This window comes from Sphingopyxis sp. 550A, assembly GCF_053569535.1.
On the sequence record NZ_CM131615.1, the window covers coordinates 1,551,739 to 1,666,846 of the forward strand.

The 115,108-nt window shown below is 66.2% G+C and carries 101 protein-coding genes (2 of these 101 running past the window's edge); 58 read left to right on the forward strand and 43 right to left on the reverse strand.

Annotated elements, in window-relative coordinates:
* On the reverse strand, positions 1-760 hold the 5' portion of the coding sequence (locus ACVENA_RS07520) for an MFS transporter (protein WP_449328265.1). The gene continues 512 nt to the left of window position 1, outside the view; only the first 760 of its 1,272 coding nucleotides appear in the window; the start codon lies at positions 758-760; its stop codon lies off the left edge, out of view.
* 147 nt (positions 761-907) lie between these two features.
* Between ACVENA_RS07520 and pgsA the strand changes: the two genes are divergently transcribed.
* From pgsA to ACVENA_RS07535, 3 genes are read left to right on the forward strand one after another with little or no spacing between them, the layout of a single operon-like run.
* Complete coding sequence (gene pgsA / locus ACVENA_RS07525; RefSeq protein WP_449328266.1) at positions 908-1,480, forward strand: CDP-diacylglycerol--glycerol-3-phosphate 3-phosphatidyltransferase; 573 nt, start codon at positions 908-910, stop codon at positions 1,478-1,480.
* Positions 1,481-1,483: 3 nt separating this feature from the next.
* Positions 1,484-1,741 carry a MoaD/ThiS family protein gene (locus ACVENA_RS07530; protein WP_449328267.1) on the forward strand — a complete coding sequence of 86 codons (258 nt, stop codon included), beginning with the start codon at positions 1,484-1,486 and terminating at the stop codon, positions 1,739-1,741.
* The gene (locus ACVENA_RS07535) at positions 1,738-2,178 is read left to right on the forward strand and encodes a molybdenum cofactor biosynthesis protein MoaE (RefSeq protein ID WP_449328268.1); all 441 of its coding nucleotides are present in this window, start codon (positions 1,738-1,740) and stop codon (positions 2,176-2,178) included. The genes ACVENA_RS07530 and ACVENA_RS07535 overlap by 4 nt, the downstream gene beginning before the upstream one ends.
* 212 nt (positions 2,179-2,390) lie before the next feature.
* On the opposite strand, the gene ACVENA_RS07540 is transcribed toward ACVENA_RS07535, so the two are convergent.
* Positions 2,391-3,296, reverse strand: coding sequence for a hydrogen peroxide-inducible genes activator (locus ACVENA_RS07540; protein WP_449328269.1), 906 nt, complete (start codon positions 3,294-3,296; stop codon positions 2,391-2,393).
* Positions 3,297-3,426: 130 nt separating this feature from the next.
* Between ACVENA_RS07540 and ACVENA_RS07545 the strand changes: the two genes are divergently transcribed.
* Complete coding sequence (locus ACVENA_RS07545) at positions 3,427-3,894, forward strand: hypothetical protein (protein ID WP_449328270.1); 468 nt, start codon at positions 3,427-3,429, stop codon at positions 3,892-3,894.
* A 180-nt stretch (positions 3,895-4,074) separates the two neighbouring features.
* Here ACVENA_RS07545 and trmFO read toward each other — a convergent pair whose 3' ends face one another.
* Positions 4,075-5,412 carry a methylenetetrahydrofolate--tRNA-(uracil(54)-C(5))-methyltransferase (FADH(2)-oxidizing) TrmFO gene (trmFO, locus tag ACVENA_RS07550; protein ID WP_449328271.1) on the reverse strand — a complete coding sequence of 446 codons (1,338 nt, stop codon included), beginning with the start codon at positions 5,410-5,412 and terminating at the stop codon, positions 4,075-4,077.
* A gap of 217 nt (positions 5,413-5,629) precedes the next feature.
* On the opposite strand from trmFO, the gene ACVENA_RS07555 reads away from it, so the two are divergent.
* Positions 5,630-6,301, forward strand: a complete 672-nt coding sequence (locus ACVENA_RS07555; RefSeq protein WP_449328272.1) for a lysoplasmalogenase — start codon at positions 5,630-5,632, stop codon at positions 6,299-6,301.
* A gap of 9 nt (positions 6,302-6,310) precedes the next feature.
* Here ACVENA_RS07555 and ACVENA_RS07560 read toward each other — a convergent pair whose 3' ends face one another.
* The 4 genes from ACVENA_RS07560 to gyrA all read right to left on the reverse strand — a co-directional run bounded on the left by ACVENA_RS07560 (position 6,311) and on the right by gyrA (position 10,809).
* Positions 6,311-6,832 (reverse strand): hypothetical protein, encoded by a 522-nt coding sequence (locus tag ACVENA_RS07560; protein WP_449328273.1) that lies wholly within the window; start codon positions 6,830-6,832, stop codon positions 6,311-6,313.
* Between the two features lie 91 nt (positions 6,833-6,923).
* Positions 6,924-7,766, reverse strand: a complete 843-nt coding sequence (locus tag ACVENA_RS07565) for a TauD/TfdA dioxygenase family protein (protein ID WP_449328274.1) — start codon at positions 7,764-7,766, stop codon at positions 6,924-6,926.
* Positions 7,767-7,840: 74 nt separating this feature from the next.
* Positions 7,841-8,149 (reverse strand): DUF952 domain-containing protein, encoded by a 309-nt coding sequence (locus ACVENA_RS07570; protein WP_449328275.1) that lies wholly within the window; start codon positions 8,147-8,149, stop codon positions 7,841-7,843.
* A complete protein-coding gene (gene gyrA / locus ACVENA_RS07575; RefSeq protein ID WP_449328910.1) occupies positions 8,146-10,809 on the reverse strand; it encodes a DNA gyrase subunit A in 2,664 nt (887 codons plus the stop codon). The genes ACVENA_RS07570 and gyrA overlap by 4 nt, the downstream gene beginning before the upstream one ends.
* A gap of 303 nt (positions 10,810-11,112) precedes the next feature.
* Here gyrA and ACVENA_RS07580 point away from each other — a divergent pair, with 303 nt between their 5' ends.
* Genes ACVENA_RS07580 through ACVENA_RS07590 form a run of 3 tightly spaced genes read left to right on the forward strand, consistent with a single transcriptional unit; the run spans position 11,113 to position 14,651 of the window.
* The gene (locus tag ACVENA_RS07580) at positions 11,113-12,327 is read left to right on the forward strand and encodes a hypothetical protein (RefSeq protein ID WP_449328276.1); all 1,215 of its coding nucleotides are present in this window, start codon (positions 11,113-11,115) and stop codon (positions 12,325-12,327) included.
* Positions 12,328-12,384: 57 nt separating this feature from the next.
* Positions 12,385-13,278 carry a hypothetical protein gene (locus ACVENA_RS07585; RefSeq protein WP_449328277.1) on the forward strand — a complete coding sequence of 298 codons (894 nt, stop codon included), beginning with the start codon at positions 12,385-12,387 and terminating at the stop codon, positions 13,276-13,278.
* Complete coding sequence (locus ACVENA_RS07590) at positions 13,275-14,651, forward strand: sensor histidine kinase (protein ID WP_449328278.1); 1,377 nt, start codon at positions 13,275-13,277, stop codon at positions 14,649-14,651. The genes ACVENA_RS07585 and ACVENA_RS07590 overlap by 4 nt, the downstream gene beginning before the upstream one ends.
* Before the next feature lie 131 nt (positions 14,652-14,782).
* Here ACVENA_RS07590 and ACVENA_RS07595 read toward each other — a convergent pair whose 3' ends face one another.
* Both ACVENA_RS07595 and gltX read right to left on the reverse strand, forming a co-directional pair.
* Positions 14,783-16,066: a citrate synthase gene (locus tag ACVENA_RS07595; RefSeq protein WP_257549727.1), complete on the reverse strand. Its 1,284-nt coding sequence runs from the start codon at positions 16,064-16,066 to the stop codon at positions 14,783-14,785.
* 39 nt (positions 16,067-16,105) lie between these two features.
* The gene (gltX, locus tag ACVENA_RS07600) at positions 16,106-17,572 is read right to left on the reverse strand and encodes a glutamate--tRNA ligase (RefSeq protein ID WP_449328279.1); all 1,467 of its coding nucleotides are present in this window, start codon (positions 17,570-17,572) and stop codon (positions 16,106-16,108) included.
* A gap of 98 nt (positions 17,573-17,670) precedes the next feature.
* Between gltX and ACVENA_RS07605 the strand changes: the two genes are divergently transcribed.
* On the forward strand, positions 17,671-19,800 hold the full coding sequence (locus tag ACVENA_RS07605; protein ID WP_449328280.1) for a ComEC/Rec2 family competence protein: 2,130 nt from the start codon (positions 17,671-17,673) through the stop codon (positions 19,798-19,800).
* Here ACVENA_RS07605 and lexA read toward each other — a convergent pair.
* The 10 genes from lexA to ACVENA_RS07655 form a co-directional block, all read right to left on the reverse strand.
* The gene (gene lexA, locus ACVENA_RS07610) at positions 19,754-20,437 is read right to left on the reverse strand and encodes a transcriptional repressor LexA (protein WP_449328281.1); all 684 of its coding nucleotides are present in this window, start codon (positions 20,435-20,437) and stop codon (positions 19,754-19,756) included. The two genes, ACVENA_RS07605 and lexA, sit on opposite strands and share 47 nt — an antisense overlap.
* Positions 20,438-20,514: 77 nt before the next feature.
* On the reverse strand, positions 20,515-21,702 hold the full coding sequence (locus tag ACVENA_RS07615; protein WP_449328282.1) for a molybdopterin molybdotransferase MoeA: 1,188 nt from the start codon (positions 21,700-21,702) through the stop codon (positions 20,515-20,517).
* Positions 21,699-22,172 carry a cyclic pyranopterin monophosphate synthase MoaC gene (gene moaC, locus ACVENA_RS07620; protein ID WP_449328283.1) on the reverse strand — a complete coding sequence of 158 codons (474 nt, stop codon included), beginning with the start codon at positions 22,170-22,172 and terminating at the stop codon, positions 21,699-21,701. The genes ACVENA_RS07615 and moaC overlap by 4 nt, the downstream gene beginning before the upstream one ends.
* Positions 22,173-22,417: 245 nt before the next feature.
* Positions 22,418-23,203 carry an indole-3-glycerol phosphate synthase TrpC gene (gene trpC, locus ACVENA_RS07625; protein ID WP_449328284.1) on the reverse strand — a complete coding sequence of 262 codons (786 nt, stop codon included), beginning with the start codon at positions 23,201-23,203 and terminating at the stop codon, positions 22,418-22,420.
* A complete protein-coding gene (trpD, locus tag ACVENA_RS07630; RefSeq protein ID WP_449328285.1) occupies positions 23,200-24,198 on the reverse strand; it encodes an anthranilate phosphoribosyltransferase in 999 nt (332 codons plus the stop codon). Before trpD ends, trpC begins: the two co-directional genes overlap by 4 nt.
* On the reverse strand, positions 24,195-24,785 hold the full coding sequence (locus ACVENA_RS07635; protein ID WP_449328286.1) for an anthranilate synthase component II: 591 nt from the start codon (positions 24,783-24,785) through the stop codon (positions 24,195-24,197). The genes trpD and ACVENA_RS07635 overlap by 4 nt, the downstream gene beginning before the upstream one ends.
* Before the next feature lie 97 nt (positions 24,786-24,882).
* Complete coding sequence (locus ACVENA_RS07640; RefSeq protein WP_449328287.1) at positions 24,883-25,890, reverse strand: NADP-dependent oxidoreductase; 1,008 nt, start codon at positions 25,888-25,890, stop codon at positions 24,883-24,885.
* 6 nt (positions 25,891-25,896) lie between these two features.
* Complete coding sequence (locus ACVENA_RS07645; RefSeq protein WP_449328288.1) at positions 25,897-26,958, reverse strand: alpha/beta fold hydrolase; 1,062 nt, start codon at positions 26,956-26,958, stop codon at positions 25,897-25,899.
* 36 nt (positions 26,959-26,994) lie between these two features.
* On the reverse strand, positions 26,995-28,512 hold the full coding sequence (locus ACVENA_RS07650) for an anthranilate synthase component I family protein (protein ID WP_257549750.1): 1,518 nt from the start codon (positions 28,510-28,512) through the stop codon (positions 26,995-26,997).
* Complete coding sequence (locus tag ACVENA_RS07655) at positions 28,512-30,455, reverse strand: SurA N-terminal domain-containing protein (RefSeq protein WP_449328289.1); 1,944 nt, start codon at positions 30,453-30,455, stop codon at positions 28,512-28,514. Before ACVENA_RS07655 ends, ACVENA_RS07650 begins: the two co-directional genes overlap by 1 nt.
* Positions 30,456-30,624: 169 nt before the next feature.
* Between ACVENA_RS07655 and tpiA the strand changes: the two genes are divergently transcribed.
* The 10 genes from tpiA to ACVENA_RS07705 all read left to right on the forward strand — a co-directional run bounded on the left by tpiA (position 30,625) and on the right by ACVENA_RS07705 (position 43,279).
* Positions 30,625-31,374, forward strand: coding sequence for a triose-phosphate isomerase (gene tpiA, locus ACVENA_RS07660; protein WP_449328290.1), 750 nt, complete (start codon positions 30,625-30,627; stop codon positions 31,372-31,374).
* A gap of 162 nt (positions 31,375-31,536) precedes the next feature.
* Entirely contained in the window at positions 31,537-31,971 is a 435-nt protein-coding gene (gene secG, locus ACVENA_RS07665) for a preprotein translocase subunit SecG (RefSeq protein ID WP_449328291.1), read from the forward strand.
* 123 nt (positions 31,972-32,094) lie between these two features.
* Positions 32,095-33,723, forward strand: coding sequence for a CTP synthase (locus tag ACVENA_RS07670; protein ID WP_449328292.1), 1,629 nt, complete (start codon positions 32,095-32,097; stop codon positions 33,721-33,723).
* A 26-nt stretch (positions 33,724-33,749) separates the two neighbouring features.
* Complete coding sequence (locus tag ACVENA_RS07675; protein WP_257549761.1) at positions 33,750-34,436, forward strand: Crp/Fnr family transcriptional regulator; 687 nt, start codon at positions 33,750-33,752, stop codon at positions 34,434-34,436.
* A gap of 498 nt (positions 34,437-34,934) precedes the next feature.
* Positions 34,935-36,185, forward strand: coding sequence for a lipoprotein-releasing ABC transporter permease subunit (locus ACVENA_RS07680; RefSeq protein ID WP_449328293.1), 1,251 nt, complete (start codon positions 34,935-34,937; stop codon positions 36,183-36,185).
* Complete coding sequence (locus ACVENA_RS07685; protein WP_449328294.1) at positions 36,178-36,855, forward strand: ABC transporter ATP-binding protein; 678 nt, start codon at positions 36,178-36,180, stop codon at positions 36,853-36,855. The genes ACVENA_RS07680 and ACVENA_RS07685 overlap by 8 nt, the downstream gene beginning before the upstream one ends.
* 184 nt (positions 36,856-37,039) lie before the next feature.
* Positions 37,040-37,516 carry a glutathione peroxidase gene (locus ACVENA_RS07690; RefSeq protein ID WP_449328295.1) on the forward strand — a complete coding sequence of 159 codons (477 nt, stop codon included), beginning with the start codon at positions 37,040-37,042 and terminating at the stop codon, positions 37,514-37,516.
* A 151-nt stretch (positions 37,517-37,667) separates the two neighbouring features.
* A complete protein-coding gene (gene dnaE, locus ACVENA_RS07695) occupies positions 37,668-41,156 on the forward strand; it encodes a DNA polymerase III subunit alpha (RefSeq protein WP_449328296.1) in 3,489 nt (1,162 codons plus the stop codon).
* A 22-nt stretch (positions 41,157-41,178) separates the two neighbouring features.
* Positions 41,179-41,574 carry a GFA family protein gene (locus ACVENA_RS07700; RefSeq protein ID WP_449328911.1) on the forward strand — a complete coding sequence of 132 codons (396 nt, stop codon included), beginning with the start codon at positions 41,179-41,181 and terminating at the stop codon, positions 41,572-41,574.
* A gap of 100 nt (positions 41,575-41,674) precedes the next feature.
* The gene (locus tag ACVENA_RS07705) at positions 41,675-43,279 is read left to right on the forward strand and encodes a long-chain fatty acid--CoA ligase (protein WP_449328297.1); all 1,605 of its coding nucleotides are present in this window, start codon (positions 41,675-41,677) and stop codon (positions 43,277-43,279) included.
* Between the two features lie 42 nt (positions 43,280-43,321).
* Here the strand turns inward: ACVENA_RS07705 and ACVENA_RS07710 are convergent, their stop codons facing one another.
* The 4 genes from ACVENA_RS07710 to ACVENA_RS07725 form a co-directional block, all read right to left on the reverse strand.
* On the reverse strand, positions 43,322-44,410 hold the full coding sequence (locus tag ACVENA_RS07710; RefSeq protein ID WP_449328298.1) for a PA0069 family radical SAM protein: 1,089 nt from the start codon (positions 44,408-44,410) through the stop codon (positions 43,322-43,324).
* Positions 44,411-44,549: 139 nt separating this feature from the next.
* A complete protein-coding gene (gene moaB / locus ACVENA_RS07715; RefSeq protein WP_449328299.1) occupies positions 44,550-45,074 on the reverse strand; it encodes a molybdenum cofactor biosynthesis protein B in 525 nt (174 codons plus the stop codon).
* Positions 45,075-45,079: 5 nt separating this feature from the next.
* Positions 45,080-46,840, reverse strand: a complete 1,761-nt coding sequence (locus ACVENA_RS07720) for a lytic transglycosylase domain-containing protein (protein ID WP_449328300.1) — start codon at positions 46,838-46,840, stop codon at positions 45,080-45,082.
* A gap of 7 nt (positions 46,841-46,847) precedes the next feature.
* Positions 46,848-47,633 (reverse strand): uracil-DNA glycosylase family protein, encoded by a 786-nt coding sequence (locus tag ACVENA_RS07725; RefSeq protein ID WP_449328301.1) that lies wholly within the window; start codon positions 47,631-47,633, stop codon positions 46,848-46,850.
* A gap of 120 nt (positions 47,634-47,753) precedes the next feature.
* Here ACVENA_RS07725 and ACVENA_RS07730 point away from each other — a divergent pair, with 120 nt between their 5' ends.
* The 8 genes from ACVENA_RS07730 (at position 47,754) to ACVENA_RS07765 (ending at position 57,610) form a co-directional block, all read left to right on the forward strand.
* Positions 47,754-49,409 carry an electron transfer flavoprotein-ubiquinone oxidoreductase gene (locus tag ACVENA_RS07730; RefSeq protein WP_449328302.1) on the forward strand — a complete coding sequence of 552 codons (1,656 nt, stop codon included), beginning with the start codon at positions 47,754-47,756 and terminating at the stop codon, positions 49,407-49,409.
* A gap of 49 nt (positions 49,410-49,458) precedes the next feature.
* Positions 49,459-51,063: a tetratricopeptide repeat protein gene (locus tag ACVENA_RS07735; RefSeq protein ID WP_449328303.1), complete on the forward strand. Its 1,605-nt coding sequence runs from the start codon at positions 49,459-49,461 to the stop codon at positions 51,061-51,063.
* Positions 51,063-51,911 carry a 4-(cytidine 5'-diphospho)-2-C-methyl-D-erythritol kinase gene (locus ACVENA_RS07740; RefSeq protein WP_449328304.1) on the forward strand — a complete coding sequence of 283 codons (849 nt, stop codon included), beginning with the start codon at positions 51,063-51,065 and terminating at the stop codon, positions 51,909-51,911. The genes ACVENA_RS07735 and ACVENA_RS07740 overlap by 1 nt, the downstream gene beginning before the upstream one ends.
* Positions 51,908-52,639, forward strand: a complete 732-nt coding sequence (locus ACVENA_RS07745) for an N-formylglutamate amidohydrolase (protein ID WP_449328305.1) — start codon at positions 51,908-51,910, stop codon at positions 52,637-52,639. Before ACVENA_RS07740 ends, ACVENA_RS07745 begins: the two co-directional genes overlap by 4 nt.
* A 59-nt stretch (positions 52,640-52,698) precedes the next feature.
* Positions 52,699-54,558 carry a dihydroxy-acid dehydratase gene (gene ilvD, locus ACVENA_RS07750; RefSeq protein WP_449328306.1) on the forward strand — a complete coding sequence of 620 codons (1,860 nt, stop codon included), beginning with the start codon at positions 52,699-52,701 and terminating at the stop codon, positions 54,556-54,558.
* Positions 54,555-54,941, forward strand: coding sequence for a hypothetical protein (locus tag ACVENA_RS07755; protein WP_449328307.1), 387 nt, complete (start codon positions 54,555-54,557; stop codon positions 54,939-54,941). The genes ilvD and ACVENA_RS07755 overlap by 4 nt, the downstream gene beginning before the upstream one ends.
* A 160-nt stretch (positions 54,942-55,101) precedes the next feature.
* A complete protein-coding gene (locus ACVENA_RS07760; RefSeq protein WP_449328308.1) occupies positions 55,102-56,409 on the forward strand; it encodes an NAD(P)H-hydrate epimerase in 1,308 nt (435 codons plus the stop codon).
* A 1-nt stretch (position 56,410) separates the two neighbouring features.
* Entirely contained in the window at positions 56,411-57,610 is a 1,200-nt protein-coding gene (locus ACVENA_RS07765) for a class I SAM-dependent RNA methyltransferase (protein WP_449328309.1), read from the forward strand.
* A 35-nt stretch (positions 57,611-57,645) separates the two neighbouring features.
* On the opposite strand, the gene ACVENA_RS07770 is transcribed toward ACVENA_RS07765, so the two are convergent.
* The 6 genes from ACVENA_RS07770 to ACVENA_RS07795 form a co-directional block, all read right to left on the reverse strand.
* Positions 57,646-58,080, reverse strand: coding sequence for an MAPEG family protein (locus ACVENA_RS07770; protein ID WP_449328310.1), 435 nt, complete (start codon positions 58,078-58,080; stop codon positions 57,646-57,648).
* A gap of 10 nt (positions 58,081-58,090) precedes the next feature.
* Positions 58,091-58,522: an MAPEG family protein gene (locus tag ACVENA_RS07775; protein ID WP_449328311.1), complete on the reverse strand. Its 432-nt coding sequence runs from the start codon at positions 58,520-58,522 to the stop codon at positions 58,091-58,093.
* 66 nt (positions 58,523-58,588) lie between these two features.
* Positions 58,589-59,749, reverse strand: a complete 1,161-nt coding sequence (locus ACVENA_RS07780) for a CaiB/BaiF CoA transferase family protein (protein WP_449328312.1) — start codon at positions 59,747-59,749, stop codon at positions 58,589-58,591.
* 84 nt (positions 59,750-59,833) lie between these two features.
* Complete coding sequence (gene gdhA, locus ACVENA_RS07785; protein WP_449328313.1) at positions 59,834-61,183, reverse strand: NADP-specific glutamate dehydrogenase; 1,350 nt, start codon at positions 61,181-61,183, stop codon at positions 59,834-59,836.
* A 146-nt stretch (positions 61,184-61,329) separates the two neighbouring features.
* Positions 61,330-62,640 (reverse strand): MFS transporter, encoded by a 1,311-nt coding sequence (locus ACVENA_RS07790; protein WP_449328314.1) that lies wholly within the window; start codon positions 62,638-62,640, stop codon positions 61,330-61,332.
* 99 nt (positions 62,641-62,739) lie between these two features.
* The gene (locus tag ACVENA_RS07795; protein ID WP_449328315.1) at positions 62,740-63,933 is read right to left on the reverse strand and encodes a type III PLP-dependent enzyme; all 1,194 of its coding nucleotides are present in this window, start codon (positions 63,931-63,933) and stop codon (positions 62,740-62,742) included.
* 334 nt (positions 63,934-64,267) lie between these two features.
* On the opposite strand from ACVENA_RS07795, the gene ACVENA_RS07800 reads away from it, so the two are divergent.
* Positions 64,268-65,932, forward strand: a complete 1,665-nt coding sequence (locus ACVENA_RS07800; RefSeq protein WP_449328316.1) for an FAD-dependent oxidoreductase — start codon at positions 64,268-64,270, stop codon at positions 65,930-65,932.
* Here ACVENA_RS07800 and ACVENA_RS07805 read toward each other — a convergent pair.
* The 3 genes from ACVENA_RS07805 to ACVENA_RS07815 all read right to left on the reverse strand — a co-directional run bounded on the left by ACVENA_RS07805 (position 65,913) and on the right by ACVENA_RS07815 (position 68,786).
* Complete coding sequence (locus ACVENA_RS07805) at positions 65,913-67,085, reverse strand: carboxynorspermidine decarboxylase (protein WP_449328317.1); 1,173 nt, start codon at positions 67,083-67,085, stop codon at positions 65,913-65,915. The two genes, ACVENA_RS07800 and ACVENA_RS07805, sit on opposite strands and share 20 nt — an antisense overlap.
* A 14-nt stretch (positions 67,086-67,099) precedes the next feature.
* Positions 67,100-67,450: a DMT family protein gene (locus tag ACVENA_RS07810; RefSeq protein WP_257549827.1), complete on the reverse strand. Its 351-nt coding sequence runs from the start codon at positions 67,448-67,450 to the stop codon at positions 67,100-67,102.
* 127 nt (positions 67,451-67,577) lie between these two features.
* Positions 67,578-68,786, reverse strand: coding sequence for a saccharopine dehydrogenase family protein (locus ACVENA_RS07815; RefSeq protein WP_449328318.1), 1,209 nt, complete (start codon positions 68,784-68,786; stop codon positions 67,578-67,580).
* A 67-nt stretch (positions 68,787-68,853) separates the two neighbouring features.
* Between ACVENA_RS07815 and ACVENA_RS07820 the strand changes: the two genes are divergently transcribed.
* The 3 genes from ACVENA_RS07820 to ACVENA_RS07830 all read left to right on the forward strand — a co-directional run bounded on the left by ACVENA_RS07820 (position 68,854) and on the right by ACVENA_RS07830 (position 71,109).
* Positions 68,854-69,843, forward strand: coding sequence for a threonine ammonia-lyase (locus ACVENA_RS07820; RefSeq protein WP_449328319.1), 990 nt, complete (start codon positions 68,854-68,856; stop codon positions 69,841-69,843).
* Positions 69,844-69,892: 49 nt separating this feature from the next.
* Positions 69,893-70,333 (forward strand): hypothetical protein, encoded by a 441-nt coding sequence (locus tag ACVENA_RS07825; protein WP_449328320.1) that lies wholly within the window; start codon positions 69,893-69,895, stop codon positions 70,331-70,333.
* A 185-nt stretch (positions 70,334-70,518) separates the two neighbouring features.
* Complete coding sequence (locus ACVENA_RS07830) at positions 70,519-71,109, forward strand: GNAT family N-acetyltransferase (RefSeq protein ID WP_449328321.1); 591 nt, start codon at positions 70,519-70,521, stop codon at positions 71,107-71,109.
* Positions 71,110-71,193: 84 nt separating this feature from the next.
* Here ACVENA_RS07830 and ACVENA_RS07835 read toward each other — a convergent pair whose 3' ends face one another.
* The 3 genes from ACVENA_RS07835 to murI all read right to left on the reverse strand — a co-directional run bounded on the left by ACVENA_RS07835 (position 71,194) and on the right by murI (position 74,019).
* Positions 71,194-71,883, reverse strand: a complete 690-nt coding sequence (locus ACVENA_RS07835) for a nitroreductase (protein WP_449328322.1) — start codon at positions 71,881-71,883, stop codon at positions 71,194-71,196.
* Positions 71,880-73,100, reverse strand: a complete 1,221-nt coding sequence (gene hemA / locus ACVENA_RS07840) for a 5-aminolevulinate synthase (RefSeq protein ID WP_449328323.1) — start codon at positions 73,098-73,100, stop codon at positions 71,880-71,882. Before hemA ends, ACVENA_RS07835 begins: the two co-directional genes overlap by 4 nt.
* A gap of 112 nt (positions 73,101-73,212) precedes the next feature.
* Entirely contained in the window at positions 73,213-74,019 is an 807-nt protein-coding gene (murI, locus tag ACVENA_RS07845) for a glutamate racemase (RefSeq protein WP_449328324.1), read from the reverse strand.
* Between the two features lie 272 nt (positions 74,020-74,291).
* Here murI and plsY point away from each other — a divergent pair, with 272 nt between their 5' ends.
* The 6 genes from plsY to ACVENA_RS07875 all read left to right on the forward strand — a co-directional run bounded on the left by plsY (position 74,292) and on the right by ACVENA_RS07875 (position 82,629).
* On the forward strand, positions 74,292-74,897 hold the full coding sequence (gene plsY, locus ACVENA_RS07850; RefSeq protein ID WP_449328325.1) for a glycerol-3-phosphate 1-O-acyltransferase PlsY: 606 nt from the start codon (positions 74,292-74,294) through the stop codon (positions 74,895-74,897).
* Positions 74,894-75,979 (forward strand): DNA-processing protein DprA, encoded by a 1,086-nt coding sequence (gene dprA, locus ACVENA_RS07855; protein ID WP_449328326.1) that lies wholly within the window; start codon positions 74,894-74,896, stop codon positions 75,977-75,979. The genes plsY and dprA overlap by 4 nt, the downstream gene beginning before the upstream one ends.
* Before the next feature lie 115 nt (positions 75,980-76,094).
* Entirely contained in the window at positions 76,095-77,639 is a 1,545-nt protein-coding gene (locus ACVENA_RS07860; protein ID WP_449328327.1) for a VWA domain-containing protein, read from the forward strand.
* Between the two features lie 115 nt (positions 77,640-77,754).
* Entirely contained in the window at positions 77,755-78,747 is a 993-nt protein-coding gene (locus ACVENA_RS07865; RefSeq protein WP_449328328.1) for a hypothetical protein, read from the forward strand.
* Positions 78,748-78,844: 97 nt separating this feature from the next.
* On the forward strand, positions 78,845-81,385 hold the full coding sequence (gene topA, locus ACVENA_RS07870; protein ID WP_449328329.1) for a type I DNA topoisomerase: 2,541 nt from the start codon (positions 78,845-78,847) through the stop codon (positions 81,383-81,385).
* Between the two features lie 122 nt (positions 81,386-81,507).
* Complete coding sequence (locus tag ACVENA_RS07875; RefSeq protein ID WP_449328330.1) at positions 81,508-82,629, forward strand: alpha/beta fold hydrolase; 1,122 nt, start codon at positions 81,508-81,510, stop codon at positions 82,627-82,629.
* Positions 82,630-82,771: 142 nt separating this feature from the next.
* On the opposite strand, the gene ACVENA_RS07880 is transcribed toward ACVENA_RS07875, so the two are convergent.
* The 4 genes from ACVENA_RS07880 to lepB are packed head-to-tail and all read right to left on the reverse strand — an operon-like array spanning position 82,772 to position 85,584.
* Positions 82,772-83,110: a hypothetical protein gene (locus ACVENA_RS07880; protein ID WP_449328331.1), complete on the reverse strand. Its 339-nt coding sequence runs from the start codon at positions 83,108-83,110 to the stop codon at positions 82,772-82,774.
* Positions 83,111-83,120: 10 nt separating this feature from the next.
* Positions 83,121-84,014 (reverse strand): GTPase Era, encoded by an 894-nt coding sequence (era, locus tag ACVENA_RS07885; RefSeq protein ID WP_297665362.1) that lies wholly within the window; start codon positions 84,012-84,014, stop codon positions 83,121-83,123.
* Entirely contained in the window at positions 84,011-84,694 is a 684-nt protein-coding gene (gene rnc, locus ACVENA_RS07890; protein WP_449328332.1) for a ribonuclease III, read from the reverse strand. Before rnc ends, era begins: the two co-directional genes overlap by 4 nt.
* Positions 84,691-85,584, reverse strand: coding sequence for a signal peptidase I (lepB, locus tag ACVENA_RS07895; protein WP_449328333.1), 894 nt, complete (start codon positions 85,582-85,584; stop codon positions 84,691-84,693). Before lepB ends, rnc begins: the two co-directional genes overlap by 4 nt.
* 261 nt (positions 85,585-85,845) lie before the next feature.
* Here lepB and pgi point away from each other — a divergent pair, with 261 nt between their 5' ends.
* The 3 genes from pgi to ACVENA_RS07910 all read left to right on the forward strand — a co-directional run bounded on the left by pgi (position 85,846) and on the right by ACVENA_RS07910 (position 89,988).
* The gene (gene pgi, locus ACVENA_RS07900) at positions 85,846-87,351 is read left to right on the forward strand and encodes a glucose-6-phosphate isomerase (RefSeq protein ID WP_449328334.1); all 1,506 of its coding nucleotides are present in this window, start codon (positions 85,846-85,848) and stop codon (positions 87,349-87,351) included.
* Between the two features lie 122 nt (positions 87,352-87,473).
* Positions 87,474-88,820: a glutathione-disulfide reductase gene (gene gor, locus ACVENA_RS07905; protein WP_257549868.1), complete on the forward strand. Its 1,347-nt coding sequence runs from the start codon at positions 87,474-87,476 to the stop codon at positions 88,818-88,820.
* 151 nt (positions 88,821-88,971) lie between these two features.
* On the forward strand, positions 88,972-89,988 hold the full coding sequence (locus ACVENA_RS07910) for an SDR family oxidoreductase (RefSeq protein WP_449328335.1): 1,017 nt from the start codon (positions 88,972-88,974) through the stop codon (positions 89,986-89,988).
* Positions 89,989-90,094: 106 nt separating this feature from the next.
* Here the strand turns inward: ACVENA_RS07910 and ACVENA_RS07915 are convergent, their stop codons facing one another.
* Positions 90,095-91,504 carry a helix-turn-helix domain-containing protein gene (locus ACVENA_RS07915; RefSeq protein ID WP_449328336.1) on the reverse strand — a complete coding sequence of 470 codons (1,410 nt, stop codon included), beginning with the start codon at positions 91,502-91,504 and terminating at the stop codon, positions 90,095-90,097.
* 210 nt (positions 91,505-91,714) lie between these two features.
* On the opposite strand from ACVENA_RS07915, the gene ACVENA_RS07920 reads away from it, so the two are divergent.
* The 12 genes from ACVENA_RS07920 (at position 91,715) to ACVENA_RS07975 (ending at position 103,229) form a co-directional block, all read left to right on the forward strand.
* Positions 91,715-93,247, forward strand: coding sequence for an acyl-CoA carboxylase subunit beta (locus ACVENA_RS07920; protein ID WP_257549874.1), 1,533 nt, complete (start codon positions 91,715-91,717; stop codon positions 93,245-93,247).
* 104 nt (positions 93,248-93,351) lie between these two features.
* A complete protein-coding gene (locus ACVENA_RS07925; RefSeq protein ID WP_449328337.1) occupies positions 93,352-94,101 on the forward strand; it encodes a hypothetical protein in 750 nt (249 codons plus the stop codon).
* On the forward strand, positions 94,064-94,465 hold the full coding sequence (locus ACVENA_RS07930; protein ID WP_449328338.1) for a hypothetical protein: 402 nt from the start codon (positions 94,064-94,066) through the stop codon (positions 94,463-94,465). Before ACVENA_RS07925 ends, ACVENA_RS07930 begins: the two co-directional genes overlap by 38 nt.
* Positions 94,462-94,902 carry a methylmalonyl-CoA epimerase gene (mce, locus tag ACVENA_RS07935; protein WP_449328339.1) on the forward strand — a complete coding sequence of 147 codons (441 nt, stop codon included), beginning with the start codon at positions 94,462-94,464 and terminating at the stop codon, positions 94,900-94,902. Before ACVENA_RS07930 ends, mce begins: the two co-directional genes overlap by 4 nt.
* Positions 94,903-95,095: 193 nt before the next feature.
* Positions 95,096-97,243: a methylmalonyl-CoA mutase gene (gene scpA, locus ACVENA_RS07940; RefSeq protein ID WP_449328340.1), complete on the forward strand. Its 2,148-nt coding sequence runs from the start codon at positions 95,096-95,098 to the stop codon at positions 97,241-97,243.
* Positions 97,240-97,605: a hypothetical protein gene (locus ACVENA_RS07945; protein ID WP_257549883.1), complete on the forward strand. Its 366-nt coding sequence runs from the start codon at positions 97,240-97,242 to the stop codon at positions 97,603-97,605. The genes scpA and ACVENA_RS07945 overlap by 4 nt, the downstream gene beginning before the upstream one ends.
* Complete coding sequence (locus ACVENA_RS07950; RefSeq protein WP_257549884.1) at positions 97,602-98,882, forward strand: O-acetylhomoserine aminocarboxypropyltransferase; 1,281 nt, start codon at positions 97,602-97,604, stop codon at positions 98,880-98,882. The genes ACVENA_RS07945 and ACVENA_RS07950 overlap by 4 nt, the downstream gene beginning before the upstream one ends.
* Before the next feature lie 2 nt (positions 98,883-98,884).
* Positions 98,885-99,322 (forward strand): hypothetical protein, encoded by a 438-nt coding sequence (locus tag ACVENA_RS07955; RefSeq protein ID WP_449328341.1) that lies wholly within the window; start codon positions 98,885-98,887, stop codon positions 99,320-99,322.
* A 14-nt stretch (positions 99,323-99,336) separates the two neighbouring features.
* Positions 99,337-100,353 (forward strand): biotin synthase BioB, encoded by a 1,017-nt coding sequence (bioB, locus tag ACVENA_RS07960; protein ID WP_257549886.1) that lies wholly within the window; start codon positions 99,337-99,339, stop codon positions 100,351-100,353.
* Complete coding sequence (locus tag ACVENA_RS07965; RefSeq protein ID WP_449328342.1) at positions 100,350-100,721, forward strand: hypothetical protein; 372 nt, start codon at positions 100,350-100,352, stop codon at positions 100,719-100,721. Before bioB ends, ACVENA_RS07965 begins: the two co-directional genes overlap by 4 nt.
* A complete protein-coding gene (locus ACVENA_RS07970) occupies positions 100,721-102,742 on the forward strand; it encodes an ATP-binding protein (protein WP_449328343.1) in 2,022 nt (673 codons plus the stop codon). The genes ACVENA_RS07965 and ACVENA_RS07970 overlap by 1 nt, the downstream gene beginning before the upstream one ends.
* 115 nt (positions 102,743-102,857) lie before the next feature.
* On the forward strand, positions 102,858-103,229 hold the full coding sequence (locus ACVENA_RS07975) for a tRNA-binding protein (protein WP_449328344.1): 372 nt from the start codon (positions 102,858-102,860) through the stop codon (positions 103,227-103,229).
* A gap of 141 nt (positions 103,230-103,370) precedes the next feature.
* Here ACVENA_RS07975 and ACVENA_RS07980 read toward each other — a convergent pair whose 3' ends face one another.
* On the reverse strand, positions 103,371-104,750 hold the full coding sequence (locus ACVENA_RS07980) for a peptide MFS transporter (RefSeq protein WP_449328345.1): 1,380 nt from the start codon (positions 104,748-104,750) through the stop codon (positions 103,371-103,373).
* A 322-nt stretch (positions 104,751-105,072) separates the two neighbouring features.
* Complete coding sequence (locus ACVENA_RS07985) at positions 105,073-105,837, reverse strand: cyclase family protein (protein WP_449328346.1); 765 nt, start codon at positions 105,835-105,837, stop codon at positions 105,073-105,075.
* A 104-nt stretch (positions 105,838-105,941) separates the two neighbouring features.
* Between ACVENA_RS07985 and ACVENA_RS07990 the strand changes: the two genes are divergently transcribed.
* The 5 genes from ACVENA_RS07990 (at position 105,942) to ACVENA_RS08010 (ending at position 113,344) form a co-directional block, all read left to right on the forward strand.
* A complete protein-coding gene (locus ACVENA_RS07990; RefSeq protein ID WP_449328347.1) occupies positions 105,942-107,570 on the forward strand; it encodes an MFS transporter in 1,629 nt (542 codons plus the stop codon).
* A 39-nt stretch (positions 107,571-107,609) separates the two neighbouring features.
* Positions 107,610-108,653, forward strand: coding sequence for an alanine racemase (gene alr / locus ACVENA_RS07995; protein ID WP_449328348.1), 1,044 nt, complete (start codon positions 107,610-107,612; stop codon positions 108,651-108,653).
* A gap of 118 nt (positions 108,654-108,771) precedes the next feature.
* Entirely contained in the window at positions 108,772-109,311 is a 540-nt protein-coding gene (gene phaR, locus ACVENA_RS08000) for a polyhydroxyalkanoate synthesis repressor PhaR (protein WP_449328349.1), read from the forward strand.
* A 42-nt stretch (positions 109,312-109,353) separates the two neighbouring features.
* Positions 109,354-110,880: a proline--tRNA ligase gene (proS, locus tag ACVENA_RS08005; RefSeq protein WP_257549902.1), complete on the forward strand. Its 1,527-nt coding sequence runs from the start codon at positions 109,354-109,356 to the stop codon at positions 110,878-110,880.
* A gap of 172 nt (positions 110,881-111,052) precedes the next feature.
* Entirely contained in the window at positions 111,053-113,344 is a 2,292-nt protein-coding gene (locus ACVENA_RS08010; protein WP_449328350.1) for a ribonuclease R family protein, read from the forward strand.
* Positions 113,345-113,501: 157 nt separating this feature from the next.
* Here ACVENA_RS08010 and ACVENA_RS08015 read toward each other — a convergent pair whose 3' ends face one another.
* Complete coding sequence (locus tag ACVENA_RS08015; protein ID WP_257549907.1) at positions 113,502-113,957, reverse strand: universal stress protein; 456 nt, start codon at positions 113,955-113,957, stop codon at positions 113,502-113,504.
* A 162-nt stretch (positions 113,958-114,119) separates the two neighbouring features.
* Between ACVENA_RS08015 and ACVENA_RS08020 the strand changes: the two genes are divergently transcribed.
* Positions 114,120-115,108, forward strand: the 5' portion of a protein-coding gene (locus tag ACVENA_RS08020) for a pyruvate dehydrogenase complex dihydrolipoamide acetyltransferase (RefSeq protein WP_449328351.1). It continues 337 nt past the right edge of the window; 989 of the gene's 1,326 nt are visible here — the first part of the coding sequence; its start codon is at positions 114,120-114,122; its stop codon lies beyond the right edge, outside the window.

The following is a 115,108-nucleotide window of genomic DNA, read 5'->3' on the forward strand; positions in this document are numbered from 1 at the left end:
CGAGCGCATTTTTGACCAGAGGCGGGAATTGCGCCGCCAATATCGCGCCGATCGCCCAGAAGAAGCTGATCGAGACGATGGCGAGGAACAGGCGCGGGATATGCATCGTGCCGCTCACGATCTGCCACGACGAGCGCAGTACATTATGGTCGATGACGAGCCCTTCGGCCTCCTTTTCCGGCGGCGCGGCGGGGACGAAGCTGGCGGTCAGGCGGCCGATGACCGCGACGACGACGATGCCGGGGATCGCGATATGCGGCGGGGTGAGGCCGCCGACGATCGTGCCGCCGAGGATGGCGATATAGGTGCCCGCCTCGACCCAGCCGGTGCCGGCGAGCACCTCGTCCTCTTCCAGATGCTGGGGCAGGATCGCATATTTGATCGGCCCGAAGAAGGTCGAGTGCATCCCCATCGAAAAGAGCGCGAGCAGCATCAGCGGGACATTGTGCAGCCAGATGCCGCTGGCGCCCACGATCATGATCCCGATTTCCGCCGACTTGATGAGGCGGATCATCCGCGTCTTGTCGGTGCTGTCGGCAAGCTGGCCCGCGAGCGCGGAAAAGAGGAAGAAGGGCAGGATGAACAGCCCGCCCGCGAGCGCGTTGAACCACGCCTCTGTTTCCGGATCCTTGTAGATGGTGAAGGTGACGAGGATCACCATCGCCATCTTGTAGAAATTGTCGTTGAAGGCGTTGAGAAACTGCGTCGCGAACAGGGGCAGGAACCGGCGTTGCTTCATCAGCGCAAAGGAACCGGTCATTGAAAATCCACTCTTGCAGCCCGACATCCGGACAACGCCCGCCCCGGATATTCCCCCCAAAGGCAATCTTGTTGTCGCCGGGGGGGCTTATCGGGTAGGGCGGATGGGGTCAAAGCCCAATTTGGAACCGATACGCCGACAGGGATCATGCTCAGCCTTCCGAATATATTGACGCTGTCGCGCATATTGGCGGTTCCCATCCTGCTGTTCCTGTTGTGGCCGGGAGTCGCCGAAGGATCGCTCCAGCCGAAGCCGATCGATTACGCCTTCGCCTTCGGCCTTTATTGCCTGATGGGCATTACCGATTATTTTGACGGCTATGTTGCGCGTTCGCGCGGGATCGTGTCGCGGCTGGGCGCCTTCCTCGACCCGATCGCCGACAAGATCATGATCGCGGCGGTGATCCTGCTCCTCGTCTTCACGCGCGATATCGCGGGCTATCACGTCATCGCCGCGCTGATGATCCTGCTGCGCGAGATCATCGTGTCGGGGCTGCGCGAATTTCTCGCGACCCTGCAGGTGTCGATGCCGGTGACCCAGCTCGCGAAGTGGAAGACGACCTTTCAGTTGATCGCCTTCGGCGCGTTGATCCTGGCGGGGGCGTTGCCGGAGATGGGGTGGATCAAGACCGTCGGCCTCGTCTCGCTGTGGGGCGCGGCGGTGCTGACGCTGATCACCGGCTGGGATTATCTGCGCGTCGGCCTCAAGCATATGGATTGAGCCGTGGCGCTGACGGTGAGCTATTTCGCCTGGGTGCGCGAGCGGATGGGAGTTTTCGAAGAGGTGATCGATCCGCCCGCCGGAGTGGCGACGATGGCCGATCTGGTCGGCTGGCTCGCGGCGCGCGATGCGCGGGGGGCGCTGGCCTTCGCCGAGCCGGCGCGCATCCGCGCGGCGCTCGACGGGACGATGGCGCTGCCCGATGCGGCCATCGGCAGTGCGCGCGAGGTCGCACTGTTTCCCCCGGTGACGGGCGGATGATCCGCGTCGCGGTCCGCGCGGACGCGATCGACGTTGCCGCCGAACTCGACCTGCACGATGCCGGGGGACACGGGGCGAGCGCGAGCTTCATTGGCCGGGTGCGCGGCGACGACGGGCTGACCGAATTGTTTCTCGACCATCATCCGGTGATGACCGAAGCGGGGCTGGCGGGGCTGGCTCATGCCGCCGCCGACCGCTGGCACCTCGCGGCGCTGACCCTGATCCACCGCGTCGGCGCGATGGCGCCCGGCGAGACGATCGTGCTGGTGCTGGCGAGCAGCCCGCACCGCGCGGAGGCGCTGGCGGCCTGCGAATATCTGATCGACCGGCTCAAGACCGACGTGATGCTGTGGAAGCGCGAGACGTTCGCCGATGGGCGGGTGCGCTGGGTCGAGCCGCGCGAGGGCGATCAGGGCCGCGCGGAGCGGTGGGACTAGCCGGCCCGGTGACAAACGAATGTCGGTTTCGGGGTGGAGAGCGGACACTCCCCACTTTCGTCATTCCCGCGAAAGCGGGAACCCAGTGTGGGGTTAGCCGACGCACGCTCTGGGTCCCCGCTTTCGCGGGGATGACAAAGTTAGGAGAGGCCGGGCGGCCGCAATCGGTCGCTTCCTGACATCCGCCCGCGCGGCGACGAAGGGCGCGGTGGTTAGTTTGCCTTATGCTTCCTGAAAATATCCGCAAGGAGGCGGAATTCGTCGGCGCGCGGGCTGCCCTTGCGCCAGACCAGCGCGATCGTGCGCCAGTCGTGGTCGGAAGCGAGCGGGCGCGTGTCGATGTCGGTATGGTCAAGGATTCCCGCTTCGATCGCCATCTGCGGCAGCATGGTGATGCCGAGGCCATTGTCGACCATCTGAACGAGGGTGTGGAGCGAGGTGCCCATCATCCGCGCGCCGGCGCGCAGCTCGGGACGGTTGCAGGCGGCGAGGGCGTGGTCCTTCAGGCAATGGCCGTCCTCGAGCATCAGCATCTGCGCGGGGTCGAGTTGGTCGGCGCTGACCATGGCCGGAAGATCCTCCGCTTGCTCGCCGGGGAAGGCGACGAACAGTGCGTCGTCGAACAGCGGCTCGCTCTCGACGTCGCCGCAGGCATAGGGGAGCGCGAGAAGGACGCAGTCGACGGCGCCGTGATGGAGCGACTCGCACGCCTGCGCGCTTGGTTCCTCGCGGAGGAAGAGCTTGAGCGACGGGCGCTCCCTGCGCAGCCGCGGGAGAAGACCGGGAAGCAGGAAGGGCGCGATCGTCGGGATGACGCTCATGCGCAGCTCGCCGACCAGCGGCGCGGCGGCGGCGGCGGCCATGTCGGCCAGTTCCTCAGCCTCGCGGAGCACGCGATGCGCCTTGGCGACGATCTTGTCGCCGAGCACGGTGAAACGGACGACGCGGCGCGTGCGCTCGACTAGCGTCTGGCCGAGCAAAGTCTCAAGTTCGCGAATACCCGCCGACAGCGTCGACTGGGTGACGTTGCAGGCGTCGGCGGCGCGGCCGAAATGGCCGTGGTCGTGGAGCGCAACGAGATATTGCATCTGTTTGAGCGTGGGCAGGTAATTTTGCATTGATCGAATGTAGCAATCGGCTGCTCTATTTTGAACAAGCATATCGATTAATATTTAGCGCCAATGTGGCGGCGTTTGTTGTTGGTTCCGGGGGCGCCATGATAGCAAGTCGATCCGGCGGGAGGGGCTGATGGCGATTTCCAGATTCTTGATCGGCGGCGTGGCGAGCGCGCTTCTGCTCACCGGCGGGGTCTTTCTGTGGAAAGGCCATAGCCAGATCGCCGAAGAGGAGGCGCTTCCCGAGCCCCCGCCCGGTCTGCCGGCCATTCCCGTCGCGGGCGCCAATGCGCCGAAGCACGGGCCGGCGCCGCCCGCGCTGCCCGCCGCGAAGGAAGCCTCGCGCGAGGAGCGGCGCTTCAACCGCTTTGATCGCGACCGTAACGACCGGATCAGCCGCGTCGAGCTGATGTCCTCGCGCACCGCGGCGTTCCGCAAGCTCGACAGGAACGGCGACAATCTGCTGACGTTCGAGGAATGGGCCGTCGCGACGGGCGAGCGCTTCGCCAAGGCTGACGCCGACAAGTCGGGCGACCTGACGCGCGCCGAATTCGCGACGACCGCGCCGAAACGGGCCCTGAAGCCGAAGTGCAGTTGTTGAAAAGATTCTCGCGCAGAGGTGCAGAGATTTTTTGGTTCGCGCGGAGCCGCGGAGCCGCGGAGAAGTGGTGCTGACCGCGAAGCGGCCTTTGTTGATCTCGCGGAGAGATCAAAATCAGAAAGATAGAAGAGCCTGTCGGCTCGATCCCTCCGCGTCTCCGCGTGAATCCCTTTCTTCTCTTTACCCAGCCAGCTTCATCCACTCCGCCAGCGCCGTTCCGGCGCGCTGCGTGTAGCCGAGCTTCCGATCCTTTTTCCGCACATCCTCGGCTAGCGGAGGGAAGAGGCCGAAATTGACATTCATCGGCTGATAACTCGCGGCGTCCGCGCCGCCGGTGATGTGGCCGAGCAGGGCGCCGAGCGCGGTTTCGGGCGGCGGTGGGGGCAGGGTGCGACCGCTCAGTTCGGCGATGGCAAAGCGCGCGGCAATCAGGCCGATCGCGGCGCTTTCGACATAGCCCTCGCAGCCGGTGATCTGTCCGGCAAAGCGGATGTGCGGTGCCGACTTGAGGCGAAGCTGATCGTCGAGCAGTTCGGGCGAGCGGATGAAACTGTTGCGGTGGAGCCCGCCGAGCCGCGCGAATTCGGCCTTCTCCAGGCCGGGGATGGTGCGGAACAGCTCGACCTGCGCGCCATGCTTGAGTTTGGTCTGGAAGCCGACCATGTTCCACAGCGTGCCGAGCGCATTGTCCTGCCGGAGCTGGACGACAGCATAGGGCCAGCGCCCGGTGCGCGGATTGTCGAGCCCGACGCCCTTCATCGGGCCGAAGCGCAGGGTTTCGACGCCGCGCTCGGCCATCACCTCGATCGGCATGCAGCCCTCGAAATAGGGCGTGTCTTTTTCCCAATCCTTGAAGTCGGTTTTTTCGCCGTCGATCAGGCCCTGGACGAAGGCGTGATATTGCTCCTTGTCCATCGGGCAGTTGATATAATCCTTGCCGTCGCCGATCGGCCCGACCTTGTCCCAGCGGCTGGCCATCCATGCGACGTCCATGTCGATGCTGTCGCGGTAGACGATCGGCGCGATGGCATCGAAGAAAGCGAGCGCGTCCTTGCCGGTCGCGGCGCCGATGCTCGCGGCGAGACCGGCGGCGGTCAGCGGGCCGGTCGCAACGATCGTCAACCCCGCCGACGGCAGCGTATCGACGCGCTCGCGCACGATGGTGACGTTCGGATGCTCTGACAAGGCCCGTGTGACGCCGCCCGAGAAGAGGTCGCGATCGACCGCGAGCGCCGAGCCCGCGGGGACTTTCGTGGCGTCGGCTTCGCGCATGATGATCGAGCCCAGCGACCGCATCTCGCGGTGGAGCAGGCCGACCGCGTTGCTGTCGCCGTCGTCGCTGCGGAAGCTGTTCGAGCAGACCATCTCGGCGAGCGCGTCGCCCTGATGCGCCGGGGTCGTGTCGCCGCCCCCGCGCATTTCGGACAGGCGCACCCGATAGCCCGCCTCGGCGAGTTGCCACGCCGCTTCGGAGCCCGCGAGGCCGCCGCCAATGATGTGAATGTCGTGGGTTGCCATATTCTATCCGTTGACTTGGGTGGGATCCGCCGCGCACTGAAGGACGATTGCCCTAATCCCAGTCGTCATCCCGGCGAAGGCCGGGATCTCATCGGCGCATTCGAACGCGATGGCGAGATCCCGGCTTTCGCCGGGATGACGGATGGATAAGATCGGGCTTCATTCCAAGGCGCTCGCCCTCTAAGCGGATTGCCGGGAAGATGCAAAGGGGCGGATAATGAACGAAGTTCAGCATTGGGATCGCGCGCGCTGGCTGTGGGGGCTGGCGCTGGTCGGCGGCATCGGCTTTTTCGTCGCGGTTCACCAGCATTGGGACGGCGCCGCCATCCATCTGTGGAAGACCTCAGGGGTCGCGCTGCTCGCGATCTGGGCGGCGGTCAATGCGCGGAGTGGCGACGGGCGGATGATCGCCGCGGTGCTCGGCTTCGGAGCGCTCGGCGATTGGGCGCTCGATGCGATCGGATTGATGCAGGGCGCGGCGGCTTTCGCGATCGGGCACCTCGTCGCTATCGCGCTCTATCTGCGCAATCGGCGGCCCGCGTTGACCGGATCGCAGCGCCTGCTCGTCTTCGCCGTCGTGCCGCTGGCGATGCTGATCGCCTGGGCGCTGACCCGGCATGGTGAGACGGGCGAGATGGGCGCGGCGGTCGGTTACAGCGCGCTCGTCGCGGCGATGGCGGCAACCGCCTGGGCGAGCCGCTTTCCGCGCTACCGCACCGGCATCGGTGCGATGATGTTTCTCGCCAGCGACCTGTTCATCTTCGCGGGCGAAGGCGGGACGCTTGGCAAGGATGTGACGATGTGGTTCGTCTGGCCGCTCTATTTCGCGGGGCAGGCGTTGATCGCGTGGGGCGTGGTCAAGACGCTGTCCAGCGAAGCGCGCGGATAGGGCGCAGGTTCAGTCCTCACCCCGCAGGCAGGACGCCATCCAGGCCTCGTCCTCGGGCTCGGGGCCTTCGCCGTCCAGCGAACGCACCTTGGGCAACCCGGCATCAGGACGGGCGCCGGCGCAACTGAAGCTGTCGCCATCCTTCACGCTGTGGAGTCGGCTGCCGCAGGTCTGGAGCGTCTGGTCCGAGGTGCCCCAGCCAACCTTTGCTGCGTCCGGCGGCGCTTGTCCGGCGCAATAGGTGTCGGTTTCCGACCCCGGGTCGCCGCAAATCCGGTCGATATGCGCGCGACTGCCCTTTGCGGTCGCGATGAAGCGCTGGCTGTAATAGGCGTTGGTCGCGAAATCGCGCTGGACCCCGCACACGCGGTCGCCGTGCTGCGCCATCAGCGTGTAGGCGCAGATGTTTGCGCCCTGATAGGTTTCGCAGGCCATCCACGCGCCGTCGAAGGGGGCGGGTGCGTGCTGCGGGGCCGCGCCTCCCGTCACGAGCGCCGCGACGGGCAAGGCGGACAGCAGAATAAGGCGCATCGCAATTCTCTCTCTGGATGGGTCTGTGGGATCCATCTCATGGCTGGCGGGGGGCTGCAATGTCCCGGATCACAATCATAGGGAAACAGGCCTATCCGTCCCACGCCGCGATCGTCGTGCGGTGAAGCAGGCGGTCGTGTCCGTCATAGCCGCCGGTCGCGCGATGCAGTACCGAGCGATTATCCCACATGATAAGCATATCGGGCTCCCATTCGTGGCTGTAGCGAAATTCCTCGCGGCCCTGCCATTCGAGCAGTTCGACGATCAGCGGGATCGCCTCCGCATCGTCCATCCCGTCGAAGCCGATGATATAGCCCGCGCAGCCGAACAGGCCTTCGCGGCCGGTTTCGGGATGCTTGCGGACAAAGGGATGAAGCCGGGTCGCCAGCGCTTCCTCGCCCGAGCGGATGTCCATGCTGCGGCCCTGATCCTTGGTGCCGTACATGCCCGAGGGGGCGTAGCCGCCGCGCGCGCTGTGGACGGCCTGCAACCCCTCGATGCGGCCGCGCAGGTCCGCGGGCATCGCGTCGAGCGCGGCGTGCTGGTTCGAAAATTCGGTGTTGCCGCCGACGGGAGGTATGGTGATGCCGAAAAGACAGGTGCCCGCGGGCGGGCGGTCCTGAAAGCTCCAGTCGCTGTGCCAGTTTTCGGCGAACAACGGTGCGGTCTCGTCGGCGCGGCGCTTGACCGCGATGATATGCTCGCGGCCGGGGATCGGCTTGATGAACGGATCGTCGCCGAAGCCCCCGAAATAGCCGGTGAAGCGCTCAAGATCATCGTCGCTCATCTTCTGTTCGGGGAAGACGAGGACGTGATGATCGAGCCACGCCGCGCGGATTTCGGCGACGCTTTCGGGTGCGAGCGGCCGGGTCAGATCGACGCCGGTGATGCGGGCGCCGCAAGCCTCGCCGGTAGGAGTGATGGTGAGCGTCATGGGGGGAGGGTGCGCCAGATGGCGGAAGAGGTCAATCGGCCCAATCGTCGCCCCCGCGAAGGCGGGGGCGACGGTCAATCCCGCTTGCTGAGCCCTACCACCGCGTGCATCGGCAATTCGCCGTAGAGGTGCGGGAAGAGCGCGCCCTCGCGCGCTTCTTCCCAGCGCACTGCGTCGCCGAATTGCGACAGGTCGACCTCGGCGATCATCAGGCAGTCTTGGCCCGCGAAATGCTTCGCCAGCGTGGCTTCGAGCTGCTCCGCGGTCGACAGGTGGATATAGCCGTCGGCGATATCCACCGGCGCCCCGCGGAACACGCGTTCGCGCTCGAAATCGACCCATTGCTGGTGCGTCAGCACCTTGAAGGCCGTCGCGACGTTCACTCGGACGGGGCCTCGGTCGCGGGGGCCTCGGGAGCTTCCGTTTCGGCGGCGGCCTCGGTGTCGTCTTCGTCGCTGTCCTCGATCAGCGCGGCGGAGACGACATGCTCGCCTTCCGCCACGTCGAACAGGCGCACGCCTGCCGAGCCGCGGCCGATGACGCGCAGGCTGTCGAGACCCATGCGGATCAGCTTCGCCTGGTCGGTGACGAGCATCAGCTGATGCGCCTGCGTCGCGGGGAAGCTGGCCACCACCAAGCCGTTGCGCTTGATGTTGTCGATGTTGGTGATCCCCTGGCCGCCGCGGCCGGTGCGGCGATATTCATAAGCCGACGACAGCTTGCCATAGCCGTTCGCGCAGACGGTCAGGATGAACTGTTCGCGGCCCGCCAGTTCGGCGAAGCGATCGGCGTCCATGTCGGGCGCGCCTTCCTTTTCGGCCTTCCACGGGGCGAAGCGGAGGTAATCCTCGCGCTCGTCCTGATCGCGCATCCCGCCGCGATGGAGGATCGACAGCGAGATCACCTCGTCGCCGGCCGCAAGGCGCATGCCGCGGACGCCGGTCGAGTTGCGGCTCTGGAATTCGCGGACGTCGTCGCCGGCAAAGCGGATCGCCTTGCCCTGCCGCGTCGCGAGCAGGACGTCGTCGTTTTCGCCCAGCAGCGCGACACCGATCAACCGGTCGTCCTCGTCCTCGCCCTCGAATTTCATGGCGATCTTGCCGTTCGACGGAACGTTGGTGAAGGCGTCCATGCTGTTACGACGCACATTGCCCTTTGCGGTTGCAAACATGACGTGCAGCTTGCCCCATTCGCCCTCGTCCTCGGGCAGCGGCAGGACGGTGGAGATCGTCTCGCCCTGCGCCAGCGGCAACAGGTTGATCATCGGGCGCCCGCGCGTGGCCGGTCCGCCTTCGGGCAGGCGCCACACTTTCATGCGATAGACCTTGCCCGCGGTCGAGAAGAAGAGCACCGGCGTGTGGGTCGAGGTGACGAAGAGTTCGGTGACGACGTCCTCGTCCTTCGTCGCCATGCCGGCGCGGCCCTTGCCGCCGCGGCGCTGGGCGCGGAAGGTATCGAGCGGGGTGCGCTTGATATAGCCGTCGAGGGTGACGGTAACGACCATCTCCTCGCGCTCGATCAGATCCTCGTCGTCGATGCCGTCGGCGGCGGGAGCGACGAGCGTCTTGCGCGGCGTCGCGAACTCCTCGCGCACCGCGATCAGTTCCTCGCGCATCACCGCATAGAGTTTTTCGCGGTCGGCGAGAATCGAAAGCAGTTCCTCAATTTCGGTGGCCAACTCACCGAGTTCCTTGCCGATTTCGTCGCGGCCGAGCGCGGTCAGGCGGTGGAGGCGAAGGTCGAGGATCGCCTTCACCTGAATTTCGGAGAGGCGGTAGGTGGCGCTCTCCTCCATCTCGCCCTCGATCGCCTCGACGAGGCGGATGTAGGGCGCGATTTCGCCGATCGGCCATTCGCGGGCGAGCAACGCTTCGCGCGCCGCGGCGGGCGAGGGCGAGCCGCGGATGATGCGGACGACTTCGTCGAGGCTCGAGACCGCGACGACGAGGCCGAGCAAGATGTGGGCGCGGTCCCGCGCCTTCGCGAGTTCGAATTTGCAGCGGCGGGTGATCACCTCCTCGCGGAAGGCGATGAAGGAGGTCAAAATCTCCTTCAGGCCGAGCATTTCGGGGCGGCCGCCGCGGATCGCGAGCATGTTCGCGGGGAAACTCGACTGCGCCGGGGTGTGACGCCAGAGCTGGTTGAGCACCACCTCGGCGGTCGCGTCGCGCTTCAGTTCGATAACGACGCGGACGCCCTCGCGGTTCGATTCGTCGCGGATGTCGGCAACGCCCTCGATGCGCTTGTCGCGCGCCGCTTCGGCAATCTTCTCGACCAGCCCCGATTTGCCGACCTGGAAGGGGATCGAGGTCAGGACGATCGACTGGCGGTCGTTGCGCCCTTCCTCGATGATATGCGTCGAGCGCATCATGATCGAGCCGCGCCCGGTCAGATAGGCGTTGCGCGCGCCGCCCTGGCCCAGCATCATCGCGCCGGTCGGGAAGTCCGGGCCGGGGACGATCGCCATCAAATCTTCGAGGCTTATCGAAGGGTTGTCGATCGTCGCTAATGTTGCGTCAATGACTTCGCCGAGGTTGTGCGGCGGGATGTTCGTCGCCATGCCGACCGCGATGCCGCCCGCGCCGTTGACGAGCAGATTGGGGAAGCGCGCCGGGAGCACCGTCGGCTCTTCGCGGCTCGCGTCATAATTGGGCTGGAAGTCGACCGTGTCCTTGTCGAGGTCGTTCAGCAGCACCATCGCGGTCTTGGCGAGGCGCGCTTCGGTGTATCGCATCGACGCCGGCGGATCGGGGTCCATCGAGCCGAAATTGCCCTGACCGTCGATCAGCGGGACGCGGAGCGACCAGTCCTGCGTCATGCGCGCGAGTGCGTCATAGATCGCGCTGTCGCCGTGGGGGTGGTAATTACCCATTACGTCACCGACGATCTTCGCCGATTTCTTGTAGGGACGGCCGGGGACGAAGCCGCCCTCCTGCGCCGCGTAGAGGATACGGCGATGCACGGGTTTCAGGCCGTCGCGTACGTCGGGGAGCGCGCGGCTGACGATCACGCTCATCGCATAATCGAGGTAGCTGGTCTTCATTTCGTCGACGATGTTGATCGGCGAAACGCCGTCGGGGGACGGCGGCAAATGCGGATTTTCTTCGGTCAAAGCCCGGCCTTTTTTCTGCTTATCGGGAGATGGTTTCGGCCTAGCCCATAGGGGCGGCGAATGCCAGCGATTCGGTCGGTTTTCGGCAGATTTTTTACACCTGCGAGGGCACCGGAATCGCGCGGCTTTCGACGTATCGGGGTGACGTCATGATGCGCGACAAGCGGCTTGCCAATCGCTCGCGCGCCCCTAAAGCTGGCGCGCGATGACCAACTGCCAGCCTGGGGGGCGCCGGTGGCCCTGATCGCGCTCGTCGGCGCGAGCGAAATGCTGCCCGACGGGTCGCTGCGCGCGCTCGTCACCGTCGCGGGCGAGACGTTGATCGAGCGGCAGGCGGCGCGGCTCGCCGATGTCGGGGTGACGCATATCGCGGTCGCGGTCGCGGCGGTGCCGGCGGAACTGCTCGGCGTTTGCGACCGCATCCGCCGCCGCGGCCTGAAAGTGACGCCGGTGCGCGTCGCCGCCGATCTGGTCGCGCTGGTCGAGAGCGATGACCGCATCCTTCTCGTCGCCGATGGCCTGCGCGCCGGGGGCACCCATTATGCGGCGATCGCCAAGCCTGGGTCGCCCGCGATCCTCGTCACCGGCGATACGGTGCTGACGCAGGCGTTCGAGCGGATCGACGCGACGCGGCGCTGGGGCGGGCTGGCGTCGATCTCGCAGCCGATGGCCGCGGAACTCGCGGCGATGCCCGGCGAATGGGACATGATGCTGACGCTGCTGCGCATGGCGGTGCAGGCGGGCGCGCGGCGGCTCTATTGCGAGCCGGCGCTGTTCGAGCAGGGCGAGATCGCGATCGTCACCGACCGTCCGACCGCTGCGCTGATCGAGCAATCCAGCCTGCAGCAGGTCGAATATGGCGGCATGGGGCTTGGCCGCTCGGCGATCATGATGCCGCTGGTGCGATTGGTCGGCCCCTTGCTTGTGCGTTCCGCAAAGACCGCGCGCTATCTTCCTTATGTTACGGCGCTTTTATGGGTCGGCGTCGCGTTGCTCGCGGCGAGCGGGCTGGCCGCTGCGGGGGCCATCGTCGCCGTACTCGGTGGGCTGGGGCTCGCCGCGATGCGCTTTCTTTCGGCCTTTCGCGCCGAGAGCGCGGCGCAGGACCGGGTACGACATGTCATTCGCGTCTTCGGCTGGCTGCTGCTGGGGCTCTTTCCCTGGCTGCTGTCGCTGGGCGGGGCCGATCATCTGATGCCGCGCTTTTCGGAAGCCGCGCTTGCGCCCTGCCTTGCGGCGACGATCCTGCTCGCGCGCTGGCTGTACGAGGATGTCGGCGAGACGCGCCGTTTTCACTGGCTGCTTCCTGACGCCGACCAGGCGTGGATGATGCTGGTGCCGGCCCTGCTGTTCGATTTCGCGACGCTGATGTTCGCGGTGCTGCCGCTGCTGGCATTGTTCCAGATCATGATCTGGCTCCGCCTCGCACGGCGGCCGGATTCACTCTAAAACAAAGCGCTGCAAGGTTTAACGCCTATTAACGATAGGCTGCTATCGCGGGCGTGCATGGCCGAATCCCTTTCCTCGCCCGGCATCGAATTGCCGTCGCCGATGCTGTCGGCGCGCCTGCGCGAACTCGCCGGTTTCCTGGCGGCGCCGATGGCCGGACGGCTGACCGAGGAGCAGCGCGCGCTGTCGCTGGGCATCGCGCGGCGGCTGGTTGCCGATGCGGCGCAGATGCCGGGAGATGCGATCGATGTCGCGATGCTGTGGCACGATTGGCTCGAGAGCGGATTGCCGACGGCGGCGCGGCTGGCAACGGCCTGCTATGCCCGCGCCGAGGAGCATCGCTGGCGCGAGCATTCGGCGATGCGGGCAATCGCGCCCGCGACTGACGAGGCCGACGAAGCCGCCGCGGCGACGACCGCACCCGAAGTGGCGCCCGAGGTCGATCGCGCCTATCTGGCGCTTCAGATCGCCGACCGGCGGCGCTTCGACGCGCGCGGCCATCCACGCATCGCGCCGGCCGATACCGACCCCGACCTGCTCCGCGCGCTGCTTGGCGACATTGCGGCGTGGCGCGTGCTCCAGCCGGGCAAGGACGGCGCGTCGGCGTTCGACCCCGATGATTTCGTGCAGCGCGCGCTCGACCGGCATTCACCGGCTGCGGGGATCGACCGCGCGGCGCGGGCCTATCATGCGTCGCTGGCGACCGCTGCGGATGTCACGGCGGCAGCGGTGACGGCGATCGCGGGGCACGACTGGCCCGCGTTGATCGCACTGGCGGCCTGCGAACATCGCCGGCCCTATGCCGATATGGCGTTTGCGCTGCTCAGCGCGGCACCGGCGGCGTTGCCGACCCTGCTCGCCCCGCTGCGGCTCGACCGGGCCGCGCTCGCGCCGCTCGAGGCGTCGCTTGCCGCGCTTCCGTCGCGCGCCGGTGGAGAGGCGGACCAATGAGCGAGCGTGTCATCCGTGGGCGGATCGACCGCGCCGGCGCGCTGATCAGCGCCGATGCGCCGCTGTTGCGGCTCCAGCAACGCGCGGGCGCCGGGATCGGCAAGCCGCTCGCGCTGCCGCACCTCGCGCGGCTCGTCGCGCTGGCACAGCGGCTGCAGCGCGACCTTTCGCGGCCGCTTTATGCCGCCGATGATCATAGTGACATTCATGCGCTCGTCCGCGTCCTGCCCGACGGCGACGGCGCCAGTCTGGAAATCAGTGACTGGCGTGCCGGGGCAATGACGATGCCGCAAGCGGCGACCGCCGACGCGGTCCCGCCGCTTCGCGGATGGACATGGGAATGCGACCAGCAATTGCGGATGATCGCCCTGCAGGGCGGGACCGACGCGCCGCTTGTTCCCGCGGATTGGGAGGGCCGGTCGCTGTCCGAGCTGTTCGAGTTGCAGCCCGACGAGCAGGGACGGTTTCCGGTGCTGCGCGCGCTCGCGAGCCAATCGCGTTTCGAGGGACAGCGCGTCCGCGCCGACGGTTCGGCGGGGCGGGTCGCGATGACGCTCGCCGCCGCCCCGATTTTCGATGCGACCGGGCGTTTTACCGGCTTTCGCGGCGAGGCCGATGTCGAGCGCGAGGGCGCGGCGAGCACGAGCAACGCCACCGCGACACTTGCCGACCCGGCTTTCGGGTCGCTGCCGCTGTCGGACCCGCAATTCGGGCGGCGGATCGACGGCGCGCTGCGTGGGCCATTGAGCCGCATCATCGCCACCGCCGAGACGATCCATGGCCAGTTCGACGGGCCGATCCGCGCCGATTATGCGCGCTACGCCGGCGACATCGCGCACGCCGGGCGCCATTTGCTCGGACTGGTCGACGATCTCGCCGATTTGCAGAATATCGAGCGACCCGGCTTCAAGGCAGCGGCCGACGAGATCGACCTCGGCGACCTGGCGCGCCGCGCGGTCGGGCTGCTCGGCATGAAGGCCGAGGAAAAGCGCATTCGCATCGACGCGCCGAAGGTCGACGACAAGATGCCCGCAACGGGCGAGTTTCGCCGCGTCTTGCAGGTGCTGCTCAACCTGCTCGGTAATGCGATCCGCTATTCGCCCGAAAACTCGCAAATCTGGATTCGCGTCGACCGCGAGGGCGACCGCGCGATGGTCACCGTCGCCGACCAGGGACAGGGAATTTCGGGCGAGCAGCAGGCGGTGGTGTTCGAGAAATTCGAACGGCTCGGCCGCACCGACAGCGGCGGATCGGGGCTGGGCCTCTATATCGCGCGGCGTCTGGCGCGCGCGATGGAGGGCGACCTGACGGTCGAAAGCGCGCCGGGGCAGGGGGCGCGGTTCACGCTGAGCCTGCCGGCGCGGGATAGCTAAGGGTCGTCGCCCCCGTGACGGCGGGGCCGCCAGAGGCGTAGCGCAAGGGCGACGATTGTCTTGGGGCGTGCCGCCACGAAAAAGGGGCCGTGGAACGGCCCCTTTTCCTGTTTTCGATTTCTCGCGAGTGCTTACCGCTTGTCGACGGGCACGAACGGGCGCTGCGTCGGGCCGGTGTAGAGCTGGCGCGGGCGGCCGATCTTCTGCGCGGGATCCGAAATCATTTCGTTCCACTGGGCGACCCAACCGACGGTGCGGGCAAGGGCGAAGAGCGCCGTGAACATCGTTGTCGGGAAGCCGATCGCCGAGAGGATCACCCCCGAGTAGAAATCGACGTTCGGGAACAGCTTCTTCTCGATGAAATAGGGGTCGTTCAGCGCCATTTCCTCGAGCTGCAACGCAACCTCGAACACCGGGTCGTTGACCTTGAGGGCGTCGAACACCTCGCGCACCGTCTTTTGCATCACGGTCGCGCGCGGGTCGTAATTCTTGTAGACGCGATGGCCGAAGCCCATCAGGCGGAACGGATCGTCCTTGTCCTTGGCGCGGGCGATATATTCAGGAATTCGCTCCGGACGGCCGATTTCGCGCAGCATGTTGAGCGCGGCTTCGTTCGCGCCGCCGTGCGCGGGGCCCCAGAGGCAGGCGATGCCCGCCGCGATGCACGCGAAGGGATTGGCACCCGACGAGCCCGCGAGGCGGACGGTCGAGGTCGAGGCATTCTGCTCGTGATCGGCGTGGAGGATGAAGATGCGGTCGAGCGCGCGGACCACCGCCGGATCGACCTCATATTCCTCGGCGGGAACGCCGAAGGTCATGCGCAGGAAATTATGCGTGTAGCCGAGGTCGTTGCGCGGATAGACGAACGGCTGGCCGACCGAATATTTATACGCCATCGCCGCGATCGTCGGCATCTTCGCGATCAGCCGATGGCTGGCGATCATGCGCTGATGCGGATCGTGGATCTCGGTCGAATCATGGTAGAAGGCGCTGAGCGCGCCGACGACGCCGCACATGATCGCCATCGGATGCGCGTCGCGGCGGAAGCCGCGATAGAAGGTCGCGAGCTGTTCGTGCAGCATCGTGTGGCGGGTGATGGTGTTGTCGAAATCCGCAAGTTCCTGCGCGTTCGGCAATTCGCCGTTGAGCAGCAGGTAGCAGGTTTCCATGAAGGTCGAATGTTCGGCGAGGTCGCCGATCGCATAGCCGCGATGCAGCAGCACGCCTTCGTCGCCGTCGATATAGGTGATCGCCGATTCACAGCTCGCGGTCGAGGTGAAGCCGGGATCGTAAGTGAAGGCGCCCGTCTGGGCATAGAATTTGCGGATATCGACGACATCGGGGCCGACCGTGCCCTTGAGCACCGGATTTTCGACGGTGGTGTCGCCCAGGGTGATTTTTGCGATATCGGTCATTTTCTTTCCCCTGAAGGTTTAGGGCGGGAGACGTTGCGGCTACGCCCCTGCCGGATAATATTGCGCTGCGTCAAGTCGCGCCAGGCTCGCATCGCGGCCGAGCAGCAGCAACACGTCGAAAATTCCCGGAGATACCGTGCGTCCGGTCAGCGCGGCGCGCAGCGGCTGCGCGAGTTTGCCGAGCCCGATTCCCGCCGACTCGCTCGTCTCGCGAACCGCGGCCTCGATATCCTCCGCATTCCAGTCGTTCAGCCCGCGCAGCTTGTCGGTGACGCCGGCGAGCACTCCCTCCGGCGCGTCCCTTAGCACCTGCGCGGCCTTTTCGTCCACCGCGAGCGGCAGCGCCTCGAAAAGGAAGGTCGCACCTTCGGCGATCTCGTCCAGCGTCTTGGCGCGGGGTTTCAGCGACTCCATCGCGCGCACCAGCAGATCGCGTTCGGCATCGCCCAGCGCGCGGCCGACGCACTTTTCGACGCGCGGGGCGACGAGATTGGCGAGGCGGGCGTCATCGGCTTCGCGAATGTAATGGCCGTTGAGATTTTCGAGCTTCTTGAAATCGAAGCGCGAGGGCGAGCGGCCGACATGATCGAGGTCGAACCATTCGACCGCCTGCTCGCGACTGATGATCTCTGCATCGCCGTGCCCCCAGCCGAGGCGGAGGAGATAATTATTCACCGCTTCGGGCAGATAGCCCATCTCGTCGCGATAGGCATCGACGCCGAGCGCGCCGTGGCGCTTCGACAGCTTCGCGCCATCGGCGCCGTGGATCAGCGGGACATGCGCATAGACGGGCTCGCGCCATTCCATCGCGCGGATCAGCGCAAGTTGCCGGAAGGCGTTGTTGAGATGGTCGTCGCCGCGGATGACGTGGGTGATCCCCATGTCATTGTCGTCGACGACGACGCTGAGCATATAGGTCGGCGTGCCGTCGCTGCGCAGCAGGATGAAATCGTCGAGTTCGGCATTCTGGACGGTAACGTCGCCCTGCACGCGGTCGCGGATCGTGACTTCGCCGTCCTGCGGCGCGCGCAGGCGGATGACGTGCGGGGCCGCGGGGTCGCCGTCGTTGCGGTCGCGCCACGGGCTGCGGACGCGGAAGGGGACGCGCTTTTCCTGCGCTTCGGCGCGCATCGCCGCGAGTTCGTCCTGCGTCAGGTAGCAGCGATAGGCCGCGCCCCTGGCGAGCAGGTCGTGCGCGACCTCGGCATGGCGCGGCGCGCGCGCGAACTGGAAGACGGCATCGCCGTCCCAATCGAGATCGAGCCATTTCATCCCGTCGAGAATCGCGTCGATTGCGGCGTCGGTCGAGCGCGCGCGATCGGTATCCTCGATGCGAAGCAGGAACTTGCCGCCATGGTGGCGCGCGAACAGCCAGTTGAACAGCGCGGTGCGCGCACCGCCGATGTGCAGATATCCGGTCGGGGAGGGGGCGAAGCGCGTCACCACGTCGGCGCCCGTTGCCTCGGGGGTCGCTTCTGCCAGATTGGTCGGGTTTTCGGTTGCCACTGCGGCCTCTTTCACTCAATTTGCCGTTCCGGTCAGGGGGATCGGGACGGAGGATCGGGGCAGCCCCTAGCATGGCGGCAAGGTCGCTTCAAACGCCCATGTTCGCGCACGCGATTACGGTCCTCCGTGGGCTTCCGGAGCGCGCCGAGGCATGGCTCGATGTCGAGCGCGAGCGGATCGGGCTCTGGCTTCCAGTCGCGTTCGGCGCCGGGATCGCCGCCTGGTTCGCCATGCCGACGATGATGCAGTGGATCGGGTTGCTTTTCCTGCTCGCCGCAGGAGCGCTTGTCGGGGTGCTGACGGGGTGGCAGCGACGGTCGGGCCGTATCGCGGTGGTCGGCTGTGCGGTGATGGCGGCAGGGCTGCTGCTGATCTGGGCACGCGCGGCGTGGGTCGCGGCGCCGGTGCTCGCGCAACCCGCGGTGACCGCCTTTTCGGCCAGGGTCGAAGCGGTCGAGCCGCAGCCCGCGCGCGAGCAGGTGCGGCTCATCGTCCGCCCGCTACGGCGGCCCGACCTGCCGCCGCGGGTCCGGCTGACGCTTCGCGGCGATGGCGGCAGCATCGCGCCGGGCGAATTCATCGGGCTCCGCGCGCGGCTGATGCCGCCACCGACGGCGAGCCTGCCGGGTGGATATGATTTTGCGCAGCGGGCGTGGTTCGACCGGATCGGCGCGGTCGGGACGGTGCTCGGCGATGTCGCGCGGTCGCCCGGAGAGCAGCACGGTAGCCAGCCGTTGCGCGCGCGGCTCAGCGCGCATATCCACGAACAGGTCGCGGGATCGCCGGGCGGGATCGCGGCGGCGCTGGTCACCGGCGATCGCGGCGCGATATCGCCCGAGGATGACGAGGCGATGCGCCGCGCAGGGTTGGCGCACCTGCTGTCGATCAGCGGGCTGCATGTGACCGCGGTGATCGGCTTTGCGATGCTCGTCGCGATGCGGCTGTTCGCACTCAGCGGGCGGCTGGCGCTGGCGGGATATGTGCTGCCGATCGCCGCCGCGGCGGGCGCGCTGGCGGGGGCAGGCTATACGTGGCTCGCGGGCGCCGAAGTGCCGACGCTGCGTTCGCTGATCGCGGCGCTGCTCGTCCTTGTCGCTTTTCTGATGGGGCGCGAGGCGTTGACGTTGCGGCTTGTGGCGGCAGGCGCGCTGATCGTGCTGTTATGGCGTCCCGAATCGCTCGCGGGGCCGAGTTTTCAGCTCAGCTTCGCGGCGGTGACTGCGCTCGTCGCGCTTCACGAAAGCCCGGCGATGCAGCGCTTCCTCGCGCGCCGCGACGAAGTGCTGCCGCTGCGATGGGGGCGGGCGCTGGCGGGATTGCTGATCACCGGGCTGGTGGTCGAACTGGCGCTGGCGCCGATCGCACTGTTTCATTTCCACAAGGCGGGGCTTTACGGCGCGCTCGCCAATGTCGTGGCGATCCCGCTCACGACCTTCGTCATCATGCCGATGGAGGCGGCGGGGCTGCTGTTCGATAGCGTCGGGTTCGGCGCGCCCTTCTGGTGGGTGGCCGATCACGCGCTGCGCCTGCTCATCGCGCTTGCGCACGCGGTGGCCGACACGCCGGGGGCGGTCGCGACGCTGCCGAGCTTTCCGCGTTGGGGCTTCGCGCTGACCGTTGGCGGCGGGCTCTGGATCCTGATCTGGCGGACGCGCTGGCGTTGGGCGGGGGCGGTGCCGCTAGCGATCGGGATCGCGGCGTTGCTCGCGCAGCCGCGCCCCGATCTGCTCGTCACCGGCGACGGGCGCAACATCGCGGCGGCGGTGCCCGGCGGCGGCTATGCGCTGCTGCGCGACCGCGCGGGCGATTTCGTGCGCGATGCGATGAGCGAGGCGGCGGGGATCGACGCGCCGCTGAGCGCGCTCGCCGATCTCGACCATGTCGAATGCAACGCCGATTTCTGTCGCTGGCATCAGGGCGCCGACGGCGTGCAACGCGTCATCCTCGCCTCGCGGGGCCGTGACCGGATCGAGGGCGCCGAGATGGCGGCCGCCTGCGCCGCGGCCGATGTCGTGATCAGCGATCGCTGGCTGCCGCGCGAATGCATCGGGCGCTGGCTGACGATCGACCGCGACAGTCTGGCGCAAAGCGGCGGGCTGGCGATCTACCTGGGGAGCAGGCCGCGAGTCGTCGCCGCGCTACGCGCGGGCGACGAGCATCCGTGGCGCCGCCCCGACCAGCTCAGTGGTAACGACGAAGCAGTCCCGAAAGACGCCCTTGCACCATGACGCGCCCGGCTTCGTAGCGCTGCGGCTCATAGGCGCTGTTGGCGGGATCGAGCCGGATCATCTTACCCTCGCGGCGGAAAAATTTGAGCGTCGCGTCCTGCCCGTCGACCAGCGCGACGACGATGTCACCCTCGCGCGCGGTGTCGGCTTTCTGGATCAGCGCATAATCGCCGTCGAAGATGCCCGCCTCGACCATCGAGTCGCCCGACACTTCGAGCGCATAATGCTCGCCCGCGCCGAGCAGCGCGGCGGGAACCGCGAGCTGGTTGTGATCCTCGAACGCCTCGATCGGTACGCCCGCAGCGATCTTGCCGTGCAGCGGCACCTCAATGATGTCGTTCGCGGCGATCGGGCGCAGCGCGGGGGCGGGCTTGCGCAGCGGGACGATATTGTCGCGCTCGCTTACGACGGGAGCCTTGGCGCCTTCGGGGGTCTTGAGCACCTCCAGCGCGCGGGCGCGATTGGGGAGGCGGCGGAGAAAACCCCTTTCTTCCAAAGCGCTTATCAGGCGATGGATACCCGATTTCGACTTGAGGCCGAGCGCTTCCTTCATCTCCTCGAACGACGGCGAGATCCCGCTCGCGTCGAGGCGCTGTTGGATGAAGTGGAGCAGTTCATGCTGCTTGGCGGTCAACATCGCTTGTTCTCCATGATGCCCCGAATGGACCGGGCGCCGGACATAGGGAGAACGATAGTGGAACAAATCGGAACTTGTCAAGCGATGTCGATATAATCGGCCAGTTCGCCGGTGGCTTTGGCGGGTGCGCCGATCTCGCGGATCAGCAGCGCGTCGGCTTCGGCGAGCGGGAAGGTGCGGCCGCTGTCCTGCCCATCGAACAGCATGAGGCGCTCGCCGTCGCGGCGCGCGCGCAGATAGTCGCGCCGCGCGCCGCCGGGGCCAAGCGCGGTCGCGAGTGGCGCTCGCCGGATTCCGGGCAGTGGGTCGCGCGCGCCGGCGAGATGGCGGACGAGCGGGAGCAGGAACAGGGTCGCGGTGACGAAAGCCGACGATGGATTGCCGGGCAGACCGAGCAGCAGCGCGTCGCCGATGCGACCCGCGATCAGCGGCTTGCCCGGCTTCATCGCGATCTTCCAGAAATCGACGCGCCCGCCCGCATCTTCGAGCGCGCCGCGGATATGGTCATGATCGCCGACTGACGCGCCGCCGACGGTGACGATGACGTCGTGACGTCGCGCCAGATCCTTGAGAACACGCGCGATCATCGTCCGGTCGTCGCGCATGTGCAGCGGCAGGCCGACGTCGGCGGGTTCGCGCGCGAGCAGCGCCGCGAGCATCGGGCCGTTGCTGTCGGGAATCTGGCCGGGTGCGAGCGTGCGGCCCGGCTGCACCAGTTCGTCGCCGGTGGTCATGATCGCGACGCGCGGGCGCGCACCGACCGCAAGCTGCGCTGTGCCGCCCATGATCGCGGCGGCAATCGCGCCCGGGGTCAGGCGCGTTCCGGCGGCGAGGAGTCGGTCGCCCGCGGCGAAATCGCTCGCGCGGGGGCGAATATGCTGGCCGCGCGCCGGCGCATCGCCGGTCAGAGTGAGCACTGTCTCCTCGGTGGCGGCATTTTCCTGGATGAGGATAGTGTCGGCGCCATCGGGAAGCATGGCGCCGGTGAAGATGCGCGCCGCCTGGCCCGCGCCGAGCGGTGCGGACGGCGCGGCGCCTGCGGCCACCTCGCCGGTGATCCGCCATGGGCCGGGAAGATCGTCGAAGCGGATCGCATAGCCGTCCATCGCCGACAGCGGCGCCGCGGGCTGGTCGCGTTCGGCCGCGATGTCCTGTGAAAGATAGCGGCCAAGAGCTTCCGAAAAAGCGATAGTTTCCGGCGCGAGCGGCGGGCGCAAGGCGAGCAGGCGCGCCTGTGCCTCCTCGACGGCAAGCAGGCCGTTCATGCGGCGCGCCAGTCGCCCGAGCGGCCGCCGCTCTTTTCGAGCAGACGGATATCGCTGAGGATCATCGCGCGGTCGAGCGCCTTCGCCATGTCGTAGAGCGTCAGCAGCGCGACCGAGACGGCGGTGAGCGCCTCCATCTCGACCCCGGTCGGGCCGGTCGTTTCGGCCGTGGCGCGGACCGAAACGCCGGTGTCTTCCCAGTCGAATTCGACCGAAACCTTGGTGAGGGCGAGCGGATGGCAGAGCGGGATCAGGTCGGACGTGCGTTTCGCGGCCATGATGCCCGCGATCCGCGCGGTCGAAAGGACGTCGCCCTTGGGCGCGTTGCCGCTGCGGATCGCGCTCAGTGCCTCGGCCGACATGGCGATGCGACCGCTCGCGACGGCACGGCGCCGGGTGGCGGGCTTGGCGCCGACATCGACCATATGCGCTGCGCCGCTGTCGTCGAGGTGAGTCGGTTTGCTGGTCATCGGAGGCGAGCCAAGCAAGGTGGGGCGGGGAAGGCAAGGGGGATGGTGGGTTTCGGCCGGAAGCGGACGCTTCTCTCCCCTCCCGCAGGCGGGAGGGGGCGGGGGTGGGCAGCGACGTCGCGATGGCCCACCCCGCTGCGACTAACGAACAAGTTCGTAAGTCTCGCTGCCCCTCCCGCTTGCGGGAGGGGAAAGTAGCGCCATCCTTCAACGACCGCTTCCCACCCCACAGCGGAAATGTCGCTTTACCCGTTCAGGAGTGCCTTTGTCGCCGCCTCGACATCCGCCTGGCGCATCAGGCTTTCGCCGACGAGGAAGGCGTGGACGCCGCTTTGCGAGAGGCGGTGGCAGTCGGCGTGGGTGGCGATGCCGCTTTCGCCGACGAGAAGCGTGCCGGGCGGCACGCGTTTCGCCAGCCGCTCGGTTACCGCAAGATCCGTCTCGAAGGTCTTGAGATCGCGGTTGTTGACTCCGATCAGGCGCGAGCGCAGCCGCGTCAGCGCGCGGTCGAGTTCGGTTTCGTCGTGCACCTCGACGAGAACGTCCATGCCGCGCTCGATCGCCGCTTCCTCGATCTCGCGCATCGCGCCGTCGTCGAGCGCGGCGACGATGATCAGGATCGCGTCGGCGCCGATCGAGCGCGCTTCGGCGACCTGCCACGGGTCGATCATGAAATCCTTGCGGAGAACGGGAAGGTCGCACGCGGTGCGTGCCGCGATCAGAAATTCCTCATGCCCCTGAAAATAAGGCGCGTCGGTGAGCACCGACAGGCAGGCCGCGCCGCCCGCGGCATAGGCGCGGGCGTGTTCGGCGGGATTGAAATCTTCCCTTATCAATCCCTTGGACGGCGAGGCTTTCTTGATCTCTGCGATCAGGCCGAAGCCGCCCGCGCTGATCTTTGCCCGCAGCGCCGCGGTAAAGCCGCGCGGGGCGCCGGCGTCGATGCCGTCGAGGTCGGCGATCGAATAGGCCTGACGGCGTTGCGCCACTTCCTGCGCTTTGGTCGCGAGAATTTCGATGAGCTTGTTCATTTATAGGCGATCCAGCAATTGAGCAGGGCGTTGGCGAGCCCCTTGTCGATCGCTTCCGCAGCTTCCTCGACGCCGTCCGCGAGCGTTTCGGCGGCGCCCGCGACGACCAGCGCTTCGGCGGCATTGTAGAGCACCGCGTCGCGATAGGCGCCGGGCTCGCCCAGCAGCAGCGCGCGGAGCGCCGCCGCGTTCGCCGCTGCGTCGCCGCCGCGGATGGCGGTGATCGGATGGTTGGGAAGACCGGCGTCGGCGGCGGTGCTGCGCTGCATCCGTACGCCCTCGCGGGTGACCACCGCGACCTCGTTGCCGCCGGCGAGCGACAGTTCGTCGAGCCCTTCGTCGCCCGAAATCACGCGCGAATGATCGGTGCCGAGCCGGTGCAGCGCCTCGGCATAGACGGCGACATAGGCGGGACGCGCGATGCCGACGAGCTGGCGCGAAACGCGCGCGGGGTTGGCGAGCGGGCCCATCAGGTTGAAGATGGTGCGCTGCCCGATCGCCTTGCGGATCGGCTGGATACGCTTCATCGCGGGGTGATGGTTCGCGGCGAAGAGGAAGCAGATGCCCAGATCGGCGAGCTGCGCCTCGGCCATCGCCCCGGCGCGTTCCATGTCGAGGCCCAATGCTTCCAATGTGTCGGCAGCGCCTGATTTCGACGAAGCCGCTCGATTCCCGTGCTTTGCGACCGGAACTTCGCACGCCGCGACGACGATGGCGACCGCGGTCGAGACGTTGAGCGTGTGGTGGCCGTCGCCACCGGTGCCGCAGACGTCGATCGCGCTTGCGGGGGCGTCGATCGGAATCATCCGGTCGCGCATCGCCTGCGCCGCGGCGGCGATCTCGACCATCGTCTCGCCGCGGTCGGAGAGCGCGATCAGGAAGCCGGCGATCTGTTCGTCGCTCGCGTCCCCGTCGAGGATCGCCGCGAACGCGGCGGCCGCTTCGTCATGCCCCAGCAGCGCGGCGGGGTCGGGGAGCGGGCCGAGACGGCTCATGCCGCGCGCCGCGCCGCGACCGGCAGTCCTGCTATCTTCAGGAAATTGGCGAGCATCGCATGGCCGTGCTCGGTCGCGATGCTTTCGGGATGGAACTGGACGCCGTGGATCGGCAGGTCGACATGGCGGAAGCCCATAACCGCGCCGTCGTCGCTTGTCGCATTGATCGCGAGAACCGGCGGAATGTCGACGACTTCGAGGCTGTGATAGCGCGTCGCGGTGAGCGGCGAGGGGAGGCCGGCGAAAAGGCCGGTGCCGTCATGGCAGACCGGCGAAGTCTTGCCGTGCATCAGATGGCCGCGCTGGACGGTGCCGCCGAAATGCTGGCCGATCGCCTGATGACCGAGGCAGACGCCGAGCAATGGCTTGCCCGCATCGGCGCAGGCGGCGACGAGATCGAGGCTGATTCCGGCTTCGTTCGGGGTGCAGGGGCCGGGCGAGATGAGGAAGGCCGCGGCCCCGGTCGCGAGCGCCTGCGACGCGGTCAGCGCGTCGTTGCGCTCGACGCGCACCTCGGTCCCGAGCTCGATCAGATAATGAACGAGATTGAAGGTGAAGCTGTCATAATTGTCGATGACGAGGATCATGGCGGCGCCCTAACGGTTTTGCGGCGCGGGGGGAAGGGATAGAAGCTATCGGGCGGGCAACGCGGGCTTCGCCGGTGTGGCCATCGAGTGCGGCCTCCTAGTCCGCCATTCGCACCACCACCTTGCCCTTGGCATGACCCGATTCGAGATAGGCCATCGCATCGCCGATCTCGGCAAAGGGAAAGATGCGGTCGATCACCGGATCGAGCGTCCCCTCTTCGATAAGCTGCGCGAGTTCTGCGAGTTCAGCGCCGCTGGGATGCATGAAGAGGTATCGGTAGGTGACGCCATGCCTGCGCGCTTTGGCGCGGAGACCAAAGCTCGCGATCCAGAACAGCGCGGCGAGTCCGGGGCCGCGGCCGAGGTCCTTTCGCGCGGTCACGGGTTCGGGCATGCCCGCGATCGAAACGACCGTTGCGCCGGGTTTCACGACCCCGAAGCATTTTTCGAGCGTCTCGCCGCCGATCAGGTCGAACGCGCCGTCCATATCGCGCACCTCGTCCTCAAAGCGCTGCGCTGTATAGTCGATCACGACATCGGCGCCGAGCCGCTCGACGAGCGCGCGGCCGCGTGGCGAGGCCGTCGTCGTCACTTCGGCGCCGAGCCACTTGGCGATCTGGATCGCAAAGGTGCCCACCCCGCCGGCGCCGCCGGGAATGAAGACCCGGCTGCCGGGGCCGAGCCGCAATTCATCGCGGAGTGCCTGGAGCGCGGTGAGCCCCGCGAGGGGCACGCCCGCGGCGGTTTCGAAATCAAGCGACGGCGGCAGGGCGGCGAGATGGTTTGCGGGCACGACCGCATAATCGGCGAAGGCGCCCATGCGATCCTTCGGGACGCGCGCGAAGACGCGGTCGCCGGGCTTGAAGCCGCTTACATCGCTGCCGCAACTCTCGACCGTGCCGGCGAGCTCGTTGCCCATGACGACAGGAAAATCGTAGCGCTGAACCAGCTTCAACATGCCGTCGCGCGTTTTGAAATCGACGGGATTGAGCCCGGCTGCCCGGACACGAACGAGCACGTCGTCCGGGCCGGGGACGGGGCGGGGAGCCTCCGCGAGCGCGGTCATTTCGGAGCCGCCGTAACGATTGAGAAGAAAGGCCTGCATTGCCCGTTACTCCGCCATCAGCTTCGCGAGGTCGTCCTTCCAGAATTTCGCCCAGGTGTGAGTGCTATGGCCCTTCGTCTCGGCGCTGGCGGGGATCAGAATGAACTTCGCCGCCGGCATACGCGCAGCCGCCTTTTCGGTGATGCCGTAGCCGGGCGGGTTGATGAAATCGTCGGCCGAATTGATCCAGAGAACCGGCACCGCGATCTTTTCGAGATTCGCCCATGGATTATAGTTTCTTGACGAATCAAACTGATAGATGATGTCGTTCGCATCATTTCGGCCAAAGGTGCGCGCGAAGGCTTCGTCCTTGTATTTTTCCGCGGCTTCGCGCGTCGGATATTGCGCCTGCAACGCATAGGGGTTCGCGCCCGCGATCATCGACAGCGACGCCGCGGTGCGCAGCCCCGATAGCGGCGGGTCGGAATAGTTGCCGTCCTTCCACAGCGGATCCGCCTTGATCGCGTCGATCGACAGGGTGCGCCACATCCGGTTCTCGCCCGCGATTTCGACCGGCAGGCAGGCGAAGGGCGCGAGTCTTTCGGCGAAGCCCGGATGCGCCTCGCCCCAGACGAAGGCGTGCATGCAGCCCATCGAGGTGCCGAGGATCAGCTTCAGTTTCGTCACGCCGAGCTTTTCGGTGAGCATCCGGTACTGGGCGGCGACCATGTCGTCATAATCATAGCGCGGGAACGCCATTTTGAGACCGTCGCTCGGCTTCGACGAGCCGCCGTGACCGATATTGTCGGGCAGGATGACGTAATATTTGCTGGTGTCGAGGACTTGTCCGGGACCGAACAGCTCGTTCGCGAACTGCGGCTGGAAGAATTGCTTGCCGGTGCCGCCGGTGCCGTGGAGGATCATCACTGCGTTGGTGACATGGCCTTGCCGGTCGCGCTGCGGCTTGCCGAGCGTCGTGTAATGAATCCGGATCTCGGGCAGCGTTTCGCCGGTGCCGAAAGTGAAATCCTTGAGGATCGCGTCACCCTCGACGGCGCTTTCGGGCTGCGCGTGAGCGGGGCTGGCTGCGGCGAGGAGCAGGGCGAGCGGGGCGAGGCGTTTCAGCATGGCGACGAAGCTAGCGCTCGCCGGCACCGGGTCAAGCTATTGCCCGTAGTCCGCCTGGCCGGCGATACGCACCGCCTCGCGCGCCGCCGCGAACAGCGCGCCCGCCTTCGCCTCGCATTCGCGCTGCTCATAGGCGGCTTCGCTGTCGGCGACGATGCCGGCGCCGGCCTGGACGTGCATTTCGCCGTCCTTGACGATCGCGGTGCGCAGCACGATGCAGCTGTCCATATTGCCGTCGGGGGCGAAATAGCCGACGCCGCCCGCATAAGGCCCGCGCGCGTCGGCCTCCAGCTCGGCGATGATCTGGCAGGCGCGCACTTTAGGCGCGCCGCTGACCGTGCCCGCCGGGAAGCCCGCGAACAGCGCGTCGATCGCATCCCTGTCGGGCGCGATGCGGCCGATGACGTTCGACACGATGTGCATGACGTGGCTGTAGAACTCGACCGTATAGCTGTCGGTGACGGTGACGGTGCCGCCGGTCGCGGCGCGGCCGACATCGTTGCGGCCGAGGTCGAGCAGCATCAGATGCTCGGCGCGCTCCTTGGGATCGGCGAGCAAGGATTCGCGATTCTCGGCATCTTCCGCGCTCGTCTTGCCGCGCGGGCGGGTGCCGGCGATCGGGCGGATGGTGATCTCGCCGTCGCGGACGCGCACGAGGATTTCGGGCGACGAGCCGATGATCGCGAAGCCCGGCAGATCGAGGAAATAGAGGAAAGGCGACGGGTTGATGCGGCGGAGCGCGCGGTAGAGGTCGAAGGGCGGCAGGTCGAACGGAGTCGAGAAGCGCTGCGACAGCACGACCTGAAAGATGTCGCCCGCGGCGATATAATCCTTCGCCGCCGCGACCATATCGGCGAAGCGTTCGGGCGTCGTCGCGGGGATCGCGGCGATGTCGGCGGGCAGGGTTTCGGTGCCGGCGCGTTCGCCATGCGCGCTGGCGGTCGCGAGGCGCGCGGCGATCGCGTCGAGGCGGTCGGCCGCGGCGTCGATCATCCGGTCGATCGGCGCGCCGGCATCGGGCCAGATCGGCGCGATCAGGAACAATTCGTCGGCTAGCCGGTCGAAGACGAGGATCGTCGTCGGGCGGACGAACACCATGTCGGGCAGGCCGAGCCCGGCGCCCGGCGCGCGCGGGATGCGCTCGACGAGACCGATGGTTTCATAGGCAAAGAAGCCGACGAGCGTCGCGAGTGCCTTCGGCAGGCCCTCCGGCACGTCGAAGCGGCATTCGGCGACGAGGTCGCGCAGCGCCTGGAGTGCGCCGGTTTCTAAGGGCGCGAAGGCGCCCTTGTCGTGCCGCCAATCGCGGTTGATCCGCGCGGCATCGCCAGTCACCTCGAACAGCAGGTCGGGGTCGAGCCCGATCAGGCTGTAGCGCCCGCGCGTCTCGCCGCTTTCGACCGATTCGAGCACCCAGTCGCCGCGGCCGGGCTCGATCAGCTTGAGCGCGGCCGAGACGGGGGTCTCGATATCCGCGATCAACCGCTGCCAGACGACCGCGCCGCGGCCGCCCGCGAGCGCTTCGAGCGCCGCGGCCCTGCCCTCGAGGGCCACTATTCGGCGACCGGCGTCGCGCCGGTCAGTTCCTTGCGAAGCTGTTCGAGCAGATCCTTGTTGATCTTCACCCCGACGCGGCGCTTCGCCTCGCCGGCGAATTGCTCGACCAACTCGTTGCCGAAGGCGGGGGCGAGCGGCTGCGCGATCGCATCGACGCGCGCGGGATCGATCGCTTTCGGATCGGGGCGGTCGACCTGGGTCAGCGCGATCACCATCCAGCCCCGGTTGCCGGGGATTTCGAGTGTCTTGACGCTGCCCTTCGCCATCGAAAAGAGCAGCGCGAGTTCGGGCGGAACCGGCTTGCCGTCCTGGCCGAGCTCTGCACGGCGGCCGCCGATCGTCTGGACGCCGGCGTTGGGTCCGGCGGCCTTCGCGGCTTCGGCGAGGCTCTTGCCGCCTTCGACCGCCTTGACGATCGCGCGCGCCTTGTCGCGGGCGACCTTCTGCCCCTCGGCAAAGCGCCATTCGCTGAGCAGGTCGCCGCGAATCTGCGCGAAGGGCGGCGGCGCCGCCGCGACGATCGACTTCACCGAATAGACGGCGAACTTCTCATTCTCGACCAGCGTCGCGAGCTGCGCTTCGCCTTCGCCGCTGGTCTGGAAAGCACCGCTGATCATCGGCGCATATTCGGCCGCGAGCGCGAAGCCCGGCGTGCCCGGCGCGCGGCCGCTGGGGAGCAGGGCGGGGGTTTCCTCAACCTTGAGCTTGCGGTCGGCGGCGATCTCCTCGATCGAGGCGCCGCTGTTCACCGCGTCCTGAATCGCGTTGTAATAATCGACGATCGCCTCGTTCGCCTTGTTCTTGCCGAGTTCGACGCGAATCTCGGGCGTCGCGGCGGCGAGATCGCGGGCGGGCTTGGCCGTGACGCCTTCGACGCGGGCGACGACCCAGCCGAGGCCCGACTGCACCGGGCCGATCAGGTCGCCCTGCTTCGCCGCAAAGGCGGTCCGGGCGATCGCATTGCTGGCCGTCGCGGCATAGGCCGATTGCGTCAGCTCGCCGGTCGTCGAGGCCGAAAGCCCCGCGCCCTGCGCGGCGGCGGCGAGCGATGCGCCGCCGCGGACTTTCGCGGCGATGGCGTTCGCGGTGGCCTGATCGGGTGCGATCACCTGCGCGAAGCGGCGCGTCTCGCTGGCGGCATATCGCGCGGCATTGTCTTTATAGGCTTTGGCGATTTCGGCATCGCTGACCGCGGGGACCGGAACGGCGCTGCGGTCGAACAGCGCATATTGCACCACGCGGCGTTCGGGCACCGTGAATTTGGAGACGTTCTGCTTGAGGAAGGTCTGGAGCGCGGTGTCGCCCGGATCGTTCCTGGGCGCGAAGGCACTCGCCGGAATGAAGGTCGCCTGACCCTGCCGCGCCTCGAGCAGAAGCGCCGCATAGGGACGCGCGACGCCCGGCGACAGGCGGGGAACCGTGCCGATCGGCACGCCGATCTGTTCGAGCAGCAACTGCTGCCGAAGTTCCTGGCGGAGCTGCGCCTCGGTCATGCCGTTCTGGCGCAGGAAATTCTCGAACGTCTTTTGGTCGAACTTGCCCGACACCCCCGAAAAGGCCGGAATGTCGGCGATGCGGCCGTCGATCTGGCGTTTGCTGACGCTGAAGCCGATCTTGGTCGCGAACTGATCGAAGGCCAGGCCGTCGACGAGCTGGCCGAGCACCTGATCGAGCCCGCCACCTTCGACGAAAGCCGCCATGGTGAGGCCCGGCTGCTGCTGGCGCGCCTGATTATACGACTGGCGCACGCGGTCGCGCAGTTCGCCGAGGCCGATCTCGCGATTGCCGACCTTGGCGACATTGGCGCCGCCGAGCCCGCCGAACGAGGCGTTGCCCGTCACGTCGCCGAGCGCGAACAATATGCCGATCAGGACGATGAAGGCGAGCGCGATGAACTTGCCGATCGTCGAACTGAAAAGGTTGCGGAGGTTCGTGATCATGAAGCGGTCAGTCTTTCGGCAGGCGCGGATGTGCGCGGTCGCGCGCTGCTTTAGGCGGGACGGGAGAGCGCATCAAGGCGGGAAAGTGCGAGCGCTCGTGACCGGCTTGCCTTGGCGGCTCTCGCGCCGCTAGGGGGAGCCATCGGATCGATGAACAAGGGAATGGGCGATGACGCGGCGCAAATATGTGGTCGGCAATTGGAAGATGAACGGGCTGATAGCCGCGCTCGGTGAGGCGAAGGCGATTTTCGCCGCCGCCGAGGCGCATCCTTCGGTCGATGTCGCGCTCTGTCCGCCGTTCACGCTGATCGGCGCGATGGTTGCCGCGGCGCCCGGCGCGGCGGTCGGCGGGCAGGATTGTCATGCATCGGCCTCGGGCGCCTTCACCGGGTCGGTCGCGGCGCCGATGCTTGCCGATGCGGGGGCAAGCCTCGTCATCGTCGGGCATAGCGAGCGGCGCGAGGGATTCGGCGAAAGCGACGCCGACGTCCATGCCAAGGCCGAAGCGGCGCTTGCCGCGGGGCTTTCGGTAATCCTGTGCGTCGGCGAGCCGCGCGACGTGCGCGAATCGGGCGGAGCGATTGCGTATGTGCTGGCGCAGGTCGCCGGGTCGCTGCCCGGCGATTTCGATCCGGCGCGGCTTGCGATCGCCTATGAACCGATCTGGGCGATCGGAACCGGACTGGTGCCGACCGTCGCCGACGTCGCCGATATGCACGGGGCGATCCGGGCAAAGCTGGGCGAGCAGGCCGGCAGCGATGCGGCGCGGGTCATGCGCATTCTCTATGGCGGGTCGGTCAACGGTGAGAACGCCGCCGAGCTGCTGGGCGCGGGCGACGTTGACGGCGCGCTGGTCGGCGGCGCGAGCCTGACCGCGGCGAAGTTCGGGCCGATCGTCGAAGCGGCGGCCAGTCTCTGATCGTCGCCCCCGCGAAAGCGGGTGCCGCCATCGGCCTTGCGCAAGGTTGCCAGCGGCCCCCGCCTTCGCGGGGGCGACGTATGGGTTGAACCCCCGCCGCTTCGTCTCTATGTGCGCCGCGGGCGTGGTCCGCATGGGGCCGCGCAAGGTCCGGGAAATATCATGTCCAGTCTCTTCACCTTCCTGCTTGTCGTCCAGGCGCTGATCGCCGCGGTGATGATCGGCGTCATCCTGATGCAGAAGTCGGAAGGCGGCGGCCTGGGGGTCGGCGGCAGCCCCGCGGGGCTGCTCTCGGCGCGCGGCGCGGCGGATTTCATGACCCGGGCGACCACGGTGCTCGCGACCTTGTTCGTCGGCCTGTCGATCGTTCTCGCGGCGCTGGCCTCGGTGGGCGGTGCCGGCGGCTCGACGATCGATACGTCGCTGTCGAAGACCGCGCAGCAGAACAGCGGCGCGCCCGCCTCGTCGCTGACCGGCGCAGCGCAGAACGCCCCGGCCCAGAGCGCTCCCGCTTCGGACGATCCGCTCGCGGCCGCATCCGCCGCGGCCAGCCAGAAGGCGGCTCCGGCCCCGACCGAAGCGCCCGCCAAGAAATAAGCCGGTAAATCCCCGGACAGCTTCGGCTTTCCGGCTTCGCACGCGCGGCGGCGGAAAAATTTCCGCGTCGGGCGATTCGACGGCTTGCGCCGTCCCCCTCCTGTTGAGTAAGTCTTTCCTCCCATGGCGCGGTTCATTTTTATCACCGGCGGCGTGGTCTCCTCGCTTGGCAAAGGTTTGATGGCGGCTAGCCTCGCGGCCTTGTTGCAGGCGCGTGGCTATCGTGTGCGTATCCGGAAATTCGACCCTTATCTGAACGTCGACCCGGGAACGATGTCGCCCTATCAGCATGGCGAGGTCTATGTGACCGACGACGGGGCCGAGACCGACCTCGACCTTGGTCATTACGAGCGTTTCACCGGCGTCGCGGCGCGACAGAGCGACAATGTCACCTCGGGCCGTATTTATCAGCAGATCATCACCAAGGAGCGCCGCGGCGACTATCTGGGCGCGACGGTGCAGGTGGTTCCGCACGTCACCGACGCGATCAAGGCCTTTGCCCGCGCCGAGACCGACGACCTCGATTTCGTGCTGTGCGAGATCGGCGGCACCGTCGGCGACATCGAATCGTTGCCGTTCATCGAGGCGATCCGCCAGCTTCGCAACGAGGAGGGGCGCGAGAATACGCTGTCCGTCCACGTCACTTTGGTGCCCTATATTGCCGCCGCGGGCGAGCTGAAGACCAAGCCGACCCAGCATAGCGTGCGCGAGCTTGCCTCGCTGGGCGTCCAGCCCGACGTGCTGCTCTGCCGCTGCGAAAAGCCGTTGCCCGAGGGCGAGCGCGCGAAGATCGCGCAATTCTGCAACGTGCGGAAGGAAGCGGTGATCCCGGCGCTCGACGCCGATTCGATCTATTCGGTGCCGGTGCAATATCATGGCGAGGGGCTCGATTCGGAGGTGCTGCGCGCTTTCGGCATCCATGATGCGCCCGAACCCGACCTGACTGCCTGGTACGACATCATGGATCGCAAGCAGCACCCCGAGGGTGAGGTCACGATCGGCGTCGTCGGCAAATATGTCTCGCTGCCCGACGCCTATAAATCGCTCAACGAGGCGCTGGTCCACGGCGGCATGGCGAACCGGGTCAAGGTCAACATCCGCTGGCTCGACGCCGAAATGTTCGAGGAAGGCGACCTCGCGGCCAGACTGGAGCCGATGCACGGCATTCTTGTGCCCGGCGGCTTCGGCGAGCGGGGGTCCGAAGGCAAGATCGCGAGCGTCCGCTTCGCGCGCGAACAGGGGGTGCCGTTCCTCGGCATCTGCCTCGGCATGCAGATGGCGTGCATCGAGGGCGCGCGGAACACGAGCGGGATCGCCAAGGCGTCGAGCACCGAGTTCGGCACTACCGACGAGCCCGTCGTCGGCCTGATCACCGAATGGATGAGCGCCGAGGGCCTTCAGCAGCGCGGCGCGAACACCGATATGGGCGGCACGATGCGGCTCGGCGCTTATGACGCCAAGCTGTCGCCGAACAGCCATGTCGCTAGCATCTATGGCGCGAACGACATCAGCGAGCGCCACCGGCACCGTTATGAGGTTAACGGAGCGTATCGCGAAGCGCTCGAAAAAGGCGGTCTGGTCTTTTCAGGCCTGTCGCCCGATGGCATGCTGCCCGAAATCGTCGAGCGGCCGGACCATCCGTGGTTCATCGGGGTGCAGTTCCACCCCGAGCTCAAATCCAAGCCCTTCGATCCGCATCCGCTGTTCAAGGGGTTCATCGAAGCCGCAGTGAAGCAGAGCCGGCTCGTCTAACGCAAAAGCAAAGGGATGACAGGGGCATGGATCACGCGAAACTCGCTGCACTGCAGGGCCCCGATAGCATATTCTCGGGCCTGACCGTCGAGGATTGGGCCGAGATCGCCAGCCGGTCGGTGCAGATCAGCTTCGCCAAGGGCAAGGAATTGCTCGTTCAGGGCGACCCCGGCGACATGATGTTGATCCTGACCGAAGGCACCGCGCGCGTGTCGATGCTGACCGCGGGCGGGCGCGAGATCGTCCTTGCCTATGCCGAGCCCGGCGCGGTGCTGGGCGAGATCGCGCTGCTCGACGGCGGCGAACGCACCGCCTCGGTAACCGCAACGAGCGCGGGGAGCGCGCTTCAACTCGGCCGCAATGCGCTCAAGGATTTTTCGGCGAGCCATCCCGAATTCACCTGGTCGCTGATGCAGCAGCTCGCGCGGCGGCTGCGCACCGCCGACCAGACGATCGAAAGCGACCGCGCCTATGCCTCGGGCCCGCGGCTCGCGCGCTATCTCAAGCGGCTGATCCGTAAGGATGCTACGGAAAATACGCACCGCGTCGAATTGAGCCAGACCGAGCTCGGCAATTTCGCGGGGATGAGCCGCGAGCATATCAATCGCCAGCTTCGCAGTTGGGAGGAATCGGGCGTGATCTCGCTCGAGCAGGGGCGGGTGAGGGTGCTCGATACCGAGATGCTCGAGGATATCAGCGAGAGCGAGGGGTGAGTCCTCCCCTCCCTGAAAGGGAGGGGCTGGGGGTGGGTGGCCGCAGGCGTTCTGGCTTGAACGCATACCCACCCCGCTGCGACTGGGCAGCAAGCTGCCAAGTCTTCGCACCCCTCCCTTGCAGGGAGGGGGTGTCCGTGTTCCCAGCTATCTTCGTGCCAGAATCACAACGCCCGGGCCTCTGACGAGACCCGGGCGCCTGTGACGAACACTCGCCATCCCCCTTTGTTGCAAGCCCGGCGAAAGGCCTGCACTCCCTGGAGCCGGGCCTTTGGGCCGCGTTGAACCAGAGAGTGTGGGCTAGGGCCATGGGGGGAGTTTGTCACCCTTCGGCACGCTTATCGCGTTTCTTTTGGCCCGGCCTGTGGCCGATGAGCAACATATTATGCGAATCGTTCGCAACTGAGTGGCGCCAGCGCTCCTTGCCAGCGACGCCGCCGCTGCCTAAAGCGAGGCCATGACCGCACCGCGCATTGCGCCGAAAAGGCCGCTCGCCCCATGATCCTGCGTGCGTATGAACGCGCCATCTTCAAACGCTATCTGCTCCCCCAGCGCGGCGAAGGCTTCATCTTCGTCGCCGCGGCGTTCAGCTTCATCGCGGTGACGCTGGGGGTCGCGGCGCTGGTGATCGTGATGAGCGTGATGAACGGGGTCCGGTCCGACCTGTTCGACAAGATCGTCGGATTGAACGGCCATGCCGTGGTGCAGGGCTTCGGCGGGCGGCTGGACGACTGGCAGGACGTGCTGAAGCAGGCGAAGGCGACACCGGGGGTGGTCTCGGCGACGCCATTGATCGAGCAGCCGCTGCTGGCGAGCTTCAGCGGGCGCGTCGAAGGCGTGCTCGTGCGCGGGATGACCGTACCCGACATCCGCAAGAACGACGTTCTCGGCGGCAAGGTGCTGCAGGGTAGCCTCAATTCGCTTGTCCCCAATTCGGGCAATGTCGCGCTCGGCAGCGAGCTGGCGCGCAATCTGGGGGCGGTGGTCGGCTCGACGGTGACGATCATCAACCCGCAGGGGCGCTCGACGCCCTTCGGGACGGTGCCGCGTGAAATCGCCTACCGCGTGTCGGCAATCTTCGAGATCGGCGTCTATGATTTCGACAAGGCTTATGTCGTGATGCCGATGGAGGATGCGCAGCTCCTGCTCCTGACCGGCGATCAGGTGGGGATGATCGAGGTCAAGGTGACCGACCCCGACAAGGTCGGCGCCATCCTGCAGCCGCTTGCCGAAAAGGTCGCGGCGAAGGCAGTGATATCCGACTGGCGATCGATGAACGCCAGCTTGTTCGAGGCGCTGTCGATCGAGCGCGTCGCGATGTTCATCATCCTGTCGCTGATCATCCTGGTCGCGGCGTTCAACATCATCTCGTCGCTGATCATGCTGGTGCGCGCCAAGATGCGCGACATGGCGATATTGCGGACGATGGGGGCATCGCGCGATTCGGTGATGCGCATCTTCATCGCGATCGGTCTCGCAATCGGGGTCGCGGGGACGCTGATGGGGATGGCGATCGGCTTCGGCCTGCTCTTTTTCCGCCAGAATGTGCTGCGCGGGTTCGAGATCATCACCGGGCAGTCGCTGTGGGACCCGTCGATCCGCTTTCTGACCGAACTGCCCTCGAAACCCGACCCGTTCGAAATCGCCGGGATCGCGGTGATGACGATCGTCTTCAGTTTCCTCGCGACGCTCTATCCCGCCTATAAGGCCGCGAACACCGATCCGGTGCAGGTGCTCCGCTATGAGTGATGTCCTCCTCGAACTCACCGAACTCAAGCGTAGCTTCACGCAAGGTGACGTCACCATCGAGGTGCTGCGCGGAATCGACGCGAATCTTCGCCGCGGCGAGATCGTCGCGCTGCTCGGCCCGTCAGGGTCGGGCAAGTCGACGATGCTGCAAGCCGTCGGCCTGCTCGAAGGCGGATTCGAGGGGACAATCCGCATCGACGGCGAAGACGTCACCCGCCTGGGTCAAGGCGAACGGACGGAGACGCGGCGCGAGAAGATCGGCTTCGTCTATCAGTTTCACCATCTGCTCCCCGACTTCACCGCGATCGAGAATGTCGTGCTGCCGCAGCTCATTCGCGGTGCCGGGCAGAGCGAGGCCGAGGAACGCGCAACCGACCTGCTCGGACGGCTGGGGCTCGCCGAGCGATTGCATCACAAGCCGAGCAAGCTGTCGGGCGGCGAACAGCAGCGCGTCGCGGTGGCGCGCGCGCTGGCGAACCGGCCTTTGCTCGTCCTCGCCGACGAGCCGACGGGCAACCTCGACGAAGCGACCGCCGACCGGGTGTTCGACCAGTTCGTGAAACTGGTGCGCGATCATGGCTCGGCGGCGCTGGTCGCGACGCACAACGAGCGGCTGGCAGCGAAGATGGACCGCGTGCTGCGCTTGCACGAGGGGCGGATAGAGGGGTAAGCTATTCCCCAGAAACCCCTCCCGCAAGCGGGAGGGGCAGCGAGAGTTACGAGCTTGCTCGTTACTCGCAGCGGGGTGGGCCAGCGACGGAGCGATTGCCCACCCCGCTGCGACTAGGCAGCAAGCTGCCAAGTCTCGCTACCCCTCCCGCTTGCGGGAGGGGGTGCAATCGGGGGAAGAAACTATGGCTTTATACGATCTTTCGGCGAAGCTGCCCGGCGGCGGATCGCAGTCCTTGGCCGATTATCGCGGCAAGGTTCTGTTGATCGTCAACACCGCGTCGAAATGCGGCTTCACTCCGCAATATGAGGGACTGGAAGAACTCTACCGCGATTACAAGGACCGCGGGTTCGAGATACTGGCCTTCCCCTGCAACCAGTTCGGCGCGCAGGAGCCGGGCGATGCGGCGGAGATCGCGAATTTCTGTTCGTTGACCTATGACGTGACCTTCCCCGTGATGGCGAAGATCGATGTCAACGGATCGGACGCCGATCCGATCTTCAAGCATCTGAAAGAGGAAAAGACCGGTTTGCTCGGCAGCGGGATCAAGTGGAATTTCACGAAATTCCTGGTCGACCGCGACGGCAAGACCGTGTCGCGCCACGCCCCGACGACGAAGCCCGAGTTGCTGCGGAAAGAGATTGAGGAATTGCTGGGATAATGCCCGGCCCTTCGTCATCGTGAGCGTAGCGAAGCAATCCAGGGCGGCTTACGCCTACTCTGGATTGCCGCGTCGCCTTCGGCGCCTCGCAATGACGATTTGTGAATCGAGGCCATGGTCGAATCATCTGGGCGGCGTTAGCGTCCCCGTCATGGCCTACAGCCCCTTCGTTCCCCTGCGCGTCTTTTCCAGTTTCACCATGCTGGAAGGGGCGATCGACCCGAAAGCCATTGCCAAGGCCGCGCGCGAGCGAGGGTTTCCGGCGATCGCGATTGCCGATCGCAACGGGCTTTATGGCGTCATGGCGTTCGGCGAGGCGTGCAAGGCGGCGGGGGTGCAGCCGGTCATCGGCGCGCTGCTGAGCGTTGCGCGGCCGGGGCAGCGGCTTGCGAACGGCGCGCCGATGGTCGACTGGCTCGCGCTCTATGCGCAGGACGATGCGGGCTACAACAATCTCTGCGCGCTCGTCTCGCACGCGCATCTCGGGCGGCCGGTCGAGCAGGAGCCGCATGTCGCGCTCTCCGACCTCGCGGGCCGCACCGACGGGCTGATCTGCCTGACTGGCGGCGGCGAGGGCGCGCTCGCGCGGCTGCTCGCGGGCGAGCAGAAGAGCGCGGCCGAGGATTATGTCGAGCAGCTCGAAGCGCTGTTCGGCGGGCGGCTCTATATCGAATTGTCGCGGCGCGGCGATGCGACCGAAACGGCGGCCGAGGACGCGCTGATCGACATGGCCTATGCGCGGGCGCTGCCGCTCGCCGCGACCAACCCCGCCAATTTCGTCGAGCCGCAATTCCACCCCGCGCACGACGCGATGCTGTGCATCGCGCAATCGGCTTATGTCGAAAGCGAGGATCGCCGGGTGTCGAGCCCCGAGGCGTGGCTGAAGCCCGCCGAGGCGATGAAGGACGCTTTCTCCGACCTGCCCGAGGCGATCCGCAACACGCTGGTCGTCGCGCAACGCTGCGCCTTCATGGCGCCGAAGCGCGCGCCGATCCTGCCGAGCCTCGCGGGCGACCGCGAAGGCGAGGCGGCGCAGCTTGCGGCCGACGCCCGCGCGGGGCTGGAGGCGCGGCTCGCGCTCTATCCCGACTTGAGCGCGGAGGAGCGGCAGGCCTATGTCGAGCGGCTCGATTTCGAGGTCGGGGTCATCACCCAGATGGGCTTTCCCGGCTATTTCCTGATCGTCGCCGACTTCATCAAATGGGCGAAGGCGCATGATATTCCGGTGGGGCCGGGGCGCGGGTCGGGGGCAGGAAGCGTCGTCGCCTGGGCGCTGACGATCACCGATCTCGATCCACTCAAGCTCGGCCTGCTGTTCGAGCGCTTCCTGAACCCCGAGCGCGTGTCGATGCCCGACTTCGACATCGACTTCTGCGAAACGCGGCGCGGCGAGGTGATCCGCTATGTGCAGGAGAAATACGGCCGCGACACCGTCGCGCAGATCATCACCTTCGGAAAGCTGAAGGCGCGCGCGGTGCTGAAGGATACCGGCCGCGTGCTCCAGATGAGCTATGGCCAGGTCGACCGGCTCGCGAAGCTGGTGCCCAACCATCCGACCGACCCCTGGACGCTCGAACGCGCGCTGAACGGCGTTTCCGAGCTGATGACCGAATATAAGCAGGACGACGGGGTGCGCCGCCTGTTCGACATGGCGCGCCAGCTCGAAGGGCTGCCGCGGCACAGTTCGACCCACGCGGCGGGGGTGGTGATCGGCGACCGGCCGCTCGACCAGCTCGTCCCGCTCTATCGCGACCCGCGCTCGGACATGCCGGTGACCCAGTTCGACATGAAATATGTCGAAACGGCGGGACTGGTGAAGTTCGACTTTCTCGGTCTCAAGACGCTGTCGGTGCTCAAGGAAGCGCGGCGGCTGCTGGCGCTGCGCGGGGTCGATGTCGATCTCGACCAACTCGCGTGGGACGACGAGGAGGTTTACGCCCTTCTCCAGCGCGGCGAGACGGTCGGGGTGTTCCAGTTGGAATCCGAAGGGATGCGACGTACGCTGTCGGCGGTGAAGCCGACCAATTTCGGCGACATCATCGCGCTCGTCGCGCTCTATCGCCCCGGCCCGATGGACAATATCCCGCTGTTCGGCGCGCGCAAGAACGGGCGCGAGCCGATCGCCTATCCGCACCCGCTGCTCGAGGGCATCCTCGCTGAAACCTACGGCATCTTCGTCTATCAGGAACAGGTGATGCAGGCGGCGCAGATCCTCGCCGGCTACAGCCTCGGCGGCGCCGACCTGCTGCGCCGCGCGATGGGCAAGAAGATCCAGGCCGAGATGGATGCGCAGCGCGAGACCTTCGTTGCGGGCTGCGGCGAGCATAACAAGATCGACGCCAGGACCGCGAACGAGCTGTTCGACTTGATCGACAAGTTCGCGGGATACGGTTTCAACAAGAGTCATGCCGCCGCCTATGCGCTGCTCTCCTATCAGACCGCGTGGCTGAAGGCGCATTATCCGCATGAGTTCTTTGCCGCGTCGATGTCGTTCGACAGCCACCAGACCGACAAATTGTCGATCTTCATCGACGACATGCGCCGGCTGGACATCGCAGTTGCGCCGCCGTCGATCAACGACAGCGAGGCCGATTTCTCGGTCGGGCGCGGCGAGGATGGATTGGCGGTGCGCTATGCGCTCGGTGCCTTGAAGGGGGTCGGCGAAAAGGCGATGGAGGTGCTCGTCGCCGAGCGCCATGCCAAGGGCGAATTTGCGAGCCTCGACGATTTCGCGAGCCGTATCGATCCCAAGCAGCTCAACCGCCGCCAGATCGAGGCGCTGGCGGGCGGCGGCGCGTTCGATTGCGTCGAGCCCGACCGGCCGCGCGCCTTTGCCGGAGCCGAGGCGCTGCTTGCCTGCGCGAACAGTTCGGCGCACGAGCGTTCGACCGGACAGGGCGGGCTGTTCGGCGGCGACGTCGCGATCGCGCCGGCGCTCCAGCTTCCGGCCGCCGAACCCTGGACGCTCGCCGAGCGGATGACGCGCGAGAAGGAAGCCTTCGGTTTCTATTTCTCGGCGCACCCGGTCGAGCAATATGAGGCGATCGTCCAGGCGCGCGGCGCGCGCAGCTATGGCGACATTTGCGAGAATGTCGAAATGACGCCCGGAACGCGCATCCCGATGGTGATGGCGGCGATGGTCGAAAGCGCGCGCCCGCGCGTGTCGCAGCGCGGCAACCGCTTCCTCAACCTGACGCTGTCGGACCGCAGCGGGCAGTTCCAGTCGAGCTGTTTCGACGAGCAGGCGGGCAAGGTGCTGGAAGCGCTGGCGGCCGAAGGCGGCTGCGCGATCCTGTCGGTCGAGCTCGACCTGCTCGAAGGGGAAGAGACGCCGCGGGTGACCGTGCGCGGGGCGCAGTCGCTGGCGGACATTGCCGCGACCGCGGCGCTGCAACTGACGTGCCGGGTCGAGCTGGCTGACGCGGTGGCGGAGATCGCGGGGCTGTTCGAACGGCGCGACGATGCGCGCGGCAAGGTGATCATCGCGACCCGCGATCCGCTCACCGACGAAGATATCCGGATCGAACTCGGGAGCCGTTTCGCGCTCGGCCCCGACACCGTCTCACGTCTCGAAATGGTGGCAGGCGTAACCGAAGCCGCGCTGTCGCTTGTCGCGCCGCGCGATTTCAGAGTTCGCTAGGCGCAGCTAGATGGTGCAAAAGATGCCTGGAAGCTGCCTCTGCGGCGCAGTGCGCTTCGAAGTGTCGGGCGATTTCGATGCCTTTTTCCTGTGCCACTGCGCTCGCTGCCGAAAGGGGAGCGGGTCCGCGCACGGCGCAAACCTGTTCGCCAGCGGGGCGACGATCGCGTGGCTGGCCGGCGAAGCCGACGTCGCATCCTTCCGGCTTTCCGGCACCCGCCACGAGCGGAGTTTCTGCCGGACGTGCGGGGCCGCCTTGCCCAGCATGCAAATGAATGGCGCCCTGCTTGTCGTTCCGGCCGGGAGCCTCGACGGTCCGGTCGATATTCGCCCCACGGCGCATATCTGCTGCGAAAGCCGCGCAGATTGGGACGCCGATCTGGCGAATATCCCTCATTTGGCAGGCCTGCCGGGTTAGAGAGCGGCTTCGGGGCGCGAGCCCGCGCATCTTTGGTCTTGCGCGGACTTTGCTTCCCACCCTATCCCTTGGGGGCAACGATAATCGAGGATGCCTTATCATGGGAATGCAGGGCCAGCCGCTGCTTGTGACCAGCCTGATCGACCACGCCGCGCGCGAACATGCCGCGCGCGAAATCGTCTCGCGCTGGGCCGACGGCAGCGTGACGCGATCGACGTGGGGCGAGGTGGGCAGCGATGCGCGCCGCTTCGCGGCCGCGATGGTGAAGCTGGGGATGAAGAAGGGCGATCGCATCGCGACGCTGGCGATGAACCACGGCCATCATCTGGTGAGCTGGTACGGGACCGCGGGAATGGGCGGGGTCCTGCACACGGTCAATCCGCGGCTGTTCGACGAGCAGCTCGTCTATATCATCAACCATGCCGAGGACCGGGTGCTGTTCCTCGACGCGGCTTTTCTGCCGATCGTCGAGCGGCTCAGGCCCGAACTGAAGAGTGTCGAGCATTTCGTCCTGTTCGATGCACCCGCGCAGGACGGCTATCTGTCCTATCGCGACCTGATCGCCGCCGAGGACGGCAGTTTCGCCTGGGTGGAGCTCGACGAGCGCGACCCGGTCGGGCTCTGTTACACCAGCGGCACGACGGGCAATCCCAAGGGCGTGATCTACGAGCATCGCTCGAACGTCCTGCACGCGATCACCGAGGTGCAGCCCGACGCCTTCGACCTGTCGAACCGCAGCGTGATCCTGCCGATCGTGCCGATGTTCCACGCGAACAGCTGGGGCGTTCCCTTCGCGGCGGCGACCGTGGGCGCGAAGATGGTCTTTTCGGCAACCAACGACGCGCAGGTGCTGTGCGATCTGATGCAGGCCGAGGGGGTGACGCACAGCGCGGGCGTGCCGACCGTGTGGCTCGCGATGTTCGCGCATATGGACGCGACCGGCATCGGCTATGGCGCGCTTCAGCAGGTCAACATCGGCGGATCGGCGGCGCCGCGCGCGATGGTCGAACGCTTCATGAAGGCGGGCGTCTATGTCGGCCATGCCTGGGGCATGACCGAAACCAGCCCGATCGGAACGATGGGACGGCGCCCGTGGAACTGGGACAGCCTGAGCTTCGACGAGCAGGTCGATGTCATCTGCCACCAGGGCTGCCCGCCGTTCGGGGTCGAACTGCGCATCGTCGACGACGAGGACAATATATTGCCGCGCGACGGCGTGACGAGCGGACGCCTGCAATGCCGCGGGCCGTGGATCATCCAGCGCTATTTCAAGGCCGACGCCGATGCCACCGACGCCGACGGCTGGTTCGACACCGGCGACGTGTCGGTAATCCACCCCGACGGCGTCATGCAGATCACCGACCGCGCGAAGGATGTCATCAAGTCGGGCGGCGAGTGGATTTCGTCGATCGAGCTCGAAAATGCGGCGGTCGGCGCGCCGGGGGTGCAGGAAGCCGCGGCGGTCGGCGTGTTCCACCCGAAATGGGACGAGCGGCCGATCCTGCTGATCGTGAAAAAGCCCGGCGCCGAGGTGAGCGAGGCGGTCATCGTCGATTACCTCAAGGACAAGGTCGCGAAATGGTGGCTGCCCGACGAGGTCGTCTTCGTCGACGAACTGCCGCACACCGCGACGGGAAAAATCCTGAAGCGGCAGATTCGGGACGATTACAAGGATTACAAGCTGCGGTCGCTGGTGGAGGCTTAAGGAACAGACCGTCGCCCCGCGAAGGCGGGGGCGACGATATTGTCAGAACAATTCCATCTGCCCATCGCGCTCGGGCGGCCGGAACAGGTCGCAGCGAAGCGGCGGGAAGCGGCGGTCCATGCCGTATTCGCGGGCCGCGCGCCGCACGCGCTGGCGGATGAGTTGCGGCCAGATGCCTTGGCCTTTCATGCGGGTGAAGAAGCCGGGATCGTTGTCGCGGCCGCCGCGGATGTCCTGGACCATGTGCATCACCTTTTCGGCGCGGTCGGGGTAGTGGGCGGCGAGCCAGGCGCGGAAGAGCGGGCCGACCTCATAGGGCAAACGCATCAGGATATGGGAGGCGCGGATCGCCCCGGCCTCGGCGGCGGCGGCCATGATCGCCTCTATCTCGTGATCGGTGATCGCGGGGATGATTGGCGAGATATTGACCTGCGTCGGCACGCCGGCGTCGATGAGCCTGCGGATCGCGGCAAGCCGGCGGCGCGGGTGCGGCGCGCGGGGTTCGAGCGTGCGCGCGAGCGCCGCGTCGAGCGTCGTCACCGAAATCGCGACCCCGACCAGATCGTCGCGCGCCATCGCCGCGAGCAGGTCGATGTCGCGGAGCAGCCGGTCGGACTTGGTGGTGATCAGCAGCGGGTGCTTCGTCTCGGCCAGCACCTCGACGACTGCGCGGGTGATCCGCCATTCGCGCTCGATCGGTTGATAGCCGTCAGTGTTGGTGCCGATCGCGATCGGGGCGACCTTGTAATTGCGCTTCGCCAGTTCCTGCCGCAGCAGTTTAGCGGCGTCGGGTTTGGCGAAAAGCCTGCTTTCGAAATCGAGGCCGGGCGACAGGTCGTGGAAGGCGTGCGTCGGCCGCGCGAAACAATAGATGCAGCCATGCTCGCAGCCGCGATAGGGATTGATCGAGCGATCGAAACCGATGTCAGGCGAGCTGTTGCGCGCGATGATTGTCTTCGGATGCTCAACGGTCACCGTCGTTCGCAGCGGTGGCGGGGCGCCATCGATGTGCTCCGCGGCGTCGAGCCAGTCGCCATCGGCCTCGCGTTCGGCCGATCCTGTGCGTGTCGGGCGCAAGTTGGTCGGCGCGCCGCGGCCCGATAGCGGGGGAAGGGGTTTCGGCGATTCCACTGGACGAGAGTATCGCGCCGAATGGAACAAAGAAAGAACATTATACTGTTTCGTCATTCCGGCGAAGGCGGGAATCTCGACCTCGGTCCGGAAGTGATGCGATGAGATCCCGGCCCTCGCCGGGATGACGAATGAGAGGCTATTCGGTCAGCCGCGGCATCAGTTCGACGAAGTTGCAAGGCCGGTGCCGGCTGTCGAGCTGGGTCTCCAAAATGCCTTCCCACGCGTCGGTCACCGCGCCGGTCGAACCGGGGAGCGCGAAGATGTAGGTGCCGCGCGCGACGACCGCGCAGGCCCGCGACTGGATCGTCGAGGTTCCGATCGTCTGGTAGCTGAGCCAGCGGAACAATTCGCCGAAGCCGGGGATATCCTTCCCGTCGAGGCGGTGCAGCGCCTCCGGCGTGACGTCGCGGCCGGTGAGGCCGGTGCCGCCGGTGGTGATGACGACATCGACCTCCGGATCGTCGATCCAGTTGTGGAGGCGCGAGACGATCAGGTCGCTTTCGTCGCGGATGATTGCGCGCGCAGCAAGGATATGGCCCGCATCGGTCAGCAACGCCTCTAGCTTGTCGCCTGATTTGTCGTCGGTCGCGCTGCGGCTGTCCGAAATCGTCAGAATCGCAATGCGAACCGGCCGGAACGCCAGGCTTTCGTCAATCGGCATCGACGTCAATTGGCATCGGCGAGGCCGCCGGCCCAGCTCAACCGGGTGCGGTCCTTGCTGTCGGGGAAGCGCGGCCATTTGCCCTGCGCGAGCGCCGCGCGGCTGACCGACGGCTTGCCCTGCTGCGCTTCGTACATCCAGTAATTGCGCAGGACGGTGCCGACATAGCCGCGCGTTTCCCAATAGGGGATCGATTCGATGTAGAGCAGTGGGTCGCCATTGTCGCGAATCTCGCTCTGCCAGCGCGCGATCGGCGCGGGGCCGGCGTTATAGGCGGCGATCACCTTGGGCAGCAGGCCGCCCGTCGAGCCGTCCTTGCTGAGATATTCGAGATAGCGCTGGCCGAAATCCATGTTGACCGCGGGCGTCTTGAGGTCGCCCGGCGCGCGGCCGTCGCCGTTCCAGCGCGCGAGGTCGGATGCGGTGCCGGGGCGCACCTGCATCAGCCCCATCGCACCCGCCGGGCTCACGACCGCGCGCTGAAACCGCGATTCCTGGAGCGTGTGGGCAAAGACGAGCGCCGGATCGACGCGCCAGCCGCCATTGGGTTCCCATTTGGGCTGCGGATAGCGCGCCGCCGTCGCGAGCTTGCGGCCCTGCGGCGTGTTGTGTGCGAGATAGAGCTGGGTTTCGGGAAGGCTGAGCGCCTGCGCCATGCCGGCGAGCTGGGCGTGCTGGTTCGGATTGCCGATGCGCGCCTGATGCTTCAGCAGTTCGCCGGCATAGGCGTCCTCGCCGATCTCGGCGAACGCCATGGCGGCGCGGACGTTGGGCAGATCTTCGAGCGCGCGCCAGGCGCTGCGGTCGGGACGGACATTCTCGCGCTGGCTTCCGGTCTCGATGCCGAGCGTTTCGGCGGCGAGCAGGCCATAGAGGGTTTCCTCGTTCGCGGCGGCGGCGCGCAGGCGCGACTGCACCGACTGCGGCTGGCCCGAGGCGATCGCGGCGCGCGACGCCCAATAATAGGCCGCGGCGCGCAGTTCGCTGTCGGGCGCTTCGCGCGCGACGCGGTCGAACGAGACGAGCGCAGTCGGATAGTCGCGCAGGCGCCATGCAGCGAGCCCCTGCACCCACGCGGCCTGCGTCGCCCAGGCGCCGCGGCCTTCGGTGCAGGCCTGCGACAGGCGCAGCGCGTTCTGATCGTCATTCTCGATATAATAGGACCAGGCGATCTTTTGCCGCCATTCGTCGCGCGCCTCGGGCGTCAGCTTGTCGGCGACGGCCATATAGAGCGATTCGGCGCCCGCCGGGTCGTCATTCTTGATCCGGTCGGGGATCGAGCGCGCAAGGCCCGCCGCGAATGGGTCGCTGACGCTGTCGGCGCCGACGCGGCGCGGCGCGGTGCCCGACCAGCTCAGGCGGTTCTGATAGGGAAGCGTCGGGATGTCGGTCGCGCCGCGCTTGGTCGCGAGGCGGCCGAGCTGTTCGGCCTGCGGCAGTTCGGGCGAGCGCGCGAGGATCGGCATGATGTCGGCGACTTCGGCGCGCGGGCTGTTCGCGGCGGTGAGCAGTTCGGCGCGCAGGAAATCGGCGAGCGGCCCATTGTCGTCGCCGAGCAAGGATTTCGCTTCGGCCCAGCGCTGGCCGCGGATTGCGGCGAGCACCTGCGTATAGAGTTGTTTCTGTTTCGAGGAGAGAATGTCGGGCACCGTCTGCGGCGCGGCGAGCAGGTCGGGTGTGCCGGTATCGGCGGCGAGCGCGGGCGAGGCCGTTGCGGCCAAGGCCAGAAGCGCGCCCGAAAGCAATTTTGCGGTCATAATCTTCATATCTCTGTCAACGTCCCCGGTTGAACAGTTTCAGGCTGTCCCAGGCAGCCGCCTTTTGCGCGGGCCGGGCAAGCAGCATCGCGGGGTGCGCGACTGCCACGGCCTCCATCTTGCCGCCATCTTGGTTAAGATCGAGTAACCTTCCGCGCGCGTCGGGAAGCGACAGGCCCGCCGCCATCTGCACGATGTCGCTGCCGATCAGCAGCAGGCGCTGCGGTCTGGCTAGCCCGAGGTGGTGCCAGAGCAGCCGGTCGAGCTCGCCCCTGTCTTTGTCGTCGCAGCGGCCGCCGGGCGGGCGCGTGACGGCAAGGCTGGCGAGATAGCAGTCGGCGCGCGCCATCCCGATCGCGCGCAGCATCGCGTCGAGAAGCTGGCCCGCGGGGCCGGAAAAGAGGGCGGCGTCGCGCTGGTCGTCGATTTCGGGCCAGGCGGTGAGGAGCATCAGCGGCGCTTCGGCCTGCCCCGCGGGAAGCACGCGGCGCGCGTCCCACTGGCTGCCCGGCACGTCGGGGCCTTCGGCTAGCCATGTCTGGAAAGCGTCCCAGTCGTCCGGAAACACGACCGGGCCTTTGGGGGCGGCTTCGGCGGGCACTTCGCGGCGCTGGAGCGCGGCAGGAAGCGGAGGGGCTTCGGGCTCGGCGACCGGCGATGGTTTCGGCCTTGCCGCAACGTCATTGGCGACGGGCACGTCGAGCCAGCCCGCCGACGCTTCGCCGACGAGTGAATCCACGCCAGCGAGCGACCACCAGTCGTGATAGCTTTCGGCCAGCAAGGTTGAATTGCGCCCACCCATGATTTTGTTTCAAACAGGCAGTTGACGGGGCCGTCAATTGGCGGGCATCGCAATATGTGACAGAGTGAGCGCGGGACACGATGAATGATCCCGCGCGGGGACGGCAGAAAGGTACTTGCGGTGAGCGAACGGGAATCGATGCCCTATGACGTCGTGATCGTCGGGGCGGGGCCTGCGGGGCTTTCGGCGGCGATCCGGCTGAAGCAACTGGCGAACGAGGCGGGCAGCGAATTGTCGGTCTGTATCCTCGAAAAAGGGTCCGAAGTCGGCGCGCATATCCTGTCGGGGGCGGTGATCGACCCCAAATCGCTCGACGAATTGATCCCCGAGTGGCGCGATCAGAGTTGCCCGCTCGCCGAAGTGCCGGTGAACGATAATCAGCATTGGGTGCTGACCAAGAAGAAGAAGCTCGGGGTTCCGCACTTCATCACACCCGGCTTCATGCACAACAAGGGCACTTACACAGGCAGCCTCGGCAATCTCTGCCGCTGGCTGGCCGAACAGGCCGAGGGGCTGGGGGTCGAAATCTTCCCCGGCTTCGCCGCCGCCGAAATCCTCTATAACGAGGATGGATCGGTGAAGGGCGTCGCGACCGGCGACATGGGGATCGCGCGCGACGGCAGCCACAAGCCCGACTATGCCCCCGGCCTCGAACTCCATGCGAAATACACTTTCTTCGCCGAAGGCGTGCGCGGGCACCTGACCAAGATGCTCAAGCCGCAATTCGCGCTCGACGCCGATTGCGAGCCGCAGGTTTACGGCATCGGGGTCAAGGAACTCTGGGACATCGATCCGGCCAATCATGCGCCGGGCCGCGTCATCCACACGCAGGGCTGGCCGCTCGACGAGAACGCCAATGGCGGCGGCTTCCTCTATCATCAGGCGAACGGGCAGGTCGCGCTGGGGTTCGTCACCTGGCTCAACTATCGCAACCCGCACATCTCCCCCTTTCAGGAGATGCAGAAGTGGAAGACCCATCCCGAGATCGCGAAGATCCTCAAAGGCGGCAAGCGCGTCTCCTATGGCGCGCGCGCGATCAGCGACGGCGGCTGGCAGTCGGTGCCGAAGCTCGCCTTTCCGGGCGGCGCGCTGATCGGCGACACCGCGGGTTTCCTGAACGTGCCGCGCATCAAGGGCACGCACACCGCGATGAAGTCGGGCATGATGGCGGCCGAAGCGGCCTTTGCGGCCGTCGCGGCTGGGCGCGAGGGCGATGTGCTCACCGCCTATCAGGATGCTTATGACGAAAGCTGGGTGAAGAAGGAGCTTGGCGTCGTCCGCAACGTGCTGCCGCTGGTCGAGAAGTTCGGCGACCTTGCCGGAACGATGCTGGCGGGCATGACGATGTGGCTGGAAAATTTCGGCATCCGCGTGCCCTTCACGATGAAGCACCACCCCGACAACACGACGCTTTATCGTGCCGACCAGATGAAGAAGCCCGACTATCCGAAGCCCGATGGTGTGCTGACCTTCGACCGCCTGTCCTCGGTGTTCCTGTCGAACACCAATCATGAGGAGGACCAGCCGGTCCATCTGCAACTCAAGGACCCGTCGATCCCGATCGAATATAATCTGCCGCTCTATGACGAGCCCGCGCAGCGCTATTGTCCCGCGGGCGTCTATGAGGTGGTCGGGCAGGACGAGGGGAATCCGCGCTTCGTCATCAACGCGCAGAATTGCGTCCACTGCAAGACCTGCGACATCAAGGATCCGACCCAGAATATCAATTGGGTCACCCCCGAAGGCGGCGGAGGCCCCAATTACCCCAATATGTAAGTCCGTTCGCCTGATTTTCGCCGTCGGCGCGCTGGCCGCCGCCGGTTCCGTGCAGGCGGCCGTCGACGATGGCGCCACGCTCGCCGCGCTGGCCGATGCGCGGCTGGCCGAGGAAGCGAACGATCCGGCCGCGGCGCTGGCGGCACTGACGCGCGTCGCGAGCGCGGCGCCCGACATGCCCGGGCTGCGCGGCCGGATGCTCGAACAGGCCATCCAGGCCGGCGACCTGCCCGCCGCACGCAGCGCCGCGCTTCGGCTGTGGCAGGGTGGCGACCGGCGTCTCGACGCCCAGCTCGTGCTCGTCGTCGACGCGATGCGACGGGCGGACTGGAAGGGTGCGCGCGATTATCTGAACGGCCGGTCCGACAAGGCCGGCGGCGATGCGATCGCCCGGCTGATACTCCCGGCCTTTCAGGGCTGGATCGACGTCGGCGCGCGGGAAAAAATACCCGAGCGGCATTTGCTCGCCGCGGCCGGTAAGGGACGCCCCGAACCAGCGCTGGAACTGGAAGCGGCCCTGGTTCAACTTGCGGCGAAGCGGCCGGCGGAGGCGGTGGCGCTGGCGGCCCGGACCACCCCGACCGATCGGATGAGCCAGCTCGTCGCACTGCGCCTTGCGGCAACATTCGCCGCGATGGGCGAGGGGGAGGCAGCCGACGCGCTACGCGGGCGGATCGCGCTGGCGGCGGGCGGGCGTGAAGATCCGATGCTGCTGCTTCCCGACCGGCCGGTGTCGACGCCGCGCGGCGGGATGGCGCATTGGCTCGCGCTGCTCGGCGACGGCTTCGCGCGGATGCCGAACGGCAACGCCAGACTGTCGCTACTGTTCGGGCGCGCCGCCTTCTGGCTCGACGACCGCGATTGGGCGGTGCGCTCGGCGCTCGTCGAATCGCTCGATCGCGCCGAGCAGGAAAGCGATGCTGCGGCACTATTGATGGGTGGCCGCGCGCCGATTCCGCCCGTACTCCAGATGCGCCGCGCCGAATTGATGGCCGATGCGGGCGACCTTGCGGGGGCGACCCCGCTTGCCGAAGCGGCGGCAAGGGCCTCTCCGGCGCGCAGCCTGTTCGCGCGCTTCGCCGACATCGCGCGGCGCGCCGACGACCGTGAAGCAACGGCGCGCGCTTATGCCGGAATCGAGGCGACGCTGGGCGATGGGCCCGAGGATCGCGCGCTGCGCGGAAATCTGCTCATTGCGCGCGCCGAACTGCGGTTGCAGGCTGATGATTGGGACGGCGCGTCGGCGCTGATCGAGCAGGCGGTCGCGCTGCGTCCCGACGACGCGGCGGTGCTCAATTTCGCGGGCTATTCGGCAATCGAACGGCGCAAGGATGTCGCGCAGGCGCTCGCGCGGATCGAGGCGGCGTGGCAGGCCGAGCCGCAGGATGTCGCGATCACCGATTCGCTCGGCTGGGCCTATTTCCTCACCGGGCGCACCGCCGATGCGGTCCCGCTGCTTGAAAAGGCGCAGGCGAGCGAGCCCGGCAATGCGGTGATCGTCGAGCATCTGGGCGATGCCTATTGGCAGGCGGGGCGCAAGTTCCAGGCGCGTTATACGTGGCGCGCGGCGGCGCTACTCGCCGAGGCGGACATGGCGGCGCGGCTCGCCGCGAAGCTGCGCGACGGGCTGACACCGGCGACGACGGCGCCGTGATGGCGGTTTTCGGCGAAACCGGCTGGGCGAAGATCAACCTGGCGCTGCACATCCGCGCGCGGCGCCCCAACGGCTATCACGAGATCGAGACCTTGTTTGCGTTCGTCGATGCCGGCGATGCGCTGGCTGTCGAGGTGGCCGACGCCGATCGGCTGATCCTCGACGGCGAATTTGCCGAAGGGCTGTCGGACGGCGCCGACAATCTGGTGCGGCGCGTGCTGGCGCTGATGCGCGAACGCCATGGCGCGGAGCGCGTGCCGCCGCTGGCGATCCGGCTGACCAAGCGCTTGCCCGTGGCGGCGGGGATCGGCGGCGGGTCGGCCGATGCCGCGGCGATGGCGCGGCTGGTGCGGCGGCATTTCCTGCCCGAAATCGGCGATGCCCCGCTGGCGCGGCTGGTCGCGCCGCTCGGCGCCGATATCGCGGCCTGCGTCGCAAGCGCCACCTGCCTCGGCACCGGCGTCGGCGAGAAGTTGAGCGGGGTGCCCGAACTTGCGCTGAGCGGAACGCCGGTGCTGCTCGTCAATCCGCGTCAGCTGGTCGCGACGGGGCCGGTGTTCTCCGCGTGGGACGGGGTGGATCGCGGCCCCCTGTTCACCGGCGCCGATGTGCGCGCGCAGCTTTTTGCCTCGCGCAACGATCTGCAGCGGCCCGCGATCGCACAATGCCCCGCGATCGTCGACGTGCTGACCGAACTGGGCGCGCTGAAGCCTTGGCTTGCGCGCATGTCAGGCTCGGGCGCAACCTGCTTCGCGTTGTTCGACGCACCCGCCGGGCGCGATGCGGCAGCGGCGCGGCTCGTGGCGAGCCATCCGCACTGGTGGCAGCTTGCAGGAGCGCTCAGATGAGCGAGGCGTGGCGGCAATTGGGAGCACCGCGCGCGGGCGGGGTGCTGCTGATCGGCGATCATGCTTCTGCGCATGTGCCGGAGGACATCGACCTTGGCATCGATCCGGCGCTGCTCCGCAATCATATCGCGATCGACATCGGCGTCGCCGAGGTGGCGGCGCTGCTGGTCGAGGCGGCTGCGGTCGATGCCGCGATCCTCGGCGGCGTGTCGCGGCTCGTCGTCGACTGCAATCGCGACGAGGATTCGCCCGGTGCGATCCCGATTGCCAGCGACGGGCACGCGATTCCCGGAAACGCACTCGATCATGACGGCCGCGAGGCCCGGCTTGCTCGCTTCTTCCGTCCCTATCACGACCATATCGCCGCGACGATTGCAGCGCATCGCCCGGCGATGATCCTGTCGCTGCACAGCTTCACGCCATCGCTGGCGAGCGATCCGGACCAGGCGCGACCGTGGCAGGTCGGGGTGCTCTATAATGAGGATGACCGGCTTGCGGGGCCGGCCATCGCCGCCTTGCGAGGCGAGGGGCTGATTGTCGGCGACCAGCTTCCCTATTCGGGCAAGCTGCTCAACGCGACGATGAATCGCCATGCCGAAGCGAACGCCATTCCTTACGTGGGGATCGAGATGCGGCAGGATCTGGTCGGCGATGCGGCGGGGCAGGTGCTGTTCGCCGAGCGGCTGGTGCGGATGTGTAAGAATATATCGTTGAAACTGCCCGCATAGGCGTGTAGGGGCGCTTTCATTCGCTAATTATTGAAATAATATTATCAGGAACTCTCCAAATGGCTTCTTATCGTTCCCGCACCACCACTCATGGCCGCAACATGGCGGGCGCGCGCGGGCTCTGGCGCGCGACGGGGATGAAGGACGGCGATTTCGGCAAGCCGATCATCGCGGTGGTCAACAGCTTCACCCAGTTCGTTCCCGGCCATGTTCACCTGAAGGACCTCGGCCAGATGGTCGCCCGCGAGATCGAGGCGGCGGGCGGGGTCGCCAAGGAATTCAATACGATAGCGGTCGATGACGGCATCGCCATGGGCCATGACGGGATGCTCTACAGCCTGCCGAGCCGCGACCTGATTGCCGACAGCGTCGAATATATGGTCAATGCGCATTGCGCCGACGCGATGGTGTGCATCTCCAACTGCGACAAGATCACGCCGGGAATGCTGATGGCGGCGCTGCGCATCAACATTCCGGTGGTGTTCGTGTCGGGCGGGCCGATGGAGGCGGGCAAGGTCGTGCTGAAGGGCAAGGAGGTCGCGCTCGACCTGGTCGATGCGATGGTCGCCGCCGCCGACGAAAAATACAGCGATGCCGAGGTGACCGCGATCGAACAGGCGGCGTGCCCGACCTGCGGGAGCTGCTCGGGCATGTTCACCGCCAATTCGATGAACTGCCTGACCGAGGCGCTGGGGCTGTCGCTGCCGGGCAACGGTTCGACGCTGGCGACGCACGCCGACCGCAAGGCGCTGTTCCTGCGCGCGGGGCGAATGATCGTCGAGATGTGCCGCCGCCATTATGAAGAGGGCGACGACCGCGTGCTGCCGCGCACGATCGCGAGCTTCGAGGCATTCGAAAATGCGATGAGCCTCGACATCGCGATGGGCGGGTCGACCAACACCGTGCTCCATCTGCTCGCCGCCGCGCACGAGGCGGGGGTCGATTTCACCATGACCGACATCGACCGGCTGTCGCGCCGCGTTCCCTGCCTGTCGAAGGTCGCGCCGGCAAAGCAGGACGTCCATATGGAGGACGTCCACCGCGCGGGCGGGATCATGGCGATCCTCGGCCAGCTCGAGCGCGCTGGGCTGCTCCACGCGCATCTGCCGACCGTGCACAGCGCGACGCTGGGTGATGCGCTCAACAAATGGGATATTTCGCGCACCAACGATCCCGATGTGCAGACCTTCTTCATGGCGGCCCCCGGCGGCGTGCCGACGCAGACCGCCTTTAGCCAGGACCGGCGCTGGGATTCGCTCGACCTCGACCGCGAGGCGGGGGTGATCCGCTCGGCGGAGCATGCGTTCAGCAAGGACGGCGGGCTTGCCGTGCTGTCGGGCAATATCGCGCTCGACGGCTGCATCGTGAAGACTGCCGGGGTCGACGAATCGATCCTGAAATTCGCAGGGCCTGCCAAAGTTTATGAAAGCCAGGACGCCGCGGTTGCGGGCATATTGACCGGGCAGGTCGAGGCGGGCGACGTCGTCGTCATCCGCTACGAAGGGCCGAAAGGCGGGCCGGGGATGCAGGAAATGCTCTATCCGACGAGCTATCTCAAATCGAAGGGGCTCGGCGCGGCCTGCGCGCTGATCACCGACGGGCGTTTTTCGGGCGGCACCTCGGGCCTGTCGATCGGCCATGTCTCGCCCGAGGCGGCGGAAGGCGGCGCGATCGGGCTGGTCGAGAATGGCGACCTTATCGAGATCGACATTCCGGGGCGCAGCATCAAGCTGGTCCTTTCCGACGCGGAACTCGCGGCGCGGCGCGCGGCGATGGAAGCGAGGGGCGACGATGCGTGGCAGCCCGCCAAGGCGCGTCCGCGCAAGGTTTCGGTAGCACTTCAGGCCTATGCGGCGATGACGACCAGCGCCGCGCGCGGCGCGGTGCGCGACCTGTCGCAGTTGAAGGGCAAAAGATGAAGAAACTCGGGGGCTTGATCGCGGTCTTGCTTGTCGCGGGCTGCAACGGCGGCCCCGACAATGGCAAGCTTGCCGAGGCCGAAGCGCGCGGCAGCAAGGAAGCGGCGCTCGACGGCCTTATCGACTGCGCGCTCGAAGGTGCGAAGGCGTTCGACCGCGACTGCACGATCACCGAAATGAGCGGCGCCGACGGCACCGTGCTGGTGGTCGGCAAGGCGGACGTCGGATACCGCCGCCTGCAAATCGCGACCGACGGCCGCGGGGTGGTGTCGGCCGATGGCGCCGAGCCCGCGAAAGTGACGATCGTCGGGGACGGGATGATCGAGGTGGCGGTGGGGGGCGACCGTTATCGACTGCCTGCGAATACCGGCGGGGCGAAGTAATCCACTCGTCATTGTGAGCGCAGCGAAGCAAGCCAGAATGGCGTAAATCGCCCTGGATTGTTTCGCTGCGCTCGCAATGACGATTCCCATCGATGGTTCGATGTTCTAAACTGCGCCTATGCCCGTTCCCGCCGATGCTCCCGTTTTTCCAAGCAACATCATGCGTGCGGCCGAAGCGCGGTGCGTGGGGCTGGGGACGTCGCTTTCGGAGCTGATGGAACGCGCGGGCGTGGCGGTGGCCGACATTGCCTGGCGTATGGCGGCCGGAGGGCCGATCCTCGTTCTCTGCGGGCCGGGGAACAATGGCGGCGACGGCTATGTCGCCGCGCGCATTCTCACGGCGCGGGGCGCGGCGGTTCGGGTGGCCGCGCTGGCGCCGCCCGCAACCGATCTGGCGCAGGTGGCGCGGCGGCGCTGGACCGGCCCCGTAGAGCCGCTCGGTCCCGATACCGCCCCGGCGCCGCTGATCGTGGATGCGCTGTTCGGAATGGGCCTGTCGCGGCCGCTGTCGAACGAGCTGTTCGACATCCTAAGGGGATTTGCCGGGTTGCGTGTAGTGGCCGTCGACGTTCCGAGCGGGGTCGATAGCGACGGGGTCGCGCCATGGTTGCCGCCACTCCCCGCTGATGTCACGGTCGCACTGGGGGCGCTGAAGTTCGCGCATGTACTGCTGCCGTCTGCCGCGGCTTGCGGCCGCGTTCTGCTTGCGCCGATCGGGATCGAACCCGATCGGCGGATCCGGACACTGCCGAAGCCGGTCAGCGGCATACCCTCTGCAGACGCGCATAAGTTCAGCCGCGGCATGGTACTGGTGCGGGCCGGGGCGATGCCGGGTGCGGCCGGGCTGGCCGCGGCGTCGGCGCTCCGCGCGGGGGCGGGCTATGTCGTGCTCAGCGGGTCCGCCACCCCGCCGTTCGCGGCCCTGATCGCGGAAGATGGGGGGGGCTATGTCGAGCGGCTAGGTGACAAACGGCTGGGCGCTGTCATTCTGGGGCCGGGCTATCCGTCTGGCGGCGATCTTGATTCCGATGTGGCGGCGGCGCTGGACAGCGGCAAGCCGGTCGTCCTCGATGCGAGCGCTATCCTGTCCGCGCTCCCGCGCCTTGGCGGCGGGACGAGGGCTATATTGACGCCGCACGAGGGGGAGTTCGCGCGGGCCTTTCCGGACATCGAGGGCGACAAGATACATCGCGCGATGGCGGCCGCTGCGCGGACGCGGGCTGTGGTCATCTACAAGGGTGCGGACACGGTTGTTGCAGCTCCCGACGGGCGCGTCGTCGCGGCGTGGCCGGGGAGCCCCTGGCTCGCGACCGCGGGAACGGGCGATGTGCTGGCGGGGGCGTGCGGGGCGATGCTCGCGGGCGGCGACGACGCGTTCGATGCGGCGGTCGCGGCGGTGGGCTGGCATATCGCCGCCGCGCGCCGTATAGGCCCCGGCCTTGTGGCCGACGATCTGATTAGGGACTGATATGAATGACAGCGCGCTGATCGAGCGCATCGCCGCGCGCGGCGATGGCGTGACCGCCGACGGGCGCCATGTCGCGGGCGGCGTGCCCGGCGATCATGTCATGGCCGACGGGATGCTGGTGCCGGGTCCAAATCGCGCCGAGCCGGTGTGCCGCCATTTCGGCAAATGCGGTGGCTGCCAGTTGCAGCATGTCTCGGACGCTGCGCTCGCCGATTTCGTGCGCGATCGGGTCGCCGGCGCGCTGGAGGGGCAACAGGTCGCGGCGGGCGAGGTGCTGCCTGCTTTGCTGTCGCCGCCGCAGAGCCGCCGCCGCGCGGCGCTCACCGCGCTCAAGGCCGGCAAGCAGGTCGCGCTCGGCTTCAACGCGGCGCAGAGCAACCAGATCGTCGACATGCGCATGTGTCCGCTGCTGGTGCCCGAACTGTTCGCGCTCGTCGCCCCGATCCGCGCGTTGCTCGATGGCATCGCACCGCAGCGGCGTCCGGTGAAGGTCAAGCTGCAGATGCTCGACCAGGGCGCCGAGGTGGTGCTGGAGGGGGTGCGGGCGGAAGGGCTCGACGCGGCGATGGCGCTCCAGGATTTCGCGGGCGACCATGCGCTGGCGCGGCTGGCGATCGATCAGGGCGACGGGCTGGAAACCGTGTGGCAGCCCGAGCCGCCGACCGCGCATTTCGGCACCATCGGCGTCGAGGTGCCGCCCTTTACCTTCTTGCAGGCGACGGCGGCGGGCCAGGCGGCACTTGTCGAGGCGGTGCGCGATGCGATCGGTGGCGCAGCGGCGGTCGCCGACCTGTTCGCGGGGGTCGGCACCTTTGCGCTGTCGGTGCAGGCGGGGCGCAAAATCTATGCCGCCGAGGGCGCACGCGATGCGATCGCGGCGCTGACCGGCGCGGCGAACCGCGCGCGGGCGTTGGTCGCGACCGAGCATCGCGACCTGTTCCGGCGGCCGCTGGTGCCCGCGGAGCTCGATCGCTTCGGCGCGGTGATCCTCGACCCGCCGCGCGCGGGAGCCGAGGAGCAGGTGAAGCAGATCGCGGTGTCGAAGGTGCCCGCGATCGCCTATGTGAGCTGCAATCCCGCGAGCTTTGCGCGCGATGCGAAGCTGTTGGTGCAGGGCGGCTACCGGCTCGACTGGGTAAGGCCCGTCGGGCAGTTCCGCTGGTCGACGCATGTCGAACTGGCCGGGCGTTTTTCGCGATAGACCTTCGCCCCCGCCTGCGCGGGGGCGACGTCTTCTCAATGCACCACGAAACCGATGAAGGCGTGCAGGCAGAGCGCGATCAGCGCGAGGCTCGCCAGCGCGAACACCGCGAAGCGCCACATCACGCGATTGACAGTTGCCTGAATCAGGCTGTGCACGATCCGCAGGCCGACATAGGCCCAGGCGATCTGCGCGTTGAGCCCGCCGCCGATGCCGCCGACCGCGAGTGCCAGCGCGACGGCGTAAAAGACCGTCGGCTGTTCCATCAGATGGTTGTAGTTGTGCGCCTTCCACTGGACTTCGGCGGGCAGCACCTCGTCGAGGCCGCGGCCTGTCGTGCCGACGAGATTCTTCGCATCGATCTTGGCCCGGCCCATTGCGGGGATGCGCGTCGCATACATCCACACCCACATGACCATCGACCAGAGTGCGAGCGTCGCGACCGGTCCCAATATGGCGTTCGTTTCCATGGTTTCCCCCTCAGCCCAGGGTTGCGATCACGGCGAGCAATGCCAGCACGAACAGGCACAGCGTCGACAGCAGGAACAGGGTAAAGCGCACCGGAATCCGGTTCACCGTCACCTGCCAGAGGCTGTGAACGATGCGGATGACGACATAGGCCCAGGCGAGCCCGCGTGTCAGGCCGGTGTTGCCGCCCGACAGGTGCAGGAAGACGATCGTCGCATAGAAGATCGTCGGCTGCTCGAGCAGATGGGTATAATTGTGCGATTTCCAGTTCACCGCAGGCGGCAGGACGCCTTCCAGATCGGCGCCGCGGCCGCCGGGCGGCGCGGTCTTGAGGTCGACCCCCATTTTCTTGAGCGCCGGCAGGCGCGTCGCGGCGACCCATACGGCCATCACGAGCGTCCACAGGACGAGCACCGCACCGGGCGCGAGCAGGCTTTGTGACATGAGCATCCCCCTTTTTCGATTTGCGAGGATGCTAGGGCGCGCGCGCCAATATGCAACGGGGGATGTTCAACCCCGCCGCGCCGCCAGTTCGGCGCGGATCGCTTGACCATCGCCGTCGATCCGTGGCGCATAGCCCAGGTCGCGCGGCGCCGCGGCGCCATATCCGACCGGCGGCCGCATCTCGAAAAAGGCGCCCACCTCGGGATGTTCGCGAGGACGAAAGAAATCGGTCGCGGCAAGATGGGGATCGTTGCGGATATCGTCGAGGTCGCGAACCCGCATTGCGGGAATGTCGTTGGCCGCGAAGATTTCCAGCCATTCGGCGGTGGTTTTCGCGGGCGTCCGGCGCGCGATCTCCGTATAGATCAACGCCATGGGCTGGCCCTTCGCCTTGGCCTCCTCATAGGCCGGCGAGGTAAGCAGATCCTCGCTGCCGAGCAGTCCCATCAGTCGCGCAGTGGATGTGGGCGTATAGGGGACGATCGCGATATGGCCGTCCTTGGTGGGGAAGGGCTGGCGCGTCGGGTCGAGTTGACGCGGATAGCCTGCCGGGCCGATCGCGGGGTCGAGCGTCGCGTCGCACAGATGCTCGGTCAGCATGAAGGCGGTGAAGCATTCGAACATCGGCACCGCGACCTCCTGTCCTTCGCCGGTGCGCAGCTTGTGGACGAGCGCGGCGAGGATCGCCTGAGCGCCGAAATGGCCCGCAATCTTGTCGGCGATCAGCGATGGGAAATAGCGCGGGCGGGGATTGCCGTCGGCGCGAGGAAGCAGGCTGGTCGTCCCGCTCGCCGCCTGGATCACGTCATCATAGGCCTGAAGGTCGGCGTAGGGACCGTCCTGGCCGAAACCGGTGCCGTGGACATAGATGATGTCGGGCTTGATCGCCTTGCAGCTTTCATAATCGAAGCCGAGCCGCGCGATCGCCTTGCCGCGGATGTTGTGGAAAAAGACGTCGCCGGTCGCGATCAGGTCGCGCAGCGTCGCGGCGTCCTCGGGCTTCTTGAGGTCGAGCGCGATCGAGCGCTTGCCGCGGTTAACGGTCAGGTGGATCGACCCCATCGTCGGATCGGGCCTGCCGTTGCCGAGATAGCGTGACACGTCGCCGAGACCGGGCGTCTCGACCTTGATCACTTCGGCGCCGAGGTCGGCGAGCATCTGCGTCGCATAGGGACCGAAGATGACCGTGGTGAGATCGATGATCCTGATTCCCTCGAGCATCGCCATCGCCGTTCCTTCTCCCGGAGTTTCGAATGGCGATGCCCGAACGCGGGGCCTTTGTCACCCCGCGCAGGAATCAGGTTCGGGAGATCAGATGACGCCGAGCGACTGCATCGCTTCGGCGACGCGGACGAAGCCCGCGATATTGGCGCCGAGGACATAATTGCCCGGCGCGCTATATTCGTCGGCGGTCGCGGCGCAATTGTCGTGGATGCCGCGCATGATCTGCGCCAGCCGTGCCTCGGTCTGGTCGAAGGACCAGCTGTCGCGGGAGGCATTCTGCTGCATTTCGAGCGCCGATGTCGCGACGCCGCCGGCGTTCGCCGCTTTGCCCGGCGCGAACATCACGCCATTCTGGTGGAACAGATCGACCGCGTCGGGTGTCGAGGGCATGTTCGCGCCTTCGCCGACCACCTGAACGCCGTTCCTGATCAGCGTTGTCGCGTCCTTGCCGGTGAGTTCGTTCTGCGTCGCACAGGGGAGAGCGACGTCGCACGCGACGTCCCAGATCGACCCGCCCTCGATATAATGAGCGGTGGCGCCTTTCATGCGGACATAATCCGACAGGCGTTCGCGGCGGATTTCCTTGACCTCCTTCAAAAGGTCGAGGTCGATGCCGTCTTCGTCGAGGACATAGCCATTGGAGTCGGAGCAGGCCACGACCTTGCCGCCGAACTGGCGCACCTTGTCGATGGCATAGATGGCGACGTTGCCCGAGCCCGAAACGACGACGCGCTTGCCGTCGAGCGTCGCGCCTTTGGTCGCCAGCATCTGCTGGACGAAATAGACGAGGCCGAAGCCGGTCGCCTCGGTCCGCGCGCGCGACCCGCCGTAGACGAGACCCTTGCCGGTCAGCACGCCCGCCTCGTAGCGGTTGGTGAGCCGTTTATACTGGCCGAACATATAGCCGATCTCGCGGCCGCCGACGCCGATGTCGCCCGCGGGAACGTCGGTATATTCACCGAGGTGGCGTTGCAGCTCGGTCATGAAGGCCTGGCAGAAGCGCATGATCTCGCCATCCGAGCGGCCGCGCGGGTTGAAGTCCGATCCGCCCTTGCCGCCGCCGATCGGCATGCCGGTCAGCGCATTTTTGAAGATCTGTTCGAACCCCAGGAATTTGATGATGCCGAGGTTGACCGACGGGTGAAAGCGGATGCCGCCCTTATAGGGGCCGAGCGCCGAGTTGAACTGGACGCGGAAGCCGCGGTTGATCTGGACCTGGCCGCTGTCGTCGACCCAGGGAACGCGAAAGATGATCTGCCGCTCCGGTTCGCAAATCCGCTCGATCAGCGCGTGATGCGCATATTCGGGATGTTTGGCGACGACGCGCCCGAGGCTTTCCAGGACTTCGTGGACCGCCTGGTGAAATTCGGCTTCCCCGGCGTTACGGCGCAATACTTCATCAAGAACCGGCTGCAACTTTTCATCAATCTTGCTCAAAACATCCTCCTGACTGCATGAATCGAACGGGCGTGTGGACGATGCACGGCTGGGCCGCAAGGCTGTGGGGCAGGAAAAATGGCTTCACGGGAACCTGCTCGCTCAAAATCCGAAGATATCGAAGAGCCCCGGCGTCTTGATCTCGATCACCCCAGTGCCGAATCCGGACCCTTGGCATAGGCGGCCGAGATCAACCGGTAGGAGCGCGACCGAAAGGCGATGATTGTCAGGATGACGCCAAGCAGACCGGTGATCGTGAAGACCAGCGCAATCCCGCGTTCGGGCCCGCGGCCGAACCAGTCGCCGATCGCATCGGCGCCCGCGCCGTCGGTCATGAAGGGGACGAAAAAGAATTGCGTCAGCGGCGCGATCAGAAAAGCCGTCAGCGGCGAAGCGGCGAGTTCGATCGACTGCGCGAAGCCGAACACGCGGCCTTGCCGTTCATAGGGGACGACCTTTTGCATTGCGGTCTGTTCGGCCGCCTCGGCATAGGGGCCGAGGAACAGCCACAGGAAACAGCCGGCCGCTAGCAGCGGGATCGACGATTGGAGCGTGAATACGGCCGCGATGATCCATTCGGCGAAGCAGACGAGAAGCAAGGTGCGGATAGGATTGGCGCCGAGGCCGGTGCGCGCGATGAGCGCGCCGCTGAGGATGAAGCCTATCGAGGTCACGGCCCATAGCATTCCCCATTGCTGAACCTCCATCAGCGATAGGCCATAGGCGTCCATCAGCGCCATGAAGACGCCGCCGAGCAGATTGTTGAAGCACGAAAAGAGAATCAGCGCGAACAGGCCGGGGATCGCCAGAACGACGCGAAACGTCCCGGCAAGGTCGACGCGCTTCGGCTCCGGCGCTTCGGCCGCCTCGCGGGCTTCGTCGATATGAACCGCCGTCAGATGCAGCGCGACGATGATCGAGAGCATGATTGCGATCGCGAGCGTGGCAACCATCCCGCCCCAAGCGACGAGGAAGCCGCTGATCGCCGAGGTAGTCAGAAAGCCGATTCCGCTGACGATGCCGACGAGGCCGTTCGCCCTGTCGCGCCGCTCCTCGGGCACGAGCAGGGTGACCAATGTGGGCAGGGCGATCATGCGGATATTACCGGCGATCATCCCAAACATGCTGGCAAGGATGAACAGCCACAGCGTCGCGCTCGACACGTCGGCTTCGCGAATGGAGGGATCGAACGCATAGCCGCCGAGTGCGAGTGCATAGAAGGTGCATGACGCGAGGCTTGATGCGATCATCATGATGCGTTTGCCATGATGGTCGACAAGGCTGCCGAACCAGATGCCCAGCATCGCGGTAAGCACCAGATAGATGCCCGCGATCATTCCCGTCGCGAACACCGACTGGGTTTCGAGGAAGGTCCAGAAGGTCAGCGCGAACCACACCGTGAAATTGGTGATGTTCGCGGCCAGATTATTGACGAGGAGATGATGGAAGGGTTGCATGGGCCGCGCAATCTAGCGTTTCGGCCCTGCGGCGCCAGCCCATGGAAAAGGGACCGGTGCATCGCGGCGCCGGCCCCTGTTTCGATGGTCCGTCTTCAGTCAGAACAGCTTGGTCACCGTCGCGCTGCGGCGTTCCTGTTCGACTTCGCCGGTGTAGAGGCTCGCCATCGGTTCGTCGCTGACGACGTGGATTTCCTCGGCGCCGAAGCCGTTGAACCTGGTCCGCATCGCGCAGCCATAGGCGCCGAGCATGCCGATCTCGATGAAATCGCCCGCCTTGACGTCCGCCGGCAGGAAGAAGGGGCCTGCCATATGGTCGAGGTCGTCGCACGTCGGCCCGTAGAAGCTGAACGCCGTCATCTCGGCCTCGCTCGCGGCTTCGCGAAGCAGCGTGACCGGGAAGCGCCAGCCGACATGCGCGGCGTCGAACAGCGCGCCATAGGCGCCGTCGTTGATGTAGAGCTCGTCGCCGCGGCGCTTTTCGACGCGGACGATCAGCGAGCTGTATTCGGCCGACAGCGCGCGGCCCGGTTCGCACCAGAGCTCGGCCGAATAGCTGATCGGCAGGCTTTCGAAGCTGCGGTGGATCGTGTCGAAATAGGCGCCGAGCGGCGGGGGCTCCATGCCCGGATAGGTCGAGGGGAAGCCGCCGCCGACGTCGATGATGTCGACCGTCACCGCCGCCGCGACGATCGCGGCGCGGACGCGCTCCATGGCCTGCGCATAAGCGTGCGGGGTCATCGCCTGGCTGCCGACGTGGAAGCAGATGCCGAGCGCGTCGGCGGCCTGACGGGTCGCCATGAGGAGTTCGGCGACCTCTTCGGGCTCGGCGCCGAACTTGGCGGCGAGGCTGAGCTTCGAATGGTCGGACGAGACGCGCAGGCGCACGAGCAGGTTGAGGTCGGCCGCGCCCTCGGTCGCGCGGACGATCTTCTGAAGCTCGTCCATCGTGTCGAGCGAGAAGGTGCGCACGCCATGCTTCCAATAAGCCTCGGAAATCGCTTCCTCGGCCTTCACCGGGTGCATGAAGCAGAGCGTCGCCTGCGGCAGCGTGCGCGCGACCAGCCGCACCTCGGCAATCGAGGCGACGTCATAATGAGTGACGCCCGAATCCCAGAGGATGCGCAGCAGGTCGGGCGACGGATTCGCCTTGACCGCGTACATGGTCGTGCCGGGGAATCGCTCGATGAAGAAACGCGCTGCGCGCGCCGCGGCGTGCGGACGGACAAGCGTAACAGGTTCGACCGGCGAAAGTGCCTGAATCAGCCCGTGGGCGCTATGATGCTGGTGCAACTCAAGGGACCCCCAAAAATAACGTTAAACATCCAAGGCTGCCTTGCGGTTATTGGAAGTCCCCCTGGGGCAGCGGAGGGCGATATATGCAGGGGGGGTCCCCCTGTAAAGACCCTATCGCGCAATTTTGTAACGCGGGAATGACGCAAGCGCCGAAACGGGGCTGGGTTGCGCCGAAGGGGGAAGAGACAAGCGCGGGTCGCCTCGTTAGAATGAAGCATCATGCCATCTTGAGACGCTGTCCCGACGAAAGGCGGGGTATCGTCCCTGGGGAATGGCGCGGCGTCGAGGTTCCGGCCTTTGCCGGGATGACGAGGAAAGAGGATATGCGCCCATGGTTTCCCGCGCCGAGGTGAATCACACTTTCACGGACGTCGAACTCGACGAACTGAAAGCCTTCGGCGCAGTCGAATCGCATCGCGCGGGCGAGCCGATCGTCGAGGAGGGCGCAATGGCGCCCGATTGCATCGTCACCTTATCGGGGCATACCGACATTTTTGCATCGACCGACGAAGGGCGGAAGCGCGTCGGCTGGATGGAGCGCGGACAGTTCGCGGGCGATCTGTCGGTGCTGACGGGACAGCGGCATTTATCGCGGGTCGAGATGGGTCAGGATGGCGAGATATTGCGCATCGCGCACGCCGATTTTCAGCGCCTGATCGCCGGAAATTCGCACTATTCGGACATTTTCGTGCGTGTGCTGTCGGCGCGGCGCGAGTTCAGCAACCACCGCGGCTTCGCGGCGGTCATCGTGATCGGCGCGGCGATGGACCGCGGCGTCTATGCTGCGCGCGACCTGCTCGCCAAGCATGGGGTCGCGCACCGCTGGTTCGATCCGGCGGATGGGCCGGTGGCGGCACATCTGTTGGCCGAGCGCGGCTTGGCCGAAGAACAATTGCCCGCGGTCATTCTCGGCGCTGCCGATGTGCTGATCCAGCCAACGCCCGAACAGCTCGCCCAGGCGCTGGGCCTCGATCTGCTTCCCGATGGCGCAACCGCCGACGTCATCGTGGTCGGCAGCGGCCCCAGCGGGCTTGCCGCGGCAGTTTATGCGGCGTCGGAAGGGCTGACGGTGATCGCGATCGATTCGCTCGCACCGGGCGGACAAGCCGGCACGTCTTCGAAGATCGAGAATTATCTGGGCTTCCCGACCGGTATATCGGGCAACGAACTGGCGCGCCGCGCCACGGTGCAGGCACAGAAATTCGGGGCCCGCATCGTCGCGCCGGTGCGTGCGGGCGCGCTCGACCGCGACGGCGACGCCTATTGCCTCAGCCTCGCCGACGGACGGCGGCTGCGCTCTCGCGCGGTCGTGATCGCATCGGGCGCGCAATATCAGCGGCTGCCGATCGATGGGATCGAGGCCTTTGAGGGACGCGGCATCTTCTATGGCGCGACGCCGATGGAAGCCCAGCTTTGCAGCGATGCCGAAGTGACCGTGGTCGGCGCCGGCAATTCGGCGGGGCAAGGCGCGATCTATCTTGCGAGTGTGGCGAAGAAAGTCCGGGTCGTGTTCCGCCGCGCGAGCCTGCGCGACACCATGTCCGAATATCTGGTCAAGCGGCTGGAAGAACATCCGAATATCGAGATCATCGCGTCGACCGACGTCGTCGCTCTGCACGGCGAGGAGCGGCTGGGCGGTCTGACCTATCGCTGCCGCGAGACCGGCGCCGAAGGGCGGTGCGACTGCGGCTTCCTGTTCCTGTTCATCGGGGCGAGCCCGAACACGCGCTGGTTGCCGCGCGAAATGGTGTGCGACGAGCGCGGTTTCGTGAAGACCGGAGCCGACATCGCGCCGCTCGAACTGGTTAAGGCGGGCTGGTCGCTCGACCGGATGCCGAGCCGCTACGAGACGAGCTGGCCGCGCATCTACGCCGTCGGCGACGTGCGCAAGGGGTCGGTGAAGCGCGTCGCCTCGTCGGTGGGCGAGGGGTCGGTTGTGGTCAGCGACATCCACCAGGCATTGGCGGAAATCGGGGTCAACTCAGGCGCGTCCTGAAATCCTCATAGCCGAACTCACGGACCAGCTTCAGTTCGTCGGTCTCGCTGTCCCACAGCCAGATCGACGGCAGCGGCACGCCGTTGAAGCTGTTCGTCTTGACCATCGAATAATGCGCCTGATCGAGGAAAGCGAAGCGCTGGCCGATGCGGGCGCCGCCGGGCAGGCGGTAATCGCCGATCACGTCGCCCGCGAGGCACGAAGGGCCGCCGAGGCGCGTCGCCATGCCCTCGCTGCCTTCGTTCAGCATGGCGGGGCGATAGGGCGCCTCGATCACGTCGGGCATGTGGCAGGTCGCCGAAATGTCGGTGATGCCGATCGGCATCCCGTTGTCGAACAGGTCGAGAATTTCGCCGACAAGGATGCCCGCATCGAGCGCGACCGCCTCGCCGGGCTCGATCATCACGTCGCAATCGGTCGCGGCGCGTACCTGCTTGAGGAAGGCGATCAGGTCATCGACCTGATAATCGGCGCGGGTGACGTGGTGGCCGCCGCCGAAGTTGATCCACTGGAGTTGGCCGAAGAAGGGGCGCAGCATCGGCTGCACCGCGTTCCATGTGCGCTGGAGCGGCGGAAAATCCTGTTCGCAGAGGCTGTGCATATGCACGCCATCGACGCCCTCCATATGCTCGGGGAGCAATTGGGTAACCGGGAAGCCGAGGCGGCTGCACGGCGCCGCGGGGTCGTATTTGGGAGTCTCGCCTTCGCTGTGCATCGGGTTGATGCGCAGACCGATGTCGAAGCGTTCGCCTTTTGCTCGCAGTTCATCGAGTAATGGGCGAAAGCGCGCGATCTGGCCCGGCGAGTTGAAGATCAGGTGATCGGAGAGCGCCGCGATTTCGGGCAGATCGGTTTCCTTGTAGCCCGCGCAATAAGTCGCGACTTCTCCGCCATATTCCTCGCGCCCGAGCTTCGCTTCGTAAAGACCCGACGCGCAGACGCCGTCGAGATAGTCAGCCACGACCGGCCCCAGCGACCACATCGAAAAGGCCTTGAGCGCCGCGAGCACGCGCGCGCCCGACTGGTCGCCGATGTGGCGCAGCACCGCCAGATTGGCGCGCACTTTGGCCGCATCGACGACGAAGGTGGGCGAGGGGACGCGGGTCAGATCGAAGCGGGCAAAGGCTCCGGGATCGCCGGCACGGGTTTCCATGTCGCTATACTACCTCAGGCCGCAATCGGCCCCTTGAAGATGAAGAACGCCCCCGCCGCTATCAGTGCGAAGCCGACGAGATGATTCGCGGTCAGCTTCTCCCCGAGCCAGAAGACCGCGAACCCCGCGAATATGATCAGGGTGATCACCTCTTGCAAGGTCTTGAGTTCGGCGGTGGTGTAGACGCCGTGGCCGATGCGGTTCGCCGGGACGGCGAGGCAATATTCGAAGAAGGCGATGCCCCACGCCATCACGATCGCGAGCCAGGTCGGGCGTGAAAGATCCCCGAGATGGCCGTACCAGGCGAAGGTCATGAAGATGTTCGAGAGACAGAGCAGGGCGATGGGGGCGAGATAGGCGGTCATATCGTGGCTCCGCCGCCAATTGCCGTTCGCCCTGAGCTTGTCGAAGGGCCGTTCTTCTTGGCGGCGTTGAAAAAAGAACGGTGCTTCGACAAGCTCGGCACAAACGGAACAAGGGTTAGCGTATGAGTTAGAAATCCAGCGGACCGTCCAGTTCCTTCACCTGCCACGGCAGGCCGTGCCTGTTCAGCATGTCCATGAAGGGATCGGGGTCCATCTGCTCCATGTTGAACACGCCCTTGCCCGACCAGGTGCCGGTGACCATCATCGCGGCGCCGATCATCGCGGGAACGCCGGTGGTATAGCTCACCGCCTGATTGCCCGTTTCGGCATAGGCCTCTTCATGGTCGCAGATATTGTAGAGGTAGAGCGTCTTTTCCTTGCCGTCCTTCCCGAGGCCAGTGGCGATAACGCCGATGTTGGTCTTGCCCTTGGTCGTCTCGCCGAGACTTGACGGTTCGGGGAGCACCGCTTTCAGAAACTGCAGCGGGATGATCTCCCTGCCTTCATAGATCACCGGGTCGATCCGCGTCATGCCGACGTTCTGGAGCACGGTCAGATGCTGGATATAGGCATCGCCGAAGGTCATCCAGAAACGGATGCGCCGAATCTCGGGCAGGTGGGTCTTCAGGCTTTCGATTTCCTCATGGTACATGAGGTACATGTTTTTCGGCCCGACCGCCTCGAAGTCGAAGCTCTGCTTCACCGACATCGGCGGGGTTTCGACCCAGTCGCCATTCTCCCAGTGGCGCGCGACCGCGGTCACTTCGCGGATGTTGATCTCGGGATTGAAGTTGGTCGCGAAATGCTGGCCGTGATCGCCGCCGTTGCAATCGAGGATGTCGAGCGTGTCGATGCGGTCGAAATGATGCTTGCGGAGCCAGGTGGTGAAGACGCTGGTGACGCCGGGATCGAAGCCCGAGCCGAGCAGCGCCATCAATCCCGCCTCCTTGAAGCGGTCCTGATAGGCCCATTGCCAGTGATATTCAAACTTCGCCTCGTCGCGCGGCTCGTAATTGGCAGTGTCGAGATAATGGGCCCCGGTCGACAGGCACGCCTCCATGATGGTGAGGTCCTGATAGGGGAGTGCAAGGTTGACGACATGCGTCGCGCCGATTTCGCGGATCAGCGCGGCGGTCGCGTCGATATGGTCGGCGTCGACCTCGGCGGTGCGGATCGTGACGCCGGTGCGTTCCTTGACCGACGCGGCGATCGCATCGCACTTGAACTTGCGGCGGCTCGCGAGCGTGATGTCGGGGAAGATGTCGGCATTCATCGCCATCTTGTGCACCGCGACCGAACCGACGCCGCCTGCGCCGATCACCAATATCTTGCTCATCGTGAAAAATCTCCTGTCGCGGACCTGCGCCGCTTGTGATCTATGAGCGGCCCTATAGGACGAAGCCATGACAGAACAAAGCCCCGAAGCCCTGCTCGACCCGGCGCGTGCCCCTACGCTCGCGGGTGTCGAACGCGCGGTGGCGAAAGTCGCTGCCATCCTGCCGCAAACGCCGCTGCTGCCGCTCGAGGTCGATGGCCGGACGATCTGGTGCAAGGCCGAATGCCTGCAGCCGGTCGGCGCCTTCAAGATCCGCGGCGCGTGGCACCGGCTGACCGACCTGACGCCCGAACAGGCGAACCGAGGCGTGGTCGGCGTGTCGAGTGGCAACCATGCGCAGGGCGTCGCCTGGGCGGCGAAGCGGCTGGGTATCAAGGCAACGATCGTGATGCCGCGCGACGCGCCGTCGATGAAGCTCGCCGCGACACGCGCGCTCGGGGCCGAGGTGGTGCTGTACGACCGCGTCACCGAATCGCGCGACGCGGTCGCCGCGCGGCTGATCGAAGAGTGCGGCGGGACGCTGGTTCACGCCTATGGCGATCCCTGGATCATCGAGGGACAGGGGAGCGCCGGGATCGAGGCGCGCGCGCAGATGGCGGCGCGCGGGCTGGGCGAGCCCGATCTGGTGGTCGCGTGCTGTGGCGGCGGGGGCTTGTCGGCGGGGCTGGCGCTCGCCTGCCCCGACGCCGCGATCGTTGCGGTCGAGCCCGAGGGTTGGGACGATGTGACGCGCAGCCTGGCGGCGGGGCAAATCCTGTCGGTCGAGGATATGGCCTGGCCGACCGAATGCGATGCGTTGCAGACGCCCGAGACCTGGCCGATCAATTTCGCGGTGCTGCGCGCGCGGGGCGTGCGTGGGATCGTCGTGACGCGCGACGAGGTGCGCAACGCGATGCGGCTGGCCTTCGAGCGGTTGCACCTCGTCGTCGAACCCGGCGGCGCGGCGGCGCTGGCAGCGGTCCTCGCAGGGAAGGTAGAGCCCACCGATGCGACGCTGGTCACGCTGTCGGGGGGCAATGTCGATCCGCGGAAGTTTGCCGAGATCATCGCTGGATAGGAAACTTATCGAGGGTGGGGCGTGTTTGACGGGGATAAGGAGACGCGAGATGCACAAGAGCATGATCCTGGTAGGCGCCGCGGCGCTGGCGCTGCTGACCGGGTGCGAAAAAGCCGAAGCACCGGCCCCGGCGCAGACGAGCACGACCGAAGTTCCTGTCGAAACGGTTCCCGACGAGACCGCACCCGACGATTCGGCGACTGCGTCGCATCGCTTTGCGAGCTGGGCGGGCAAATGGACCGGGGTCGAGGGCATGTATGCGACCATCACGACCGCCGAGCCCGGAAAATACAAGCTGGAGATGCAGTCGGACCTCGATACCAAGGGCAGCTATGACGGCGAAGACAGCGAGCATGGCATCAAGTTCAAGCGCGGTAGTGAAGACCTGTCGCTCCGCCGTGGCAGCGGCGACGAGACGGGACTCAAATATCTGGCGGGCAAGAAGGACTGCCTGATCGTCAAGCCCGGCGAGGGATATTGCCGGGACTAGCCGACAATTCGTCATTCCCGCGAAAGCGGGAATCCAGCTTCTTTCTCCCTTAATTCTTCGCGCCTTTGCGCCTTTGCGTGAGTCTTTTGAAAATCTCACGCAAAGGCGCGAAGAAGGAAAAGCTGGATTCCCGCTTTCGCGGGAATGACGAACGGGGGAGCGAGAATGACGAGGGGGGAAAGGGCATGAGCGGCATCACAAAGGCGGAAGACGCCCATCAATCGGCGCTGATCGAGACGTTGGCACAGGCGTTCCAGACCGATCCCACGCTGTCGTGGATATTGCCCGACCCGGACCATCGCGCGCGCGCGTTGCGAGGCTTGTTCCGCGTGCTGGTGCCCGCCGACCGGCGCGCCGGTATCGCGCTACGGTCTGAGGGCGATGAGGCGGCATCGCTGTGGCGGGCGCCGGGGCAGGCTCACAGTGGCACGCTCGAATTTCTCCGCACCGTCGTGCCGCTGGTCGCGACCTTCGGCACCGCCTTGCCGCGCGGGCTGAAGGTGCAGGGCGGGATCGATGCGCACCGGCCCAAAGGGCGGTTCTGGTATCTCCACTATGTCGGGGTGCGGCCCGAGCATCAGGGCAAGGGGCATGGCGGGCGGATCATCCGAGCGCAGACGGACGCGGCCGACAGCGAAGGCCTGCCGTGCTGGCTGGAGACCGCGACGCCCGCGAACGTGCCGCTCTACGAACGGCTGGGGTTCGTGGCGCAAGTCGAATGGGATGCGCCAGGCGGCGGGCCGCATTTCTGGGGAATGATGCGCCCGGCGCTTTGAAATATAATCCTGATGAAATCGTCATCCCGGCCTTCGCCGGGATGACGAGAAGGGGAGCCAGCGTTTCAGCGAACCCGATCCGCCCTAATCGCCGAACCCCACGAAGCGCACGGCATCCTCCACCGGCTTGCGGTTCGACACCACCGCGTTGGCCGGAAACGTCTCGTCGGGCCAGCCCATTGCGACGCAGATCATGATCACCTGATCGTCGGGAATGCGGGCCTGTTCGCGCACGACGGGGCTTTGCATGATGCCCTGGCTGTTGATCACGCAGCCGAGCCCGCGCGACCAGGCGGCGTTGACGAGCGCGTTGGTCACCGCGCCGCAGTCGAACGGCGCGATGTCGCCGCCGAGGAGGACGCGGTCATAGGTGACGACGATGCTGACCGGAGCGTCGAACTGGCGGAAACCGCGCAGCACCCAGTCCTGCCGCGCGCCCTTGTCGTCGCGTGCGATGCCCATCGCGCCGAACAATTGCTTCGCGATCTCGATCTGCCGCGCGCGATGGTCGTCGGCGATGCCGTCGAAGCGGCGGAACTCGCGGCTGTCGGGCTTGCCCGCCAATATGCCTTCGGTGTTGCCCTTGCGGATCGCCTCCAGCGGCGCCCCGGTGACGACCGAGAAATTCCAGCACTGGTTGTTGAAGGAGGAGGGCGCGCGCATCGCGACCCCGATCACCTCGGCGATCAGCTCCTTCGGAACGGGCTTGTCGAGGAAGCCGCGGATCGAGCGGCGCCCCAGAACGACCTCGTCGTAACGCGGTGCCTCGCTCACGCCGCCTTCTGAAGCTCCAGCTCGAGCCGGTCCCAGATCTCGACCAGCGCTTCGGTGAGCTCGCGCATCATCGCCTCGTCGTGCGTCGGGCCGGGGGTGAAGCGCAGGCGTTCGGTACCGCGCGGCACCGTCGGGAAATTGATCGGCTGGACGTAGACGCCGTATTCGGCGAGCAAAATGTCGCTGATCTTCTTCGCGCGCACCGGATCGCCGACCATCAGCGGGACGATGTGGGTTGTCGAATCCATCACCGGCAGGCCGGCGTCGCGGAAGCTCTGCTTGAGATAGGCGGCGGCGGCCTGCTGCGCGTCGCGCTCGACGCTCGACTGCTTGAGATGCCGTACGCTGGCGAGCACGCCCGCGACGAGCACCGGCGACAGGCTGGTCGTGAAGATGAAGCCGGGCGCATAGCTGCGGATCACGTCGATGATATTCTTGTCGGCGGCGATATAGCCGCCCATCACGCCGAACGCCTTGCCGAGCGTTCCCTCGATGATGTCGACGCGGTGCGCCGCCTCGTCGCGGTCGGTGATGCCGCCGCCGCGTGGGCCGTACATGCCGACGGCATGAACCTCGTCGCAATAGGTCAGCGCGTTATATTTCTCGGCAAGATCGCAGATCGCGTGGATCGGCGCGATGTCGCCGTCCATCGAATAGACGCTCTCGAAGGCGATCACCTTTGCCGCCTGCGGATCGTCGGCGGCGAGCAGTTCTTCCAGATGGTCGAGGTCGTTGTGGCGCCACACGCGCTTTTCGCAGCCCGAATTGCGGATGCCCGCGATCATCGAGGCGTGGTTGAGCTCGTCCGAATAGATGATGCAGCCGGGCAGCAGCTTGCCGAGCGTGCCGAGCGTTGCTTCGTTCGAGATATAGCCCGAGGTGAAGAGCAGCGCGCCCTCCTTGCCGTGCAGGTCGGCAAGTTCGGCCTCGAGGTCGATGTGATAATGGGTGTTGCCCGCGATGTTGCGTGTGCCGCCGGCGCCCGCGCCGACGTCGTGCAGCGCCTCTTCCATCGCGGCGACGACCTTGGGGTGCTGGCCCATCGACAGATAGTCGTTCGAGCACCAGACGGTGATCGGCTTCGGCCCGTTGTGCCCCGCGAAGCAGCGCGCGTTCGGATAGGAGCCCTTGTTGCGCAGGATGTCGATGAAGACGCGGTAGCGTCCCTCTTCGTGCAGCCGGTCGATCGCGCGTGCGAAAATGTCGTTATAGTTCACGTCTCAGCCCCGCATATTGGCTTTTGGCGCCGCTCCCTCCGGCGACGCAGTGGGGGACGCAATACCGCCGAAAAACCGCGAAAGCCAGTGCGAACGATTCGCAGCAGATAGGTCAAATTGTCTCAATGCGGCCGATGCCATAGGGCGCGAGCGCGGCGAGCGGCGGCGGCGGATTGGTGTCGCTGCGCGTGAAGACCGCGATGCCGGGCGCGGCCGCGGCGGGCCAGGGCTGGCCTTCGGTGAGGTGCGCGATGCGCCGCGCGATGCCCGCCGATCCGTCGATCAGCCGCACGTCCGGCCCCGCCGCCGCCTGCAATTCGGCCGACAGCAGCGGGAAATGGGTGCAGGCGAGGACGATCACGTCCACCGCCTCGCCGCCGGGCTGGCTGCGAAGGCCCGCGATGGCGCGTTCGGCGGCGGCCGCATCGACCTCGCGCCCGTTCAGCTTGTTTTCGGCCGCGGCGACGAGCGCGGGGCTGCCGTGGCGGAGCACGATCTTGCGCCCCGCGAACTTCGCGCTGAGGTCGTCGACATAGGGCTGGCGCACCGTCGCCTCGGTGCCGAGGACGCCGATCACGCCGCTTTGCGTCATTTCGGCGGCGGGCTTGATCGCGGGGACGGTGCCGACGATCGGCAGGTCGAGCGCGGCGCGGACGTGCGCGAGGGCGATGGTGGAGGCGGTGTTGCACGCGATCACTGCAAGTCGCGGCTGATAACGCTCGACGAGCCGCCCGAGCAGCGCGGGAACGCGCGCCGCGAGTTCTGCGTCGCTTTTTTCGCCATAGGGCAGGCCGGCATAGTCGGCGGCATAGACGATCGGCGCGGTCGGCAGCAGTGCGCGCGTCGGGCCGAGGACGGTGAGGCCGCCGAGGCCGCTGTCGAAGAAGAGGATGGGGGCGTGCGCGGCAGGTTCGGTCATTCGCGCCGGTTAGCAGGCGCGCGCGTGCGTCTCAATCAATGATGGACTTGTCATGCTTCGTCACCCTGAACTTGTTTCAGGGTCCATGGCCTGTCGTTTCCTTCGGCGCAGCGCAGCGCAGGGCGAGAGGGCAGACCATGGATGCCGAAACGAGTTCAGCATGACGAAGAAGGTCTGAAGATTTGTCGCCATTCTGGCGATCATCCGTCTCGAACCCGTTGATTGCGTCGCCCAACATCGCCACACTGCGCCCGAACGGAGCAGGGGGTTTCATGACGATAGTTTTGCTGGTCCTCGGGGGCTATCTGCTCGGATCGATCCCGTTCGGCGTTATCCTGACGCGGCTGTTCGGCGCGGGCGACCTCAGGCAAATCGGGTCGGGCAATATCGGCGCGACCAATGTGCTGCGGACCGGGCGTAAGGGGCTTGCGGCCGCGACCTTGATCCTCGACGGCGCGAAGGGCGCGGTCGCGGTACTGCTCGCGCGGCATTTCGTGCCCGAACTCGGCGCCGACGCTGCGATGATTGCGGGCGCGGCGGCGATGATCGGCCATTGCTATCCGGTGTGGCTGAAATTTCGCGGCGGCAAGGGGGTCGCGACCCTGCTCGGGCTGTCGCTCGCGCTCGCATGGCCGATCGGGGTGATCTTCGCGCTCGTCTGGCTGGGCACGGCGCTGCTCAGCCGCATCTCGTCGCTCGGCGGGATGGCGGGGGCGGTCGCGGCGCCGATTGCCGCGCTCGCGCTCGCGCTCGGGCAGCGCAGCTATGCGATCGGGCTTGCGGCGCTCGCGGTCGTGGTGCTGTGGCGGCACCGCGAGAATATCGCGCGGCTGCGCGCGGGGACCGAGCCGCGGATCGGCGGAAAGAAGGACGCATGACCCACGCCGAGCGGATCGCGCGGCTGCGCCTGATCCGCACGCCGAATATCGGCCCGGTGAGCTGGCGTCAGCTCCTGCAGCGCTTCGGCTCCGGCAAAGCGGCGCTCGACGCGCTGCCCGACCTGGCGCTACGCGGCGGCCGCGCGACGCTGCGGATCGCCTCGGCCGAGGCAGCCGAGCGCGAATGCGATCGCGTCGCTGAGCTCGGCGCCCGGCATCTTTTTATCGACGACGCCGATTATTCGCCATTGCTGCGCGCGGTCGAGGGCGCGCCGCCGGTGCTGATCGTGCGCGGCGACGCCGCGATGCTCGCGCGCCCATGCGTCGCGATCGTCGGCGCGCGCAACGCCTCGGCGGTCGCCTGCCGCTTCGCGCGCCAGCTTGCCGCCGACCTTGCGGCGCGCGGCGTCACCGTGGTCAGCGGGCTGGCGCGCGGAGTCGATACGGCGGCGCATGTCGGCGCACTCGGCGGCGCGACGGCGGGCGTGATTGCGAGCGGGATCGACATCGCCTTTCCGCCCGAAAATGCGGCCTTGCAGGAAAAGATCGCCAGTGATCATCTGCTGATCGCCGAACAGCCGCCGGGCACCGAGCCGCTCGCGCGGCACTTCCCCACACGCAACCGCATCATCGCCGGGCTCGCGCACGGCACGGTGGTGATCGAGGCGGCGCCGAAATCGGGATCGCTGATCACCGCGCGCCGCGCGGGCGATTATGGGCGCGAGGTGATGGCGGTGCCGGGCTCGCCGCTCGATCCGCGCGCGCAGGGCTGCAACTTGCTGATCCGCGAAGGCGCGACGCTGATCCAGACCGTCGACGATGTGCTGGAGGCGGTCGGGCCGATCGACACACGGATGGCGCGCGAGCCGCGGCGCGATTTCGTTCCGGCACTTGCGGCCGAACCGATGGGCGAGGGCGATCGTGACGCGGTGGCGGGCCTGCTCGGCCCGACGCCGGTGGCGGTCGACGAGCTCATCCGGCAGTCGGGCCGCCCCGCCGCCGCGGTGCAGCTCGTCCTGCTCGAACTCGAGCTCGCGGGGCGGATCGAGCGACACGCTGGCGCGCGGATTTCGCTGTTGTGATCGCCCGCACTGCCCATCAAGTCCCGGTAATATAACGACTCGTCCTGGTTCAGCCACCGTTCAGCGGTACGCCGACAGGTTGATGATATTGTATCTCATGCCGGGGAGATAGACGATGCGAAGCCGATATGTGACGGGCGTGACGATGGCCGCGGTACTGGCCTCTGCCCCCGCGCCGCTGCCGATGGCGATCGCGCAGGCACGGGTCGCCGATGCGCAGCAGGGCTTCTGCCGCAACGCCGCGCCGTTGCCGCGCCTTGGCGCCGAAGCGCCGCCGCGCCAGCAGCAGGACGACAGGCGCTATGTGACGCGAAGCGCCGAACCGGACCGCGCCGAGGTGGAGATCGATGCGCCGCCTCCGCCGCCCCCTCCGCCGCCGCCGCCCGCGCCACCTCCACCGCCCGTGATGGCAGCGCCTGCGGACGCGGCATCCGAAATCGCGGTCAGCGGATCGGCGGTCGGCGCGAGCGAGCGCTCGGTCGTGCGCCCCGGCCCCTATCCGCCGCCGATGCCGGGGCCCTATCCGCGCCCACAGCCGCAATCGGGCATTCTCACCGCGGGCGAGCATGACGATCTGCTCAATCCCGAACTCTATGCCGCCTATGTGAACCGCAGCGGCGATCTGGGGCAGGAGGTGCGCGATCTGCCGCGCGTCGACACGATGCGCGTCGTCACCGTCAAGGTGAACGACCGCAGCGGCCAGCCGATCCCCTTTGCCGACGTCGTCGTGACGTGCAGCGACGGCAACAGCATCACCATGGCGACGCAGGCCGATGGCAGTGCGGTCTTCTTTCCGGGCCTCGACCGACTGAGCGAGCGGATCACCGTGTCGGCGAAACAGGCCGGGCGCACCATCGCGGATGCCCGGCCCGTGTTCGTCGCCGATGCGCCGGGAGGCCAGACGGTCGGGTTGACCGCGAACCAGGCGGCGGTGAAAGCGACGAAGCTCGACCTGATGCTCGTGATCGACACGACGGGCAGCATGGGCGACGAGATTCGCTATCTTCAATCCGAACTGCGCTCGATCATCTCGTCGATCAGCGCGAAGCATCGCGACCTCGACATCCGTGTCGGTTTCGTTTTCTACCGCGACCTCGGCGACGATTATGTCACGCGTACCATCGCCTTCGACCGCGACATCGGGCGCGCGCAGGGCGTACTCGCGCAGCAGGACGCGAACGGCGGCGGCGACTATCCGGAGGCGATGGATCAGGCGATGATCCGTGCGGTTGGGCAGGATTGGCGCCCCGACGCGGTGAAATCGCTGCTGCTCGTCGCCGACGCGCCGCCGCACGACGAGCTGTTCGGGCAGACATGGGCGGCGGCCGAAGCGGCGCGCGCGAAACGCATCCACATCACCCCGGTCGCCGCGTCGGGCGTCGCCGACAAGGCCGAATATGCGATGCGAGCGATGGCGGCGGCGACCCAGTCGCGCTACCTGTTCCTAACCGACGACAGCGGCGTCGGCAATCCGCACGCGCCGCCGGCGATCGACTGCTACCTCGTCACCCGCCTCGACGCGCTTGTCCGCCGGGTGATCGACAGCCAGATCAGCGGTCGCCGCATCGAGCCGAACGATAATGAAATCATCCGCAGCGTCGGCAAATATGACGCGGGCAAATGCATCCTGCCCGCTGATTTCCGGTGGCAGAACCGGTAGGGAATTGACTCGCCCCCGTATCTGACCGATGCGGGGGCCGTGGGTTGCTTCGATTAACCTCTCGCTTCGGTCGGTAGGGTCGGCTGACAGGGGGAGGGGTCGGAGGATATGTCCCATGAGAAAATTGCTGTCGGCCGCCGCCGCGCTGGCGCTGCTGGCCCAGCCCGCCATCACCTTCGCCAAGGATCAGGAACCGGTCAAGATTTCGGGACCGGCGAATGCGAAGGGCGTCACCGCCGTCGCCATCGGCGCCTTCAACGTCGGTTTCATCTTCGAATCGACCGACCAGACCGCGACGTCGGGCGGGCTGATGGGCGCCTTTGGCGGCACGACCAAGGCAAAGAGCGAACTGGTCGGCGTGACGCCTGAAATGATGCAGGCGATCACCGATGCCGCCTATGCCGATTTCGTGTCGCAACTGACCGCGGGTGGCTACACGGTGCAGCCCGCCGCCGACCTGTTCGGCCATGCGATGCTGGCGAAGACGAAATCGCAGGAGGTGCCACTCGACATCAATATCGCACTCGAAAAGGGCAGCAAGGGCAAGGCGACCTATTACAAACCGACCGCGCTGCCCTCGCTGCTGATGGTTCCCGGCGATTTCCTCGGGTCCGGGATGAGCAGCATGGGAATCAACATGGCGGCAGGACAGGCGGTCGGGGCGCTGAACAATTATGCGCGCGAGAGCGGGGTCGGGGTGATCGACGTCGTCTATCTGATCGATTTCTCGCAGCAAAAGCGCCCCGGCGCGTTCAGCTTCGGCGGGCTGCAGGTCAACAGCGCATTGTCGGTCAGCGCCGACTATTCGCGCATGACGCTGATCGCGCCGAGCGGCAAGCAGGCGGTGATCACCGTCAAGGCGCCGGTCGCGGTCGAAGGCGAATTCATCGAAAAGAGCGATGCGTCGAGCGGCACCGACAAGGCGCTGCAGTCGGGCGCGAACGTCGCGGGCGGCGTCGCCGCGGCGATGGGCTTTGGCGGCCTCCGTTTCGGCAAGACGCGCAAGTTCGCCTTCACCGCCAAGCCCGGCAATTATGAGGAGGGTGCCGCGAAGGCCGCGAGCCTTGCGAGCGAGATGCTGCTCGGGCGGCTGAGCGCTCTCCGTTGACCCCGGCGCGGGCGCTCCCTAAATCCGCTTGACGGAGGGCCGGAGCGCCCGCCACCCTCGCGCGTGTACGTGAGAGTAATCGGGGAACGAATTTTCAATGCAATTGGTGATTGTGGAATCGCCCGCCAAGGCGAAGACGATCGAGAAGTATCTCGGCCGTGATTTCAAGGTGCTGGCAAGCTATGGCCATGTTCGCGATCTGCCGCCCAAGGACGGCTCGGTCGACCCCGACGACGGCTTTGCGATGCAGTGGCAGCTTTATCCAGACAAGGCGAAGCGGCTGAAGGAAATTCAGGACGCGGCAAAGCAGGCCGACCGTCTGATCCTCGCGACTGACCCTGATCGCGAGGGCGAGGCGATCAGCTGGCATGTGCAGGAATTGCTGCGCAGCAAGAAGGCGCTGCCGCAAACCGTCGACCGCGTGACCTTCAACGCAATCACCAAGCAGGCGGTAACCGATGCGATGGCGCATCCGCGCGCGCTCGATGACGATCTGATCGACGCCTATCGCGCGCGCCGCGCGCTCGACTATCTCGTCGGCTTCACCTTGTCGCCGGTACTCTGGCGCAAGCTGCCCGGTGCGAAATCGGCGGGCCGCGTCCAATCGGTGACGCTGCGCATGATCGTCGAGCGCGAGCGCGAGATCGAGGCTTTTGTTGCGCAGCAATATTGGTCGGTGACTGGGCTGTTCGAGATGAGCGGGACGCCCTTCAAGGCGCGCCTCGCGCGCTGGCGCGGCGACAAGATCGAGCGGCTGTCGATCGGCACCGAGGCCGACGCGCGCGCCGCCGAAGCCGACGTCAAGGCGGGCCATTTCACCGTCGACACGGTCGAGACCAAGCCGCTGACGCGCAACCCGCCGCCGCCGTTCACCACCTCGACCCTGCAACAGGAGGCCGCGCGCAAGCTCGGCTTCTCGGCCAGCCACACGATGCGCGTCGCGCAGGACCTCTATGAGGACGGTGCGATCACTTACATGCGAACCGACGGCGTCCAGATGGACGGCAGCGCGATCAGCGCCGCACGCCGCGCGATCGCCGACCGCTACGACGGCGGCTATGTTCCCGACAAGCCGCGGCAATATCAGACCAAGGCGAAGAATGCGCAGGAAGCGCATGAGGCGATCCGTCCGACCGATTTCGGCAAGGACAAGGTCGGCGGCGGCGATCATGCGCGCCTTTACGAACTGATCTGGAAGCGCGCGCTGGCGAGCCAGATGGCGTCGGCACGGCTCGAACGCACCAGCGTCGACCTGTCGGACGGCACCGGCAAGACGGTGCTGCGCGCGACGGGGCAGGTGGTGAAATTCCCCGGCTTCCTCGCGCTCTATGACGAAGGCCGCGACGACGCTGAGGATGAGGATGCGCGCCTGCTTCCCGCGATGAGCAAGGGTGATGCACCTGCGAAGACCGGCGTCGAGGTCGAGAGCCACGAAACCCAGCCGCCTCCGCGCTATTCGGAAGCGAGCCTCGTCAAGAAGATGGAGGAGCTCGGCATCGGGCGCCCGTCGACCTATGCCTCGATCCTTCAGGTGCTCAAGGACCGCGCCTATGTGCGCGTCGAGAAGAACCGCTTTCTTCCCGAGGAGAGCGGGCGGCTGTTGACGGCGTTCCTCGAACGCTTCTTCAACCGCTATGTCGAATATGATTTCACCGCCGGGCTCGAGGAGGAACTCGACGATGTGTCGGGCGGCCGCGCGCAGTGGCAGGCGGTTCTCGAACGCTTCTGGCGCGACTTCAAGCCGCGCACCGGCGAGGTGATGGAGCAGAAGCCGTCGGAGATCACCGCGGCGCTCGACGAATTTCTCGGTCCCTATCTCTTTCCGGACAAGGGCGACGGCAGCGACCCGCGTCTGTGCCCCAATTGCGGCACCGGGCGGCTCGCACTGCGCGGCGGCAAGTTCGGGCCGTTCATCGCGTGCAGCAATTATCCCGAATGCAAGTATACGCGCAAATTCGCGCAGCCGGGCGGCAATGGCGAGGCGGACACCGGGCCGGAGACGATGGGCGCCGACCCCGAAAGCGGGCTGGAAGTGACGAAGCGCAGCGGCCGCTTCGGCCCCTATATCCAGCTCGGCGAGGGCAAGGAGGCGAAGCGTTCGTCGATCCCCAAGGACATCCCGGCGGAGGATTTCGATCTCGATTATGCGCTGCGGCTGCTCAGCCTGCCGCGCGAGGTCGGGGTGCACCCCGAAAGCGGCAAGCCGATCCTCGCGGGGCTGGGGCGCTATGGCCCCTATCTGCTGCACGACGGTAAATATGGGAAGCTGACCGGCACCGCCGAAATCTTCGACATCGGAATGAACGCCGCAGTCGTCCGCATCGCCGAGGCCGCGAACGGCGGCGGGCGCGGGCGGGCCAAGGTCGAACCGCTCAAGACGTTCGGCGCGCACCCGACGAGCGGCGGCGAGATGAAGCTGATGGCCGGGCGCTTCGGCCCCTATGTGACCGACGGCACGACCAACGCGACCTTGCCCAAGACGATCGAAGCCGACGCGCTAACCGAAGAGGAAGCGATCGCGCTGATCGACGCGCGCGCGGCGAAGGGGCCGGCGAAGGGCAAGAAGAAGGCGGCGCCGAAGAAAAAGACTCCGGCCAAGAAGGCGCCGGCGAAGAAAGCTGCGGCGAAGAAGGAATGAGTCACCCCGGCGAAGGCCGGGATCTCTACCCGGCATTATGACGCATCGGTGAGATCCCGGCCTTCGCCGGGATGACGCTTTCGGTCGAGCATGATAGCATCACCGCATCGGGAGGTTTTTCGATGCGTCCTATGCTTGCCGCCTTGTTCGCCCTTCTTTCGGTTCCCGCCGCCGCGCAGCAGGACGGGACGCTCGTTTCCGCCGATCCCGTCGTCGAGACGCCGCCCGGCACGCAAGCATGGCGGGTTCGCTACTGGACCGCGAACCAGGACGGTCAGCGGCAGGAGGTGACCGGCATGGTCATCGCGCCGCGTGAGGCCGTGCCCGCGCAGCCGCGGCGTGTCATCGCCTGGGCGCACGGCACCTCCGGGGTGGCGCAGAAATGCGCGCCGTCGAACAATCCCGCTTTCTTTGCCTCGAACCCGATGGTCGAGGCGATGGCGCGGCGCGGCTATGTCGTCGCGGCCCCCGACTATCCGGGGCTCGGCAGCGCGATGCCGCATCCCTATCTGGTCGGCGCCGATACCGCCTATTCGGTGCTCGACGCGGTGCGCGCGGCACGGGCGATTCCGGGCGCGGCAGCGGGCACGCGCTTCGCGGTCTGGGGCGAATCGCAGGGCGGTCATGCCGCGCTGTGGACCGCGATTTTGGCGCGCGGCTATGCTCCCGACCTGACGCTGATCGGCACCGCGGCCGCCGTTCCGCCGACCGACCTTGCCGCCAATATGCGGCAGGCGAGCGACCCCAATGCGCGTGCCCTGCTGCTCGCCTTCACGCTGCATAGCTGGTCCGAACGCTTCGGCTATTCGCTCGACGGTTTCACTAATAAGGCGACGCAGGGTGTCATCCACCGCCTTGCCGAAAACAACTGTATCGATGTCGATAATAAGCCGAAACTCGGTACGATCCTCGGCATGTTGGCGGTGCGACAGGCGGTCCAGAAGAAAGATGTGACCCGGATGGAGCCGTTCGCCAGGGCGATGCGCGCGAACAGCGTCGACCCGGCACGCGTTCCGGGGCCGCTGCTGATCTCGCAGGGAAGCAAGGACACGCTGGTTGCGCCGGCGGTGACGCGGGCCTTCGCGAAGGCCGTGTGCAAGCGTCGCACCGCCGTCCGCTGGATCGAGATTCCGGGGGGCAGTCACATCGACGGTGCGCGCGGCCCGCGTACCGATGAGACCCTCGACTGGATCGACGCCCGCTTCGCCGGACAACCGCCGCCGGACGATTGCCGGCGGATTTAGAGTGACGAGCCTTTAATCTGACCCAACGTCCCGTTCGTGTCGAGCGTAGTCGAGACACCCATCGACCTTGCGTTACACCGATGGGTGTCTCGACTACGCTCGACACGAACGGAATTGAGGCTGTGCTATTTCGCCCGGTGTCCTATCCCGCGCAGGGCGGATCGGCGGCACGGAAGCTGTGCTCGCTGACATTGTCGTGGCGGACGAGGCGGATTTTCGAGCCGGGGTGGCAGGGCGTGCCGTTCGGCAGCACAACCACGACTTCCTGCGCTTCTCCAAGGCGCACGGTCGCGCGTGGCTTGCCGTTCGCGGTGTCGATCCGCTCGACCTCGCCGCTCACCAGATGATCCTTGTTTTCGCGCGCGATCAGATTGCGTTCGGTAAGGACGATCAGCACCGCGGCGATCGCCAGATACCACATCCAATATTTGAGGACGCCGCGCAGGCGGTCGGCGGGCGTATTGAACGGATCGTGCGCCATATTGCTTCCCTCAATCGACCCAGTCGAGGCCCATGTCGCGATAGACGCCGCGATCCTCGTCCCAGTTTTCCTTGACCTTCACGTGCAGGAACAGGTGGACCTTGCGACCCATCAGCTCGGTCAGCTCGGCGCGCGCGCGGGCGCCGATTTCCTTGATCCGGCTGCCGCCCTTGCCGAGCACGATCGCGCGCTGGTTGTCGCGCGCGACGAAGATCTGCTGGTGGATTTCGGCGCTGCCGTCGGGGCGCGTCTTGAACAGCTCGGTCTCGACCGTCGACTGATAGGGAAGTTCCTCGTGAAGCTGGCGATAAAGCTGCTCGCGGGTGATCTCCGCCGCCAGCATCCGCTCGGGCGCGTCGCTGACCTCATCCTCGGGAAAATGCCACGGCCCTTCGGGCATCAGCGCGGCGAGATGCGCCTTGAGTTCAGGCACACCATCGCCGCTGCTCGCGGCGATGAAGAAGGTCTCGTCGAACGCCAGCCGCGCGTTGAGCTCGGTCGCGATGGTGAGCAGCTTGTCCTTGCGGGTCAGGTCGACCTTGTTGAGGACGAGGAATTTCTTCTCGGGCCGGTTCGCGACGCCTTCGAGCACGCGCTCGACCCGGCCCGTCAGCTTGGCGGCGGCATCGACCATGACGAGGATCGCCTCGGCCTCTTCCAGGCTCCCCCACGCGGCGGCGACCATCGCGCGATCGAGGCGGCGCGTCGGCGCGAAGATGCCCGGCGTGTCGATCAGGACGATCTGCGCGTCGTCCGCCATGGCGACGCCCATCAGCCGGGTGCGCGTCGTCTGCGCCTTCGGGCTGACGATCGCGACCTTCTGGCCGACGAGCGCGTTGACGAGCGTCGACTTGCCCGCGTTGGGCGCGCCGACGACGGCCACGAAACCGCAGCGCTGGGTCATTTCGCTTCTTCCTGTGTCAATCGTTCGAGCAGCGCGGTCGCGGCCGCCTTTTCGGCTGCCTGCTTCGACGCGCCTTCGCCCTCCGCCTCGGCGAGCTTGCCGACCGTGACCGCGACGCGAAAGCGCGGGGCATGGTCGGGGCCTTCGCGGCGGACGAGGCGATATTCGGGGGGCTTGCGCTTGCGAGCGAGCGCCCATTCCTGAAGCGCCGCCTTGGGATGCTTGGGTGCGGCGACCTGGCCGTCGATCATGTCGCCCCATTTGGCGACGATGAAAGCCCGCGCGGCGTCCTCGCCCAGATCGAGCCAGATCGCGCCGAGCAATGCCTCCAGAACATCGGCGGCGATATTGTCGCTGTGCCGCCCGCCGTCGCCGATCGCCTGGCTACCGAAATGGACATGCGCATTGAGGTCGAGACGCTGTGCGATCGCCGCGCAGGTCTCCCCCGACGCGAGCGCGTGGAGCCGCGACGACAGTTCGCCCTCGGCCGCTTTCGGGAAGCGGTGGAAAAGTTCGGACGCGATCACCAGCCCGAGCACGCGGTCGCCGAGGAATTCGAGCCGCTGATAATCGCCCGCGCCGCTGCTGCCGTGCGTCAGCGCCTCATGATAGAGCGTGAGGTCGCGGGGGTCGGCGCCGGTCAGGGCCGCGATCGTCGCCGCGGACGGCCGTTCGCTCAAAAGCCGTCCCCGATCCGGCTCCACCGCGCCGCGGTGAACCAGCTGATCGGATTGAACCAGCTTGCCGACCCGTCGGTCGAGAACATGCCGACGAGTGCGTGGCCGACGAGATTCTTTTCGGGGACGAGGCCGATGCCGCCATTTTCCTCCGCGGGGAAACGGCTGTCGGCGCTGCGGTCGCGGTTGTCGCCCATCAGGAACAGATGGCCTTCGGGAACGGTGACCAGCGGGGTGTTGTCCTGCGCGATCGAGGTGATGTCGAGGATCGCATAGCTTTTGCCGCTGGGCAGCGTTTCCTTGAACTGTGGGTAGCGGCACTCGCGTTGGCCCGCCGCGGTGACTTCCTCGAACTGCGGGGCATAGCAGGGCAGGGTGCCGGTGGTGCGCGACGCGTCGATCATGTTCTGCGTCACCGGGATGACGAAATCGGCCATCGGCTCGCGCTTCAGCGGCTTGCCATTCAGCCAGACGATGCCGTCGCGGACCTGGACCGTGTCGCCGGGAAGCCCGATCACGCGCTTGATATAGTCATTGTCGTTGACCGGCGGCGCCTTGAACACGACGACGTCGCCGCGATCGGGCGTGCGCGCGAAGATGCGGCCCGGAATCAGCGGCACGCTGAACGGCAGGCTGTATTTCGAATAACCATAGGCCATCTTGTTCACGAGCAGATAGTCGCCGATGAGCAGGCGCGGCTGCATCGATTCCGACGGAATGTTGAAGGGCGACAGGAAAAAGCTGCGGAAAATCAGCACCGCGACCGCGAGCAGCGCAAGAAAGCGGATCGTGTCGACCGCCTCTTCCTTAGCCGAGAGGGGCGCGGGTTCGGGCTTGGCCGGGCTGGGGTCGGTCGCGGGCGAATTATCGGCGGTAAAGCTGGCGTCGGTCATGCCCGCGCATTGGCGACGAATAGGTCTGCACGTCAAGCGAATATCGGCGGATGGCGCTGGCGCGGGGACCGCGGCGGGCCTAAAGGATGATCGACTTTGATTGAAAAAGCCGCGTGCTCCCGCGAAGGCGGGAGCCCATCTCCGGTCGGTGCAAAATGGAACCGACCGGAGATGGGTCCCCGCCTTCGCGGGGACACATATGTGTTTTAATCGAAGATGATGGCGCGCCTTCAGGCCGAACGGAAATCAAAGGAATATCAAATGACCACCCCATCCGAAGCGTGGCAAGCGCTCGCCGACTGGCAGCCGCAGCCCCTCTCCCGCCTCATTGCCGCCGATCCCAAGGCGCGCTTGCAGGCGCTGGTGCGCCGCGTCGCCGACATCCGTTTCGACTTTGCGAAGACTCATCTCGACCAGGATGCGGTCGCGATCCTTGCCGGCCTGGCCGAGGCGCAGGATTTTGCTGGACGCCGCAAGACGCTGTTTTCGGGCGGCATCGCCAACCCCACCGAGAACCGCGCCGCCGAGCATAGCGCCGAGCGCGGCGAGGGCGCGCCTGAGTCCGTCCATGTCGCACAGGCGCTGCACCAACGGATGCGGATGCTGATCGACGCGATCGAGGCTGGCGCGTTCGGCGAGATCCGCCACTTGCTCCATATCGGCATCGGCGGTTCGGCACTGGGGCCCGATTTGCTCGTCGACGCGCTCGGGCGGCATAGCGGGCGTTATGACGTCGCGGTGGTCTCCAACGTCGACGGTGCGGCCCTGGCCGAAGCCTTCGCGAAGTTCGACCCCCAGTACACGCTCGTCGCTGTGGCCTCGAAGACCTTCACCACGACCGAGACATTGCTCAACGCCAATTCGGCGCTGCAATGGCTGGACGAGGCGAGCGTCGACGATCCGCTTGGCCGCTTCATCGCGCTCACCGCCCATCCCGACAAGGCGATGGAATGGGGGGTCGATGAGACGCGCATCCTGCCGTTCAGCGAGACGGTCGGCGGGCGCTACTCGCTCTGGTCGTCGATCGGTTTCCCCGCGGCGCTTGCGCTCGGCTGGGATGCCTTTGCCGACCTGCTCGAAGGTGCAGCCGAAATGGACCGACATTTCCGGCTGACCGATGGCGTCGACAATATCTGCCTGCTCGCGGCCTTCGCCGATCAGCTCTATACCAACCGGCTCGGCTGTCAGACGCGCGCGGTCTTCGCTTATGACGAAAGGCTGCGGCTGCTGCCCGCCTATCTGCAGCAGCTCGAAATGGAATCGAACGGCAAGTCGGTGACGCTGGACGGCGCGCCGCTCGGCCGCCAGAGCGCCGCGATCACCTGGGGCGGAGTCGGCACCGACGCGCAGCATGCGGTGTTTCAATTGCTCCATCAGGGCACGCACCTGACGCCGGTCGAGTTCGTGGTCGCGCGCGAACCCGATCATCTGCTCGACGACGCGCATCATGAAACGCTCGTCGCCAATTGCATCGCACAGGGTGCGGCCTTGATGACGGGCCGCGCGAGCGAGGACGGCGCGCGCCATTATCCGGGCAACCGTCCGTCGGCAACGATCCTGCTCGACCAGATCAGCCCACGCAGCCTGGGAGCGCTGATCGCCTTCTACGAACATCGCGTCTTCGCCAATGCCGTGCTGCTCGGCATCAATCCGTTCGACCAGTTCGGCGTCGAGCTGGGCAAGGAAATGGCGAAGGGGCTTGCCGAGGGAACGGTGGAATTCGACCCCGCGACGCAGGCGCTGATGCAGGCCGCGCTGGGGGAATAAATAGGGACAGTCCCTATTTATGGGCGATGACGCTGAACGCAAAATTCGATTGGCAAGCTGCCGCCGCGTAACCACATAGACGGCCTCCGCGAATAGCGGCCTGTCCATGTCAGGGGTAATCCATGAGCGATTTCGACTATGATCTCTTCGTCATCGGCGCCGGATCGGGCGGCGTCCGGGCCTCGCGCGTCGCGGCGTCGCACGGCGCGCGTGTCGCGGTGGCGGAGGAGTATCGGGTTGGCGGCACGTGCGTCATCCGCGGCTGCGTCCCCAAGAAGCTGCTCGTCTATGGCGCGCATTTCGCCGAGGACATCCACGACGCGCGCAAGTTCGGTTGGGACGTGTCCGACTGTAAATTCGACTGGCGGGTGCTGCGCGACAATGTGCTCGCCGAGGTCGACCGGCTCGAAGGCCTCTATGGCCAGACGCTCGACAACCACAAGGTGACGCTGTTCCGCACGCGCGCGACCGTGATCGGGCCGCAGAAGGTGCGGCTCGCCGACGGGCAGGAAGTGACCGCCGAACATATCCTGATCGCGACCGGCGGCTGGCCGCACGTTCCCGAATTTCCGGGTAGCGAGCATGCGATCACCTCGAACGAGGTCTTTCACCTCGACACCCTGCCGAAGCGGATCGTGATCGCGGGTGGCGGCTATATCGCCAACGAGTTCGCGGGCATCTTCAACGAGTTTGGCAGCAAGGTGACGATCGTCAATCGCGGCGACACCATCCTGCGCGGCTATGACGCGCAGATCCGTGACCGCCTGCTCCAGATTTCGATGACCAAGGGCATCGATTTCAAGTTCAACGCGCCGTTCCGGTCGATCGAGAAGAATGAGGACGGCTCGCTGACCGTTCACCTCGACAATTGCGAGCCGATCGAGGCCGATGCGGTGCTGGTGGCGACCGGGCGCGTGCCGAACACCAAGGGCCTCGGGCTCGAAGAGATCGGCGTCGCGCTCGACGCGCAAGGCGCGATCAAGGTCGACGAGGCGAACCAGTCGTCGGTGCCGAGCGTCTATGCCGTCGGCGACGTCACCAATCGCATCCAGCTTACCCCGGTAGCGATCCGTGAGGGACAGGCTTTTGCGGACTCGGTCTTCGGCGGCAAGCCGACGCGCGTCGATTATGCGAACGTGCCGAGCGCGGTGTTCAGCCACCCGCCGATCGGCGCGGTCGGCATGACCGAAGCGCAGGCGCGCAATGAACTGGGTTCGGTGCGCATCTACACCAGCGATTTCCGCGCGATGAAGAATGTCCTCGCTGGCCGCAACGAGCGCGCGCTCTACAAGATGGTGGTCAATGAAGCGACCGATCAGGTCGTCGGCCTCCACATGATCGGCCCCGACGCGCCCGAGATTTTGCAGGCGGCGGCGGTCGCGGTGAAGGCGGGCCTGACCAAGGCCGATTTCGACGCCACCGTCGCGCTGCATCCGAGCATGGCCGAGGAACTGGTGCTGATGAAGTAAAGCCACCGGTACGTCATCCCGGCGAAGGCCGGGATCTCGTCGTCGCGTCGTTCCGCAAGGGGGAGATCCCGGCCTTCGCCGGGATGACGAATGGAGCGTGTGGGTGAGCGATCCATCTGCTATGCTGCTCCCATTGCAGGGGAGCGGACAGATGGCAGGCACGGCACTGGTCACCGGCGGCAGCGGCTATATCGCGGGCTTCCTGATCCGGCAGTTGATCGGGAACGGCTGGACGGTTCACACCACCGTCCGCAGCCTGAAGCGCGAAGGCGAAGTGCGAGGCTGGCTGAACGTCCCCGACGACAGGCTCCGCTTTTTCGCCGCCGACCTCGAACAGGACGCCGGCTGGGCCGAGGCGATGGCGGGGTGCAGCCATGTCGCGCATGTCGCGTCGCCCTTTCCGCTAGGGGTGCCGAAACACCCTGACGAACTGATCGTGCCCGCGCGCGAGGGGGCTCTCCGCGCGCTGCGCTTCGCCAAGGCGGCTGGGGTGACGCGGTTCGTCCTCACCTCCTCGATGGCGGCGATCGCTTATGGTCACGGCGACGGCGGCGGCATCTATACCGAAGCCGACTGGACCAACCTCGACAACCCCGGCGTCATGCCCTATCCGCGCTCGAAGACCGTCGCCGAGCGCGCCGCGCGCGACTGGGTCGCGGCCGAGGGCGGCGGCATGGAATTCGCCTCGGTCAATCCCGCTGCGGTGTTCGGGCCGCTGCTGTCGGACGACCTGTCGACCTCGATCGAACTGGTGAAACAGCTTTTGGAAGGCAAGGTGCCGATGTGTCCCGACATCGGTTTCGGCATCATCGACGTGCGCGACGTCGCTGACCTTCATTATCGCGCGCTGACCGCGCCCGGCATCCGCGACGAGCGTTATGTCTGCTCGGGTCCGTTCCTGAAGATGATCGACGTCGCGAACATCCTCACCGCGAACCTGGGCGAGCAGGCAAAGAAGGTGCCGACGCGCAAGATGCCGGACTGGCTGCTCAAGCTGTTTGCGCTGGTGCGCCCCGAACTGAAACAACTCGTCGCCGAACTCGGCAATGTTCGCGGCGGCGACAGCCGCCATGCGATGGAAACGCTCGGCTGGACGATGCGTCCGCCCGAAGAAGCAATCCTTGCGACCGCACATAGCCTGATCGAGCGGGGGATTGTGAAGCTATAGATTCCCCTCCCATTTATGGGAGGGGTTAGGGGAGGGCATGTTTCGGCGTGCTTCAGAGTAGTAGGCCCTCCCCCGACCCCTCCCGCCTGCGGGAGGGGAGAAGAAGCTAGCCGATCCGGTAAGGCACCACCCCGCGCCGATCCGGGTCTACCAGGATCGGGCGGTCGCTGGGCGGAAAGGCGCGCTGGTCGCAATCGTCGCGCGGGCAGATGCGGCACGACAGGCCGATGCGCGCCGCGGCCTGCGGCGCATCGACATCGACCCCGTCGGCATAGACGAAATCACCGGCATATTGCGCCTCGCATCCCAGCGCGACAGCGTAGCGGCGCGGGGAGCGGGCGTAGCTGCCCGACGGTTTCACCAGCCCCTTCGCCATCGAGACATAGCGCTGGCCATCGGGCGTTTCGGCGAGCTGGAACAGGATGCGGTCGGGAATTGCCGCTGCCTCGTGGACGACCCACAAGGGGCAGGCGCCGCCGAAGCGTGCGAATTGCAGACGCGTCGCGCTGTGGCGCTTGGTGATGTTGCCCGCCATGTCGACGCGGCAAAAGAACATCGGAATGCCGCGCGCGCCGGGGCGCTGGAGGGTCGAGAGGCGGTGGCACGCCTGCTCGAAACTGACGCCATAATCGAGTCGCAGCCGGTCGATGTCGTGACGCACCGCACGGGCGCTGGCGCGGAACGGGCCATAGGGCATCAGCACCGCGCCGGCGGCATAGTTGGCGAGCCCGACATGCAGGAGCTGGCGGGCGGCCGCCGTGCGCAGCGGCGATGCCTCGACCACCGCCGCGATCTCGCCCGCGAGCGCGAGCGCGGCGAGCTGGTGCGCGAGTTGGAAGCGGCGGCTTTCGGGCGGCTGCGCCGGGTCGATCACCAGATGGCGCATCGTCGCGTCATAGTCGCGCAAGGCCTGTGCCTGATTATAGACGATCGAGATGCCGAGCGCGCCCTGCAGCCGCCGCTCGATCGTCTCGATCGCGGGGGAGGGCGCACCGCCGCGCAGACCCTGCGCCAGCGTTTCCGCAGCGCGGTCGATGCTGTCGACATAATTGCCAGCATCGTGGAACCAGTCGCGCACCTCCTCCCACGGCAGGCGGCTCCCCTCGGCGGTGCCGCCGGTCAGCGCCTCGTCGATGATCTGGAGCCGTTGCCCCGCACGGCGGTAGGCGGCGTGGAGCGCGACGAACTGGTCGGCAAGATGCGGCTGCTGCAGCGCCGCGCGTTCGAGCTGTTCGGGCGCCAGCGGCGATGCCGCGAACAGCGGATCGGCCGCCGCCTCGCGCAGCGCCCCGGCGCGGCGGTCGCCGGCGTCGGCGGCCACCTCCTCCCATTCGAGGGGGAAGAGCTTTTGCAAGCGGTCGAGCAGCGCCGGGGTCAGCGGGCGGTCGTCATGTTCGATCTGGCTGAGATAGGAAGTCGAGATGCCGAGCGTCGCGGCGAAATCGGCCTGGCGGATGCCGCGGTCGTGGCGAAGCTGGCGCAAGCGGCTTCCGGCAAAGATGCGTTGGCGGGTCAAAAACCTTCTCCTCTCCCCTAGCCGGAGTTGGAGAGGGGGAGCTCCCTCTCAGGACTTGCTAGGCGACAAGTCGCCAAGCCAAGCCTTTCTCTCCCGCAAGGGGAGAGAGCTATTAATTTGCAAACTTGTACTTTGCAACTTTGCAAATTCACATTTGCATCGGCGGCATAATGCGGGCAGGCGACGGTCGAATATCTGTTGGAGAGCCGCATGTCCGCCAATATCGCCGAAATGGAAGCCCGCCGCGCCGCCGCCGCCCTTGGGGGCGGGCAAAAGCGCATCGACGCGCAGCATGCCAAGGGCAAGCTGACGGCGCGCGAGCGGCTCGACGTGCTGCTCGATCATGGCTCGTTCGAGGAACTCGACACCTATGTCGAGCATGATTGCGTCGATTTCGGGATGCAGGACCAGAAAATTCCGGGCGACGGCGTCGTCACCGGATCGGGGACGATCAACGGCCGCCTCGTCTATGTCTTCAGTCAGGATTTCACCGTCTTCGGCGGCTCGCTGTCGAAGCGCCATGCCGAGAAGATCTGCAAGGTGATGGAAAAGGCGATGCTGGTCGGCGCGCCGGTGATCGGGCTCAACGACAGCGGCGGCGCGCGCATTCAGGAGGGCGTCGCGTCGCTCGGCGGCTATGCCGACGTGTTCCAGCGCAACGTGCTCGCGAGCGGCGTCGTGCCGCAGATCAGTCTGATCATGGGGCCGTGCGCGGGCGGCGCGGTCTATTCGCCCGCGATGACCGACTTCATCTTCATGGTGAAGGATTCGAGCTATATGTTCGTCACCGGCCCCGACGTCGTGAAGACCGTGACCAACGAGGTGGTGACGCAGGAGGAACTCGGCGGCGCGATCACCCACACGACGAAAAGCTCGGTCGCCGATCTGGCGTTCGAGAACGACATCGAGGCGCTGCTCGCGGCGCGCGATTTCTTCGACTATCTGCCCGAGAACAACCGCAGCGGCGTCCCGGCCCGCCCGACCAGTGATCCCTATGACCGCGAGGAAAAGAGCCTCGACACGCTGATCCCGCCCAACGCGAACCAGCCCTATGACATGCACGAGCTGATCCGCAAGACGGTTGACGAGGGCGATTTCTTCGAGGTGCAGCCGGCGCACGCGGGCAACATCATCTGCGGCTTCGGCCGCATCGAGGGGCGCACGGTCGGCATCGTCGCCAACCAGCCGCTGGTGCTTGCGGGCGTGCTCGACATCAATTCGTCGAAGAAGGCAGCGCGCTTCGTGCGCTTCTGTGACGCGTTCGAGATTCCGATCATCACCTTCGTCGACGTCCCGGGCTTCCTGCCCGGCACGGCGCAGGAATATAACGGCATCATCAAGCATGGCGCGAAGCTGCTCTTCGCCTATGCCGAGGCGACGGTGCCCAAGATCACGGTGATCACGCGCAAGGCCTATGGTGGCGCCTATGACGTGATGGCGTCGAAACACCTGCGCGGCGATTTGAACTATGCCTGGCCGACCGCCGAGATCGCGGTGATGGGCGCGAAGGGCGCTGTGGAAATCATCTTCCGCAGCGACATCGGCGACCCCGAAAAGATCGCCGAGCGCACCAAGGAATATGAAGACCGTTTCGCCAACCCGTTCGTCGCGGCGCAGCGCGGCTATATCGACGAGGTGATCTACCCGCACTCGACGCGGCGGCGGATAGCGCTGGGGCTAAGGAAGCTGCGGAACAAGCAGTTGGAGAATCCGTGGAAGAAGCACGACAATATTCCGCTTTGACGCGGTCATGTGACGACCGGCACATCCGATGCGCCGGGCTGGAGGCAAGAGCAGCAAGCGGCTAGGCTGCCGCGATGGTCTTGATTTTCCAATGAGGTTTGAAAATGCGTAACGCCTTTCTCGCTCTTCTGATGGCTCCGGCCCTGCTGGCCGCGCCCGCCGCATCGGCGTTCGATCCCGACACGCCGGTCGGGGCGGCAAAGGAAGCGTTTCCGGTCGTACTCGGCGATGACGAGGACACGACGATCGACGCCGCGTTCCGCGCTGCCTTCGCGCTTCCGAAAGGCGCCAAGGCGGAGGCCGAGCGGATGATCGACGATCGTACCTATCATTTCCGTCCCGTTGCGCTCCATCTGCTCGAAGATAATACCGGCGTGCTGCTGAGCGTCGGCGGGCTCGACGATGCGGGACATAGCGAGGGCGGCCTCAACGCGATCCATTATTTGAAATCGAGCCCGGCGGGCTGGGTGAAGCAGGGCGAATGGATCGACGTCGGCGCGGTCGGCACCGTGGGGAATGGCGCGACGAGTTGGGTCTTTACCAGCCTGCTCGGCCGCAATCCCTATCTGGTCACCGAAGGCGGCGGCGTGTGGCAGGGCTGCGCGATCGGCACCGCGGTCGTGACCGAACTGACCCCCGACGGCCCCGTCGATCGCGGCGGTTTCACCGATTCGATGAGTTCGGGCGCCGGGATCGGTCAGACCGAACAGACCTATGACGGGCAGATCGTCGCCGCCGTTCCCGACAAGAGCTTTACCGTCGCCTACACCGGCACGCGGTCGTTCAGGCAGCAATATATGCTGAAGGACGGCAAATATGCGCTGGTCGGCAAGGATCAGGTTGCGGGTTGCTGAGGCGGACATGGGACGGGCCACGCGACAACGCCGTATCGATGCGCAGGAGCGTTGGCCCGATCTGTATCAATTTCTTGCGGCCTATCCGCATCGGGATTGGCCAGATGATAGTGGAACGTCCGAAGCCGCCGTCGATTTGGCCATTTCCGAGCATGGCTTGGAACAGCGCCAATCGATCGCACGCCAATGGTGGAATTGGAATGCAGTCGAAGGAAGCGATGCCGACCCGCGTCCGGCGATCAACGATGGGTTGGGGGTCGAAGTCTCGTTCGATACGCCAAGGGAAGGACGCGATTTCATGAACTCGGTTTATGACAAGCTGATCGTGTCGATCAGACAGGAAGTGAAGGATTGGAAGCCGTGAAACTGGGCCGCCTCAACCATATCGGCGTCGCGACGCCGTCGATTGCCGACAGCATCGTCTTTTACCGCGACGTGATGGGCGCGACGAAAATTCACGAGCCGTTCGATCTGCCCGATCAGGGTGTCAAAGTGTGTTTCGTCGATACACCGGGCGCCGATGGCGCGCTGAACGGCACGCAGATCGAGCTGGTCGAGCCGTTGCCGGGCAACACGTCGATTGCGGGCTTCCTCGAAGAGAACCCGGCGGGGGGGCAGCATCATATGTGCTATGAAGTGCCCGACATTCACGCCGCCAAGGCCGCGTTCGAGGGACAAGGAAAGCGTGTGCTGGGCGAACCGCGGATCGGGGCGCATGGGACGCTGATCTTCTTCGTCCATCCGCGCGACATGGGCGGGGTGCTGACCGAGATCATGGAGACGCCGAAGGAGGCGCACTGAGTTTTCGTTCCTCCCCCCTTGCGGGGGAGGAAAGTGGAGGTTGGGGACTTGTCCCCTACCGGAACTTGGAGAGGGGTTGGTTGGCGAGCCTGCGGCTCGCGACCCCTCTCCCAGCTACGACTAGCCAGCAAGCTGGCAAGTCTTCGCACCCCTCTCCCGCAAGGGGAGAGGGAAATGAGGTTGAGATACGCATATGACCGACAAACCGACCCTCGACCAATGGGCCGCCGCCGCCGAGAAGGAAGCGAAGGGCAAGGACCTCACCTGGGCGACGCCCGAGGGGATCGACGTCAAGCCGCTCTACACGGCCGAGGATGTCACCGCCGACCCCGGCCTGCCCGGCTTCGCGCCCTTCACCCGCGGGGTGCGCGCGTCGATGTATGCGGGGCGGCCGTGGACGATCCGGCAATATGCGGGCTTTTCGACCGCTGAGGAGTCGAACGCTTTCTATCGCCGCAACCTCGCCGCGGGGCAGAAGGGGCTTTCGGTCGCTTTCGACCTTGCGACGCACCGCGGCTATGACAGCGACCATCCGCGCGTCGTCGGCGACGTCGGCAAGGCGGGGGTCGCGATCGACAGCGTCGAGGATATGAAGATCCTCTTCGACGGCATCCCGCTCGACCAGATGTCGGTCAGCATGACGATGAACGGCGCGGTGATCCCGATCCTCGCCTTCTTCATCGTCGCGGGCGAGGAGCAGGGGGTCGAGCGCAAATTGCTCGACGGGACCATTCAGAACGACATTCTGAAGGAGTTCATGGTCCGCAACACCTATATCTATCCGCCCGAACCCTCGATGCGGATCATCTCGGACATCTTCGGCTACACGTCGCGCGAGATGCCCAAGTTCAACAGCATCTCCATCTCCGGCTATCATATGCAGGAAGCCGGGGCGACGCAGGTGCAGGAACTCGCCTTCACCATCGCCGACGGCGCCGAATATGTCCGCTATGGCGTCGCCTCGGGCCTCGATATCGACAAGTTCGCGGGGCGCCTGTCCTTCTTCTTCGCGATCGGCATGAACTTCTTCATGGAGATCGCCAAGCTGCGCGCCGCGCGCGTGCTGTGGCACCGCGTAATGACCAACCTCGGCGCCAAGGACGAGCGGTCGAAGATGCTGCGCACCCACTGCCAGACCTCAGGCGTCTCGCTCACCGAGCAGGACCCTTACAACAACGTCATGCGCACGACGATCGAGGCGATGGCGGCGATGCTCGGAGGGACGCAATCGCTCCACACCAATGCGCTCGACGAGGCGATCGCGCTGCCGACCGATTTTTCGGCGCGCATCGCACGCAACACCCAGATCGTCATCCAGGAAGAGACCGGGATGACCAAGGTCGTCGATCCGCTCGGCGGCTCCTATTATGTCGAGGCGCTGACGCAGGAACTGGTCGACAAGGCGTGGGAGATCATCGAGCGCGTCGAAAAGGAAGGCGGCATGGCGAAGGCCGTCGCCGCAGGCTGGCCCAAGGCGATGATCGAGACCGCCGCCGCCGCGCGGCAGGCGCGCGTCGATCGCGGCGACGACGTGATCGTCGGCGTGAACAAATATCGCCTCGCCAACGAGGATCTGCTCGAAACGCTCGAGGTCGACAATACCAAGGTCCGCGAAGCGCAAATCGCCCGCATCAACAAGATGAAGGCAAGCCGTGACGAGGCGGCGTGCCAGGCGGCGCTCGACGCGCTGCGCAAGGCGGCGGCGGGCGAGCAGTCGATCGAGAACAATCTGCTCGCGCACGCCGTTGAAGCTGCGCGTGCCCGTGCGACGCTCGGCGAGATTTCGTCGGCGATGGAAGAAAGCTTCGACCGCTACGGCACCCAGCCGACCCCGGTGAAGGGCGTCTATGCCGCGCCTTATGCGGGCGATCCGCGCTGGCAGGCGGTGATCGACGGCGTCGCGGCGGTCGAGCGGCGCATGGGGCGCAAGCCTAAGCTGCTCGTCGCCAAGATGGGGCAGGACGGGCACGACCGCGGCGCCAACGTCATCGCCTCGGCCTTCGGCGACATGGGCTTCGACGTCGTGTCGGGGCCGTTGTTTCAGACGCCCGAGGAAACGGTGGTGCTCGCGCTGGATAGCGGCGTCGACGTCGTCGGCGCATCGAGCCTTGCGGCTGGGCACAAGACGCTGATCCCCGAACTCATCGCCAAGCTGCGCGAGGCGGGGCGCACCGACATCAAGGTGATCGCGGGCGGCGTCATCCCGCCGCAGGACTATGATTATCTCCGCGACGCGGGCGTGCAGGGCATCTATGGCCCGGGCAGCAACGTGGTCGAATGCGCCGCCGACGTGCTGCGCCTGCTCGGCCACAATATGCCGCCGCTGGAGGATGCTGCATGAGCGATGATATCGACGAGGGGAAGGTTGCGGTTGTGCCTGAACTCCACGACAGCTCGGCCTATCTCTATGATTATTTCAAGCATCTGACCTCGCTGTCGATCCTGACGCTCGGCGGGGTGCTCGCGATCTCGACAGCGGCTGGCGAGGCTAAGGCTTCCAAGGAGTCGATGATCGCCGTCGTTGCGCTGGTCGGCATCGCCGCGTTGCTCGCCTTCAGCGGGACGAGTGAAATTGTCCGCCAGAAGGCGACGGGAGAGATCAAGGCCAAATGGCTGACCTTCTATCGCGTGGGCGCTCCGATCGCGCTGTCGCTTGGCGTTGGCGCATTTCTCTATCTTTTCCTGAAAGGCCTTCCCGCATGACCGGACAAAAGCCCGAAACGCTGACCATCCACGCCGGGACCGCGCCCGATCCGACGACCAAGGCGCGGATCACCCCGATCTATCAGACCTCCTCCTATGTCTTCGACAGCGTCGAACATGCCTCGCGCCTGTTCAATCTGGAAGAGTTCGGGAATATCTACACCCGGATCATGAACCCGACCAACGGCGCGCTCGAAGGCAAAATCGCGGCGCTGGAGGGCGGGCAGGCGGCGCTGGCGGTGGCGTCGGGCCACGCTGCGCAGTTCCTCGCGTTTCACACGCTGATGGAACCGGGCTGCGAGATCGTCGCGGCGCGCAAGCTCTATGGCGGGTCGCAGAACCAGCTCGGCCAGAGCTTTCGCAAGATGGCGTGGACGACGCATTTCGTCGATGCCGACGACGCGAGCAATGTCGCCGCCGCGATCACCGATCAGACGCGCGCGGTGTTCATCGAAAGCCTCGCGAACCCCGGCGGGGTCGTGCAGGATATCGAGGCGATCGCGAAGGTCGCGCACGACGCGGGCGTGCCGCTGATCGTCGACAACACGATGGCGACCCCGATGCTGTGCCGCCCGATCGAGCATGGCGCCGACATCGTGGTGCATTCGACGACCAAATTTTTGAACGGCCACGGCAATGCGATCGGCGGGGTGATCGTCGATGCAGGATCGTTCGATTGGGCGAAGGGCGGCAAATATCCGACGCTGAGCGAACCCAATGCCTCCTATCACGGGCTCAAATTTACCGAGGCGTTCGGGCCGCTCGCCTTCATCCTCGCCGCGCGCACGCTCGGTCTGCGCGATCTCGGGCCGGCGCTCGCGCCGATGAACGCGTTCCTCGCGTTGACGGGCATGGAGACGCTGGCGCTGCGCATGGACCGGCATTGCGACAATGCGCTGGCGCTTGCGAAATGGCTGCGCGCGCACCCGAAGGTCGATTGGGTTTCCTATGCCGGGCTGGAGGACGATCCCTATCATGCGCTCGCCAAACGCTATCTCGGCGGCCGCGGCGGCGCGGTGTTCACTTTCGGGCTCAAGGGCGGCTACGACGCTGGGGTCAAGCTCGTCTCGTCGGTCAAGCTGTTCAGTCATCTCGCCAACCTCGGCGACACACGCTCGCTGATCATCCACCCCGCCTCGACGACGCACAGCCAGTTGTCCGAGGCCGATCTGATCGAAACCGGCGCCGGCCCCGACGTGGTGCGCGTGTCGGTGGGCATCGAACATATCGACGACATCATCGCCGATCTGGCGCAGGCGCTGGAGGCGACCGCGTGAGCGTGCGTTCGGCCCTCCTGGCGCTGGCGATCCTCGCCGCCGCGTCGCCCGCACTTGCGAAGGACGCGGGGCAGCCGAGCGAATATCGTCCGGGCGTCACGGTCGAACGGCTCTACACGCAGCAGCTCGACGACGTCTATTACACGACCTGGTTCGGCCGCCTCGAAAAGTCCGACAGCGGCTGGCGCGACGTCTATGTCGAGACGGCCGAGAAATATGTGAACAAGGGGCTGATCAGCTTCAACTGCGCTGAGGCGAAGGCGGACATCGGCCTCATTCTCTATGACGTCGGAACCTACGGCGATGCGGCCGACCGGCGTGTCGTGCGTGTTCGCTTCGCCGACCGCAAGGCGTGGGCCGGGGAAAGGTTCGAACCGCTCTACGGCGAAACCCCGCCCTATCAACTCTATCTCGCGGCGCGCCAGCGCTTCTGCAAATGACGAAGGGACCGAGCATGAACTTTGCCATCGATGACGAGGCGCCGCGCACCGACTGGACGCGCGAAGAGATCGCCGCGCTGTTCGACCTGCCGTTCGACGAACTGATGTGGGAGGCGCAGGGCGTCCACCGCCGCCATCATGCGCGCGGCGAGGTGCAGCTTTGCACCCTGCTGTCGATCAAGACTGGCGGCTGCGCCGAGGACTGCGGCTATTGCTCGCAGTCGGCGCATGCCGAGACGGGACTCAAGGCGACCAAGCTGATGGACGTGCGCGCGGTGCTGCAGGCGGCGGCCGAGGCGAAGGATGCAGGCTCGCAGCGTTTCTGCATGGGCGCGGCGTGGCGCAACCCCAAGGATCGCGACATGCCCGCGATCGTCGAGATGATCGAGGGCGTGCGCCAGATGGGCATGGAAACCTGCATGACGCTTGGGATGCTGACGAAGGAGCAGGCGCAGACGCTCGCGGTGGCGGGGCTCGATTATTATAACCACAATATCGACACGAGCCCGGAGAATTACGCGAACATCATCTCGACGCGCACCTTTCAGGATCGGCTCGACACGCTGGAGGAAGTGCGCAACGCGGGCATCAATGTCTGTTCGGGCGGGATCGTCGGCATGGGTGAGACGCGCGCCGACCGCGTCGGCTTCGTCCACGCGCTCGCAACGCTCGAACGCCATCCCGAAAGCGTACCAGTCAACGCGCTGATCCCGATCAAGGGCACCGTGCTCGGCGACATGCTCGCCGACACGCCGCTGGCGCAGGTCGACGACATCGAATTCGTCCGCACCGTCGCGGTCGCGCGCATCACCATGCCGAAATCGATGGTCCGCCTGTCGGCGGGGCGCGAGAGCATGTCGGAAGCGACGCAGGCGCTTTGCTTCATGGCGGGCGCGAACAGCATCTTCACCGGCGACAAGCTGCTCACCACCGGCAACCGCGGCGACAGCGCCGACGCGGCGCTGTTCGCGAAGCTGGGGATCGTGCCGATGGTGAGTGAAGAGCCGATGCGGATGGAGGCGGCGGAGTGAAAAATCTCAGGGTGTTGTGGCTTGCGGCGTTGGTCGCCGGAAATTTGTCGGCGGCGGAAGCGGTGGCATGTATCCCAACATCATTGGAAACGACCAGGAAGTTCAGCGACGTTATCGTCGAGGGCACTTTCATCGTTGACTCCAAGGTCCGCGGCGAAGGCCATATCGTGCCGGCGAGGACGCTAAAGGGCGCCCGCAAGAAGACGTACCCTGTTCGCTGGAACCCGGACATTTTGCCCGAAAGTCTTCCCGATTGCGGGGCGGAAATTCCCGCATCCGGCTTGTTCGAGGGCCTTAGCTTAAAAAAGCGGGAGGATGGCACGTACCAACTCACCGGTAGATGGCAGCCCGCAAAGAAAGATAACTGATGTTCAAGAAAATCCTGATCGCCAATCGCGGCGAAATCGCTTGCCGCGTCATCAAGACCGCGCGCCGCATGGGCATCGCGACCGTTGCCGTCTATTCGGACGCCGACGCGCGCGCGCCCTTCGTGCGGATGGCCGACGAAGCGGTGTATATCGGGCCGTCGCCCGCGTCCGAATCCTATCTGATCGCCGACAGGATCATCGAAGCCTGCAAGGCGACGGGCGCCGAGGCGGTGCACCCGGGCTATGGCTTCCTGTCGGAGCGCACCAGCTTCGCAGAGGCGCTGGCCAAGGAAAATATCGCCTTCATCGGCCCGCCGGTGAACGCGATCGCCGCGATGGGCGACAAGATCGAGTCGAAGAAGCTCGCCAAGGAAGCGGGCGTCAACGTCGTCCCCGGCTTCGTCGGCGAAATCCGCGACACCGAGCATGCGGTCGAGATTTCGAACGAGATCGGCTATCCGGTGATGATGAAGGCGTCGGCGGGCGGCGGCGGCAAGGGGATGCGCCTCGCCTATGACGAAAAGGACGTCCGCGAAGGCTTCGAGAGCGTCAAGCGCGAGGGGTTGAACAGCTTCGGCGACGACCGCGTGTTCATCGAGAAATTCATCCTCAACCCGCGCCATATCGAGATCCAGATTCTCGGCGACCAGCACGGTAACATACTCTATTTGAACGAGCGCGAATGCTCGATCCAGCGCCGCCACCAGAAGGTGGTCGAGGAAGCGCCGTCGCCCTTCGTCACCGAAAAGATGCGCAAGGCGATGGGCGAGCAATGCGTCGCGCTGTCGAAGGCGGTCGGCTATTACAGCGCGGGCACGGTCGAGCTGATCGTCTCGGGCGCCGATCCGACGGGCGAGAGCTTCTACTTCCTCGAAATGAACACACGGCTCCAGGTCGAGCATCCGGTGACCGAAGCGATCACCGGCATCGATCTGGTCGAACAGATGATCCGCGTCGCGGCGGGCGAGAAGCTCGCGATGACGCAGGACGATATCGGGATCGACGGCTGGGCGATCGAGAACCGCGTCTATGCCGAGGACCCCTATCGCGGCTTCCTGCCCTCGACCGGACGCCTCACGCGCTACAAGCCGCCGGTGCCGGGCTGGACCGACGACGGCGAGGAGAACGGGCGCCGCGGCGTCGACGGCGTGCGTGTCGACGACGGCGTCTATGACGGCGGCGAGGTGTCGATCTTCTACGACCCGATGATCGCCAAGCTGATCACCTGGGGCAAGACGCGCGACGAGGCGGCCGACCTGCAGGTCGCGGCGCTCGACCGCTTCGAACTCGAAGGGCTCGGCCATAATATCGATTTCGTCTCGGCGATCATGCAGCATCCGCGCTTCCGCTCGGGCGAGCTGACGACGGGTTTCATCGCCGAGGAATATCCCGAGGGCTTCCACGGCGCGCCAGCCGACGAAGCGGTGACGCGTGCGCTGGCCGCCATCGCGGGCTTCATGGCGAGCGCCGAGGCCGACCGCGCGCGGCGCACCGACGGCCAGCTCGGCGACCGGCTCGACCCGCCCGCCAAATGGCAGGTGACGATCGGCGGCGCGAGCCACAAGGTGAAGCTCGGCCACAAGCATATCAAGGTCGATGGCGAAAAGATCGACATCGCGCTCGAATATACGCCGGGCGACCGGCTGGTGGTCGCGGAGATCGACGGTAGCGAGCTGGCGGTGAAGGTCGCGAAGACGCGCACAGGCTGGCGAATGACGACGCGCGGCGCCATTCACGACGTGCGCGTGCTGCCGTGGCACGTCGCGCCGCTCGCGACGCACATGATCGAGAAGATCCCGCCCGATCTGTCGAAGTTCCTCATCTGCCCGATGCCGGGGCTGCTAGTCGCGCTGCATGTCGGCGAAGGCGACGCGGTCGAGGCGGGGCAGCCGCTCGCGACGGTCGAGGCGATGAAGATGGAGAATATCCTCCGCGCCGAAAAGACCGGCGTGGTGAAGACGGTCAACGCTGCGCAGGGTGATAGCCTCGCGGTCGACGCGGTGATTTTGGAGATGGAATAACCTTCCGCTTCTCGTCATTGCGAGAAGCGAAGCGACGAAGCAATCTCCAGCCATCGGCTCTACAGGGCGAAAGCTGGGGATTGCTTCGTTTCGCTCGCAATGACGGAGGGTTTGAATGCACTTGAATCACGACAACAAAGCCCCTGCGGCCGACCCCATCGCCTTCGACGATTTCCTCCGCGTCGATATCCGCATCGGCACGATCGTCGAGGCCGAACCTTTTCCCGAAGCGCGCAAGCCAGCGTTCAAGCTGAAGATCGACTTCGGCCCGGCCATCGGCGTCAGGAAGAGCAGCGCACAGATCGTCGCGCGCTACGGGCTTGAGGAGTTGTCGGGGCGGCAGGTCGCGGCGGTGGTCAATTTCCCGCCGCGCCAGATCGGCAAGTTCATGTCCGAGGTGCTTACGCTCGGCTTTGCGGACGAGGCAGGCGAGGTGATCCTCTTCGCGCCCGACCGTGCGGTGCCGAACGGGTCGCGGCTGTTCTGAACCGTGATCGGGTTAGGCTGAAACGCCACCGTCCTTATCTCGTCATCCCGGCGAATGCCGGGATCCCACCGTCTCGATCTGACGCACCGGCGAGATCCCGGCCTTCGCCGGGATGACGACTCAGGCAAAAACGATCAGGCTCTAGGCCGTCTCCGCTTCCCCCATCAGCCGTTTCGCGAGGAACAGCTTGAACAGGATGAACGCGACCAGCCCGACCGCGGCGGTCGCGACGTGGAACAGCCAGAAGCTGGTCGTCGGCATCGACGAATACCAGGTGCCGACCTCGCCGACGACCTTGTTCGCGCCGAAGAAGGCGAGATAATAGATGCCGACGATCGTCGCGTTGAGCGCCTTCGGCGCCAGCTTGGTGAAGAGCGCGAGGCTCACCGGCAGGATATGCGCAAAGCCGATGCTGTTCAGCAGATGGAACATCACGGGCCAGAACAGCCCGATCTTGCCGCCGCCCTGCGTCGCCGCCGCCATGACCAGGCAGAGTCCGCCGGCGATGGTGAAGACGCTGCCGATGATCATCTTGCCAAGCTCGTCGGGCTCGCGGTGGCGCTTGCCGTACCAGACATAGAAGGCGGCGACTGCGGCGAGCATCGAGAAGCTGGCGGCGGCGTCGATCGTGATCATCCAGCTCGTCGGCAGGGTGGTGCCGAAGAAGGTGAGCTGGAAATGCTGGTCGGCCCAGACCAGATAGGCGTTGAAGATTTCCTGATTGGTGAGCAGCGCGACCGCCATCACCGGCACCAGCACGATAACGGCGAGGACGCGTAGCCCGTCCTGCCGCGTCATCGGTTCGGCGGCCTTCGCCTCGGCGTTTTTCCCGGGCCGGTTATCGGCGGGCAACCACGGCCCCGCCATGATGTAGAGGATCAGCCCGAGCACCATCACCACGCCCGCGGTGCCGAAGCCCCAGTGCCAGCCGACCTTCTCGCCGAGCGTGCCCGAGATCAGCGGCGCGGCGATCACGCTGACGTTGATTGCGATATAGAAGATCTGGAACGCCATCGCGCGGCGGAGATCGTTCGGCCCGTAGAGCTCGCCGACCTGGCTCGCGATATTGCCCTTGAACAGCCCGACCCCGACGATCAGCGCGAGCAGGGCGAAGAGGAAGGCGCCCTCGAACGCCATCAGGAAATGCCCCGCCGCCATGAACAGGCCGCCGAGGATCAGCGTCGTCCGCCGCCCGAGCCAGCGGTCGGCGATCAGCCCGCCGAGGATCGGGGTCAGATAGACGAGCGAGGTATAGTCGCCGAAAATCTTCGATGCGAAGGGCTGGCCATCGATCCCGCCATACCAGCCGCGCAGGGCTTCGAGCCCGACCACGCCGCCCGCATGGTCTGGCAGCAGCAGATATTTGACCATGTAGAGAACGAGCAATGTCTGCATCGAATAATAGGAAAAGCGCTCGCACCCCTCGACGAAGGCGAGATAGCCGAGCCCTTTCGGATGGCCCAGAAAGGCGCGGTCGCTGCGGTCCGCCTCGAAATCGGGCGTCGCTTCGGCGATGGTCATGGATTGTCCCCCGGTGATCGGTCTTGTTGCCGCGACCCTTAAGGTTTCAGATGGAACTTGCCAGCGGCAATCGACGAACGGCGGAACTCGGGGGCGAGGGAATGGCTGGAAGCGAACGATTGCGGACGTAATATCCTCCCCGGCACGGGGAGGGGGACCACCGAAGGTGGTGGAGGGGCAGGTGCGTCATGACGCGCCTTATTCTGGATCGAAGCGTAAACCGAGGGTGCCCCTCCACCATGCTTCGCATGGTCCCCCTCCCCGTGCCGGGGAGGATCGGCTACGTCCGCTCCCCACACCAAAGCCGACCCCCAGCCCGCTGCTATTCCACCAACGCCACCGCCCGGATCCACCCCGCGCTGGCACGTTCGATCTTCACCGGAAAGCAGGAGAGCGTCCAGCCGGTCGGCGGCAACGCCGCGAGGCCCGTCAGTTTCTCGATCTGGTAATAGGGCCTGATCCGCCCCGCCTTGTGGCCTTCCCAGATGATCGACGGGTCGCGCGTCTCGGCCCAGCGCCGCGCGGTGTGGCTGAACGGCGCATCCCAGCTCCAGGCGTCGGTGCCGACGACCTTCACCCCGCGTGTCGTCAGGTAAAGCGTCGCCTCGGCGCCCATGCCGCAGCCCTGGTCGGTGAAAGCATCGGTGCCATAGACCGCGCCCGACTGGACGAGCACGATATCGAGCGGTTTGAGATCATGCCCGATGCGCGCGAGTTCGGCCTCGACCTCGGCGCCGCTCACGACATGGCCTGCGGGGCGATCCGAGAAATCGAGCTTCACGCCGGGGCGGAAGAAGAGGTCGAGCGGCGCCTCGTCGATGCTCGGCGCCGCGCTTGCGCCGCTATCGGTCGTCGAATGGAAATGCCACGGCGCGTCCATGTGCGTGCCGTTATGGGTGCTGAGCGTCAGGCTCTCGACCGCCCAGCCCTCGCCGTCCGGAAGGTCGTCCTTCGTCAGCCCGGGGAAGAACATCGCGATCTGCTCCCACGTGTTTTCGTGGGTCATGTAGGTGATCTGCGGGCGCATCACCGGCGGGTCGGACACGACGTCGTTGGTGATCGGGATCGAGAGGTCGATGAACTGCATCGGTGCAGTCTGCCACCGTTATGCTGCCGCGCCAAGAAGGCTTGCGCGATGTCATGCGCGGGTTAGAGATGACGCAAAGCCCGAACCGGGGCAGGGGAGAGTATATGACCGACGCAGCCGCCGTCGCCGATCACGGCGCGGGCTATCAGCCGACCGCGCAGGACATTCGCCTGGTCATCGCCGCTTCGTCAGCGGGGACGATCTTCGAATGGTATGATTTCTTCATCTACGGCACGCTGGCGGCGATCATCGGCAAGGCGTTTTTCCCCAGCGACAATGCGACGCTCGAGGTGTTGCTCGTCTGGGCGGGGTTCGCGGTCGGGTTCGGTTTCCGGCCGCTCGGCGCGGTGCTGTTCGGTTTCCTCGGCGACCGGCTCGGGCGCAAATATACCTTCCTGATCACCGTCACCTTGATGGGGATCGCGACCGCGGGCGTCGGCATGATCCCGTCCGCGGCGACGATCGGCATCGCGGCGCCGATCATCGTCATCGCGCTGCGCATCCTGCAGGGGCTCGCGCTCGGCGGCGAATATGGCGGCGCCGCGATTTATGTGGCCGAGCATTCGCCGCCCGAAAAACGCGGTTTCTACACCAGCTTCATTCAGGCGAGCGTTGTCGGCGGTTTCGTGCTCAGCCTGATCATCGTGCTCGGCTGCAAGGCCGTCATGTCGGACGCACTCTGGGAAAGCTGGGGCTGGCGCGTGCCCTTCCTGCTGTCGCTGGTGCTGCTCGCCGTTTCGCTGTGGATGCGGCTCAAGCTGTCGGAAAGCCCGGTGTTCCGCGCAATGAAGGCCGAAGGCGAACTCGCGAGGAATCCGCTCAAGGAGAGCTTCACCTATCCGGGCAATCCGAAGCGCATCCTCGTCGCGATGATCGGCATCGCCGCAGGGCTGACGGTGATCTGGTACACCGCGATGTTCTCCGGCCTGTCCTTCCTCAAGGGGCCGATGAAGGTCGAGGAGACCGCCGCAGAAATCATCGTCGGTGCGGCGGCGGCGCTCGGCATGGGCTTTTTCCTGCTGGCGGGGCGCCTGTCGGACCGGATCGGGCGCAAGAAGCCGATCGTCTGGGGCTATGGCGTCACGCTGGTGCTGCTCTTCCCGCTGTTCTGGTGGATGGGCAGCGTCGCCAATCCCGCGCTCGAAGCGGCGGCGGCGCGTGCGCCGGTCGTCGTCACCGGGTCGCAGTGCAGCTTCGATCCCTTCGCCAAGGAACAGGCGACCGCCTGCGGCAAGACGCTCGGCGAACTGACGAAGCTGGGGGTGCCCTACAAGGTCGCGGCGAGCGACAGCGGCTTCGACAGCGTCGCGATCCATATCGGCGGCAAACAGGTCGCGAGCGACGACCCGGCGCTGCTCAAGCCCGCGCTCGAGGCGATGGGATACAACTTCGAACCGCAGGTTCCGGGCGCGCTCGGCATTGCCGTCATCCTCATCGCGCTGCTCGGATTGAGCGCCTTGTCGGGCTTCACTTACGGCCCCGTCGCCGCGCTCCTCTCCGAAATGTTCCCGCCGCACGTCCGCTATTCGTCGCTGTCGATCCCCTATCATCTCGGCTGCGGCTATTTCGGCGGCTTCCTGCCGCTGATCGCGAGTTTCATCATCGCCAAGACGGGCAATGCTTACTCCGGCCTCTGGTATACGTGGGGCGTGGTGCTCGTCGCCTTTCTGCTCACTGCTTTCATGTTGGAGGAGCCGGTGGAAGGCCAGTGGGACAAGCCGACTCCCGGCTGACCCATTGGCGGCGCCTGCAAAGGCGTATAGGTCGGGCGCATGATCGACATCGCTTCTCCGCTCCGCCTCCGCCTCGATTCCGCCGCGCTCGTCCGGAACTGGCAATGGCTGGCGGCGCGGAGCCCCGGCGCGTGCGGGGCGGCGATCAAGGCCGATGGCTATGGACTGGGCGCCGCGAAGGTGATGCGCCACCTCGCCGCCGCCGGATGCCGTGATTTCTTTGTCGCTACCTGGGCCGAAGCGGCGGCGCTGATGCCGCTCGCCGGCGATGTGTCGCTGTCGGTCTTTCACGGCGTGGGCGAGGCCGACATGGTCGCCGCGCGGACGCTGCCCGTACGCCCGGTCCTGAACAGCGTCGAACAGGTCCGGCGCTGGCGCGCGGCGGGCGAGGGGCGGCCGTGCGACGTCATGGTCGACACGGGCATGAACCGCCTCGGCCTGCGGGTCGAGGAAGCGCTTGGCGGCGCGCTGGACGGGTTGGCGATCGACACTTTGCTCAGCCACCTTGCGTCGGCGGACGAGGACAGCGAGCAGAATGCACGGCAACTCGCGACCTTCCGCGCCGTGCGCCAGGCCGTTCCGGCGCGGCGCTACAGCCTCGCGAACAGCGCGGGCATCTGCCTCGGCTCCGATTACGGCTTCGACCTGACGCGTCCCGGACTGGCACTCTATGGCGGCGTACCGCGCCGCGAGGCCGCGGGGCATATCCGCCAGGTCGCCTTTCCCGAGGCGCGGGTACTTCAGATACGCGACGTGCGCGCGGGTGAGCCCGTCGGCTATGGCGCGACCTGGATCGCGCCGGTCGACAGCCGCATCGCGATCGCCAATATGGGCTACGCCGACGGCTATCTGCGCTGCCACGCCGGGCAGGGCGGCGCGGCGTGGCAGGCGCGTGACCTGCCGCTCGTCGGCCGCGTGTCGATGGATCTGATCGCCTTCGACGCGAGCGCCGCCGACGGCCTTGCTGAAGGCGACTGGCTGGCGCTCGACTATGAGCTGCCATCGACAGCGGCGCGCAGCGGCTTGTCGCAATATGAGTTGCTGACGGGACTGGGGAAGCGGTTCGAGCGGCACTGGATTTGAGAACGCCCCGAACTTGCGGGCCTCGCATGTTGCGGCGCATCAATCTTTGGTGTTAAGGTCCGGCCGCCGGGAACCATCCGGCGGCGATCGGATGCGATCGAGAGGAGCAGAGGGCAGCATGGCAAAGTCGAAGACGGCCGCAGACGGCGATGTCGTCACCATCAAGAAATATGCCAACCGGCGCCTCTATGACACCGAACGCAGCTGCTACATCACGCTCGACGATCTGGGCGCGATGGTCCGCGACGGACGCGATTTCCGCGTCGTCGATGCGAAGAGCGGCGAGGATATCACGCACAATGTCCTGACCCAGATCATCATGGATACCGAAACGCGTGGCGAGACGTTGCTGCCGGTCAATTTCCTGCGCCACCTGATCGGCCTGTACGGCGACAAGATGCAGTCGATGGTGCCGCAGTATCTCGAAGCGTCGATGACGGCGTTTCGCAAGAACCAGCAGGACGTCCGTTCCGCCTTCGAGGGCGCGCTCGGATCGAATCCGCTCGCCGAACTGACGCGGCGCAATCTCGAGATGTTCCAGCAGGCGGCGGGAGCCTTCATGCCAGGTGCGGCCGCCGGCAAGGGCAAGGACGCCGAGATCGCGGCGCTCAAGGCGGAAATCGCCGAACTCAAGGCCGAACTCGCCAAACAGAAATAATGTGGGGCGTATTTCGCTCCCCCAGCACAGAAAACAGGACAGATGATCAAACATGCGCTCAGCGTAACCCGTCAGGCCGACTTCGCGGCCTGGTATCAGGATGTCATTGCCGAAGCCGACCTCGCCGAGGAATCGGGGGTGCGCGGCTGCATGGTGATCAAGCCGTGGGGCTATGGCATCTGGGAGCGCATCCAGACGGTGATGGACGCCGCGATCAAGGACGCCGGGGTTCAGAACGCCTATTTCCCGCTCTTCATCCCCTTGAGCTTCTTTGAGAAGGAAGCTGACCATGTCGATGGGTTCGCAAAGGAAATGGCGGTTGTCACCCATCACCGGCTGATCGCCGACGGCAAGGGCAAGCTCGTTCCCGATCCCGAGGCGAAGCTGGAGGAGCCGCTGATCGTCCGCCCGACATCGGAGACGGTGATCGGTTCGGCGATGAGCCGCTGGGTGCAGAGCTGGCGCGATCTGCCGCTCAAGGTCAACCAGTGGGCCAACGTCGTCCGCTGGGAAATGCGCACGCGCATGTTCCTGCGCACAAGCGAATTCCTGTGGCAGGAAGGCCATACCGCGCACGCCGACAAGGACGATGCGATGGCGGAAACGCTACGCGCGCTCGAAATGTATCGCGCCTTTGCCGAGGATGTCCTCGCGATGCCGGTGATCGCGGGCGAGAAGCCCGAAAATGAGCGTTTCCCCGGTGCCGTGGCGACCTATTCGATCGAGGCGATGATGCAGGACGGCAAGGCGCTGCAGGCCGGCACTTCGCACTATCTCGGCACCGGCTTCGCCGAGGCGGCGAACATTCGCTATCAGGACAAGGAAGGCGGCCACAGCCTCTGCCACACGACAAGCTGGGGCACCTCGACGCGGATGATCGGCGGCGTGATCATGACGCATGGCGACGACGATGGTTTGCGCTGCCCGCCGCGCATCGCGCCGCACCAGATCGTCATCGTGCCGATGCTGCGCGACAACGAGGAGGATGCCGCGATCCTCGACTATTGCCGCGGCCTCGAAAGCGAGCTGAAGGCGCTCGATGCCTTCCGCGAGCCGGTGCGCGTGCTGCTCGACGCGACCGCCAACAAGGCGCAGACGAAGCGCTGGGGGTGGGTCAAGAAGGGCGCGCCGATCATATTGGAGATCGGCCCGCGCGACGTCGCCGGCGGCAATGTCGCGGTGATCCGCCGCGACCGGCTCTATCAGGAGAGCGGCAAGCTGAACACGGCCTTCGTCGCGAAGGCTGATTTCGTCGCAGGAGCGGTGGCGATGCTCGAAGAGATTCAGGTGAACCTTCATGCCGAGGCGAAAGAGCGGCTGCATTCGAACATCCGCCGTGACGTCACCGACCTCGCGGCGCATTTCGGCGGCGACGACAAGTTCGTGGGCTGGGTCGAGGTGCAATGGGCGCGTCCGACCGGTTCCGTGCTCGAAGGGATCGTCGAGACACTCAAGGCGCTCAAGCTGACGATGCGCAACACGCCCCTCGACGCCGCACCGGCGGATGGCGCCTGCTTCTTCACCGGCAAGCCGGCGGTCGAGCGCGTGCTGATAGGACGAACCTATTGATTTATTTCACGCGGAGGCGCGGAGACGCGGAGAGATCGTGCTTGCCGCGAAGCGGCTTTCCCCTTTTGACGCCGCGTCAAGGCGCATCGCTTGATCGAGAAAGGGGCCTGTCGGCCCGAGCGGTCGTCTCCGCGTCTTCGCGTCTCCGCGTGAACCATTTGGACGGCCCGAGATGAAGAAACCAAAGCCGCAACCCGGACTCCCCTCACGCGAGCAGATTCTCCGCTTTATTGAGGACAGCCCCGGCGCGATCGGGAAACGGGAGATCGCCAAACATTTCGGGCTCCACGGGACCGACAAGATCTCGCTGAAGGCGCTGCTCAAGGACATGACCGACGAAGGTCTCGTCGACATGGCGCCGGGGCGGGCGTTTCACAAACATGGCGGATTGCCGCGCGTCACCGTGCTGCGCGTTGCGGCGGTCGAGGGCGATGCGGTGTGGGCGGTTCCCGATCGCTGGGAAGGCAGCGGTCCCGTGCCGCGTCTCCGCGTGATGGAGAAGGGACGCAGGGGCGCACTGGGCGTCGGCGATCGCATCCTCGCGCGCACCGAGGAGCGCGGCAGCGGCCATGTCGCGCATCCGATGAAGAAGCTGCAGTCGGGCGGCGAGGCGGTCATCGGCGTGCTCGTCGCCGACACCGGCCCCGGCGGCAAGCCGATGACGTGGCTGCGCCCTGCCGACAAGCGCGCGCGCTTCGATTTCGCGGTCGCCGACATTAGCGATGCGAACATCGGCGATCTCGTCCGCGCCGAACTGTCGGGCCGCGGCCCCGCGACCAAGGCGCGCGTGGTCGACCGCATCGGCGACCCCTTCGCACCGCGTTCGCTCAGCATGATCGCGATCGCGCGGCACGAGATTCCGCATGTCTTTGGCGAGGAGGTGCTGGCGGAGGCCGAGCGCGCGGCGAAGCTGCCGCTGACTCCGGATGGGCGCGAGGATTTGCGCGACCTGCCAATCGTCGCGATCGACCCGGTAGACGCGCGCGACCATGACGACGCGGTATGGGCGATCCCCGACGCGGATGAAAAGAACAAGGGCGGATACCGCGCGATCGTCGCGATCGCCGATGTCAGCACTTATGTCCGCGCCGATGGCGCGCTCGACCGCGAGGCGCGGCGGCGCGGCAACAGCGTCTATTTCCCCGATCAGGTCGTGCCGATGCTCCCCGAGACGCTGTCCGCAGGGGTCTGCTCGCTGAAGGCGGGTGAGGATCGCGCTGCGATGGCGTGCCACCTCACCGTCGACAAGCACGGCAAGGTGACGTCATGGCGCTTCACCCGCGCGCTGGTGCGGCTCCGCGCGAACATCGCCTACGAGGATGCCCAGGCCGCCTATGACGCCGACAGGCCCAAGGGGGAGTGGGACGAGCACGTCCTGCCCGCGCTCAGGAATTTGTGGGCCTGCTGGACCCTGCTCGCCAAGGCGCGCGATGCCCGCGCGCCGCTCGACCTCGACCTGCCCGAACGGCAGGTGATCCTCGACGAGCAGGGCGGCATTGCCGAGATTCGGGTGCGCGAGCGGCTCAATGCGCACCGGCTGATCGAGGATTATATGATCGCCGCGAACGTCGCCGCGGCGAAGGCGCTCGAGGCGAAGAAGTCGCCCGTCATGTACCGCATCCACGAGCCGCCGAGCCGCGAGAAACTCGTCAGCCTGAAAGACTATCTCGAAACCTTCGACCAGAGCTTCGCACTGGGACAGGTCATCACCCCCGCGGTGTTCAATCGGCTGATCGACGGCTTTTCGGAAGACGACCGCCTGCCCGAAATCATGCAGGCTATCTTGCGCAGCCAGACCCAGGCTTACTACGGCCCAGCCAATGCGGGCCACTTCGGGCTCGCGCTCGGCTCGTACGCGCATTTCACCTCGCCGATCCGCCGCTATGCCGATCTGATCGTTCATCGCGCGCTGGTCGACGCCTATCGCCTCGAAGTGCCCGGAAAACCCAAAGGCCTGCCCGAGCGCACCGGGCTGGGCGAGGCCGACCGCAAGGGGCTGTCGCGTATCGGCGAAGCGATCAGCGCGCTCGAGCGCCGCGCGATGGAGGCCGAGCGCGAGACGATCGACCGCTATGTCGCGGCGTATCTGGCGACGAAAACGGGAGAGATCGTTTCGGCGCGGATCACCGGGGTGCAACCGTTCGGCTTCTTCGCGACCGTCGATGGGCTGGGCGGCGACGGGCTGGTGCCGGTATCGACGCTGGGGAGCGAGCGCTTCTTCTATGACGACGCAGCGCGGACCCTCGACAGCGAACATGGTCGTGTCAGCTACTCGGTCGGACAGCGGCTCGACCTCCGGCTGATGGAGGCGAATCCGATCAGTGGTGCGCTTCGCTTCGAGCTTCCCGATGCCGAGGATCGGCCACCCGCCAAGCGTCCGCCGCGCCGCGACGGCAAGGGAAAGCATGTCGTCGGCAAGCGCGGGCGGCCTGCGAACATCCGCCATCAGGGGCGGCGGCGCTGAGCGCACGCGCTTCGCCAGCGCGAAAATCAGCGTGTCCCCGCGGAGGCGGGGACCCATCTCCTGCCGGTTCAAATCTTAGCCGACCGGAGATGGACCCCCGCCTTCGCGGGGGAGCATGATTTTTCAATAGGGGAGGCGCACCGGACCTCCGGCCGTCCTAACTCAACGCATCGAGCCGGGCGATGTCGATGCCGCCGGGCACCAGCATCACCGGGCAGGGAAGGGTTCCCGCATCCTGTCCGGTGAAATAGCTCACCAGCGGCCCGGGGGCGCCGCTGGCCGCCGTCGCCAGCACCAGTGCCGATATCTCCTCATTCTCGCGGATCACGTCGCACACGGCTTCAGTCGGCTTGCCTGATTTGACCATTGTCTGCGCGACGATATTGGCCTCCTGCATCACCGCGTCGGCGGCGGCGCCGATCAACTGCTCGGCATGTTCGCGTGCTTCGGCCTCGATCGTCGCCTGGACGCCGCCGAAGGCGACGAAATCCTGCGGCGGCAGGATCGCGAGGACGACGATGCCGCCCCCCGTCCGCGCCGCGCGCCGCGCCGCGAAACGCAGCGCGAGGCTTGCCTCCGGGCTGTCATCGATCACCACCAGATATGTCCGCATCGCCCCGACCCCCGCTATGTATTTTGCGAGGCGAGAGTGCGTCACATTCGTATGAAAGGCAAGGTTGCCGCGCTGGACCTTGACCGGTCCAGCGCTTATGGCGAGGAACAATCCGTAGCGGCAGGCCCCGCCTGCGAGACTCTTCGAGGGACAAGACCGACGATGCCGATCGAACTCAAAATGCCCGCCCTTTCGCCGACGATGGAGGAAGGGACGCTTGCGAAGTGGCTGGTGAAGGAAGGCGATACGGTCCAGTCGGGCGACCTGCTCGCCGAGATCGAAACCGACAAGGCGACGATGGAATATGAGGCGATCGACGACGGCGTGATCAGCCAGATACTGGTTCCCGAGGGCAGCGAGAATGTGAAGGTCGGCACCGTGATCGCGGTGATCGCGGGCGAGGGTGAGGATGCGAGCGCCGCCAAGGCCACGCCGGCGCCTGCTGCTGCTGCGCCCACCCCCGAGCCCGTTCGCGCTGAGCCTGTCGAAGCGCCATCCTCCTCTTCCGCAATCGCCGCGAAAAAGGACAGTCCTTCCCCCGGACGCGATCCGGGGTCAGGACAAACGGAGGCAGGGGCGAGGATAAAGGCCAGCCCGCTCGCCAAGCGCATCGCGGCGGAGAAGGGCATCGACCTGTCGACGATCACCGGCACCGGCCCCGGCGGCCGCATCGTCAAGGACGACCTTGAAGGCGTTTCGGCCAGCGCCCCGGCAACAGCCGCCCCGGCTCCTGCCGCGATGGCCGCTGCTGCGGCGGCGCCGGCCCCTGCCGCTGCCGGCCCGATCCCCGATTTCGGCATCCCGCACGAGGACGAGAAATTGTCGGGGATGCGTAAGACGATCGCGCGCCGCCTGACGCAGTCGATGCAGGAATCGCCGCACATCTATCTGACCGTCGACATCCGCCTCGACGCGCTGCTCAAGCTGCGCGGCGAACTCAACGCCAGCCTCGAAAGCCGCGGCGTCAAGCTCAGCGTCAACGACATGCTGATCAAGGCGCTCGCGGTCGCGCTCGAACGCGTGCCGGCGTGCAACGTCAGCTTCGGCGGCGATGTCATGCGCAAATACAGCCGCGCCGACATCTCGGTCGCGGTCAGTATTCCCGGCGGCCTGATTACCCCGATCATTACCGACGCGGGCGGCAAGTCGAT

Bases quoted from the DNA above. Each gene is read 5' to 3' on its own strand.
- pgsA (WP_449328266.1), top strand. From the start codon at position 908: ATGCTCAGCCTTCCGAATATATTGACGCTGTCGCGCATATTGGCGGTT.
- ACVENA_RS07535 (WP_449328268.1), top strand. From the start codon at position 1,738: ATGATCCGCGTCGCGGTCCGCGCGGACGCGATCGACGTTGCCGCCGAA.
- ACVENA_RS07540 (WP_449328269.1), bottom strand. From the start codon at position 3,296: ATGCAAAATTACCTGCCCACGCTCAAACAGATGCAATATCTCGTTGCG.
- ACVENA_RS07545 (WP_449328270.1), top strand. From the start codon at position 3,427: ATGGCGATTTCCAGATTCTTGATCGGCGGCGTGGCGAGCGCGCTTCTG.
- trmFO (WP_449328271.1), bottom strand. From the start codon at position 5,412: ATGGCAACCCACGACATTCACATCATTGGCGGCGGCCTCGCGGGCTCC.
- ACVENA_RS07555 (WP_449328272.1), top strand. From the start codon at position 5,630: ATGAACGAAGTTCAGCATTGGGATCGCGCGCGCTGGCTGTGGGGGCTG.
- ACVENA_RS07560 (WP_449328273.1), bottom strand. From the start codon at position 6,832: ATGCGCCTTATTCTGCTGTCCGCCTTGCCCGTCGCGGCGCTCGTGACG.
- ACVENA_RS07565 (WP_449328274.1), bottom strand. From the start codon at position 7,766: ATGACGCTCACCATCACTCCTACCGGCGAGGCTTGCGGCGCCCGCATC.
- gyrA (WP_449328910.1), bottom strand. From the start codon at position 10,809: ATGAAGACCAGCTACCTCGATTATGCGATGAGCGTGATCGTCAGCCGC.
- ACVENA_RS07585 (WP_449328277.1), top strand. From the start codon at position 12,385: ATGGCCGAATCCCTTTCCTCGCCCGGCATCGAATTGCCGTCGCCGATG.
- ACVENA_RS07590 (WP_449328278.1), top strand. From the start codon at position 13,275: ATGAGCGAGCGTGTCATCCGTGGGCGGATCGACCGCGCCGGCGCGCTG.
- ACVENA_RS07595 (WP_257549727.1), bottom strand. From the start codon at position 16,066: ATGACCGATATCGCAAAAATCACCCTGGGCGACACCACCGTCGAAAAT.
- ACVENA_RS07605 (WP_449328280.1), top strand. From the start codon at position 17,671: ATGTTCGCGCACGCGATTACGGTCCTCCGTGGGCTTCCGGAGCGCGCC.
- lexA (WP_449328281.1), bottom strand. From the start codon at position 20,437: ATGTTGACCGCCAAGCAGCATGAACTGCTCCACTTCATCCAACAGCGC.
- ACVENA_RS07615 (WP_449328282.1), bottom strand. From the start codon at position 21,702: ATGAACGGCCTGCTTGCCGTCGAGGAGGCACAGGCGCGCCTGCTCGCC.
- moaC (WP_449328283.1), bottom strand. From the start codon at position 22,172: ATGACCAGCAAACCGACTCACCTCGACGACAGCGGCGCAGCGCATATG.
- trpC (WP_449328284.1), bottom strand. From the start codon at position 23,203: ATGAACAAGCTCATCGAAATTCTCGCGACCAAAGCGCAGGAAGTGGCG.
- trpD (WP_449328285.1), bottom strand. From the start codon at position 24,198: ATGAGCCGTCTCGGCCCGCTCCCCGACCCCGCCGCGCTGCTGGGGCAT.
- ACVENA_RS07635 (WP_449328286.1), bottom strand. From the start codon at position 24,785: ATGATCCTCGTCATCGACAATTATGACAGCTTCACCTTCAATCTCGTT.
- ACVENA_RS07640 (WP_449328287.1), bottom strand. From the start codon at position 25,890: ATGCAGGCCTTTCTTCTCAATCGTTACGGCGGCTCCGAAATGACCGCG.
- ACVENA_RS07645 (WP_449328288.1), bottom strand. From the start codon at position 26,958: ATGCTGAAACGCCTCGCCCCGCTCGCCCTGCTCCTCGCCGCAGCCAGC.
- ACVENA_RS07655 (WP_449328289.1), bottom strand. From the start codon at position 30,455: ATGATCACGAACCTCCGCAACCTTTTCAGTTCGACGATCGGCAAGTTC.
- tpiA (WP_449328290.1), top strand. From the start codon at position 30,625: ATGACGCGGCGCAAATATGTGGTCGGCAATTGGAAGATGAACGGGCTG.
- secG (WP_449328291.1), top strand. From the start codon at position 31,537: ATGTCCAGTCTCTTCACCTTCCTGCTTGTCGTCCAGGCGCTGATCGCC.
- ACVENA_RS07670 (WP_449328292.1), top strand. From the start codon at position 32,095: ATGGCGCGGTTCATTTTTATCACCGGCGGCGTGGTCTCCTCGCTTGGC.
- ACVENA_RS07675 (WP_257549761.1), top strand. From the start codon at position 33,750: ATGGATCACGCGAAACTCGCTGCACTGCAGGGCCCCGATAGCATATTC.
- ACVENA_RS07680 (WP_449328293.1), top strand. From the start codon at position 34,935: ATGATCCTGCGTGCGTATGAACGCGCCATCTTCAAACGCTATCTGCTC.
- ACVENA_RS07685 (WP_449328294.1), top strand. From the start codon at position 36,178: ATGAGTGATGTCCTCCTCGAACTCACCGAACTCAAGCGTAGCTTCACG.
- ACVENA_RS07690 (WP_449328295.1), top strand. From the start codon at position 37,040: ATGGCTTTATACGATCTTTCGGCGAAGCTGCCCGGCGGCGGATCGCAG.
- dnaE (WP_449328296.1), top strand. From the start codon at position 37,668: ATGGCCTACAGCCCCTTCGTTCCCCTGCGCGTCTTTTCCAGTTTCACC.
- ACVENA_RS07700 (WP_449328911.1), top strand. From the start codon at position 41,179: ATGCCTGGAAGCTGCCTCTGCGGCGCAGTGCGCTTCGAAGTGTCGGGC.
- ACVENA_RS07705 (WP_449328297.1), top strand. From the start codon at position 41,675: ATGGGAATGCAGGGCCAGCCGCTGCTTGTGACCAGCCTGATCGACCAC.
- moaB (WP_449328299.1), bottom strand. From the start codon at position 45,074: ATGCCGATTGACGAAAGCCTGGCGTTCCGGCCGGTTCGCATTGCGATT.
- ACVENA_RS07720 (WP_449328300.1), bottom strand. From the start codon at position 46,840: ATGAAGATTATGACCGCAAAATTGCTTTCGGGCGCGCTTCTGGCCTTG.
- ACVENA_RS07725 (WP_449328301.1), bottom strand. From the start codon at position 47,633: ATGGGTGGGCGCAATTCAACCTTGCTGGCCGAAAGCTATCACGACTGG.
- ACVENA_RS07740 (WP_449328304.1), top strand. From the start codon at position 51,063: ATGGCGGTTTTCGGCGAAACCGGCTGGGCGAAGATCAACCTGGCGCTG.
- ACVENA_RS07745 (WP_449328305.1), top strand. From the start codon at position 51,908: ATGAGCGAGGCGTGGCGGCAATTGGGAGCACCGCGCGCGGGCGGGGTG.
- ilvD (WP_449328306.1), top strand. From the start codon at position 52,699: ATGGCTTCTTATCGTTCCCGCACCACCACTCATGGCCGCAACATGGCG.
- ACVENA_RS07755 (WP_449328307.1), top strand. From the start codon at position 54,555: ATGAAGAAACTCGGGGGCTTGATCGCGGTCTTGCTTGTCGCGGGCTGC.
- ACVENA_RS07760 (WP_449328308.1), top strand. From the start codon at position 55,102: ATGCGTGCGGCCGAAGCGCGGTGCGTGGGGCTGGGGACGTCGCTTTCG.
- ACVENA_RS07765 (WP_449328309.1), top strand. From the start codon at position 56,411: ATGAATGACAGCGCGCTGATCGAGCGCATCGCCGCGCGCGGCGATGGC.
- ACVENA_RS07770 (WP_449328310.1), bottom strand. From the start codon at position 58,080: ATGGAAACGAACGCCATATTGGGACCGGTCGCGACGCTCGCACTCTGG.
- ACVENA_RS07775 (WP_449328311.1), bottom strand. From the start codon at position 58,522: ATGTCACAAAGCCTGCTCGCGCCCGGTGCGGTGCTCGTCCTGTGGACG.
- ACVENA_RS07780 (WP_449328312.1), bottom strand. From the start codon at position 59,749: ATGGCGATGCTCGAGGGAATCAGGATCATCGATCTCACCACGGTCATC.
- ACVENA_RS07790 (WP_449328314.1), bottom strand. From the start codon at position 62,640: ATGCAACCCTTCCATCATCTCCTCGTCAATAATCTGGCCGCGAACATC.
- ACVENA_RS07800 (WP_449328316.1), top strand. From the start codon at position 64,268: ATGGTTTCCCGCGCCGAGGTGAATCACACTTTCACGGACGTCGAACTC.
- ACVENA_RS07805 (WP_449328317.1), bottom strand. From the start codon at position 67,085: ATGGAAACCCGTGCCGGCGATCCCGGAGCCTTTGCCCGCTTCGATCTG.
- ACVENA_RS07810 (WP_257549827.1), bottom strand. From the start codon at position 67,450: ATGACCGCCTATCTCGCCCCCATCGCCCTGCTCTGTCTCTCGAACATC.
- ACVENA_RS07815 (WP_449328318.1), bottom strand. From the start codon at position 68,786: ATGAGCAAGATATTGGTGATCGGCGCAGGCGGCGTCGGTTCGGTCGCG.
- ACVENA_RS07820 (WP_449328319.1), top strand. From the start codon at position 68,854: ATGACAGAACAAAGCCCCGAAGCCCTGCTCGACCCGGCGCGTGCCCCT.
- ACVENA_RS07825 (WP_449328320.1), top strand. From the start codon at position 69,893: ATGCACAAGAGCATGATCCTGGTAGGCGCCGCGGCGCTGGCGCTGCTG.
- ACVENA_RS07830 (WP_449328321.1), top strand. From the start codon at position 70,519: ATGAGCGGCATCACAAAGGCGGAAGACGCCCATCAATCGGCGCTGATC.
- murI (WP_449328324.1), bottom strand. From the start codon at position 74,019: ATGACCGAACCTGCCGCGCACGCCCCCATCCTCTTCTTCGACAGCGGC.
- plsY (WP_449328325.1), top strand. From the start codon at position 74,292: ATGACGATAGTTTTGCTGGTCCTCGGGGGCTATCTGCTCGGATCGATC.
- dprA (WP_449328326.1), top strand. From the start codon at position 74,894: ATGACCCACGCCGAGCGGATCGCGCGGCTGCGCCTGATCCGCACGCCG.
- ACVENA_RS07860 (WP_449328327.1), top strand. From the start codon at position 76,095: ATGCGAAGCCGATATGTGACGGGCGTGACGATGGCCGCGGTACTGGCC.
- ACVENA_RS07865 (WP_449328328.1), top strand. From the start codon at position 77,755: ATGAGAAAATTGCTGTCGGCCGCCGCCGCGCTGGCGCTGCTGGCCCAG.
- topA (WP_449328329.1), top strand. From the start codon at position 78,845: ATGCAATTGGTGATTGTGGAATCGCCCGCCAAGGCGAAGACGATCGAG.
- ACVENA_RS07875 (WP_449328330.1), top strand. From the start codon at position 81,508: ATGCGTCCTATGCTTGCCGCCTTGTTCGCCCTTCTTTCGGTTCCCGCC.
- ACVENA_RS07880 (WP_449328331.1), bottom strand. From the start codon at position 83,110: ATGGCGCACGATCCGTTCAATACGCCCGCCGACCGCCTGCGCGGCGTC.
- era (WP_297665362.1), bottom strand. From the start codon at position 84,014: ATGACCCAGCGCTGCGGTTTCGTGGCCGTCGTCGGCGCGCCCAACGCG.
- lepB (WP_449328333.1), bottom strand. From the start codon at position 85,584: ATGACCGACGCCAGCTTTACCGCCGATAATTCGCCCGCGACCGACCCC.
- pgi (WP_449328334.1), top strand. From the start codon at position 85,846: ATGACCACCCCATCCGAAGCGTGGCAAGCGCTCGCCGACTGGCAGCCG.
- gor (WP_257549868.1), top strand. From the start codon at position 87,474: ATGAGCGATTTCGACTATGATCTCTTCGTCATCGGCGCCGGATCGGGC.
- ACVENA_RS07910 (WP_449328335.1), top strand. From the start codon at position 88,972: ATGGCAGGCACGGCACTGGTCACCGGCGGCAGCGGCTATATCGCGGGC.
- ACVENA_RS07920 (WP_257549874.1), top strand. From the start codon at position 91,715: ATGTCCGCCAATATCGCCGAAATGGAAGCCCGCCGCGCCGCCGCCGCC.
- ACVENA_RS07925 (WP_449328337.1), top strand. From the start codon at position 93,352: ATGCGTAACGCCTTTCTCGCTCTTCTGATGGCTCCGGCCCTGCTGGCC.
- ACVENA_RS07930 (WP_449328338.1), top strand. From the start codon at position 94,064: ATGCGCTGGTCGGCAAGGATCAGGTTGCGGGTTGCTGAGGCGGACATG.
- scpA (WP_449328340.1), top strand. From the start codon at position 95,096: ATGACCGACAAACCGACCCTCGACCAATGGGCCGCCGCCGCCGAGAAG.
- ACVENA_RS07945 (WP_257549883.1), top strand. From the start codon at position 97,240: ATGAGCGATGATATCGACGAGGGGAAGGTTGCGGTTGTGCCTGAACTC.
- ACVENA_RS07950 (WP_257549884.1), top strand. From the start codon at position 97,602: ATGACCGGACAAAAGCCCGAAACGCTGACCATCCACGCCGGGACCGCG.
- bioB (WP_257549886.1), top strand. From the start codon at position 99,337: ATGAACTTTGCCATCGATGACGAGGCGCCGCGCACCGACTGGACGCGC.
- ACVENA_RS07970 (WP_449328343.1), top strand. From the start codon at position 100,721: ATGTTCAAGAAAATCCTGATCGCCAATCGCGGCGAAATCGCTTGCCGC.
- ACVENA_RS07975 (WP_449328344.1), top strand. From the start codon at position 102,858: ATGCACTTGAATCACGACAACAAAGCCCCTGCGGCCGACCCCATCGCC.
- ACVENA_RS07980 (WP_449328345.1), bottom strand. From the start codon at position 104,750: ATGACCATCGCCGAAGCGACGCCCGATTTCGAGGCGGACCGCAGCGAC.
- ACVENA_RS07985 (WP_449328346.1), bottom strand. From the start codon at position 105,837: ATGCAGTTCATCGACCTCTCGATCCCGATCACCAACGACGTCGTGTCC.
- ACVENA_RS07990 (WP_449328347.1), top strand. From the start codon at position 105,942: ATGACCGACGCAGCCGCCGTCGCCGATCACGGCGCGGGCTATCAGCCG.
- alr (WP_449328348.1), top strand. From the start codon at position 107,610: ATGATCGACATCGCTTCTCCGCTCCGCCTCCGCCTCGATTCCGCCGCG.
- phaR (WP_449328349.1), top strand. From the start codon at position 108,772: ATGGCAAAGTCGAAGACGGCCGCAGACGGCGATGTCGTCACCATCAAG.
- proS (WP_257549902.1), top strand. From the start codon at position 109,354: ATGATCAAACATGCGCTCAGCGTAACCCGTCAGGCCGACTTCGCGGCC.
- ACVENA_RS08010 (WP_449328350.1), top strand. From the start codon at position 111,053: ATGAAGAAACCAAAGCCGCAACCCGGACTCCCCTCACGCGAGCAGATT.
- ACVENA_RS08015 (WP_257549907.1), bottom strand. From the start codon at position 113,957: ATGCGGACATATCTGGTGGTGATCGATGACAGCCCGGAGGCAAGCCTC.